This is a genomic window from Algoriphagus sp. AGSA1 (assembly GCF_021390545.1).
GTDB lineage: Bacteria > Bacteroidota > Bacteroidia > Cytophagales > Cyclobacteriaceae > Algoriphagus.
This window is the reverse complement of record NZ_JAJUWR010000028.1, coordinates 1-91456: the sequence shown is the minus strand read 5'-3', so window position 1 is coordinate 91456 and position 91456 is coordinate 1. Positions and strand designations below refer to the sequence as shown.

The 91456-nt window shown below is 43.2% G+C and carries 78 protein-coding genes and 1 tRNA gene; 56 read left to right on the top strand and 23 right to left on the bottom strand.

What is annotated here, in order from left to right; genetic code table 11:
• Nucleotides 1–613: 613 nt before the first annotated feature.
• Nucleotides 614–686 (bottom strand) — tRNA-Phe (locus LZF95_RS20065).
• A 103-nt stretch (nt 687–789) separates the two neighbouring features.
• On the opposite strand from LZF95_RS20065, the gene LZF95_RS20060 reads away from it, so the two are divergent.
• The 4 genes from LZF95_RS20060 to LZF95_RS27700 all read left to right on the top strand — a co-directional run bounded on the left by LZF95_RS20060 (nt 790) and on the right by LZF95_RS27700 (nt 5592).
• Complete coding sequence (locus tag LZF95_RS20060; protein ID WP_233756875.1) at nt 790–2124, top strand: 4Fe-4S dicluster domain-containing protein; 1335 nt, start codon at nt 790–792, stop codon at nt 2122–2124.
• A 135-nt stretch (nt 2125–2259) separates the two neighbouring features.
• A complete protein-coding gene (locus LZF95_RS20055) occupies nt 2260–3051 on the top strand; it encodes a (Fe-S)-binding protein (RefSeq protein ID WP_233756874.1) in 792 nt (263 codons plus the stop codon).
• An 80-nt stretch (nt 3052–3131) separates the two neighbouring features.
• A complete protein-coding gene (locus LZF95_RS20050; protein ID WP_233756873.1) occupies nt 3132–3620 on the top strand; it encodes a hypothetical protein in 489 nt (162 codons plus the stop codon).
• 40 nt (nt 3621–3660) lie between these two features.
• A complete protein-coding gene (locus LZF95_RS27700) occupies nt 3661–5592 on the top strand; it encodes an OmpA family protein (protein ID WP_233756872.1) in 1932 nt (643 codons plus the stop codon).
• Nucleotides 5593–5722: 130 nt separating this feature from the next.
• Here the strand turns inward: LZF95_RS27700 and LZF95_RS20040 are convergent, their stop codons facing one another.
• Genes LZF95_RS20040 through LZF95_RS20030 form a run of 3 tightly spaced genes read right to left on the bottom strand, consistent with a single transcriptional unit; the run spans nt 5723 to nt 8648 of the window.
• Nucleotides 5723–6721, bottom strand: coding sequence for a YpdA family putative bacillithiol disulfide reductase (locus LZF95_RS20040; RefSeq protein ID WP_233756871.1), 999 nt, complete (start codon nt 6719–6721; stop codon nt 5723–5725).
• Nucleotides 6722–6727: 6 nt separating this feature from the next.
• Entirely contained in the window at nt 6728–7492 is a 765-nt protein-coding gene (locus LZF95_RS20035; RefSeq protein WP_233756870.1) for an NRDE family protein, read from the bottom strand.
• Between the two features lie 52 nt (nt 7493–7544).
• Nucleotides 7545–8648, bottom strand: coding sequence for an alkene reductase (locus tag LZF95_RS20030; RefSeq protein WP_233756869.1), 1104 nt, complete (start codon nt 8646–8648; stop codon nt 7545–7547).
• Between the two features lie 327 nt (nt 8649–8975).
• On the opposite strand from LZF95_RS20030, the gene LZF95_RS20025 reads away from it, so the two are divergent.
• Entirely contained in the window at nt 8976–9347 is a 372-nt protein-coding gene (locus LZF95_RS20025) for a BlaI/MecI/CopY family transcriptional regulator (RefSeq protein ID WP_233756868.1), read from the top strand.
• Entirely contained in the window at nt 9347–11344 is a 1998-nt protein-coding gene (locus LZF95_RS20020) for a M56 family metallopeptidase (RefSeq protein WP_233756867.1), read from the top strand. Before LZF95_RS20025 ends, LZF95_RS20020 begins: the two co-directional genes overlap by 1 nt.
• A gap of 202 nt (nt 11345–11546) precedes the next feature.
• Here LZF95_RS20020 and LZF95_RS20015 read toward each other — a convergent pair whose 3' ends face one another.
• Both LZF95_RS20015 and LZF95_RS20010 read right to left on the bottom strand, forming a co-directional pair.
• Nucleotides 11547–13145: an ATP-dependent DNA ligase gene (locus tag LZF95_RS20015; RefSeq protein WP_233756866.1), complete on the bottom strand. Its 1599-nt coding sequence runs from the start codon at nt 13143–13145 to the stop codon at nt 11547–11549.
• Nucleotides 13142–14167, bottom strand: a complete 1026-nt coding sequence (locus tag LZF95_RS20010) for a ligase-associated DNA damage response exonuclease (protein WP_233756864.1) — start codon at nt 14165–14167, stop codon at nt 13142–13144. The genes LZF95_RS20015 and LZF95_RS20010 overlap by 4 nt, the downstream gene beginning before the upstream one ends.
• Nucleotides 14168–14532: 365 nt before the next feature.
• On the opposite strand from LZF95_RS20010, the gene LZF95_RS20005 reads away from it, so the two are divergent.
• The 14 genes from LZF95_RS20005 to ftsZ all read left to right on the top strand — a co-directional run bounded on the left by LZF95_RS20005 (nt 14533) and on the right by ftsZ (nt 30599).
• Nucleotides 14533–14724 carry a CsbD family protein gene (locus LZF95_RS20005; protein ID WP_233756863.1) on the top strand — a complete coding sequence of 64 codons (192 nt, stop codon included), beginning with the start codon at nt 14533–14535 and terminating at the stop codon, nt 14722–14724.
• 465 nt (nt 14725–15189) lie between these two features.
• Entirely contained in the window at nt 15190–15624 is a 435-nt protein-coding gene (gene mraZ / locus LZF95_RS20000) for a division/cell wall cluster transcriptional repressor MraZ (RefSeq protein WP_233756862.1), read from the top strand.
• Nucleotides 15625–15628: 4 nt separating this feature from the next.
• Nucleotides 15629–16540, top strand: a complete 912-nt coding sequence (rsmH, locus tag LZF95_RS19995; RefSeq protein ID WP_233756860.1) for a 16S rRNA (cytosine(1402)-N(4))-methyltransferase RsmH — start codon at nt 15629–15631, stop codon at nt 16538–16540.
• Nucleotides 16537–16920, top strand: coding sequence for an FtsL-like putative cell division protein (locus tag LZF95_RS19990; RefSeq protein WP_233756858.1), 384 nt, complete (start codon nt 16537–16539; stop codon nt 16918–16920). The genes rsmH and LZF95_RS19990 overlap by 4 nt, the downstream gene beginning before the upstream one ends.
• Nucleotides 16917–19025, top strand: coding sequence for a penicillin-binding protein (locus LZF95_RS19985; RefSeq protein WP_233756856.1), 2109 nt, complete (start codon nt 16917–16919; stop codon nt 19023–19025). Before LZF95_RS19990 ends, LZF95_RS19985 begins: the two co-directional genes overlap by 4 nt.
• Nucleotides 19026–20489 (top strand): UDP-N-acetylmuramoyl-L-alanyl-D-glutamate--2,6-diaminopimelate ligase, encoded by a 1464-nt coding sequence (locus LZF95_RS19980; protein ID WP_233756854.1) that lies wholly within the window; start codon nt 19026–19028, stop codon nt 20487–20489.
• A gap of 1 nt (nt 20490) precedes the next feature.
• Nucleotides 20491–21702 (top strand): phospho-N-acetylmuramoyl-pentapeptide-transferase, encoded by a 1212-nt coding sequence (mraY, locus tag LZF95_RS19975; protein ID WP_233756853.1) that lies wholly within the window; start codon nt 20491–20493, stop codon nt 21700–21702.
• A gap of 4 nt (nt 21703–21706) precedes the next feature.
• Complete coding sequence (murD, locus tag LZF95_RS19970) at nt 21707–23056, top strand: UDP-N-acetylmuramoyl-L-alanine--D-glutamate ligase (protein WP_233756852.1); 1350 nt, start codon at nt 21707–21709, stop codon at nt 23054–23056.
• On the top strand, nt 23053–24222 hold the full coding sequence (locus tag LZF95_RS19965; protein ID WP_233756850.1) for an FtsW/RodA/SpoVE family cell cycle protein: 1170 nt from the start codon (nt 23053–23055) through the stop codon (nt 24220–24222). The genes murD and LZF95_RS19965 overlap by 4 nt, the downstream gene beginning before the upstream one ends.
• Before the next feature lie 29 nt (nt 24223–24251).
• Nucleotides 24252–25334: an undecaprenyldiphospho-muramoylpentapeptide beta-N-acetylglucosaminyltransferase gene (murG, locus tag LZF95_RS19960; RefSeq protein ID WP_233756848.1), complete on the top strand. Its 1083-nt coding sequence runs from the start codon at nt 24252–24254 to the stop codon at nt 25332–25334.
• Complete coding sequence (gene murC / locus LZF95_RS19955) at nt 25331–26743, top strand: UDP-N-acetylmuramate--L-alanine ligase (protein WP_233756847.1); 1413 nt, start codon at nt 25331–25333, stop codon at nt 26741–26743. The genes murG and murC overlap by 4 nt, the downstream gene beginning before the upstream one ends.
• Complete coding sequence (locus LZF95_RS19950) at nt 26740–27498, top strand: cell division protein FtsQ/DivIB (protein WP_233756846.1); 759 nt, start codon at nt 26740–26742, stop codon at nt 27496–27498. Before murC ends, LZF95_RS19950 begins: the two co-directional genes overlap by 4 nt.
• Before the next feature lie 10 nt (nt 27499–27508).
• Entirely contained in the window at nt 27509–28819 is a 1311-nt protein-coding gene (gene ftsA / locus LZF95_RS19945; RefSeq protein ID WP_233756844.1) for a cell division protein FtsA, read from the top strand.
• Between the two features lie 109 nt (nt 28820–28928).
• Nucleotides 28929–30599, top strand: coding sequence for a cell division protein FtsZ (gene ftsZ, locus LZF95_RS19940; protein ID WP_233756842.1), 1671 nt, complete (start codon nt 28929–28931; stop codon nt 30597–30599).
• Between the two features lie 3 nt (nt 30600–30602).
• Here ftsZ and LZF95_RS19935 read toward each other — a convergent pair whose 3' ends face one another.
• Nucleotides 30603–31127: an NADPH-dependent FMN reductase gene (locus tag LZF95_RS19935; protein WP_233756840.1), complete on the bottom strand. Its 525-nt coding sequence runs from the start codon at nt 31125–31127 to the stop codon at nt 30603–30605.
• A 94-nt stretch (nt 31128–31221) separates the two neighbouring features.
• Here LZF95_RS19935 and LZF95_RS19930 point away from each other — a divergent pair, with 94 nt between their 5' ends.
• The 3 genes from LZF95_RS19930 to LZF95_RS19920 all read left to right on the top strand — a co-directional run bounded on the left by LZF95_RS19930 (nt 31222) and on the right by LZF95_RS19920 (nt 35225).
• Nucleotides 31222–32043 carry a purine-nucleoside phosphorylase gene (locus tag LZF95_RS19930; protein ID WP_233756839.1) on the top strand — a complete coding sequence of 274 codons (822 nt, stop codon included), beginning with the start codon at nt 31222–31224 and terminating at the stop codon, nt 32041–32043.
• Nucleotides 32044–32216: 173 nt separating this feature from the next.
• Nucleotides 32217–34562, top strand: coding sequence for a TonB-dependent receptor (locus LZF95_RS19925; RefSeq protein WP_233756838.1), 2346 nt, complete (start codon nt 32217–32219; stop codon nt 34560–34562).
• Between the two features lie 165 nt (nt 34563–34727).
• Complete coding sequence (locus LZF95_RS19920) at nt 34728–35225, top strand: hypothetical protein (RefSeq protein ID WP_233756837.1); 498 nt, start codon at nt 34728–34730, stop codon at nt 35223–35225.
• A 79-nt stretch (nt 35226–35304) separates the two neighbouring features.
• Here LZF95_RS19920 and LZF95_RS19915 read toward each other — a convergent pair whose 3' ends face one another.
• Both LZF95_RS19915 and LZF95_RS19910 read right to left on the bottom strand, forming a co-directional pair.
• Nucleotides 35305–36540 (bottom strand): hypothetical protein, encoded by a 1236-nt coding sequence (locus LZF95_RS19915; protein WP_233756836.1) that lies wholly within the window; start codon nt 36538–36540, stop codon nt 35305–35307.
• Nucleotides 36541–36832: 292 nt separating this feature from the next.
• Nucleotides 36833–37276, bottom strand: coding sequence for a hypothetical protein (locus LZF95_RS19910; protein ID WP_233756835.1), 444 nt, complete (start codon nt 37274–37276; stop codon nt 36833–36835).
• 321 nt (nt 37277–37597) lie between these two features.
• Between LZF95_RS19910 and LZF95_RS19905 the strand changes: the two genes are divergently transcribed.
• Both LZF95_RS19905 and LZF95_RS19900 read left to right on the top strand, forming a co-directional pair.
• Nucleotides 37598–39664, top strand: coding sequence for a tetratricopeptide repeat protein (locus tag LZF95_RS19905; RefSeq protein WP_233756834.1), 2067 nt, complete (start codon nt 37598–37600; stop codon nt 39662–39664).
• The gene (locus tag LZF95_RS19900) at nt 39661–40410 is read left to right on the top strand and encodes a LytTR family DNA-binding domain-containing protein (RefSeq protein WP_233756832.1); all 750 of its coding nucleotides are present in this window, start codon (nt 39661–39663) and stop codon (nt 40408–40410) included. Before LZF95_RS19905 ends, LZF95_RS19900 begins: the two co-directional genes overlap by 4 nt.
• Nucleotides 40411–40427: 17 nt before the next feature.
• Here LZF95_RS19900 and LZF95_RS19895 read toward each other — a convergent pair whose 3' ends face one another.
• A complete protein-coding gene (locus tag LZF95_RS19895) occupies nt 40428–40991 on the bottom strand; it encodes a redoxin domain-containing protein (RefSeq protein ID WP_233756831.1) in 564 nt (187 codons plus the stop codon).
• A gap of 57 nt (nt 40992–41048) precedes the next feature.
• Nucleotides 41049–41954 (bottom strand): site-specific tyrosine recombinase XerD, encoded by a 906-nt coding sequence (gene xerD / locus LZF95_RS19890; RefSeq protein WP_233756830.1) that lies wholly within the window; start codon nt 41952–41954, stop codon nt 41049–41051.
• A gap of 340 nt (nt 41955–42294) precedes the next feature.
• Between xerD and aroQ the strand changes: the two genes are divergently transcribed.
• The 4 genes from aroQ (at nt 42295) to rnhA (ending at nt 45137) form a co-directional block, all read left to right on the top strand.
• On the top strand, nt 42295–42708 hold the full coding sequence (aroQ, locus tag LZF95_RS19885) for a type II 3-dehydroquinate dehydratase (RefSeq protein WP_233756829.1): 414 nt from the start codon (nt 42295–42297) through the stop codon (nt 42706–42708).
• A 13-nt stretch (nt 42709–42721) separates the two neighbouring features.
• Nucleotides 42722–43777 (top strand): aminotransferase class V-fold PLP-dependent enzyme, encoded by a 1056-nt coding sequence (locus LZF95_RS19880; protein WP_233756828.1) that lies wholly within the window; start codon nt 42722–42724, stop codon nt 43775–43777.
• A gap of 280 nt (nt 43778–44057) precedes the next feature.
• Nucleotides 44058–44648 (top strand): MarC family protein, encoded by a 591-nt coding sequence (locus tag LZF95_RS19875; protein WP_233756827.1) that lies wholly within the window; start codon nt 44058–44060, stop codon nt 44646–44648.
• A 36-nt stretch (nt 44649–44684) separates the two neighbouring features.
• Nucleotides 44685–45137, top strand: coding sequence for a ribonuclease HI (gene rnhA / locus LZF95_RS19870; RefSeq protein WP_233756826.1), 453 nt, complete (start codon nt 44685–44687; stop codon nt 45135–45137).
• A 307-nt stretch (nt 45138–45444) separates the two neighbouring features.
• Here the strand turns inward: rnhA and LZF95_RS19865 are convergent, their stop codons facing one another.
• The 5 genes from LZF95_RS19865 to yihA all read right to left on the bottom strand — a co-directional run bounded on the left by LZF95_RS19865 (nt 45445) and on the right by yihA (nt 48670).
• Nucleotides 45445–46566: a sugar phosphate isomerase/epimerase gene (locus LZF95_RS19865; protein WP_233756825.1), complete on the bottom strand. Its 1122-nt coding sequence runs from the start codon at nt 46564–46566 to the stop codon at nt 45445–45447.
• 99 nt (nt 46567–46665) lie between these two features.
• Nucleotides 46666–47139 (bottom strand): lipocalin family protein, encoded by a 474-nt coding sequence (locus LZF95_RS19860; RefSeq protein ID WP_233756823.1) that lies wholly within the window; start codon nt 47137–47139, stop codon nt 46666–46668.
• A gap of 78 nt (nt 47140–47217) precedes the next feature.
• Nucleotides 47218–47526 (bottom strand): hypothetical protein, encoded by a 309-nt coding sequence (locus tag LZF95_RS19855; RefSeq protein ID WP_233756821.1) that lies wholly within the window; start codon nt 47524–47526, stop codon nt 47218–47220.
• A gap of 42 nt (nt 47527–47568) precedes the next feature.
• Complete coding sequence (locus LZF95_RS19850) at nt 47569–48018, bottom strand: DUF5606 domain-containing protein (protein ID WP_233756819.1); 450 nt, start codon at nt 48016–48018, stop codon at nt 47569–47571.
• Between the two features lie 49 nt (nt 48019–48067).
• Nucleotides 48068–48670 carry a ribosome biogenesis GTP-binding protein YihA/YsxC gene (gene yihA, locus LZF95_RS19845; RefSeq protein WP_233756818.1) on the bottom strand — a complete coding sequence of 201 codons (603 nt, stop codon included), beginning with the start codon at nt 48668–48670 and terminating at the stop codon, nt 48068–48070.
• A gap of 122 nt (nt 48671–48792) precedes the next feature.
• Here yihA and ubiE point away from each other — a divergent pair, with 122 nt between their 5' ends.
• The 8 genes from ubiE (at nt 48793) to LZF95_RS19805 (ending at nt 55792) form a co-directional block, all read left to right on the top strand.
• On the top strand, nt 48793–49515 hold the full coding sequence (gene ubiE, locus LZF95_RS19840; protein ID WP_233756817.1) for a bifunctional demethylmenaquinone methyltransferase/2-methoxy-6-polyprenyl-1,4-benzoquinol methylase UbiE: 723 nt from the start codon (nt 48793–48795) through the stop codon (nt 49513–49515).
• Nucleotides 49464–50276: an outer membrane beta-barrel protein gene (locus LZF95_RS19835; RefSeq protein WP_233756816.1), complete on the top strand. Its 813-nt coding sequence runs from the start codon at nt 49464–49466 to the stop codon at nt 50274–50276. The genes ubiE and LZF95_RS19835 overlap by 52 nt, the downstream gene beginning before the upstream one ends.
• Nucleotides 50277–50494: 218 nt before the next feature.
• Entirely contained in the window at nt 50495–51253 is a 759-nt protein-coding gene (locus LZF95_RS19830; protein WP_233756815.1) for an SDR family NAD(P)-dependent oxidoreductase, read from the top strand.
• The gene (locus LZF95_RS19825; RefSeq protein WP_233756814.1) at nt 51253–52005 is read left to right on the top strand and encodes a M15 family metallopeptidase; all 753 of its coding nucleotides are present in this window, start codon (nt 51253–51255) and stop codon (nt 52003–52005) included. The genes LZF95_RS19830 and LZF95_RS19825 overlap by 1 nt, the downstream gene beginning before the upstream one ends.
• Nucleotides 52006–52080: 75 nt before the next feature.
• Complete coding sequence (locus LZF95_RS19820) at nt 52081–52815, top strand: ThuA domain-containing protein (RefSeq protein WP_233756813.1); 735 nt, start codon at nt 52081–52083, stop codon at nt 52813–52815.
• A 78-nt stretch (nt 52816–52893) separates the two neighbouring features.
• Nucleotides 52894–53475 carry a NifU family protein gene (locus LZF95_RS19815; protein WP_233756812.1) on the top strand — a complete coding sequence of 194 codons (582 nt, stop codon included), beginning with the start codon at nt 52894–52896 and terminating at the stop codon, nt 53473–53475.
• Between the two features lie 9 nt (nt 53476–53484).
• Nucleotides 53485–54558: a DUF3810 domain-containing protein gene (locus LZF95_RS19810; RefSeq protein WP_233756810.1), complete on the top strand. Its 1074-nt coding sequence runs from the start codon at nt 53485–53487 to the stop codon at nt 54556–54558.
• A 337-nt stretch (nt 54559–54895) separates the two neighbouring features.
• Nucleotides 54896–55792 (top strand): M23 family metallopeptidase, encoded by an 897-nt coding sequence (locus LZF95_RS19805; RefSeq protein ID WP_233756808.1) that lies wholly within the window; start codon nt 54896–54898, stop codon nt 55790–55792.
• Here LZF95_RS19805 and LZF95_RS19800 read toward each other — a convergent pair.
• Nucleotides 55789–56700, bottom strand: a complete 912-nt coding sequence (locus LZF95_RS19800; RefSeq protein WP_233756806.1) for a DMT family transporter — start codon at nt 56698–56700, stop codon at nt 55789–55791. The two genes, LZF95_RS19805 and LZF95_RS19800, sit on opposite strands and share 4 nt — an antisense overlap.
• Before the next feature lie 256 nt (nt 56701–56956).
• On the opposite strand from LZF95_RS19800, the gene LZF95_RS19795 reads away from it, so the two are divergent.
• Complete coding sequence (locus tag LZF95_RS19795) at nt 56957–58171, top strand: ATP-binding protein (protein ID WP_233756804.1); 1215 nt, start codon at nt 56957–56959, stop codon at nt 58169–58171.
• 122 nt (nt 58172–58293) lie between these two features.
• Here the strand turns inward: LZF95_RS19795 and dusB are convergent, their stop codons facing one another.
• Complete coding sequence (gene dusB, locus LZF95_RS19790; protein WP_233756803.1) at nt 58294–59283, bottom strand: tRNA dihydrouridine synthase DusB; 990 nt, start codon at nt 59281–59283, stop codon at nt 58294–58296.
• 37 nt (nt 59284–59320) lie between these two features.
• On the opposite strand from dusB, the gene LZF95_RS19785 reads away from it, so the two are divergent.
• From LZF95_RS19785 to LZF95_RS19760, 6 genes are all read left to right on the top strand, one after another.
• Nucleotides 59321–60271: a CPBP family intramembrane glutamic endopeptidase gene (locus LZF95_RS19785; protein ID WP_233756802.1), complete on the top strand. Its 951-nt coding sequence runs from the start codon at nt 59321–59323 to the stop codon at nt 60269–60271.
• Nucleotides 60246–60452, top strand: a complete 207-nt coding sequence (locus tag LZF95_RS19780; protein WP_233756800.1) for a DUF2007 domain-containing protein — start codon at nt 60246–60248, stop codon at nt 60450–60452. Before LZF95_RS19785 ends, LZF95_RS19780 begins: the two co-directional genes overlap by 26 nt.
• Entirely contained in the window at nt 60436–61275 is an 840-nt protein-coding gene (locus tag LZF95_RS19775) for a phosphatidate cytidylyltransferase (protein ID WP_233756798.1), read from the top strand. The genes LZF95_RS19780 and LZF95_RS19775 overlap by 17 nt, the downstream gene beginning before the upstream one ends.
• Nucleotides 61276–61345: 70 nt before the next feature.
• Nucleotides 61346–62623: a Glu/Leu/Phe/Val dehydrogenase gene (locus LZF95_RS19770; protein ID WP_233756796.1), complete on the top strand. Its 1278-nt coding sequence runs from the start codon at nt 61346–61348 to the stop codon at nt 62621–62623.
• A 72-nt stretch (nt 62624–62695) separates the two neighbouring features.
• Nucleotides 62696–63358 (top strand): phosphatidylserine decarboxylase family protein, encoded by a 663-nt coding sequence (locus LZF95_RS19765; protein ID WP_233756792.1) that lies wholly within the window; start codon nt 62696–62698, stop codon nt 63356–63358.
• Nucleotides 63359–63431: 73 nt separating this feature from the next.
• Nucleotides 63432–63929, top strand: coding sequence for a hypothetical protein (locus LZF95_RS19760; protein ID WP_233756791.1), 498 nt, complete (start codon nt 63432–63434; stop codon nt 63927–63929).
• 38 nt (nt 63930–63967) lie between these two features.
• Here LZF95_RS19760 and LZF95_RS19755 read toward each other — a convergent pair whose 3' ends face one another.
• The 4 genes from LZF95_RS19755 to LZF95_RS19740 all read right to left on the bottom strand — a co-directional run bounded on the left by LZF95_RS19755 (nt 63968) and on the right by LZF95_RS19740 (nt 67220).
• Nucleotides 63968–64441: a Clp protease ClpB gene (locus LZF95_RS19755; protein ID WP_233756790.1), complete on the bottom strand. Its 474-nt coding sequence runs from the start codon at nt 64439–64441 to the stop codon at nt 63968–63970.
• 378 nt (nt 64442–64819) lie between these two features.
• The gene (gene mnmD / locus LZF95_RS19750) at nt 64820–65503 is read right to left on the bottom strand and encodes a tRNA (5-methylaminomethyl-2-thiouridine)(34)-methyltransferase MnmD (protein WP_233756788.1); all 684 of its coding nucleotides are present in this window, start codon (nt 65501–65503) and stop codon (nt 64820–64822) included.
• Complete coding sequence (gene ispF / locus LZF95_RS19745; RefSeq protein WP_233756786.1) at nt 65500–65982, bottom strand: 2-C-methyl-D-erythritol 2,4-cyclodiphosphate synthase; 483 nt, start codon at nt 65980–65982, stop codon at nt 65500–65502. The genes mnmD and ispF overlap by 4 nt, the downstream gene beginning before the upstream one ends.
• Nucleotides 65979–67220, bottom strand: a complete 1242-nt coding sequence (locus tag LZF95_RS19740) for a pitrilysin family protein (protein WP_233756785.1) — start codon at nt 67218–67220, stop codon at nt 65979–65981. Before LZF95_RS19740 ends, ispF begins: the two co-directional genes overlap by 4 nt.
• Nucleotides 67221–67423: 203 nt before the next feature.
• On the opposite strand from LZF95_RS19740, the gene bshC reads away from it, so the two are divergent.
• From bshC to LZF95_RS19680, 12 genes are all read left to right on the top strand, one after another.
• Entirely contained in the window at nt 67424–68989 is a 1566-nt protein-coding gene (gene bshC, locus LZF95_RS19735) for a bacillithiol biosynthesis cysteine-adding enzyme BshC (protein ID WP_233756784.1), read from the top strand.
• Nucleotides 68979–69551, top strand: a complete 573-nt coding sequence (locus tag LZF95_RS19730) for a 5-formyltetrahydrofolate cyclo-ligase (protein WP_233756783.1) — start codon at nt 68979–68981, stop codon at nt 69549–69551. Before bshC ends, LZF95_RS19730 begins: the two co-directional genes overlap by 11 nt.
• Nucleotides 69552–69573: 22 nt before the next feature.
• Nucleotides 69574–70071 carry a hypothetical protein gene (locus LZF95_RS19725; protein ID WP_233756782.1) on the top strand — a complete coding sequence of 166 codons (498 nt, stop codon included), beginning with the start codon at nt 69574–69576 and terminating at the stop codon, nt 70069–70071.
• A 910-nt stretch (nt 70072–70981) separates the two neighbouring features.
• Nucleotides 70982–74059, top strand: a complete 3078-nt coding sequence (locus LZF95_RS19720; RefSeq protein WP_233756781.1) for a SusC/RagA family TonB-linked outer membrane protein — start codon at nt 70982–70984, stop codon at nt 74057–74059.
• Between the two features lie 21 nt (nt 74060–74080).
• Nucleotides 74081–75580: a hypothetical protein gene (locus LZF95_RS19715; protein ID WP_233756780.1), complete on the top strand. Its 1500-nt coding sequence runs from the start codon at nt 74081–74083 to the stop codon at nt 75578–75580.
• A 1245-nt stretch (nt 75581–76825) separates the two neighbouring features.
• Nucleotides 76826–80071: a SusC/RagA family TonB-linked outer membrane protein gene (locus tag LZF95_RS19710; RefSeq protein ID WP_233756779.1), complete on the top strand. Its 3246-nt coding sequence runs from the start codon at nt 76826–76828 to the stop codon at nt 80069–80071.
• Nucleotides 80072–80092: 21 nt separating this feature from the next.
• On the top strand, nt 80093–81745 hold the full coding sequence (locus tag LZF95_RS19705) for a SusD/RagB family nutrient-binding outer membrane lipoprotein (protein ID WP_233756777.1): 1653 nt from the start codon (nt 80093–80095) through the stop codon (nt 81743–81745).
• 19 nt (nt 81746–81764) lie between these two features.
• A complete protein-coding gene (locus LZF95_RS19700) occupies nt 81765–82340 on the top strand; it encodes a hypothetical protein (protein WP_233756776.1) in 576 nt (191 codons plus the stop codon).
• A gap of 390 nt (nt 82341–82730) precedes the next feature.
• Nucleotides 82731–85523 (top strand): 2-oxoglutarate dehydrogenase E1 component, encoded by a 2793-nt coding sequence (locus LZF95_RS19695; RefSeq protein ID WP_233756774.1) that lies wholly within the window; start codon nt 82731–82733, stop codon nt 85521–85523.
• Nucleotides 85524–85612: 89 nt separating this feature from the next.
• The gene (odhB, locus tag LZF95_RS19690; RefSeq protein WP_233756772.1) at nt 85613–87142 is read left to right on the top strand and encodes a 2-oxoglutarate dehydrogenase complex dihydrolipoyllysine-residue succinyltransferase; all 1530 of its coding nucleotides are present in this window, start codon (nt 85613–85615) and stop codon (nt 87140–87142) included.
• Between the two features lie 150 nt (nt 87143–87292).
• Nucleotides 87293–88690: a dihydrolipoyl dehydrogenase gene (gene lpdA, locus LZF95_RS19685; protein WP_233756770.1), complete on the top strand. Its 1398-nt coding sequence runs from the start codon at nt 87293–87295 to the stop codon at nt 88688–88690.
• A 79-nt stretch (nt 88691–88769) separates the two neighbouring features.
• Entirely contained in the window at nt 88770–89543 is a 774-nt protein-coding gene (locus LZF95_RS19680; RefSeq protein WP_233756768.1) for a Rossmann-like and DUF2520 domain-containing protein, read from the top strand.
• Between the two features lie 133 nt (nt 89544–89676).
• On the opposite strand, the gene LZF95_RS19675 is transcribed toward LZF95_RS19680, so the two are convergent.
• On the bottom strand, nt 89677–91215 hold the full coding sequence (locus tag LZF95_RS19675; RefSeq protein WP_233756766.1) for a bifunctional GNAT family N-acetyltransferase/carbon-nitrogen hydrolase family protein: 1539 nt from the start codon (nt 91213–91215) through the stop codon (nt 89677–89679).
• Between the last annotated feature and the right edge of the window lie 241 nt (nt 91216–91456).

The following is a 91456-nucleotide window of genomic DNA, read 5'->3' as shown; positions in this document are numbered from 1 at the left end:
ATTCAATGCAAAAATCAAGGCATTCAGGGCTCAGTTCAGAGGTGTCACCAACATTGAATTCTTCCTGTTCAGACTATCAAATATCTATGCTTAAAATAACCAGCTCCCCAGCTATTCCGGCTGATCCGGGCTCTGTCCCTGACCCAGAGATACCCGAGCCGGTAGAGCCTGCCTCTTTGCGGCCAGATATGTGCTTCAAAAAATGACTTCATTTACTGCGATAATGCATGGGATTGACAAATGTTACAGTTAGTGTGAAAAAAGATAGATATTTTTAATTCACCTTGTTTAATAGAGGAAGTAAAGATTGTCAACTGTTTAAGGTTTTGGCTGTGCGGGATGGCCGGCGTAAATTGCTTCTAAATTACAGATGGAAATAGTATGCATGCCGACTATTTATTAATTTGCATACCGGCGTTCAAAAAATGATTCAGTTTCTTGCATTAAAGAAATCTCAACACTAAATGGATAGAGGATATACAAACGAGAAAAAAGGAGGGGGGATTGTTCTGGTTTTTGGTTCAGAATATGGAATTGTGTCCTCAGTGAAATCTTTGAGCCCTTTGTGGTTCGATATGGGCATAAAAAAAGCCATGAAGACATTCATGGCTTGTGGTGATAAGTGGACTCGAACCACCGACTCACGGATTTTCAGTCCGATGCTCTACCAACTGAGCTATATCACCTTGTTTGTAAAGTGATGCAAAGGTAGGTATTTGGATATTTGAAGCAAGCCATTTTAGAAAAAAATATTGATTAAAACCCGAAAAACACGCTAATAACGTCACTATGAGCTTTTTACCACAACTTATATTTTTGATCATTTTGATAGCTACAGGCTTCTTTTTGATCAGACGAGTCAGAGTCCTGCGTAGAAATATTCTTTTGGGTAAGCCCGAAGCGCGTAATGACCAGCCGGGCAAGCGATGGAAGGCTATGCTGTTGGTGGCATTTGGTCAGCAAAAGATGTTCAAGCGATTTATTCCGGCATTTCTGCACTTCTTTGTATATGTGGGATTTTTGGTGATCAATCTCGAAGTGCTGGAGTTTGTCGTGGATGGAGTTATAGGGGGCCATAGATTATTTGCCCCTTTTCTGGGAGGCGCCTATGTGGTGGCGATGAATATTTTTGAGTTTCTGGCAGTGACGGTTCTTTTATCCTGTGTGGTTTTTTTGGTTCGCAGAAATGTGGTGAAGGTGCCTAGGTTAGCCCAGCCTGATTTGAAAGGCTGGCCGGCGATGGATGCCAATATAATTTTGGTGATAGAAATTGTGCTAATGATTGCTATCCTCACGATGAATGCGGCAGATCAGATATTGGCCTCAAGAGGCGTGGGTAATTACATCACAGTAGATAGTCTTTTCTTCAGCGGACTTGTACGCCCCGTTTTTGAGCAGATGAGTTCGGGATTCCTGGTGTTCCTGGAGCGGGCGGCATGGTGGTTTCACATCGTAGGGATATTGGCTTTTGCTATTTATGTGACTTATTCTAAGCATTTACATATCTTCTTGGCTTTCCCCAATACTTGGTATACTCGATTGAAGCCTAAGGGACAGATGGAAAACATGCCGGCGGTCACTAATGAAGTAAATATGATGCTGGGTATACCATCTGAAGCTCCCACTGATGCCCCTATGGAGATAGCTAGGTTTGGAGCAAAAGATATCAATGACTTGAGCTGGATCAATATTATGAATGCTTTTTCCTGTACGGAATGCGGAAGATGTACTGCGGAGTGCCCTGCAAACATTACAGGGAAGAAGCTCTCCCCGAGAAAAATCATGATGGATGTGCGGGATAGAGCAGAGGAAGTGGGCAAAAGTCTGGATGTTGGGGGAAAAGGCCTAGAAGATGGCAAGTCTCTTTTGGGAGACTATATTACCAAAGAAGAACTGAATGCCTGTACCAGTTGCAATGCATGTGTGGAAGCCTGCCCTGTGAATATTGATCCTCTGGCCATTATTTTGGAGATGAGAAGGTATGTGGCAATGGAAGAATCCGGAACCCCGGCACAATGGAATGCCATGTTCCAAAATATGGAAACCAGTTTCTCCCCATGGAAATTCAGCCCTCAGGATAGGTTCAATTGGGCGGAGAAAGTGAAAGAAGAAGATATAAAGTGATCAGTTATCAGTGGTCAGTCTCAGTTTTCAGTAGGCTGAATAAGTAAAAAATGCTATGAGGTTCAGATTTCAGGGAAAAAATCAATTATGACGATGGCCTCGTAAATCCAATATCGTAAATCGTAATTCTAAATCATGTCAACATATAAAGTACCAACTATGGCCGAGCTGGCCGGTAAAGGAGAAAGCCCTGAAGTATTGTTTTGGGTGGGATGTGCAGGCTCGTTTGATGATAGATATAAAGCCGTAACCCAGGCCTTTGTGAAAATCCTGAATAAAGTGGGAGTAAGCTTTGCCGTGCTGGGCCCCGAAGAAGCCTGTACCGGTGATCCGGCCAGGCGCGCAGGCAACGAATTCCTCTTTCAGATGCAGGCAGTCGCGAATATTCAGGTGATGAATGGGTATAACATCAAAAAAGTAGTCACTGCTTGTCCTCACTGCTTCAATACCATTAAAAACGAATACCCGGCTTTAGGTGGAACTTACGAAGTCATTCACCACTCCCAATTCCTCCAACAACTCATAAATGAAGGGAAAGTAGCCCTGAAAGGTGGAGGTGAATTTAAGGGCAAGAAGATTACTTTTCACGATTCCTGTTATTTGGGAAGGGCAAATAACGTGTACGAAGCTCCCCGGGAAGTCATCAAAGCACTGGATGTGGAACTGGTGGAAATGAAGCGGTGCAAGACCAAAGGCCTCTGCTGTGGTGCAGGTGGGGCGCAGATGTTCAAAGAACCAGAGCCGGGAAAAAAAGACATCAACGTGGAGCGCACGGAAGAAGCCTTGGCCACAGGGGCAAGCGCCATAGCGGTGGGCTGCCCTTTCTGTCTTACTATGATGACAGATGGTGTGAAAAACAAGGAGAAGGAGGCAGAAGTAAAGGTGTATGACTTGGCAGAGATGATTGCCAAAGACATGGGCATTTGATGTTTATCCGTTGAATCAATTTGACCCTTTTTGCCGTTAGGTAGAAAGGGTTTTTCTTTGCCATAAAGTATCAATAAACTATGTACGTCGAATTTAAAGATTTGCCAGACGATTCCCGTGTTTGGATTTACCAGTCAGAGCGCCAATTTTCGGAAAACGAAAAGGATCTGATCACCAAAAAACTATCCGCATTCTGCCAGTCGTGGAATACGCATGGCAACAGTATGCCTACATCTTTTAAGATATTGGGTGCCCACGTGATACTATTAGCCGTGGATGAATCAGGTTTGGGAGCTAGCGGGTGCTCTATAGATAGCTCGGTAAGAATGCTCCGGGAGTTGGAAAATGAACTGGGGACCAACATTACGGATCAGGGGAAAGTCACTTTCAGGTCCGATTCGGGAAAAATCAACGTAACTTCAGCACTAGGGATCAAGTCAAAAGTCACTTCAGGGGAGATAGATTCGCAGACGCTGGTGATCAATCCCTTGGTGAAAAGCAAAAAAGACTTGGATAGTGTGTGGATTTTAGCAGGGAATAGCTGGATGAATCGATACTTTCCAAATTAATTTAGTAATATTCAGAATAGATCGTCAATTACCCTTTCACATGAAAAACCATTTTTTGTGGATTTGTCTTCTACTCCTGGTGGGAGTGAGCTCATGCAAAAGCCTTCAGGAAAAAGGAAACGACCAGTTTCTTTCTGGGCAATACCAGTATGCCATCAATACCTTTTCCCAGATTTTAGCTGAGGATCCCGACAACAGGGAAGCAAATCAGGTCGTGGCTGAGAGTTACAGGCTTTCCAACAGAATAGAAAATGCCGCTCCGTATTATCAAAAACTGATAGAAGAGGAGCCTACTTTCGAAAGTTATTACCGGCTAGGATTGAGTCTGAAGGCCCTGGATAAGAAAGATGAAGCTAGAGAGGCTTTTGAAAAGGCCAAGGACTATACACAGGATGAGTCTTACCTGGCAGAAACTCAGCGGCAGTTGGAATCCATCAAATTATCCCAAGGTATAGAGAATTACTGGCCAAATCATGTGTTGGCGAATTTCAAAGACCTCAATACTGCTGGCCCTGATTATGCACCTGTGATCAGTGAGGATTTTCTGTATTTCACTTCAGGCCGTCAGGCAAGTGGGATTTATCCTGCAGATGGATCTCCCTATACCAAATTGTTCCGCGCCAGAGCTGAAGGGCTGCGCGTAGATGTCAGTGGGGCCCAAGCGCTGCCGGAGTTTAAAAATGAAGAAGGTCTCAATCAGGCTGCAATAGCCATCAGCCCTGACGGGAATACCATTATTTATGCCAGAGGCAATTCTACATCCGACAAAGATCTACCTGAAACAGCTCTATTTGCATCCTACTTTCGGGGTGGAGGTTTTACCCAACCGATCTGGCTACCGGTGAACGAGGACGAAACCTGGTGGAATTCCACCCCAGCTTTCAGTCCTGATGGAAATGAGCTTTACTTTGCCTCAAATCGTCCGGGAGGATATGGTGGGATCGATCTGTACAAAGCGACAAGATTGGCTAATTCTGACTTTGGTAATCCGGTCAACTTAGGGCCGACTATCAATACTCCCGGAAATGAGTTGTTTCCAAGACCTATGGCTGATGGGAAGTTGTTCTTTTCTTCTGACGGGCACCCGGGATTTGGCAAGCTGGATCTTTTTGTAGCGGAAAATGACGAATCCGGAACTAAAGTAATCCGGAATCTTGGAGAGAACTTTAACAGCATAAATGATGATTTTGGCATCTTCTTTACGGAGTATCCAAAAGCAGGCTTTATATCTTCCAACCGGGAAGGCGGAGTAGGTGATGATGATATCTATTTCTTTGAGGACAAAACCCCTAAACCGAAAATCATCAATGTATTGCTGAACGTATATACCAAGCAGCGGGTAGCGGGAGAAGATGATGCAGTATTGGAGCAGACCAGGGTAGTGCTATACGACAGTCTTAATAAACAAGCCGGAGGTGATTTCTCCAATTCCAATGGGAGGGTTCGGTTCACACTTGCCCCCGATGCCGACTTTTCTATAATCGCATCAAAAACTGGCTATTTCTCTAAGTCTATAACATACACCACCAGAGGCAAAACCCCTGATGTATCCACGTTGGTTCAGGATGTCACGAACATTACCTTGGATACTACTATAGTCTTGGACCAGCTGGTTTTGGATAGATCTATAGTTTTGGAAAATATCTATTACGATCTGGATAAGGCGGAAATCAGGCCTGATGCGGCGCTAGAGCTTGATAAACTGGTACAGATACTGAAGGATAATCCTTCAATCAGAATAGAACTCAGTTCCCATACCGATGATAGATCATCTGATGCATATAATCAGGATCTGTCGCAGCGAAGAGCACAGTCTGCAGTGGATTACATCGTGTCACAGGGGATCTCCGCAGATAGATTAGTTGCCAAAGGATATGGCGAAAGCCAGTTGATCATAGAGAATGCTACTACAGAAGAGGAGCATCAGGTAAACAGAAGGACTGAATTTAAGGTGATAGAGATTCAGGAATAGAAGAAGCTGTATAAATATAGATCAAGGGCCTAGACAATATCATTTGCATAGGCCCTTTTTTTGTTTCTTCAAGGTGTGTGTATTAAACTTCAAGGGGTCAGAGCCTATTCCTCTGCTGATTTACAGCTGTTTATTGGACAGTTGATTTGGAGCTTGTTTTAAGTTTATTCACAACATCTTCCACAATCATCCCTGCGTGTACCACACTGTTTTCGATAAAGAACTCTCGCGTATTCAATCCTCCGCAGACTACTCCCGCAAGATAAACCCCTGGTACATTCGACTCGTGGCTTAGCTCGTTGTACTGAGGTTGGCATTTCCCGTCTTCACTCAGTTTTACACCCAGTTGATTCAATAATCCGAAGTTCGGTTTATATCCCGTCATGGCCAATACAAAGTCATTTTCTATCGTCACGTCTCCATCTGGAGTGTCGATGACCACTTCGTGCTTTCGGATTTCCTTTAGTTTTGACTTCGTAAAAGCTTTAATTGATCCTTCTTTGATGCGATTGACAATGTCCGGTCGCACCCAGTATTTTACGGCCTGATCTACTTCTTCGTCAAGTAAGATCATCGTGACTTCGGCACCTTTTCTCCAAGTCTCCAGTGCGGCATCTACTGCAGAATTGGCTCCGCCCACTACTACAATTTTTTGGTTGATAAAAGGCCAAGGCTCCTTATAGTAATGATGGACTTTGGGCAAGTCTTCTCCTGGGATATTCATGAGGTTGGGCAAATCATAGAAACCTGTCGCCATGGCGATATTCCTAGCAAGGTATTCTCCCTTTGAAGTATTGACTTGGAACAAATCGTCTTTTTTCTCTAGCGTGTTCACTGCTTCATAGAGCTTGACATTTAAGCCGAAGTGAGTGAATACCCGGCGGTAATATTCCAATGCTTCGGTACGGTTTGGCTTGTTGCCTATAGACATAAACGGTATCCCTGCCACTTCCAGTCGGTCTGAAGTAGAAAAAAAAGTCATGTTGATCGGGTAATTGTAGATAGAATTGGTCAGTGCGCCCTTTTCAACAATGACATAGTCCAACGCTGCTTTTTTTGCTTCTACTCCACAGGCAAGGCCTATAGGGCCGCCGCCGACGATCAGCAAATCGTATATTTTATTTGACATTTGGTTTTAGGTTTGATCGAGATGAAATTGGTATTCTATATCCCTGTAGATCTCAGATTTCCATTCGTAACTTCTTTGCTTGAGCTCAACTAGCCCAGTTGTATGTTGAACCAGGGCGATTGCCGAAACCGTTCCATAATTGCCCTGCATTCTTATTAATTGTGCTGAGAGGGCAGTTTCCATGTCCAATGGGACTCCAGTGTCTGGGAGCTTTTCCGGAGGATAGGTTTTTGTTGACTTTAGAATATCCAGTAGGTCATCGGTAGAAAAGTCTTTTTCGATCAATTTCATCAATTGGGTTTTGGCCAGTTTTACCTTAGGCCAAGGATCGTCAATGAGGGCATTGCTCAGACCGTAAATCCCAGGTGCGATTTCCCTGATGTCAGATGAATAATTACTGAGATAAAAAAGCTTTTCTCCATCGCTCACCAGAAGATTAAAACCATCGTATTGATCTTGGGATTTTTGTATTCCAAGCAAATATTCTTCAGGTGAAATATGGCTTTCCAGCCAGGCCTGTACCAGTTTTCCCCTGCTGATATGGGCATTTCTTGGGTTTTTGAAATCTCTGTAATTGGTTAGTAGTGACCAGCGACCGTTAGGGTGATACCCCATCCAGGTGCCACCGCTGCGGAGATCTTTTCCGCCATAAAAGCCACTTTGCCACTGATGGATCTCTTGAGAGGGGCGTTCATAAAATTCATCACGATTTGCACTGATGATGAGGGGGTATTTAGGATGGCTCTGCCACGATAATGCTACAAGACACATGGGATAAAAATAAGTAAAAGGCCGGGAATTCCGGCCCGGAAGATTGTCCTACTTAAGATTTCTTCATAGGAGGGTAATCGGTATAGCCTTTCTCCCCTGGAGTATAGTAGGTTTCTTTGTCAGGCTGGGCAAGTTCTGCACCTGATTCAAAACGCTCTACCAGATCAGGATTAGCAATGTAAAGAGTAGCATAAGCCACAGCATCGGCATCTCCCTCTTCGATTATTTTATTGCCTTTTGCTTGATCAAAACCTCCGTTGGCTACCAAGGTTCCTTTATAAAGTGGTCTAAAATGTTTGGCTACCTCGGTAACCAGATATGGTATATCAGAGACATCTGAAAAAGGCTCTGAAAGGTGGAGGTATGCCAGGTCATAGGAATTGAGTTTTTCGACGATGTACTCAAAGGTTGGGATAGTGTTCTCGTCTGCAGTCATACCAAATACGCCGTGCAGAGAAGGATTTAACCTTATGCCAATCTTTTGCTCTGGCATCACTTCCTTGAGGGCATCGATGATTTCGAATAGGATTTTGGCTCTGTTTTCAATCGACCCCCCATATTCATCTCTTCTTGTATTGCTGGTGGCATTGAAAAATTGATGAAGAAGGTAGCCGTTGGAGCTGTGGATTTCAACACCGTCGAAACCTGCTCCCATGGCATTTTTCCCCCCATTTTTAAAATCCTGGACGGTTTTCTTGATTTCTTCCCGGGTCATTTCTTTAGGTGTGACTGTTTCTTTAAAGCCTTCCGGGGTAAATGATTTTTCATTCGGGTTAATGGCTGAAGGTGCCAGAGGTAAGTTTCCGTTATGAAAGTCGGGATGGGATATCCTGCCCACGTGCCAAAGTTGGATAAAAATCTTTCCGCCTTTATCATGGACGGCTTTTGTCACCCCTTTCCAGCCTTCCACTTGGGCGTCTGAATATATGCCCGGTGTGTTTATATAGCCTACTCCTTCTTGTGATATTTGGGATCCTTCAGTAATTATCAAGCCAGAAGATGCCCGTTGAGCATAGTATTTCTCGTGGATTCCAAAAGGTTTATTTGCCGGGTTGTCCGCACGGCTTCTTGTCATTGGAGCCATCCATATCCTGTTTTTTAGTTCTAATCCCCCGGGAAGTGTGATGGGAGTAAGAAGCATTTGATTGTCATTCATGATAGTAGTTGGTTTTTTTAAAAATTCAATGTCTATACAACTAATTTTATTTACACATAGTTCCGCTTGCTATATGGTGAACGGTCCTTATGCCTTTGATTATCCTATCAAAACCTTTCCAAAATTTGGAGATGACCATTTCATAAGTGATGAATCTTTATTTTAACCCTGTTTTTTCCGGTTAAGCCAATTTTTCTATTTTTTCAACTGTCTGTAAGTAACTGTAAAATAGTGATTTAACACTTTTTAATACGATTAATGTCGTAGATGTTTTGAACTTACGATTCTCTTCGTATATATTTGTACGAAAGCAATCGTATATATGCTATGAATAAGCCTACCGAATCAGAATTAGAAATACTTTCCCTACTGTGGGAAATGAAAGAAGCTAGTGTTCGCCAGATTCATGAGCGACTGGCAGAGACTAAAGACACAGGTTATACTACCACGCTGAAAACAATGCAAAACATGCATGTCAAAGGATTGGTAAACCGAAACGAGGAGCAACGCACACATATATATAGCCCCTTGACCAGTCAGAAGGAGACACAGAAGTCTTTGTTGAAAAATCTGGTTTCTACTGCTTTTGGCGGCTCGGCCCAGCAGCTGGTGCTTCATGCCTTGGGAGAAGAAAAACCTTCCAAAGTGGAGTTAGATGAAATTCGCGCATTTTTGGATCAACTAGAACATACGAAATAATGGATCTTTTGAACGATTGGATTCCTGAGAGCTTCCTTTACGCCATGGGGTGGACGCTCGTACACTCATTTTGGCAGTTGGTTTTAATAGGAGCCGCCCTGTGGCTTCTGCTAAAAATTTTCCATAAAAAGAGCCCAACATTCAAGCATAACCTTTCTCTGGGTGGTTTAGTACTGAGTTTTCTAATTGCGGTATCCACTTTTTTCTTTGAGTTATCCAGCTTTAGACCAACTCCTTTATTGGAGCGGATAGCATTCGATGAAGTGGTTTTTGCTGACGCACAGGCTTCGGCATCTTTAGGAGCGGGAGGGATGATCGATATGCTTATCAGCTGGATAGAACTCCAGCTACCCGTCTTGGTAAACTTTTGGTTCGTGGGTGCATTACTTTTTCTTTTCCGACTGTTCAATAGTCTCTCTGAGGTCAGAACATTGAGAAAATCATCTTCAGATCCTCAGGACTTCCAACTGGAGAAAATGATGTATCGCATGATGGGAAAAATGAACATTTCCAAAAAGGTGGATCTTCGAGTGACTTCCTATGGAGTGTCTCCTATTACTTTCGGCTATTTCAAACCTATTGTTCTTATTCCCGCTGGTCTGATTTTTCAGCTCAGTCCAGTTCAGTTGGAAGCCATCATTGCCCATGAGTTAGCTCATGTGAAGCGAAACGATTACCTCATCAACCTTCTCCAGTCGTTGCTCGAAGTACTGTTTTTCTACCATCCATGTTATTGGTGGATGAATCAGACGGTGAAAGAGTTGAGAGAAAATGCTGCGGATGATGCGGCTGTAAAAGCTGGGATTTCACCTCGTGAACTGGCTTTTGGTTTAGCAGAGGTGTTGAACTTTGCAAAACAAAATCCTCCTGAGTTGGCCTTGGCGGCTTCCGCAAAACGAAACCCTACGCTTCAGCGAATCAAAAGAATACTGGGGCATCCCGCCCAGACATATCCTCAAAACCCTATTATATCTATCCCTATGTTACTTACTCTCTTATTAAGCGCTGGCCTGATGGCTACAGCACAACAGGACGTTTCGGTGTCCGTAGAACAGGAAATACCAGTTTCAGTGAATGTGACTGCCGAGGTCAATCCGGTTGCTGAGGTGGAAGAAAATGTTGAGTCAAGAATTGAAGTCAATAGCAACGTCAATATAAGTGCCTCGATAGATACCATTATCAGCAAAGTCGATACAGTTATTTCGGTTAAGAAAGACAAGTCATTTGTCTATAGCCATAATGGAGAAACCATCATCCTAGATAATATGCCGGAGCTGGAGCTGACTCCTATGCCTCCTTTTCCTGTCGAAGCTATGGCCCCTGTGATGGATTTTCAGATGGCTCCCATGCCACCAATGGATTTTCAGATGGCTCCGATAATAGATATTGACATGGGCTTCATACCGGTGATGGACTTTGATATGGGAACTATGCCGGTGATGGATTTTATGGTTTCACCTCCGGTTTTTGAATTTGGCGGGAATTTATTTTCTCCAAAGGACACCGTGAATATGTCCAAATCCGAAAGAGAGCAATGGGTAAAGGAGATGGAGAAAAGAGCTGAAGCATATGCGGCAAAAATGGAAGACTGGGAGCGTGCCATGAAGCCTAAGCTGGAAGCTTATGAGAAAAAGATGGCTGAGTGGCAGAAGGCATATGAACCGAAAATGGAAGCTTTTGACAAAAGAATGGCCGAATGGCAAAAAGCTTACGAGCCAAAAATGAAGGAGTTTGAGAAAAAGATGGAGGAGTGGCAGAAAGCTAATGAGCCAAGGATGAAAGAATTTGAGGCCAAAATGAAGGCTTGGCAAGATTCAAACGAGCCAAAAATGAAGGCTTATGAGGAGAAAATAAAGGCCTGGGAAAAAGAGATGAAGCCAAAGATGGAGGAGTATCAGCAAAAAATGGAGATCTGGCAAAAAGAAAATGCCGCCAAGATTGAAGAATATCAGAAAAAACTGGAGCAGGAATTAAAGAAAAAGGAAGATAATAAGTAGCGAGAATCTTTATTGCCCAGATGAATTAAATAATTGTGTGTTAGTACTTTAAAAACACCTGTCTGCTGGACAGGTGTTTTTTTATACTTCGATAGAAGTTGTTGACCATTTCCTGAGGCAAAGCTAGTGTCTATTTTCATCAAGTTGCTTTAAATTCCTTATGAAGAGAGTAATAGTGGTTTTTTAACTGTAGAGGAGACCTCTACTTAGGGATGAGCGCTTTTAGATCATCGAGCGTATTGGCATCCTCGATTTTTTTATCCTTTCTCCAACGAAGTATGCGGGGGAACCGTACGGCTACCCCACTTTTATGACGACTGGAAAAGGCTATCCCCTCAAAGGCCAGCTCGAATACAAGAGAGGGTTTTACACTTCGGACTGGGCCAAACCGTTCAAGCGTTGTCCGTTTGATTATGTTGTCCACTTGAGCAAACTCCTTGTCAGTAAGCCCTGAGTACGCTTTTGCAAAGGTGACCAACTCCATTTTTCCCTCTGCATTAAGCTGCCATAGCCCAAACGTATAGTCTGTGAAAAGATTTGTCCTTCTCCCGTGCCCGCGCATGGCATAGGTAAGTACTGCATCAATGGTCAGCGGTTCGATTTTCCATTTCCACCAATCCCCCTTTTTTCGTCCCACCTGGTAAGGTGCTGACTTCTTTTTTAGCATCAAGCCTTCGCTGCGTTTTTCTCTGGACAATTCCCGTTCGGCAATAGCTTCATCCCAGGAGGTGAAGTTCATTTGATCCGAAAGCTGTAGTGAAGGGCGGTTTGTTCCGCTCACCAGTTCTTCAAGGAGAAGCCTTCTGTCTTGGTAGGGCATTTCTCGGATATCTTTTCCCTGATACTCCAGAATGTCATATGCTTTGAAGATTACCGGGACTTTTGCCAGTATAGATTTGCTCACATTCTTTCTCCCTATGCGGGATTGTAGATCATTAAAGAGGCCTATCTGACCATCAATATATGGCAATATCTCTCCGTCGATGACTATGCCCAAGGGAAGAAAATTGACTAAATCGGCAATCTCTGGATATTTGTCTGTCACTAATTCTTCCCCCCTTGACCAGACGAAAATTTCACCTTTCCGACAGATAATCTGCCCCCGGATGCCATCCCATTTATGTTCTGCGGCCCATTGAGTAACTTCTCCTAATTCATGGACATTGCATTCTAAAGCGTATGCCAGATAAAAAGGATAGGGTTTGGAGACATAGGCTTGCTCATTTCTTCCAAATATCAATTCTTCGAAAGTAGTTTCTTCAGTGTTCCAGTTGCCCATCAGTCTATAGGCAAGTTCATCTTCTGGCACTGAGGTGACTCGGGAAAGTGCTTTGGTCATTAACTTCTGGCTAATCCCAATACGGAAGGATCCTGTCAGTAATTTGGTAAACACAAACCTCGAATAATAATCCAGCTGCATCCACATGTGTTGCACATACTTTTTCTTTTCTAGATCTGGCTTTGGTTTTAAGAGAATCAGTTCTTCAAGGATTTCACTCAATGATTTGTTGCAGGTATGCTGATCATTCGGCACCACAAGAGCAATAGATTCTGCCAAGTCTCCCACGATATGGTAACTTTCTTCAAAAAGCCACAGGGGAATCTGTGCGAGTTCTGCAGCGTAAGTCCGCAGGAGAGTTGTGTTTACTGGTCGTGGAGGGCGTCTGTGTGAGAGAATGGCAATTGTCCAAAGCTTATCCTGCTCTTCAGCCTGGGCAAAGTAATCTGCCAATGCGCCTACTTTTTGGTTGGTTTTATTGGTTCCATCCAGCTTTTCGATTAGTTGGGCAAACTGTTTCATGTTGCTTGTTCGGGGTCTAGAGTGGATGCATCTTCCTTTTCACCTTCATAAAGGGTGTTTTCAACACTTGCGTCATATCCAAGTTCACATAGGTATCGACTGAAGATATCTGTGTATCCATGGGTACAGATCACCCTGCTGGCATTACTGGCTTTGATGCTGTGGAGTAGGCCTTGCCAATCACAATGGTCTGAAAGAACAAATCCTTTATCGGTAGCCCTTCTGGCTCTGGCACCTCTAAAAGCCATCCAGCCACTACACGTTCCGGTTTCAAAGGGAACCATTTTACGAATCCAAGGAGAGCCATGGGCACTGGGAGGCGCTATCACTATATTTCCTCTGATCTCCTTTGCAATTGTGTCTTTGGTGATAAGGGTTGTCTTCGGCATATCCACCAAGGGCCGGATCACCTCCGTCATATTTTCCACAGCTCCATGTGTGAATATTTTTCCTACAGATGGATCTAAGTGCTTGAGAAGTCGCTGAGCTTTGCCCAGTGTGTATCCCAATAGGACTGAGGTTTTCCCTTCTTCCTTATTACGCTGGCACCATTCATTGATGTCATCAAACACGGTGGTCTGGGATTTCCATTTAAAAGCAGGAAGCCCAAAGGTGCATTCGGTAATCATCGTATGGCATTGAATAGATTCATAAGGAGTGCAAACCCCGTCATTTTCTGTTTTGTAATCACCTGTGAATACCCATACTTCATCCTTATAGGCTACCCTTACCTGGGAGGAACCTACAATATGTCCGGCAGGATGAAGGCTGAATGTCACACCATTGATCTGGAAAGGCTCATTCCAAGCTATTCCTTGCACATTGATATCCCCTAGTCTGTGTCGTATTATGGGTATGTTGCTGTGATGGGTGAGGTAAAATTTATTTCCAAGCCGGGAATGGTCAGAATGTCCATGCGTGATAATTGCACGCTTAACCGGTTTCCACGGATCGATATAAATTTCAGCTTGTGGACAATAAATGCCCTTGGAATTAAAGACCAATAGATCGGAAGTCGCCATCTGAGTGTGGTTAGTATTTAAAAACTCTGGAACTCAACGATTGTTCCGCTTACCCGAAGGTGTCTCCTGAGATGATAGGGTTTTTTAGTTTAAGGTGACTCAGGGTTTGTGAGACTGGATCTTTAGGATTCGGACAGAAATCTATTCCTCACTTACTTTTTTGTACCACTCATTTATACGATAAATTCTTCTCAAATCCTGAATTTGATTCCCCAACTTGGTTCTTTTTGTCTAGCCTGATTTCTTGTAAAATGCCTCTTATAGCTATAAACGAGGCTTTTTTTGAGGTAATTAAGTTTAGCATTAATTGTGGATACACAGTAGCTATAATCAATTATTTAATATAACCACAAAATGTAGAAATCATGAGCGCATTCGAAGATAAAGTAAAAGGAAACTGGAACGAGATCAAGGGTAAATTAAAGCAACAATACGGTGATTTGACTGAAGATGATTTGACTTACAGCGAAGGACAATCCGATGAACTTCTAGGTAAAATCCAGAAGAAAACGGGTAAATCAAAAGAGGAAGTAAAGTCATTCATAGACAAATTATGATCTAAGTTGGATTGTTTCCAAGAGCTAAGGCGTTCCCTGACAGGGGATGCCTTTTTTTAGTTTAAAAGAATAGGTAATATTCAGTTTTCGGAGAATTTTTTTGCCTGCTCAGTAGGATGCGGGATTCTTCTCCACTTGGTGATCGTAGTCCGGATTTGTGTGGGAAATCGCCCCACGTTCTCTTGTCCCCTACTGCGTCCTCGTTATGAAATTTTAAAATCAGCCCGAAAAATGGCTGAAATGCCTTGTTTTGCCCCAATTTGGGGAATATCTAACCTCTTTCTAATCAATAAAATACCTCCAAAAAAATCAAGGATTTTTTCGATTATCTATTGGGATGCAATAAAGATTTGCCTACTTTTAAGTGAAAGTGGGAATTTGTGGAGTAAAGTGGTAGAAAGTGGAAAGCATTTTGTTACTTTTGTCTTTACTATAAACGCATCATCATAAAGAGTACAAGAATTTATGTTCAGAAGTCAATACGATTGCAAGCTAGATCCCAAAGGGCGTCTGGTGTTGCCGGCCAAGATAAAGGCGGCAATACCAGAGGCTAATGGGACTACGCTTATGCTTCGGATGGCTGAAGATAGATGTTTGGCCCTTTACCCCATGGTGGAATACAAAAAACTTGAAAATAAAATCAAGGCACTTTCCATCCATAATCCTGAACAGAGGTTGCTGCAACGCTCCTTTTTCAATTCTGTAGTGGATGTGGAGTTGGATAGTACGGGGAGATTGCTGATCCCAAAGGTCTATCAGGCCTATGCGGGACTTGAGAAAGAGGTGGTGGTAGTAGGTAACGGTGGGCGGATAGAGTTCTGGAGCCAAGAAAACTATAGTAAGAATATAATAGTAGATCCTGCAGATCTATCCGGTCTGATGGAGAAGCATCTCATATAATCTCATGGCAGAGTCTATTTACCATATCCCAGTGATGCTAGCCGAATGCACTGAAGGCTTGTCTATTGATCCAGATGGGATCTATGTAGATGTGACTTTTGGTGGGGGTGGGCATTCTAGGGAGATTCTGAAATACCTGGATAAAGGGCATTTATACGCCTTTGATCAGGATGTGGATGCTGAGGCCAATATTCCTTCGAGTGACAACTTTACCTTCATAGCTGCCAATTTCCGGGATTTGAAAAAATACCTCAGGCTTCATGGGGTGAAGAAGGTGGATGGTGTATTGGCGGATTTGGGTATTTCGTCCCATCAGATCGATGAGCCCACTCGGGGTTTTTCTACACGCTTTAGCGGTAGCCTGGATATGAGAATGAACCAGTCGGCAGATCTGTCGGCCAAAGAAATATTGAACACCTATGATGAAGGTAGGCTTCACAAGATATTCGGGATGTATGGTGAGGTGAAAAATGCCAAGACGCTGGCGCAGGCTGTAGTCGCTGAAAGGGCATCGCAGCAGTTTGGAACCACGGAGGGATTTACGTCTTTTCTGAAAAGATATGCTCCCAGAGGGAAAGACTTTAAATATTATGCGCAAGTCTTTCAGGCGTTGAGAATAGAAGTGAATGACGAAATGGGGGCTTTGGAGGAGATGCTGCTGGCGGCAGTAGATGTGTTAAAGCCTGAAGGCAGGCTTGTGGTGATGAGCTACCACAGTCTGGAAGACCGTCTGGTGAAAAACCTCATGGTCAAAGGAAGGTTTCAGGGTGAGGTGGAAAAAGATTTCTACGGGAATCTAATTCGTCCCTTGGTACCTATAAGCAGAGGTGCTGTGGTGGCAAATGCTGAAGAAATCGCATCCAATCCACGAGCTAGAAGTGCCAAACTCAGAATAGCGAAGAAGACAGAGGTATGAGTACAAACACATTTAGAAAAAAGATAAAGTCAGGGAACAGGCCAAAAGGAGGCCCGAGGAAATCCGTTTTTACCTGGATAGAGGAGAAGCTGGATATTACCGGGCTCTTGGGTGAGGGGGTTCCTGTACAATTGGTTCCGCCGGTTGGTTTTGTGGCATTATTGGCTCTGATCTATATATGGAGTAATCACCGGGCAGAGAATATGGTCCGAAAGATCGACAAGGTACAACAGGAAGTGGAAGATCTTCGTGCCGATGTCACTACGCTGGAAGCGGAATACATGCTGAGTAGCATGCAGTCAGAAGTGGCTAAGAAAGTCGCGGCTCTGGAAATATATGAACTCAATCAGCCACCTATAAAAATCGAAATCGAAAAGTGAATTTCAAGCGATCCATATTGCTCAGGGTACGGGTGGTTTTCATACTGATAGCACTGTGCTCAGCCGCTATTCCGTATAAAATCACCAAGTTACAGATGGCGGATGGGGACATATGGCGTGAAAAAGCTGAGACGATCAATTTTCAGTACCGTGAGGTGCCTGCCACACGTGGGAATATCTATGCGGCTGACGGGAGTTTGCTGGCAACTAGCCTGCCTTTTTATAGGGTAGCGCTGGATCCTACCATTGTCAAAACCGATGTGTATAAGTCTGGGGTTGATTCTTTGGCCGAGTTGCTCTCGGCATATTATAAGGATAAATCGGCAGCGGCATATAAGAGAATGATAAATGATGCAAGGCTGGAGAACAAGCGCTATTTGGTACTGAACAGAAAGCAGATCGGTTATCAGGGGATGCAGGAAATGTCCACCTGGCCGATTTTCAGAGAAGGAAGGCTGGGAGGTGGAGTGATTTTCGAAAAAGTAGAAAAGAGATATAGGCCTTTCAATTCCCTTGCCAGCAGAACTGTTGGCTTTTTGAATGAGGATGCTTACGGTGCAGGCATAGAGTATAGTTTCAATGAGTACCTACAAGGGCAAGATGGAAAGGCGCTTTTCCAACGATTGGTAGGCGGGACATGGAAGCCTGTTTTTGATGCGGAAGACGTAAAACCCGAAAATGGCTACGATGTCACGACTACGCTTGATGTGAATATTCAGGACGTGGCAGAAACTGCTTTGAGGAGACAGTTGACTGATAGGGATGCCGAATTTGGTTCGGTGATCGTCATGGAGGTGAAAACAGGGCAGATCAAAGCCATTGCCAATTTGCAAAGGAATACCAGCGGAAATGGCTATGGGGAAAACTACAATTTTGCGATAGGTGATCAGGGGAATACGGAACCAGGATCCACATTCAAGCTGCTTTCTATGCTGGCGCTGCTGGAAGAAAATAAGGTTACGCTAGAGGAGACGATAGAGACAGGAAATGGTGCGCACAAATTTTATAATCAAGTGATGCGGGATGCCAAAAATGGTGGCTTTGGCACCTTGACTATACGGGAGGCTTTCGAAAAGTCCTCCAATGTGGCAATTTCCAAGTTGGTGGATGAGCACTTTGGCTCCAGTCCTTCCAAGTTCATGGCTTACGTAGATAAAGTAGGTTTGAGAGAGCCCTTTGGGTTTCAGCTGGTGGGTGAAGGTAAGCCATATTTCAAAAAGCCTGGGGCAAAGGACTGGTATGGCACCACGCTTCCATGGATATCCATTGGCTATGAGGTAAAGCTTAATCCGCTTCACACACTTGCTCTTTACAATGCGGTGGCAAATGATGGGAAAATGATGAAGCCATACATCGTGAAGTCAGTTTCCCGAGGCAATATCATTAAAGAAGAATACGGGCCTGAGGTAGTGAGGAAACAAATAGCTTCAGAAAAAACCATTAAAAACCTTCAGGGTCTGTTGGAAGGAGTAGTAGCACAAGGGACGGCTAGAAACATCGCCAATGCGGATTATAAAATTGCAGGGAAGACAGGCACTGCACAGAAGCTGGTCAACGGAAAATATACCAAAAAGTACTACACCAGTTTTGCGGGATATTTTCCTGCGGACAATCCCAAATACTCTATGGTAGTGGTGATCGATAGCCCTACAGGCTTTGCTGCCTACGGGGGAGATGTGTCAGCGCCGGTTTTCAAGGAAATCGCAGATAAAATATATTCGCTTGACCTTGAATTGAACCCGGACAATCAACAGGAAATATTTAGAGCGGAAACGGAAATTGAACATATGCCTTATGTCAAAGCTGGCAAGGCAGAAGAGCTTCAGGGAATATTCCGGAAGCTCGGACTGAATGCTTCCGCTGCGAACCCTGAGGAATGGGTGAAGGTGGTGTCCCATGATGCCAGCGTGGAAATGAGTGTCAATGACACCGATAAGGCATTGGTTCCGGATGTGTCTGGATTATCGCTCAGGGACGCGCTTTTTATCCTTGAAAACAAGGGGTTGAAGGTGAATTATTCAGGCAAGGGCAGGGTGAAAGGGCAGTCCATTGCTCCTGGAGCAAAACTAACCCCCAACGCAACGATTAATCTGGTATTAGGATAAATGAAAGTACTGAAGGACATATTATATAAAGTATCTCTAACCTCTACTACCGGTGATATGGAGGTGGAGGTGAAGGATATTGTCTTTGATAGCCGGCAGGTGAAGGAAGGAAGTGCTTTCGTGGCCATCAAAGGTACGCAGGTGGACGGACATGAGTTTATTGAGAAGGCAATTGAATTGGGAGCCCAAAGTGTTGTCTGTGAACGGTTGCCGGAGAAGCTTCTGGATGGAGTCACTTATGTAGAGGTAGTGAATTCTGCACGTGCATTAGGAGTCATGGCAAGCAACTACTTTGACAATCCTTCTAAAACAATCAAAGTAGTTGCGATTACAGGAACCAATGGCAAGACGACTACAGCCACACTTTTGCATCAGTTGTTTATGCGGATGGGCTATAGTACCGGCTTACTTTCCACTGTAGAGAATAAAATCAATGAAACAGTAATCCACGCCACACACACCACACCGGATGCGGTGAGTGTGCAGGCATTGCTACGCAAAATGCTGGATGAAGGATGTACACACTGTTTCATGGAAGCAAGTTCTCACGCTATAGTTCAGGAGAGAATAGCGGGATTGAACTTAGCTGGTGCTGTATTTACCAATATCTCACACGACCATCTGGATTATCACGGCACGTTTGACGAATATATCAAAGCCAAGAAAAAGTTGTTTGATGAGCTTCCAAAGGAGGCCTTTGCGCTGGTAAACGGTGATGATAAGCGGGCAGCGGTAATGCTTCAAAATTGCAAGGCCTCGCATCGGACATTTGCTTTGAAATCTCCGGCAGACTTCAAAGCGAAAATCATCTCCAATACATTGGAGGGGCTAGAGCTGGATATCAACGGAAAGCAGATCTGGTTCAGGATGATAGGTGCGTTCAATGCCTACAATCTCTTGGGGGTTCTGGGAGTGACCGTGTTATTGGGAGAGGAGGAAGACGAAGTCTTGCGGGAGCTGTCTGGGATTCGAGGAGCCAAAGGGAGGTTTGATAGAGTTTCTATCGCTGGTATTACAGCTATTATTGATTATGCACATACGCCGGATGCCTTGGATAATGTGCTCAAAACTATCAACGGGGCAAGGACAGGCGGTGAGCGACTGATCACAGTGGTAGGATGTGGAGGAAACAGGGATAAGAGCAAGAGACCTGTGATGGCAAAAATTGCCGTGCAGGAAAGCGATAAGGCCATACTTACTTCCGACAATCCCCGCTTCGAAGAGCCTTCGGAAATACTGAACGATATGCAGGCGGGTGTAGGCCCATCTGAGCTCAGAAAAACCTTGACCATAGTGGACCGCAGAGAGGCAATCAAGACTGCCTGTATGCTTTCACAGAAAGGTGATATCATCCTGATTGCCGGCAAAGGGCATGAGGATTATCAGGAAATCAAAGGGGTGAAGCACCACTTTGATGATACTGAAGTAGTAACAGAGTTTTTACAACAATTGACACAAGACTGAGATGTTATATCCTGTTTTTGATTATTTGGACAAAGTGCTTGACATTCCTGGAATGGGAGTGTTTCAGTACATTTCGTTCCGCGCCGGGATGGCATCGCTGTTTTCATTGATAATTACCATTTCTTTTGGTCATAAAATCATCGCTTGGATCCGAAGACAACAAATCGGGGAGACGGTAAGAGATCTGGGACTGGACGGGCAGAACGAAAAGAAAGGAACCCCTACGATGGGTGGCTTGATGATTATGGCTGCGATTCTGATCCCTACTTTGCTTTTTGCGGATCTGAACAATATCTATATCATACTTCTGCTTATCACCACCGTATGGTTGGGGACGATAGGCTTTATCGATGATTACATAAAGGTTTTCAGGAAAAATAAGGAAGGCTTAGCAGGTAAATTTAAAATAGTAGGTCAGATAGGTATTGGAATTATAGTAGGATCTACGCTCTATTTTCATGAGAGTGTGGTTATCCGTGAATTCCAGAATCCGGTTTCTATCGAAGAGGGAGTGGTGGAAACGCCTGCCTTTCGTGATGTGAAGGTGGCCAAAACCACCATTCCATTCACTAAAAACAATGAGCTGAACTACGAGTCTTTGCTTGGTTTTATGGGTGAAGCCATGACGCCTGTCTTCTACATTTTCATAGTGACATTTATCATCACAGCTGTTTCTAATGGGGCAAATATCACAGATGGAATTGATGGACTGGCAGCTGGAACATCAGCTATTATAGGTCTGACTATTGCGATTTTCGCATACCTCAGCGGCAATGCCATATTCTCCTCTTACCTCAATATCATGTATATCCCCAATTCAGGGGAGCTTGTGATTTTTGCCTCGGCATTTATAGGAGCATGCGTGGGATTCCTGTGGTACAATGCGTACCCGGCACAGGTGTTTATGGGAGATACGGGAAGTTTGATGCTGGGTGGGGTAATAGCCGTTTTGGCTTTGACTCTTCGAAAAGAATTATTGATACCAGTGATGTGTGGCGTGTTTGTGATCGAGAATCTAAGCGTAATGCTCCAGGTGGGGTACTTCAAATATACCCGGAAGAAATACGGTGAAGGCAGGAGGATATTCCTTATGTCTCCACTACACCATCATTACCAAAAGAAAAATATACCTGAAGCCAAAATTGTAACACGGTTTTGGATTGTGGGGATTTTGCTTGCAGTAGTCACATTGGCGACTTTGAAATTGAGATAGAACAATGAAAGGATTGGCTATTCTTGGTGCGGGAGAAAGTGGATTGGGAGCAGCTATGCTTGCCAGAGGGAAAGGCTATGCCGTTTTTGTTTCGGATGCAGGACAAATATCCTCCGGTAGAAAATCCGAAATGCAACGCTTGCAAATTGATTTTGAGGAAGGAGAACATACTTCTGATAAAATACTTTCGGCCGACATGATCATCAAAAGTCCGGGCATACCGCCGAAGTCAGATTTATTGCTTAAAGCAGCACAGAAAGGTATTCCGGTTATTGATGAGTTGGAATTTGCATTTGGCCACAGTAAAGGAAAAGTGATTGCCATCACTGGGACAAATGGTAAAACGACCACCACCTTGCTCACTTATCACTTGATGAGAGAAGCAGGATTGGATGTGGGACTGGCAGGAAATGTAGGTCAAAGCTGGGCCGCTCAATTGGCGGTAGGCGATCATGAATGGTGGGTAATTGAGTGCAGCAGTTTTCAGATTGATGGCTTTGTGGATTTCAAACCTGCCGTAGCCATCCTGACGAATATCACTCCAGATCACCTGGATCGATATGATTACAAAATTGACAATTACATAAATTCCAAATTCGGGATTTTCAAGAATATGACTTCAGATGACAAGGCAATTCTTTTCGCTGATGATGCCTTGACAAAACAAGGTCTGAAGAACAATACCATTGGTGCTGGCACGCTGTGGGTTTCAACCCTGGCAGTACAGAAGTCCGGAGCATGGACAGATGGAGAGCACTTGAGTTTTGCAGTTGCTGGAGACTCTGTGCAGGTTCCTGTTCATTCCCTTTCTATCCAGGGAAAACATAATCTGCTGAATGCCATGTGTGCAGGTACTGCAGCTTTGATAGCAGGAGTGAAAGAGGTGGAGTTGGTGCTTGGTTTCCAAACCTTCAAAAACGCCCCGCACCGCATGGAGCTGATCAGAGAAGTGGATGGAGTGAAATTCATCAACGACAGCAAAGGTACCAACGTGGAAGCTACCGCTTATGCTTTGGCAAGCTATGCCAATGAATTGATCTGGATCGCCGGAGGAGTGGATAAAGGAAATGATTACTCCGTGCTCTTGCCTTTGACTAAAAATGTAAAATCACTGATATGTCTGGGCAAAGACAATGAAAAACTAAAGGCAGCTTTTGTGGCGGAGATAGATGATATCAGAGAAACGCAGCATATAGCAGAAGCAGTAAACTGGGGGCAAGAACTTGGAGAGTCCGGAGATGTGGTCTTGCTATCTCCAGCCTGTGCAAGTTTTGACCTGTTCAAAAATTATGAGGATCGCGGAACTCAGTTTCGCGAGGCAGTAGAGAACCTTAAACCTAAAGCTATCGCATGAATCAGTTTAAAGCATGGATAGACAGGAATTTCAAAGGCGACCCTATTATTTGGGGGATTGTAATTCTATTGTCTTTATTCAGCATTCTGGTGGTGTATTCTGCCACGGGATCTTTGGCTCACAAGTATGCGGGAGGCAATACGGAAATCTACCTGATCAAGCATTCCATGTTGATTTTGGTATCCCTCCTTGTAATGTGGTTCGCCCATAAAATCCCGTACAGAAAGTATGCTATGTACGCCAAGCTTGGTGTACTGATCTCAATTCCCTTGTTGGTGGTGACCTATATGTTTGGCTCAAATATCAATGAGGCAAACCGCTGGATTACAATTCCGGTGATCAACCAGGCATTTCAGCCTTCTGATTTGGCCAAACTTTCCCTAATAGCTGCGATTGCTCTCATGCTTGCGAAGAGGCAGAAGAATATTTCTGATTTCAAAAACACTTTCGTCCCAATCATTATTGCAGTTGGTATGATTTGCGGGCTGATAGCAATGGCCAATTTCTCTACCGCAATTTTGCTTCTGATGACCTGTCTATTGATCATGTTTATCGGTAGGGTGCCGGTGAAATATATAGGAATTGTCCTTTTGGTGGGTGTTTTGGGACTGACAGTGGCGGGATTTACAGGACAGCGTGGAGGAACATTGATCTCTAGGGTAGAGGCATTCTTTAACGAAGAAGAAATACCCTTTCAGGCGGAGCAATCCTATATAGCCATTGCCACGGGAGGAATAGGGGGCAAAGGCCCGGGTAATTCTGAGCAGAGGAATTCACTTCCTCATCCCTATTCGGATTTTATCTATGCCATTATAATTGAAGAATATGGCCTTATAGGTGGTTTCTCAGTACTCTTTCTCTATCTGGCACTGCTGTATAGAGGAATGCGCATCGTAGCTAACTCCAATAAGGCTTTTGGTGGATTGCTATCAGCAGGTTTGAGTTTCGCTCTTGTGATCCAGGCTTTGGTGAACATGGCCGTAGCGGTGGGTCTAGGGCCTATCACAGGTCTGCCTCTTCCGCTATTGAGCATGGGAGGGACCTCATTGGTGTTTACGGGGATTTCCCTTGGAATTATACTCTCTGTCAGTCGTGGGGATCATCAGGATGAATCTCAGGCCAGCAACTCAACTATAGGAAATAGAACAAGACTTAAAACAGCATAACTATTAACACACAACGCACATATCGCATTTTGATCAGTGGTGGGGGAACCGGAGGACATATCTATCCGGCTATCGCTATAGCCAATGCCTGGAAGGAAAAACACCCTTCCAGTGAGATCTTGTTTGTGGGGGCCTTGGGTAAAATGGAAATGCAGAAAGTACCTGAAGCTGGATACAAGATCAAAGGCCTCCCTGTGGCGGGTCTGCAAAGAAGCCTGACATTCGAAAACCTCAAATTCCCTTTCAAGCTTTTGAAAAGTCTTACCCAGGCTTCTCAGATCATCGGGAAATTCAAGCCAGATGCAGTGGTGGGAGTAGGTGGCTATGCCAGTGGCCCGGTACTGTATGCCGCACAAAGAGCCGGAATTCCAACTTTGGTGCAGGAACAGAACTCCTATGCCGGTCTGACGAATAAGATTTTGGCAAAAAAAGCCAAAAGGATATGTGTGGCCTATCCTGATATGGATCGGTTTTTCCCTGCGGAAAGAATCGCTTACACCGGAAATCCTGTTCGTAAGGATATTCTGAATCTAAAGGGAAAAAGAGAAAAGGCGATGTCACATTTTGGGCTAGATCCCGCTAAGAAAACGATCCTTGTGTTGGGAGGCTCCCTAGGTGCTCGGACACTTAATCAGGCGGTGTTGCACGATATGCAGAAGTTGGATGAAGAAGGGTATCAGGTCTTATGGCAGTGTGGCAAGTATTATTACGAAGAGATGAAATCCAAGCTGGCAGATTCAGGTCTTACCTCGATTAGGCTGAATGAATTTATCAGGGAAATGGATCTTGCTTATGCCGCAGCTGATGTGATCGTATCCAGAGCTGGAGCACTGTCGGTTTCAGAGCTTTCGCTTGTTGGCAAGCCAGTGATTTTCATTCCATCTCCTAACGTAGCCGAGGATCATCAGACAAAAAATGCTATGGCGTATGTAAGCCATGATGCAGCACTTCTCCTGAGGGACTCAGAGGCAGTGGGCTCGCTTCAGCAGAAGGTGGGAGGACTACTAAGGGACAGGGATCTCTCTGTGAAGTTAGGGCAAAATATAAAGAGCTTGGCAAAGCCTGATGCGGCAAATGCCATTGTATCAGAAATAGAACAATTGATTGGATGAGCTTCGAAGGTATAAATAGTGTCCATTTACTCGGTATCGGCGGGATAGGCATGAGTGCCTTGGCCCGGTGGTTTCGACATGGGGGATATGCTGTGTCTGGTTATGACCGCACACCTTCACCACTTACAGAGGAATTGATCGCGGAGGGAATGCGGATTTCCTTTGTAGATAGCATTGACACTATCCCTGTGGAAGTAATAAAGAACCCGGCCGAGGTTTTGGTCATCTGGACTCCTGCCATGCCTAAGGAGAGCGGACAGCTTAATTTCTTTCGTGAAAAGGGTTTTTTGCTTAAGAAAAGATCTGAGGTACTTGGGATGGTGACGAGTGCCTACTATACTATCGCAGTGGCTGGCACTCATGGCAAGACTACTACTTCTTCCATGATCGCCCACATGCTGAAATCAGCAGGTAAGCCTGTAGTCGCATTTTTGGGGGGTATTACCCAGAACTATAAAAGCAACTTGATTCTCGGAGACAAGAAGTCCAAGGAGCCGGTTACGGTAGTGGTCGAAGCAGATGAATTTGATCGTTCATTTCTAAGGCTTCATCCAAATGAAGTAGTGCTTACTAGTGCAGATCCAGATCATTTGGACATCTATGGAGATGAGGAGCACATATTGGATGGTTTTCTGGAGTTTGTACACCTGATAGATAAGAAGGGAAGGTTATATGTGCAGCAGCACGCCGCCCAGAGGCTCGGAGAAGGCAGACTTCCAAAGATAACTACCCGGGAATATGGATTGAGATCAGAAGGTATCGGAGCAGAGAATATTCAGGCTAGACCTGGATCTTTCGTGTTTGACTATCATGATGGCAAGCATGGTATAAAAGGATTAGAGTTGTTTATCCCTGGATTCCATAATGTGGAAAATGCCTTGGCAGCGATCGCCATTGCTTTGGATCATCAGATATCCGAGGAGCAGATACGTAAAGGTTTGAGTTCTTTCAAAGGAGTAAAAAGAAGATTTGAAATTCATGTAAACGAAGGGAACCGTGTCTTTATAGATGACTATGCGCATCATCCAGAGGAAATCAGGGCCTGTTTGAGTTCAGTACGTGCGATGTTCCCAACCAAGAAATTGACGGTGATCTTCCAGCCTCATTTATTTTCCCGTACACGGGATTTTGCCGAAGGGTTTTCTGAAAGTCTCTCACTTGCGGATTCTGTGATTTTACTGGATATCTATCCGGCCAGGGAAGTTCCGATACCGGGGATTACCTCAGCCATGTTGCTTGACGGGATCAATACTGATCGGAAGGAACTTGTGTCGAAAGAGGATTTGATGAGGTATTTGGATCAGGCTAAGCCAGAAGTTTTGGTAACGCTGGGCGCTGGAGATATAGATCGGTTAGTGCCGGGTATAGCTGCTTGGATGAATGAGAGACTAAACCCCTACGCACTATGAAAAAGGCTAACCTGAAGAAAATACTCGCTTTCGTATTGCTCAGTGTTGTGCTGGTAGGATTCATTGCTTTTGTGGAGAAGCAGACGCTATACAAGACTTTCCAAGGAGCCGAGATAGATATAAAAGGGGTAAGCGGGGTTTATTTTGTGGAGGACGCTGAAATCTCGAAAATTCTGAAAGAGGCATTCCCGGAACTTAAACCTGGCTTAATGCTGAGTGAGGTGCCGATGAAAGAAATAGAAGGTAGGCTGCTCGGCCATCCTTTTGTGAAGTCTGCGCAGGCGATGATAGGCCAGAAGGGGATTCTGAATTTAAAAATAACCCAGCATCAACCGATAGCTAGAATAGCCCAGCCTTTGGGACCAGATGGATACATCACTACTGAAGGCAAGGTGATTCCTACCTCAACCTCATATACAAGTAGAGTGCTGATTTTGCAGGGAGCGTTTGCTGAGCATATCATGGATATAGGGGATGTCAATGCAGAGATGCCAGAATTGATGGATCTGATCGTGTTTATCTCGGAAGATGAATTTTGGAATGCCCAGATTACAGAACTGGAGGTGGGTTCAAGGGATGATATCCGCCTCTTTCAACAAGTGGGAAGGCAAGTTATTGAGTTTGGTGACGGATATGATATAGCAAATAAGTTTGACCGGATATCGGTCTTTTATAAAGAAATATTGCCTAGAAAAGGGTGGAATGCTTACGGGAGGGTAAGCGTAAAGTTTAAGGATCAAATAGTCTGTGAATAATAGCTTGGATATGGAAAACAAAGAACTAATAGTAGGACTGGATATTGGGACCACCAAAATCTGTGTCATTGTAGGGCGCAAAAACGAGTATGGCAAACTTGAAGTGCTGGGCATGGGCAAGGCCGTTTCGGACGGTGTGGATCGCGGGGTAGTGACTAACATCGACAAAACTGTCCACGCAATAGAAAAGGCTGTAGAGGAAGCCTCTGAAATGGCCAATGTGGACATCGCAGATGTGATTGTGGGAATAGCGGGACAGCATATCCAAAGCAAAATCCAAAGTGGTAGCATCATGCGTCAGCCTACGGATGATGAGATCACCATAGAAGATGTGAGGAGACTTTCCAGTGAGATGGAAAATATACTTATCCCTCCCGGAAACACCATTATTCATGTAATGCCACAGGATTATACAGTGGATTACGAAGGGGGGATCAAAGATCCTGTAGGTATGTCGGGTACCCGCCTGGAAGCAGATTTCCATATCATCACCGCCCAGACTACCGCTATCAATAATATCAACAGATGTGTTCGTCGTGCTGATTTAGTTTCCAAGCAACTAATTCTAGAGCCCTTGGCGAGTTCACTTTCTGTATTAAGTGATGATGAAAAAGAAGCAGGTGTTTGTCTGGTGGATATAGGTGGAGGTACCACGGACATCGCCATCTTCTATGAAAATATCATCCGACACACAGCTGTGATACCTCTAGGAGGAAATATCATTACCAAGGATATCAAAGAAGGCTGCATGGTCATGCAAAACCAGGCTGAGTTGCTGAAAACAAAGTTTGGTAAGGCAATTACGGAAGAGGCTAATCCCAATGAAATCGTATCTATCCCAGGTTTGAGAAATAGAGCTCCAAAGGAGATTTCCATCCGCAATCTGGCTTCTATTATCCAGGCCAGGATGGAGGAGATCATAGAAATCGTCCAGAATGAGATCATGCAGAGTGGGCATTATAAAAAGCTTGCCGGGGGTATTGTTTTGACCGGAGGTGGTTCCCAGCTGCAGTTTATCAGTCAGCTCTTTGAATACATGACCGGATTGGATACCAGAATCGGCTATCCTAATGAACACCTTGGTAAGTCAGTGATCGAGGAAGTGAAAAGCCCAATGTACGCTACTTCAGTAGGTCTGGTGCTCGCTGGATTCAAGGCACTAGACGATAGAGATCAAGGTTATGCCAAGCGTACTGCCAACGGGAAAAATATAAAAAGGGCAAAGAATATGGAGATTAATCCTAAAGACATTTTCGATAAAATCGCAGGAAGGCTGAAAGGAATTCTGAGTGATGATATCGGTGACGATATTAACTACTAGGGCTTAAGATTGGGGGAGGTTGATGGTTTTACTGCCAATTTCCCCGCTTTATACACCACTAATACAACTATAGAAAATTTCACCAATAACAATAAATATGTCAGATAACATGAAAGATTACAGATTTGATTTACAAAAAAATCCAAAATCGATTATTAAAGTAATCGGTGTGGGTGGAGGCGGTTCCAATGCCGTAAACCACATGTTTGGTCTGGGGATTAAAGACGTTGAGTTTGTGGTAGTCAATACCGATGCCCAGGCCCTTAAATCCAGTCCTGTGCCGCTTAGATTACAGTTAGGAGCCAATTTGACCGAAGGTCTTGGTGCAGGTGCTAATCCTGAACAAGGAAGAAATGCGGCCATAGAATCCGAGGATGAGATCCGCGAGCTATTGGCTGACAATACCAAAATGGTATTTATCACCGCTGGAATGGGCGGAGGTACCGGTACAGGTGCCGCTCCCGTAGTAGCCAGAATTGCAAAAGAGCTTAATATCCTGACTGTGGGCATCGTTACTGCTCCGTTTATGTTCGAGGGCAAAAAGAAAATGAATGTAGCCCAGGCCGGTATTGAGGCACTTCGAGAAAACTGTGATACCGTACTGGTAATATTGAATGACAAATTGAGAGAGATCTATGGCAATCTAGCCATCAGAACTGCTTTCAGCAAAGCTGACGATATCTTATCGACTGCTGCCAGATCTATCGCTGAGATCATCACTGTTCATCAGGATGTCAACGTCGATTTTGAAGATGTGAAGACCGTGATGAAAGATGCAGGCGCTGCCGTGATGGGTTCTTCCACAGAAGAAGGAGAAGGACGTGCGATCCGTGCCGCAGGTGCTGCGATTTCGTCTCCGTTGTTGAACAACGTGGATATCAAGGGAGCTGAGAAGATCTTGCTTTCTATCATGTCCGGTGAGGAAGAAGAGCTTTCTATGGACGAATTGAGCGAAATCACCGAGTATATCCAGGAAAAAGCAGGGGATAATGCCGAGGTTATTTTTGGTCAGGGAATCGATCAGGAACTGGGCAAAGCCATACGTGTGACTGTGATTGCCACGGGTTTTGAAATGGACAGATTGGAAGGTACAGGGACTAGAGCGGAAGCTCAAAAAGCCACTCCAGCTCCAGTAGCTAGTACTCCGGTAGAAGATGTGGAAGAAGAAAAAACCGTAATCAACCTTGACTCTGGTAAATCAGAGAAAGTGAAGGAGGAGTCTGTTGCAAATGGTTCTACGTTTGTTTTCTCTATGCCAAAATCCCCGGTTCCAGCTCCAACTCCTGCCCCGGTAGAGAAGCCTGTAGCAGAAACTCCAAAAAGAGAAGAACCAATCGAAGCTCCTAAGCCGGCGCCAAAGAAAGAAAGCCTGTTCTCTTTCATTAAGCCTAAGGAAGAAGCTAAAGCTGAAGCTCCAAAGCCAGCCCAGGAGAAAATTGTACACGATCTTTTTGAAGAAGAAGATGAAAAGAAAAATGTAGAAGAGCCTAGGAAAGAAGAGCCCGCGACTCCGGCTTTTGCCAATGATTATTATGAACAAATGAAGCAAAAGGCAATTCAGAGAGCGCACGAGCGCTTCGAGAAGCTGAAAGGTAGCCGTGCATTTAACCCTACTCCGGAGGAACTGAAGGAGAAGATGGAAGTGCCTGCCTATCAGCGTAAAAATGTAGTATTGAAAGAGCCTCAACATAGCTCTGAACCTAGCATCAGCAAGTATAACTTAAGCGATGATAATGAGATTCTAGGAAACAACAGATTCCTGCATGATAATGTGGACTAAGTCCTAAAATTCAAGCAGCATGTCTGCCTGGGTTTGCAATAAGTCCATGTACAGCCTGTTGGTGAGCAGGTTATCTGACATATTTTGCTCTATTTTAGCCAGTTTTGGTTTTAGAGCTAGGACATGCATCCCAAGATAATGGAAGATGTCGGTAAGGTGGCTCATAGCGATGCCACCACCGCCTATTCCTGAGGATATTCCCACCAAAGCACATTTTTTTCCCCTGAAGGTATTGGGATAGGTCATTCCGTCGATAAATGTTTTGAGGATTCCCGGGAAAGAACCATTGTATTCTGGGACTATAAACACAAACTTTTTTCCATTTACTAATTGATCATGGAATTCATTGTATAATTCATGTTTGCCGTTGTTCTCGTAAAGTGCATTTTCAATAAAATCACTTGGGAGACTTTCTAATTCCAAAATTTCAGAGGGTTTTCCCTTTTCTTTTAAAATAGACTGATAAAGTTCAGCAATGGTCTTGGAGACAGAATTCTTGCGGTTGGTTCCTACGATTATCTTGATCATTTTCTTTTTTTTCTGAAAGGATTACATTCTTGCCCTGGCAAAAGTTCGAAGCTAAGAGGTAATTTATATATTTAGGGCAGGCAAAACATACCTTATGGACTACCTAAATCAAATCTCTGAAGCGGCTTCTTTTATTCGCTCCCAATATACAGGTGAAGTTTCAATCGCCATCATCCTAGGCACTGGTCTTGGGCATTTGGGAGATCAAATCGCCGTAGAAAAAGAAATCGAATATGCTGATATCCCCAATTTCCCCCTTTCTACGGTAGAAAGCCACTCTGGGAAACTGATTTTTGGGGAGCTTTCCGGGAAAAAAGTAATGGCTATGAAGGGACGTTTTCATTACTATGAAGGTTATTCTATGAAAGAAGTCACTTTTCCCATACGGGTAATGCACCAACTTGGAATAAGAAGACTGCTGGTTTCTAATGCATCAGGAGGGCTAAATCCTGATCAGGAAGTAGGAGATGTGATGCTGATCCGAGATCAAATCGATTTGTTTCCCGAGAGCCCTCTTCGTGGGCGGCACTATGTGGAATTTGGGCCTAGATTCCCTGATATGAGTGATGCATATTCAGCGGATTTGATCGCGATTGCCGTAAGCTTCGCAAAAGCAAACAATTACCATGTGCACACGGGAGTTTATGTGGGGGTGCAGGGACCTAATCTGGAAACTCCTGCTGAATACAAATATTTGCGGGGAATAGGAGCGGATGCTGTGGGCATGAGTACCGTGCCGGAGGTGATTGTAGCAAGACAAATGAGCATAGAAGTCTTTGGGATTTCCGCAATTACGGATTTGGGAGTTGAAGGGAAGATCAAGCCTGTCACCATAGTGGATGTACTTGCAGCGGCCGCCAAAGCAGAGCCCATCATGGCTGCCATCATCAAAGAGGTGGTACGACAGATTGATTGAGCAGACTCCTCATCGCAGTCCTGCTTCTCCAGAAGCAGGACTTTAAGCTACATTTTTCAATTAAAAATTCATGACTGAGATTGAAAAACAGGTGACTCTGCCAAGAAATTTACTTACCCACTAAGGGTAAATCCCTTTCCCTATGTCATAGCTGCGAACATATCCCAGCTACGATGAAAGTATTTTCTAAACTTCTTTTTCTATTGATTTTCTGCACAGCTCATTCTGTGCAGGCTCAGCAACTCAAACAGACAATCCGAGGGACGGTCGTGGATCATATTACCAAAGCACCTTTACCGGGTGCAACCGTGGTGGTTTTAGGCTCGGATCCATTGATTGGCACGACTACCGATAAATCAGGTGATTTTAGGCTGGTAGATTTACCGGTAGGATCATACACGCTAAAAGTGAGTTTCATAGGTTTTAAGGATGTTCTCTTGCCTAACGTCAAACTCAATTCAGGCAAGGAAGTCGTGCTCACCCTTTTTGTTGAAGAGGATATCACCCAGATTGATGAATTCATCGTGACCGCCGATGAAAAGGACCGGACTATCAATGACATGATTCAGGTGAGTGGGAGGACTTTTTCTGTAGAAGAAACCAGAAAGTTTGCCGCTGCGGTGAATGACCCTGGGCGTATGGCTATTTCTTTTCCAGGAGTCACAGGTACTGATGATGGGAACAACAATATCTCTATCCGTGGTAATAGCCCCAATGGCCTTCTCTGGAGGATGGAGGGGATAGATATTCCCAATCCGAACCATTTCGTAAATCCTGGTACAGCGGGAGGAGGCATTTCCATTTTAAGTTCCCAGCTGCTGTCGGATTCAGATTTTATCACGGCTGCATTTCCTACGGAATATGGTAATGCACTTTCCGGGGTTTTTGACCTGAACCTGCGTAAAGGGAATAATGAGAATCAGGAATTCACTTTTCAAGCGGGGTTTTTGGGCGTGGACCTTGCCGCAGAAGGACCAATTGCCAAGGGCTATAGAGGATCCTATCTTGTGAATTATCGATATTCTACTCTTTCTTTATTGTCAAAGTTAGGGCTTCCACTGGGGGATTTTGTGACCAATTTCCAAGACTTGTCTTTTAATGTCTTTCTACCTACAGGCCCGAAAAGCACTGTTACAATCTTTGGTTTTGGAGGACTGAGTGATCAGGATGGAAATGCACAGAAAGATTCGCTGAAATGGGAATCCGATTGGGACCGATACAGCAGTAGATTTTTCTCCAATACCGGAGCTGTAGGACTGAAACATTCTTATATTCTAAATCAAAGCAACTTTCTCCAGTCCACAATTTTGGCCTCCGGGAACTCTCTTGGTAGTACTTCGGCAAGACTTGACGACAACCTGAACTTTCAGGGAAGGTCTAATGAAAATTACAGTAATTCCAAAATCACCTTGAGTTCAGTCTTGAATACGAAGATCTCTGCAAAAGCAGCTTTGCGAAGCGGATTTTATCTCAATCAACTTTATTACAATCTTCGGGAAGATGCTTTCGAAGAAGAAATACAAAGCATGCAAACCCATATCAATTCCAAAGGAAATACGCAGAGTGTCCAGGCTTTTTCCCAGCTAAACTACCGCGCCAATGAGCGTCTCACTTTCAACCTTGGGTTGCATTATCTGCAACTCCTCTTGAACAACTCAAAGTCCTTGGAACCCCGTTTTAGTGCATCGTATGCCTTGGACGAAAAGCAGCGGCTAAGCCTGGGATATGGGTTGCACGGTCAGGTGCAGCCATTGGGAACATACTTTGCGGAGCAGGAGGTCAATGGACAAATCATCCTGCCAAATGAAAACTTGGACTTAAGCAAATCCCATCATTTTGTACTAGGCTATGACCGCACACTCAACTCCTATCTACGGATGAAAGTGGAGACTTACTACCAGCATCTTTTCCAGATTCCTATCCGAAGTGGAGCTGATGAGACGTATTCTATTATCAATCAGCAGTGGACATTTACTACCGATCCTCTGGTGAACGAGGGTTTTGGGAGAAATTATGGAGTGGAACTGACCTTGGAACAGTTTACGTATAAAGGGTTTTATTTCCTGCTTTCCAGTTCCATATATAATTCACTCTATAAGACGAATGAAGACGTATGGAGAAACACTGCGTATAATGGAAATTATAATGTGACGCTGACTGCCGGAAAGGAATATGAACTGAAGAAAAACAGGGTGTTTGGGGTGAATCTCCGGTCTATATACAGTGGGGGACTACGCGACACCCCGATAGATTTGGATGCTTCGATTGAAAAAGGTGAGGGTGTTTATATAGAAGATCAGCTTTTCTCGGAGAAAAACCCAAGCTACTTCCGGGCAGATTTGCGTTTTAGTCTGACGAAAAACAAACCGAAATCCACCCGTATTTGGTCTCTCGATATTCAGAATGCCACTAATCGCAAGAATGTCTTCGGGGAATATTTCGAACCCTTGAGCAATGAAATCAAAACTTCCTATCAGGCTCCATTGATACCGATTCTGAGTTATAGAGTAGAGTTTTGAGAGAGAAAAGACGAAGTGTGAAAATGCTTCGTTTTTTTTATTTCACTAATTCAGGTGGTTAGATATTTAGTTTAAAATATCAGTAGTTTATATTTGAATGCTTCTATGATTGGTTTGGGATTTGCCGGGAGGTTTTTCCCAAAACTACTATTAATCTATTTTACGATGAAGATTCTCAAATCTATATTTTTCGTGAGTTTCATACTTCTAAATCTTTTTGCCTGTACTACGGATGAGGAGCCTTTATTTCAGGATAAATATACGGCTGAAGATTTAGTCAAACTTCATGGAGGGGATTTCAAGCAATGGGAATTACAGGCTTTTTATACTAACTGTAACCAGAAACAGCTAAGTGAAAAAAACACCTGTTTTGTTGATGATTTTTTTGTTTTTCAAAAAGATTCGAATGAGATAAATGTGACTTCAGGAGAAGGGGGCTGTGATAATGTCGCACCGGAGGATGAAATAACCACGGCTTCCTATGAATTTTATGAGGAAGAGGGGCTTGTCTTTATTTCTATCAGTAAGGCTTCATCAGTCAATGGAGTCATTAAAAACATTTTTTTCAGTCTACAATTGGTAGAGCTTTCTACTAATCAGATGATTTTTGCGAGTGGAGAAAAGGGTGATTACAGAATAGCTTTGGTTTTTGTAACTAGCTAATTGAGCCAAGCTAGTTGCTATAATTGTTTTTTTAATCCTCGCTTTTATCTGTCCATTCCCGCCAGCATTTCTTCACCTTTTACCAGGTTTTTTTGAAGAGTTCAAAATCCCGGTGTTGAGGTTCTGCACCCATTTCCACAGCTTTTTTGAAAAGTGGAACAGCTTCTTCCACTCTTCCGAGTGCCATCAGGCCTTCCCCTAGGGAGTCATAGACATTCGGAGAATCTGGGTGGTTTTCAAGATTGTATTGGAAGAGTGCCAAGGCATGTTTGTACTTATCAAAACGCATGAGGCTATATCCCAGCATATTGAAGTTCTCCTCGGCTAATAAGGATACTGGTATATAAGCTTCCAAATCAGCGATAAAGGTGGCAAATTCCTCAGGGGAAAGTTTGTGAGCAGCATTTACGATTTTCTTATTTGGGTCGGCGTAGAGTACTTGGCGTACAGACTGGGCAATTCGAGTTGGCTCAGCGGCAGGTAGTCTATTCATGGTTCCCGAAGATAGAAGCACTGAATATTCCGGGCGAATTAGCGTGTACTCATCAAAGAAATCCAGCTTGCTTGCTACTAACAATTTGTAGAATTCCTGCGAATTCATAGACAACTCATTTATCATCGGAAATACATTGATACTTCTTCCTAAAATAACTACCGAGGCCACTTCTGGAACAGCTTGAGACGACCAGATTAGCTCGTCTTCATTCAACATGCCCAAAAAGAGTTGAGATTCCAGATTATTTCCGACAGAATTACCAGTCATTCGCTGGGCTAATAAATCCATGTATTCAACGACTAATTTTTTTCCATCCACACCTTTCTCGCTTAGATATTTACTTAGCTGAGTCGCATTTTCAGTGTCTATCACAGGGTCTACGTAGATCATTCCTTCCACTTGAGTTGGATTATTTTCTGCAAAATGTCGGATGAGTAGATTTCCCCAATTGTTTCCCGCTAAAATGTAAGGCGGCTGGATATTCATTTCTTCTAAAAGCCCTTCCAATGCCTTCACTTGCGACTCTATAGTAGGTTTTTGATCAGAATCAGAAGACTTCCCAAGACCTACTCTATCGTAGGATAGCACAGGAGAGAACTCAGCGATTTGCTCAAAGACAGCGTTCCATGACTCTAAACTTTGCCCAGTCCCAGCTTCCAGAATCACAATGGGTTGATAAGCTTTCCGCTCTGCCAAACCTGAAGTTTTTGTCCGTATCTGGTTTCCATCTACAGATATAATTTCAGTTTTTGATTGAGCATTTACTTGTGGAGCTAACAAAAATGCTGAGAGGAATCCGAGTAAAAACAGCTTTTTCATAGGATGGATTGATTTGAACTAAAAGTTAACTAAAAAATAGGATTTATGAAAAGCTGATTTGCAGATTTTTACAAGTGTTAACAAAATCCCTGGATGGTTAAGGGAAATAGTTTGTCAACTGTTTGATGTAAGCGCTACCCAGAAAAAGTGGTAAACCCTGTTTAGTTTGATTTATTTTCTGCGACACATCGCAAGCTAAGGTTAAAAGATTGGGAAAGAATAGAACCAAAATTGCGCTATTGCCAAAGAAGAATGGTTAACCATAGCTAATTATAAGATCCACAGTCCTTTATCAAATTTTGGTCCCTTTGCGTGTAGAAACTGATACGACTTTGTATAAAGTGCCAAAATTCAAATCCAGTGTTTGTTCATCGCCGATAGGAATAGGGAATTCACTGATGGTGGTTTCTATAGCATAATTAGAAATGATATTCCCGGTGGCTGTTTCCATCAGCGCGACTCTTAGGAGACTTTTAATATCAGTGTCACTTTCCCAGTAGCTGGGAGAATGTATGTTTGTAGGATCAGTTCTTTCCCAGTTTCCAGTCCAAGCCAATTCTCCCAAACTTAGCCCCAAAAGATAGGGAATGCCTAATTCCAGATTAATATTGGCACGCTGCACAGGATCTTCTACGTCTTTGATTCCGGTATTGAGAAGCTCATAATCCATCTGATCATAGAGAGTTACATTTTGAAACCCTTTATCCTTGAAAGTTTTTAGAATCGTATTTTCCAAACTGTTTTGTTGGGCAATCGAAAGTTTGTGAAAGCTTTCTTGCCATTTGAGCGGGAGTAGTAAAATCCCATCTGTCTTGCTCAGGCATATATGGCATTTGATTCGAGGAAAGATTTTAGTAGATATACATGCGGGGCAAAACGCTAAAATGGTTAACGTAAAAATTAATATTCCCAAAACAGGTCGAGAAGGTCTTAGTTTCAGATACAAAACTAATCACCAATCGAACGATAAAAGATATAATGTTCTGAATAAATCCAACTCATATTCGATAAAATGGAATTAATCAGCTAATTTTTACAGGGTTAACTGCCGTTTCTAATGAGAATAATGTATTCTATTTTGGTCTTATTGTTTGCAGGAGGAAAGGTTTTTTCCCAAGGGGAATTGGATTCCCTTAAGACCATACTTTTCGAACCAGGCCTTCACGACTCCACAAAGATTTCAGTATATAACGAACTTGCATTTTATTTCGCTTCCCGGGATCCGGAGCAAGGACTTGATTTTGCCGATTCTGCCCTGTCACTCTCCAAGAAAATCGAAATGGTTTCCCTAGAAGCAACAGCCTACAATAATAAGGGAGTAAATTATTGGTATATGGGGGCGGATAGCTTGGCACTTGTATCTTACCAAATGGCTTTAAGTATTTTCCGGGATTTAAAGAACAGACGAAGGGAAGCCATCGCAATGAATAACATGGCCCTGATTTCTTATAACCGGGAAGATTATGCGAGTGCTTTGGACTATCATCAGCAAGCGGAAGTAATCTTCCGAGAACTGGATCTTCAAAAGAATCTGATTAGCAGTCTATCCAACATCGGAGTGGTTTATCTGGCTCTGGCGGATTACCCTAAGGCTCTAGAGATGTTTTTGGAAGCATATTCCCAAACCGATGAAGAGGATGCTGCTATTCGCGGAAACCTATTGTCTAATGTGGGATTGGTGTATAAAAACATGAACAGACTTGATAATGCCCTTGATTACCAAGCGCAAGCCTTGAAGGTTTTTCAGGACAATCTGCTGAAGCAGGATGAAGCCAATGCATTGGCAAATCTTGGAAATATTTTTCAGCAGCTAGGAGATTTGCAAAAATCTGACAGTTTGCTGACTAGGGCTTTGACGATCAACCTTGAAATAGGGAATTCCAGAAGAATAGCCTCTGATTATTCTAATCTTGGGATTTTGTATAGGTCATTTGGTGAATTGAGCAAAGCAGAAGCATCATTTACCCAGGCTATGGGACTTTATGAAAAATTAGAGGATAAAGTCAATTTATCCCTAGTGAAATTGGAGCTTTCGAGCTTGGAAATCGATAAAAACACCTATAATCCTGATTGGGGTCGTGTGTTGGCCTTACAGCAGGAGGCTCTGTTGCTTGCAGAGGAAGCACGGTCCGTCCTCAGGAAACAACTGGCGCTGGAGGCTATATCTGGGACTTACCAAAAGTTGGGAAATCCTTCAAAAGCCCTTGAGACCTTCAAAGAGAGTGTTGTTTTGAGGGACAGTATATTCAATGATGAAAACAACAAGAAGTTACTCAGGTTACAAATAGAATACGATGTCAAAGCTAAGAACGCCGCGGTTTTGGCGGAAAATGAGTTGGAAAAAGAACGGTTGAGATCTGAGAATGAAGCGGAAAGTTTTCGGGCCAAAATCTACTTGATCATCTTGATTTTCGTGTTGGTGTTACTTTGTGTTGGGTACTATTTGTTGCGCAAGAGGTCTCAGGTGCGGCAGGTTGAGTATCGGCGCAAGATCGCCGAATTGCAGTTGAAATCGCTTCAGGCTCAGATGGATCCTCATTTTATTTTCAACGCATTGAATTCCATAAGTAATTTCCTTCTGAAAAACCGTACAGAAGACGCTGATTTCTATCTGGGAAAGTTTGCCAAGCTGATACGGATGATATTGGAATCCTCTGAGCAGCGCTTGATTCCCCTATATGATGAAATGGAGCTACTGGAAGCGTATGTCAGCATAGAAAGTATGCGGATCGGGAAGGAGATAAGCCTTCGCTGGGAATTGACTGGTGGATTGGATGCAGATGAGGTTTTGATTCCGCCTATGCTACTCCAGCCTTTGGTGGAAAACAGCATTTGGCATGGGGTATCCAAGGTGGATCACACAGGTGAGATTGTGATCAAAGTCCAGGCTATCTCCGGCTCCTTGTATATATCGGTGACTGACAATGGGAAGGGTGCATCTGATGCGCAGGGAGAAGCTGGTGGGAATCCAAAGCATCAGTCTATGGCCTTGAAGATTGTGCAGGAAAGAATAGAATTGCTCGGAACAAGTGAGACCAAGAGCCATGTAAATTCCATATCTTGGAGATCCTTGGAGACAGGTTTTCAGGTAGAAATGGTAATACCGGATTTTTCAGGCGTATGATCAAAGCAGTTATAATTGAAGATGAGCAACAGGCCTACGAAAGGCTGAGACTGTTAGTAGAACGTAATCATTCTGATCAGGTAAAGTTGATCGCTTATGGCAGCTCATCGGAAGAGGCCTTGGGGATTTTGCGGTCAGAGAAGGTGGATTTGGTGTTTTTGGATGTGGAGTTAGGAGGGAGTAATGCCTTCGAAATGCTTCGGCAGCTCGATGAGATTCCTTTCAAAATCATTTTTACAACAGCCCATGAGCGTTTTGCCTTGCAGGCCATCAAGTTTTCTGCCTTAGATTACTTGATGAAGCCAATAGATCCGGGAGAGCTTTCGGTTGCGGTCAACCTATTTGTTGCTAAGGGTAAAGACTTGATAATATCTGAAAAGCTGGACAATATTTTTAGCTATTATGCTGAAGGGGCCACACGGAAAAAAATAGGATTGCCTACGCTCGCAGGGATTGAATTTGTGATGATTGCAGATATTATCCGCTGTCAGGCCGATGTGAATTACACTTATTTTTTTCTTCGTGACGGAAGGAAGATTTTGGTGTCCAAGACACTAAAGGAATTTGAGGCGCTCCTCTCTGGGTTCCAATTTTTCCGGATCCACAATTCTCATCTGATCAATCTCCAAGAAGTGAAAAGCTACCAGAGAGGTAAAGGAGGTGTGGTGCAATTAATTGACGGCTCGGAACTGGAAGTAGCTCAGCGGAGAAAAGAAGGCTTGATGGAAGCACTGAGGAAGATTTGATTCTAGTGCGCGGTAGTTCAGGAAGCAAACTCCAAAATCCTGCTTTTGTACCATTCCAGAAGTTGAGGAGCAGAAATGGGTATTGAAATTAGCTCAACCAAAATCCCGTCTTTGATGATATAATGGGTAGGTGATAATTTAATGTTGAAGTTTTCTTCTACCCATTTGCTGTCCACACTAGCGGTCTTATATCCAAAATCTCCTCTTTTGGAAAAGTACCTTTCAATTTTTTGGGGAGAAGACATCGCAAAGCTGAGAAACACTATATCCTCTCTGTCTTTGAGTTCATCAGTAAGTTTTATAAGATACTCTTCTTCCTGCTTGCAACCGGTACATCCTACAAACCAAGTATTGAGCACAATCAGTTTGTCTTTGATGTCTGAATATTCAAGTTTGTTTCCATCTATATCTACATAATCAAATTCGGGGAATTCGGAACCAATAGGCAGCCCAAGAGATCTTTCTCTTTCAAAGTATATAAAATTCTCAAGCTCATCCGGATTAGCTAAATTATAGCCTTGGCCCATAGACAAGGTGTATGGACCTAACAGAGCGAAAAGTACTAGCGATAGTTTTTTCATTTAGATTTAAATTAATATCTGTAAAACTATTGTTTTTTTAATCCAACCTCCAACCTCTCACTTCCTTGGATGAAAATCAGTCAGCACCTGCCTTAAATAATCCCGATCCAAATGCGTGTAAATCTCCGTGGTCGTGATACTTTCATGGCCAAGCATTTCCTGCACTGCACGGAGATCTGCCCCGCCTTCGATCAAGTGGGTGGCAAAGGAATGCCGGAATGTATGTGGGGAAATGTTCTTTTGGATTCCTGCCTGTTCTGCGGTTTTTTTGATGATCAGGAAAACCATAACCCGGGAAAGTTTCTTTCCTCGACGGTTTAGAAAAACAAATTCTTCATGGCCTTTGGCGATGGTCTGATGCACCCGAACTTCATCTTTATAGATGTTCAGGTATTTCAAGGCGTCTTTTCCGATTGGGACGAGCCGCTCTTTGTTGCCTTTTCCCACTACTTTCAAAAAGCCTACATCTTCATAAACCTGCCCTTTTTTCAGTTCAACAAGTTCACTCACCCTCAAACCTGAGCTATACAACATTTCTAGCATCGCGCGGTTGCGATGACCTTCAGGTTCTCCAAGAGGAATGGCCTCTAGGAGCTCTACTATTTCTTGGTAACTCAGGGTGTCTGGCAGTTTTCGGCCAAGTTTTGGTGCTTCCAGAAGTTGTGAAGGATCTTCGGTGATTTTGTCCTCATACATCAGGTACCTATAGAAAGCTTTTATTCCTGAGATGATCCTCGCATGGGTATAATCCGATATTTCCAGTTTAGCAAGTTCATTTACAAACTTACGTAAGTGTTCCAATTCCAAATCCAGGGGGTTTTTGTCAGGAAAATTCTGCATGCAGTAATTCGCCAACTTCTCCACGTCCCGAGTATAAGCTTCAATAGAATTTCCGCTAAGGGAACGCTCCAGTTTGAGGTAATGGCGGAATTGTTTGATGTGGTTTTGCCAGAGATTATTCATTGGAAGATTGAAACATTTAAAAATTGGAAAATCAACATTTCCGTATTTCGGCTATATTGCCTTCCCATGTAGTTTTTCCTTTTTGATTGGCTATTTCATCCAGCTTGATTTTCCTCAGATAAACTTTAAAGCATCTTCTACGACTTACTGGACAGTTTTTAAATCAGTTCATTTTTTGATTTCAGCTACTAGCCTATCATCAAGATCAATATGCATGACTTTTTTCGAGGTTCCTAAGTAAAATTACAACTTTACAGCCTTACAACCTTCTAACTTTACCACTTTATAAATTGAAAATCCTTTTAACTTTGATCTCCTAATCACCAAACCGAATTTTGTTTTGAAAATCCTGATCATTAACGGACCCAATCTAAATCTTCTTGGAAAAAGAGAGCCTGATGTCTATGGAAGCACTTCTTTTGAAGAGTATTTTGAGGGCTTGAAAAAAGCCTTTCAGGACGTTGAGCTACATTATTTTCAAAGCAATGTGGAGGGAGAATTGATCAATAAAATCCATGAAGTCGGTTTTACTTTTGATGCTATTTTACTCAATGCTGGAGGATATACCCATACCTCAGTAGCTATCTCAGATGCCATCGCAGCGGTAACCACCCCGACACTGGAAATCCACATTTCGAATATTTACAAACGGGAGGAATTCCGCCACAAAAGCATAATTTCCAAATCCTGCGTAGGGATGATCTCCGGACTTGGCCTGAAAGGCTACGCACTTGGAATTCTCTATTTTCAATAACCTATCTCTACCTATGCTCACATTTGCGCCTGGGCCATCCAAAGTATATGATGCCCTTCCCACCTATTTGCAAGATGCTTACAACGCTGGCATCCTGAGTGCCAATCACCGCAGCAGCGCCTTTATGAATTTGTATCAGGAGACTGAGCAGCTCATGCGGGAAAAACTGCATATGCCGGATGATTACAGGTTGCTATTCACTTCCTCCGCTACTGAGAATTGGGAGATTATCACCCAGTCCATTGTAGAGAAGGCAAGTTTTCATATATACTCAGGCTCTTTTGGGAAGAAGTGGATAGGCTTTGCCAAGCATATCAATCCTGCGACTGACGGACTGAAGATCGAGGCTAACGAGGCGATTAATGTGGCTGAGCTGGATATTCCAGCCGGATTTGATGTGATCGCACTCACCCAGAACGAAACAGCCAATGCAACCGAGGTTCCCCTGGAAGTGATTGAAGAGATCAAAGAAAAATATCCAGAGAAAATGATCGCAGTGGACACCACTTCATCTATGGCAGGAATCGAATTGGATTTCAGCCTAGCAGATATCTGGTACGCTTCCGTGCAGAAGTGCTTCGGCCTTCCGGCAGGGCTGGGAATACTGATACTTTCTCCTAGAGCAGTAGAGAAGTGTGAAAGAAAAGGTGAAAAAGGGAGATACAATAGCCTGAGTTTTATCTTGGAAAATGCCGCTGGGTATCAAACGCACTACACTCCAAATGTTTTGGGGATCTATCTGTTAAACCGGGTTTTGAAGGATTTGGAGGAAGTCCAGCACATCGATGCGAATCTTCGGGAAAGGATGCTGAAGCTGGAGACGGCAGTTGCGCAGTCCAAGTCGCTACGCATGCTTGTGGACAATGCCGAGACCAGGAGTAAGACCGTACTGGCGGTTTCTGGATCGGAGGAATTAATCGTGTCCGTTAAAAAAGATGCAGAGAAAGAAGGGATGCAGCTGGGTTCAGGATACGGGCCACATAAGCCGACCAGCTTCCGGATCGCAAATTTTCCTGCGATTACCAATGCCGAGATGGATAAGTTGATTGCGTTTTTGGGAAGATATTGATTATATGGGAACCGCGGGGGACGCAGAGGTTTTCGCAGAGGACGCAGTTTCCAAGCCACTTTACTGGTCCAAGTCTTCGGACTTGGGCCTTTTTGTTTTCAGTTCTTTTATATCCAGTCTTAATCGTAATAAATTCTGTTTGGAGAAATATACTTGGCGATAGGGAATTCTTTGAGGTATGCTAGTCATCCATGGGCAGGTTTTTTTCTTCATTATTCCGTAATTTAAAAACCATTGAGGTTTTTGATAACCTCAATGGTTAAATAACTATTTTCGCGGAATGTTTGATCTGAAAGAAATATTGTCGGTTTCCCTGATTCTTTTTTCTGTGATTGATATCCTCGGTTCTATACCGATAATCGTCAATCTAAGACAGAAGGTGGGGCATATCCAGTCCGAAAAAGCCACACTTGTAGCTGGGGTGTTGATGATCCTCTTTCTTTTTGCGGGCAAGTCTATTTTGAGCCTTTTTGGAATAGGAGTGGAGGACTTTGCGATCGCAGGTGCTTTGATCATTTTTGCCATAGGTGCGGAGATGATTCTGGGAATAGAACTTTTCAAATCTGATCCTGATGCCAGAGACAGTGCTTCCATAGTGCCTATCGCATTTCCCTTGATCGCAGGGGCAGGTACGCTGACTACCATTTTGACCCTTAAGGCTGAATTTGCCCAGATCAATATTGCGATAGGGATCGTGCTGAATCTTATTCTGGTATATGTCGTACTGAAAAGCACAGGATGGCTGGAGCGGAAAATCGGGAAGACGGGATTGGATGTCTTGAGAAGGATTTTTGGGATCATACTGCTGTCCATCGCAGTGAAAATATTCAAAACGAATGTTTTTGCCATAGGGATTGAGCCTGGAGTATAATCCAGATCTCTTGCACATTTTCACTTACTTTACTACATGATTACCATTTACACTGATGGCGCTGCCAAAGGAAACCCCGGCCCGGGAGGCTATGGAGCTGTTTTGAAATTCGGCAAACACCGAAAGGAGCTTTCTGAAGGCTTTCGCCTGACAACGAACAACCGTATGGAGCTTTTGGCGGTAATCCGTGCGCTTCAAGCACTTACCACAGACGAGTTTCCAGTGCAGATTTATTCAGACAGCAAATATGTGGTTGATGCGGTAGAGAAGGGTTGGATCTGGGGCTGGCAGAAAAAGGGCTTCAAGGACAAAAAAAATCCTGACCTCTGGCTGCGCTATATTCCATTGCACCTGAAGTATAAACCCAAGTTTATCTGGGTAAAAGGACACGCAGGAAACATAGAAAACGAGCGTTGTGACCGCCTGGCTGTAGAGGCAGCGGAGGGTTTTGACCTGAAGGTAGATACCGGATACGAAGCTAGTTTGTGAGAATGTTTGAGCAATGAGGCTGAAAATGACCTGTACCTTTGTAATGCAGGGGCAATTCGTCTGGAGCTAATTTGTATAAACAATCTGTTTCTCCTTCCCTAGGAACGTTTCGAAAATGAAAATCATCCTAAGTTCCTACGGAACGACCTTACACTAACCTGTTATTTGCCTACCAACCATTCGTTTCTACATAACGGATCTATGGTGATTACCATCCTTAGTCCAGTTTACTTTTATAAAAGATACTAGTTTACGATACTAACGTAAATTATTGGGGCGCGCAGGTTTATCTAGAAGATTGGATGCATTATAATTTTCCCATAGTCATCAGCGGTACATCCTCCCGATTGATTTCCAGAAGGGGCTTGTATTCTGGCTCAGGGTATTGCCAGCCGTTTTCTCCCAATTCATACAGCAAGGGAGCCAAGTTTTGCACAGCAGCTTTACAGCCTTGTACAATCGCTCCCATGTTGCCAGTCTGCTTGGACAGCACAGCTTCGTTTTCGATTTCAAAAGGCCCTGAGAAATTCTTCTCTTTTAAAATATTCACAAAAGCCCTCCAGTCCATGGAATCCCCCAATCCAAATCCTGGTAAAGTAGCCTCGTAATGATGCCTGTCCCAAGGATTGGTGCTATTGGGGATCCCGGCTTTTTCCGCCCATTCTGCAGGTACATGTTGTATGGGATACATATTTCCCCAGAAAGGATCAGGATTGTTTCGGGTGGATTTCACATGGATTCTCTTGAGGCGGTTCATGTCTGTGTTTCTGATCACTTCCACAGGATCGGTATGCTGCCAGATGTCATGTGAAGGATCGTAAATCTCCCCATGGTTGCTTTCGGGGATCAAATCATACATGATTTTCCGTGCGGCCAACAGTCCTGGAAGGTTATTATAGGTGCCAAAGTACCCAGAACTTCTCCAGCCTTCCATGGGACAGTTTTCATAGAGCACCGTTACTCCAAGACTATTAGCATAGCGTATAATGGGGCCAAAAATCTTCTGGTACTCCAAGAGGTTTTTCTCAAAACCGCCATCCTGATTCCCCAGCTCATGATTATAGCCGACGAAGGTGCCGACTTTGACATCGTTTTCATCACCGCCCAGCAAATAGGCCATTCTGATCAATCTGAGAAGATGATTCTGGTTTTTGACACGCTGATCTGTATCACCCCCGATCAGGTTCTCAAATGCTCCAATAGAAAGCCGCAGCTTAGCACCATTAAATTTTGAGATCAGTTTATTTGCTTCTTCTACTCCAAAGTTCTCATAGTCCAAGTGTGTGGCCACAAAATCATCCCGTGTCCCGTCTTTTCTGAAAACGCACAAGTCTAAACCCTGCACGCCTATTTCCAATGCTTTTTCTACTGTCTGATCCAAGTTGAGTTGATCAAAAGCAGATGTCATTATCCAGATTGGGTTTGCCATTTTTAGGTTTATTAGGTTGTAAACAAAAAAAGGAAATATACCAGCCTTTGACAAGGGCTAAGCCTATTTCCCTTGTTATACTAAGGTTGAGTTAATCTATCAATGTACTAAAGTCAAGGTTACCTCCTGTGTACCGAATCCTGATAAAGCTACACTTTGTGTAAGCACCAAATTATCTGAGTTCACGCTAACCACTTTAATGTCGCCACTGGCACCTGGGATGTCAATAAGATCCGTATCGACAGAGAGTACCTTCGTGGATTCATTATATGTCCAAACAAAATTTCCGGATTGAGGTTCTGTTTCATCGCATTTGATCGCTCCCGCATCTACTACTCCTGTGTTGCCACTTTGGTTATAATTGAAGGTTATAGTGTTGTCCAGAAAACACTCAGGAATAGCCGAGGTGACAGGAAAGCCACCGGCTGATGCACTGCCAAACTTCCAGGCTACGCCGGATCCTATTAATTCTTGGTCAGATTTCGGAGGGTCGTTGTCATCATCAGAACAGGATCCAAGTAAGATCACGCTGAGAAGTGCAAGTAAAACTGAGAATGGGGAGAAGATCTTCATAGGTAAGGCTGTTAGGGACAGAAAATCTAAAATAAGAAAAATTTCCTGTCAGAAAATCAAATTTTTATTTGCGGATGTTTATCCATTCGATGAATATCTTTTGCGGATTTGCACCTTTTGTTTTTGTCGGTTCCACAGTGCTGTCGCCAAATCGATAGCAACCTCATCTGGCTCGGATTCATGTAGGATTTTTTTAAGTTGTTCTTCCCCCAAGTCTATGCGGTAGCAAATCTGTAACAGGCGTTCGAATTCCCTGTCAAGCATATAAGCGATGACTTTGGATAGAGTGGCAATCGCCTTTTCTTCATCAAATTCAGTTGGGCTTTCGGGAAAGTCAAAATCCTTTTGCAGCAGCAGAAAAGTTTCTTGGGATAGGGGCTCACTCATGCCGTTATCAAAAAAGCCCCGAGTCTGTTCGGGGCTGGATTATTAATTGTCTGATTTTTCCTCTGACTTAGTCTCTATAGGTTTTTCCTCCTCAGTTTTCTGTAATACTTCTGGAGCTTCCTCCCGGATTAGTTTGTACCAATTGATCAGTTTTTTGATATCGGAGGTATATACTCTCGCTTCGTCCACTTCTGGAAGAACGTGCTTCATGAAAGCTCTAAGTTCAGTGTCATCAGGATTGGCGTCCAGGCCCAGATCACCCTGAAACTCAGCCTCCATCTTCTGCATTACAGATTCTAACGGCTCAGCGCCTTCTTCTGTCAAGGTGTAGATAGAGATATCACTCAGGATAGATACTCGCTGGGACATTCCCGCAACGAGCTTGGTCTTCTTGGCATCCATGCTTTCCAGGATCACCCCAGTGCGTGAAGGCTTCAAAACTTTGAACAACCCGGATTTCCCGGCTACGGTGGCAAGATCTTTAAAATTCATTTGGTTTGTTTTTTCGAGGCTGCAAATATAGGATTATCAATTTAATGATTTACCGGACTTCATATTCTGTTACCAATTCTTCCATAAACCGTGTCAGTTCAGCTTTTCCAGTGCCTGCCTCTGCGCTGCTGATAAAGTAGTCAGGTTCTTCTTCAAATATTTCCTGGGTTTTGCTTAGAAACTTCCGGATATTCTGGTCAGTTTTTGCCCTGGATTGCTTGTCAGCTTTAGTAAATACCAAAACCGTAGGAACTCCTTGGGAACCACACCAGAGTAAGAATTCCAGGTCTATCTGCTGGGGTTCTAATCGGCTATCAATAAGTACAAATACCCCGCATAGGTTTTCCCGCTTGGTGAGGTAGGTCGTGATCATGCTCTCCCATCCCTGCTTTACTTTCAGGTTGACTTTGGCGAAACCATAGCCCGGAAGATCAACAAGGTACCACTTATCATTGATCAGGAAATGGTTTATCAACTGGGTTTTTCCGGGTTTTTGGGATGTTTTGGCCAGGCCTTTCTGGTTGACGAGCATATTGATCAGGGAGCTTTTGCCCACATTTGATCTGCCTATAAAAGCGATCTCAGCACGGTCTGGTTTTGGACAATTTCCAGGGTTGGAATTACTGATTACGAAAGTGGCTTTATTGATCATCTGCTGGTGTTTAGATGCAAAAGTAAGACATTATCCGTAAAGGGCAGGGGAAAGCGAAGCGTAACATTTTTCCATTCCTCGTGTTTCTTCCCTATTATTGCTCTTTCAAAGACAGAATTCTGATGGCCGTAGTTCCCTATAAAGACAAACAAGACTCCAAAAAAGAACAAGTAGCTGAAATGTTCAACAACATTTCCGGCAAATACGATTTGCTCAATCATGTGCTCAGCATGGGAATTGATATCAGCTGGAGAAAAAAAGCAATTAAATATCTGAAAGATGATCAGCCTAAGCTGATTCTGGATATAGCGACGGGTACGGGTGATTTTGCCATTGAAGCACTGTCATTGAACCCGGACAAGATCATCGGAGTGGATATCTCCGAGGGCATGCTGGAAGAAGGCAGAAAGAAAATGAAGAAAAAAGGACTGGATGATAAAATAGAGCTTCAGCTTGGTGATTCTGAAGGGCTGCTTTTCGAAGATAATAAGTTTGATGCGGTCATCGTTTCATTTGGTGTCAGGAACTTTGAGAATCTGGAAAAAGGACTGGCAGATATGTATCGCGTACTTAAACCGGGAGGTAAAGTGGTGATATTGGAGTTTAGCCAGCCGACCAAAGCACCGATGAAACAGGCTTATGCATTTTATTCCAAAGCTATTTTGCCTCAGATCGGAAAGATTGTATCCAAGGACAATTCAGCTTATACCTATCTTCCTGAGTCAGTGGAGGCCTTTCCGTACGGAATGGATTTTCTGAGAATTATGAACAAAGTCGGATTCACCAGCAACCTATGCAAACCACTTACATTTGGAATAAGCTCAATCTACGTAGGAACAAAATAGTCCTACTGGGTTTAGTGTTTTTCTCGGCAGTAATCCCTACGTTTGGGCAAGGGATGTTTGGCTTGACCTCAACAGCAGGTTCTGATAACCGGACGCTTTCCTATGGTTTTTTTCTGGCTGCCCACAATAGTACGCTGCGAGTGAAATATACCGATGCGTTTATGAATCAAGGGTCAAACAGCACTAATCCCTTTTCCCGGGTTAGGAGTGTTCAGCCTCAGTTTTCTCCGGGTTTTTCACTGGGGTTTATCGGTATTCTGAGGCTTCACGATCAAGTACAATTGCTTTTTACACCGAAGGTGGGCTTCTATGAGTATAAGACAGAAGTGACTTATTTTTACGATAAGCTAGATGAGGGGCTCATACAGACAACTCCTGGGAACGAAGGTACTGTGTCCGGAGGAGTTCAGGTGTATAGCTCAGAAGCCACTATGGTAGAATTACCTTTACTCTTCAAATACCGTTCGGTGAGATTCAATAATACCCGCATGTATTTTATTGGAGGCGGGAGCTATCAGTTCCGTACCAAAAGCCAGGATGAAGCCAATGTGGACGATATCGTGATGACGGGCCGGGACGTTTCAATAGAAGCAGGGATGGGCTTTGAGATTTACTTCAAATACTTCAAGTTTGCCCCGGAGATACGCTTTTCTCATGGGATGATGAATACCTATCAGGCGGAAAACACATTGCCGGAGCTTCGGGATGCTATTTCTTCACTTAAAAGAAAAAGCATTACGCTTTACCTGAATTTTCAGTAGTGAATAGAAGGTGAAAAGTCGAAAGGTGCGAAGGTTTTGAACCAAACCCAGCAGTTAGCATTCCTGTTTTAATAATCGGCACAACAAGCCCTGCAATTATTAGAAGACCTAGAATAATGTTTGAAAAACTGTGGATGAGTATATCCGAACCCTTGGAATTTTTCTTTTGATCACTGAGTATTGAAAATTGTCCATTGATAATTTTTTTATCTTTCAGGATGAAAAACAAAATTGCCCTAATCACCGGAGCTACTTCTGGAATCGGTAAAGCTGCCGCAATCACCCTTGCCAAGATAGGTTTTGATATCATCGCCACCGGAAGACGTGGAAACCGGTTGGAGGAACTGAAATCTGAATTGCCTGAGGATATTGGTTTTTTGCCTTTAGTATTTGATGTGCGTGATCGGGAAAAAGTAAAGGAAATCCTTGACAAACTTCCTCAAAAATGGAAAGCCATAGATGTACTGATCAATAACGCGGGAAATGCTCATGGGATGGATCCGGTGCAATCTGCAGATTTAGGTGACTGGGATGATATGATGGATATCAATGTGAAGGGGCTTTTGTATGTGTCGCGGGCCATTATCCCAGGAATGACGGAGCGGAAATCCGGTATGATCATCAACATAGGTTCCATAGCCGGAAAGGAAGTCTATCCCAACGGGAGCGTGTATTGCGGGTCTAAACATGCGGTAGATGCCATTACCAAAGGAATGAGAATAGACATGAACCCGTTTGGGATCAGAGTGGTTGCTATTCATCCCGGGCTGGTCGAGACTGAGTTTTCTCTTGTTAGGTTTAAGGGTGACGAAAACCGTGCAGATACGGTTTATCAAGGAATGGAGCCATTGGTCGCCCAGGATATTGCGGATATCGTCGAGTTTGCCGTAACTAGGCCTCCGCATGTGACTATTGCCGATGTAGTGGTGTTGCCCACAGCCCAGGCTTCAGCTACTATTGTAAATAGAAATCCTTGATGGTGAATAATTCTTATTTCTTCTTATTCTTGATGTTGATTGCCTGCGGCACAGCGCAGAAAAGCGATCAGGAGATTTTCTCTGAGCAGCAGCGGGAAGTGCTGGATCCGGTAAAAGATGTAGAACTGGAAGCGAAAATTCCTGAGTTGGAGGAAAAATTGATTGCCCAGGGATTGGTGGATGTGGAAGAAGTAATTCCTGGGATTCTGGTGGAGCTAAAGTATTCCACGCCCGACAATTTCTTTGGTGAGGATGTGTATGGTGATCTGACTAAGGCTTATCTTCAGCCGGAAGTAGCAGAAAGATTGAAAAAAGCCCAAGAAATGCTGAAAGGGATGCACCCGGATTATACCTTGCTGGTGTATGATGGAGTTCGTCCGCTGAGTGTACAGCAGATTTTGTGGGATGTGCTGGACAAACCTGACAGTATCAAGCCTCTATATGTCGCAGATCCGAAGAAAGGTGGTTTGCATAATTATGGCGTAGCTGTAGATCTGACTATTTACGATATAAAAGCTGATACAACCCTGAATATGGGTACAGCTTATGATTATTTTGGCTATCTAGCGTATCCGGACCGTGAAAAGCAAATGCTCGCCGACGGGAAATTAACGAAAGCGCAAATTGCCAACCGGGATATTCTGCGGAAAGTAATGACAGGTAATGGATTTAGCGGGATAGGTTCTGAATGGTGGCATTTCAATGCCTTCAGCAGGAAAGAAGCCGGGGAAAAGTTTGAAATCATCAAATGACAAATCCAATTATCAATATTCAAGATGACAGTATTCAATTTTCAATAAAAGTAATAAAACCCAACATCCCAACCTATGAACTTAAAACGTGCAATTCTGGCCTTAGGGCTTATTTTCAGTGTGATACTGATTGCTCCCGCACAGCAATTTAAAGCTTTGGTTTTCAGTAAAACCGCAGGTTTTCGCCATCAATCTATCCCCGAGGCTGTGGCTGCTTTGAAAAAGATGGGGAAAACGGAGGTCTTCAGCGTTTATACCACTGAAGATGCAAGCGAATTTACAGATGAAAAACTGGCCAAATACGATGTGGTTATATTGACCACCACCACCGGTACCATTTTTAATGATGAGCAGAAAGCAGCTTTTCAGCGCTTTGTCCAAAGCGGAAAAGGTGTGGTCGGTATTCACTCTGCTACAGATACCGAGTATCAATGGCCATGGTACAACGACATGATAGGAGCATACTTTTTGTCACATCCTGCACAGCAGACTTTGCGGCTCGAAGTAGTAGATCAAAATCATCCATCTACATGGCACCTGCCTAAAAACTGGATGTTCACAGATGAATTGTATGAGTTTAAGGATATCAACCCCGATATCAAGGTCTTGATCAAAGCCGATGAAAGTACGTACAAAGTAGCCAGAGGGAATGGTGATAACCATCCTATGGCCTGGTACCATGAATTTGATGGGGGAAGGGTATTCTATACCGCACTAGGACATGTAGAGGCAGCTTGGGAAGATCCTGTTTTCTTAAAGCATGTGTATGGAGGGATCTGGTATGCAGCCACCGGACATCCATTCAAATAAGTGCATTTGCCATGAAAATCTAATTTGCTGGAACTTAATCCCCGCAATTCGGTTTTCTAAACAAAAATCGAGATTACCATGCTACAAGCTCAAGCAAGACCTGTTCACCTCTATATGGAGGCCAATCCTAACCCAAACTCCCTGAAATTTGTCGCCAATTTTATGTTGGTGGATGAGGGAGTAAGTTTTGATTTTCCTGATGCAGAGGGTGCCAAAATCAGCCCATTGGCCCAAGAGCTGTTTAATTTTGCGGCAGTGGAGCGGGTGTTTATCGCTTCTAATTTTGTGACAGTCACTAAGTCTGAAGATGTGGAGTGGGCCGAGATACAAGGCATAGTGAGAGATCATATCAAGCAATATTTGGAAGCAGGGAAAGCCCCTGTTCCTGTTGGTTTTGACAAGGATCCTCTTTTTGACGAGAATGATTCGGAAGTTGTGAAGAAAATCAAAGGAATTCTTGATGAATACATCCGGCCTGCCGTGGAGCAAGATGGTGGAGCGATAGTGTTTCATTCCTTTCATGATGGGGTAGTGAAAGTGCTGCTCCAGGGGTCTTGCTCAGGATGCCCTTCGAGCACTATAACATTAAAAGCTGGGATCCAGAATTTGCTGACCAGGATGCTCCCGGAAGTTAAAGAAGTAGTAGCAGAGGGAGTATAAGCTGATTTTATGGGAAAGAGAGATTGGTCCTGGGCGATTCTCGGAGTTATTGCTTTGGGGATACGCTATTTGGCAACTCAAAACCCAGAAGCTACTGATACTATTTATTCAAGAAAATTCTTTCCAGGTATCCGGAATGTAATAGATATTACGCTGGGAAGATTGCCCTTTCCCAGCGTTTATTTATTTATAGCTTCTGTATTGTTAGTCATTGGTATTTATTTTTGGAGAGTTAGTCAAAAGACGGGGTGGAAAAGCAGAACGTGGTATTCTTTAGCGGCTTTGGTTAATGGACTGGGTGCCTTGGTCTTCTTTTTTCTGGTATTATGGGGGTTTAATTACCAGCGTACGCCTATTGTGCAGCAGCTGGGACTTCAGCCCAAATCCATGAATCTGGAACAGGTGAAGAGTGAAGTGCAGATCACTTATCGTCTGGCCCAGCAATATAGAAATGCGGTTACGCGGGATACCGCAGCCATAGAAGAAATCTTACCCTATCCTGAATTAGAAAAGCTCGTGCGGGCAAATATGGCGGACAATTTAAATATGCTGGGTTTAAATTTCACCGGAAGGCCGAGGACCAAACAATTTCCTCCATCCGGCTTTATGCGGAAGATGGGGATTTTGGGAATCTATTTTCCTTTTACCGGAGAAAGCTATATAGACCCTTCTCTGCATGCTTTGGAGAAACCTTTCACTGTTGCCCATGAGATGGCGCATAGCTATGGAGTGACTGATGAGGGAGAGGCTAATTTCATCGCATGGGTGATCTGTACCAATTCGGATGATCCTCTTCTGCGCTATTCAGGGCAGTTGAGATTATTGAATTACCAGCTTTCGGATTATTATAGGATGGCGCCAGAGGAATACAGGGAGTGGGTGAAAACTCTCGATAGAGGGATCCGTAACGATATGGTTTCTATCCGAAAAGCCAGCGAGGCCATCAAGGCATATTCCTTGGAACTGAGCCGAAAAACCAACGACGTCTTCCTGAAAACACAGGGGGTAAAAGCCGGCGTCAACAGTTATCAGGAATTGCCAAAATTGGCTTTTGCATGGAGGGAAAGGATGAAAGACTTTTGACGAATAGGCTTAGGAAATGGAGGAAACTTAAGCCACGAGTCTTTTCCTTTTATGCTATGAACTTTTAAGTTTTTTGTAATTAGTTGTTTCCGAATGTTTTTTAAAAGTTTATTAGGAGTGTTTTGTGAAAAACACTAGTTTGGTTTTTGTGAACTTCTCTCTTCTGACAGCCAATAGTATGCTTTTATTTTCCTGATTGCTACTATTGAGAATTTGACGGTATTCCTTGTTTTACGACAAGAAGGCATACAGAAAAGTAAAAAATAGCTTCTATATACTAGCTAATATTGAAATTAATTGTTTTGGCATATTTCATCCACATAACATGCTCCTCTTTATGACTCGAATTCTTAACGTCTTGCTAATGGTCTTTTTTTTCAGTCAGACCACATTCGCCCAGATTACTATGGATACGGAGCGGAAGAATGATGGTATTATGGAAATATATGCTACCAATACTGAGCAGGTTCCATATACTGTTCTGATTAATTACACTGAACTCACAAATATACTTCCAGTAGGTTCTTCCGGCTTGGCTGTGGTCCGTCCGGGAAGATCGAAGGTTTCTACTTTGAAGCGAAGGGTTGAAGGACAAAGTACTAACCTACGCTATACTTACACTTACATCAAGGGAGATTATTACGGGAAATCAAAACAAGAGCCGGTGTACCTTATTCCATTACCAGAAGGCACTAGGACGACAGGAATACGGATGACTCATATCCAAAACCGTCTTCAGCCAAAGGAAGAGAACAAAGAGTATGTAGGTATCTCATTCAAATTTGATCTGCCTACGGAGATTCTTGCGCCACGGAAAGGAGTGGTTTCAGCAATCAGTATGGAGAAGTATGATGAGCGGGAAAACTTGGACTTTGATCATTCAGAAAATTATATTGAACTCTTTCATGAAGATGGATCGCTGACCAAGCTCATGGTCTTGAGGCCTGGAAGCCAAAAGGTGAAAGTGGGGCAGGTGGTATTTCCTGGTGATGTGCTGGCGGATTCGGCTGGAGAAGATTACAATTCAGGACTGCATGTACGGTTAGTCAATATGAAGCCCGTGAAATCAGGAAAGGACAAGCTAAAATATCATCAAGGACCAATGAAATTTATCTCCAAAGAAGGAGAATCTGATTTCTCCGAGCCACACAAGGTGGAAGTGGTTTTTCCAGATGAAATAGTAATGGCTGAGATGAGCAAAAAGGAGAAGAAAAACCATTTATCAGAAAATTAGGGTTGAATTACCTTTTTCCTATTCCCTACCCACACTCCTATGATCACAGCGACTATCCCTATATAGTGGCCTAAAAGCAAAACCTCCCCATCCAAAACGCCCCAGAATATAGCTACAATGGGAATGATGTAAGTAACTGATGCCGCAAATACCGGTGTGGCGGTTTTCACCATCACATTGAAGATGATCAAAGCGATAGCTGTTCCAAGTACACCTAGCAGAGTAAGGTATCCTAAGGCGGGCATGGCCCCAACCGAGTTCACGACTTTATATGAAAACTGCGTCCCCGCCATCAGATAGATCAATGCCATCGGCAAAACCATGAGAAGGGAGATAGCAGTGATTTCTATAGGCTTAAGTTTAACGAATTTGTATTTGATGATATTCAGGTTGAACCCATAGCAGATGCACGCCAGAATTACGTAGAATGCATGGGAGTTGATATCCTCAAAAGCTCCGAATCCTGTGCCTTCTTTTACAGTCACCAAAATAAATACCCCGATAAATGCAATTGCTAAGCCAATTGCATTTCTTCGTGTGATTTTGGAATGATAAAACAATGCACCGATGACTACTACAGACAGGGGCGTAAGTGCATTCAGGACTCCCGTAAGGGAACTGCTTAGTTGTGTCTGGGCTTTTGCAAAGAGGAATGCAGGGATAAAACTGCCAACAAGCCCTACAATGATCAGGTTATTGATCTGGGTTTTGTCAAGGTTCTTAATCCGTGGGATTGAGAGAGGCAATAAAAACGTAGCTGCGGCCACAATTCTATATGCCCCTACTTCTCCAGGGGAAAATACCTCCAGCCCTCTTTTGATAAGGATAAATGAACTGCCCCAAATCAGGGAAAGAAGGAGGAGCAACCCCCAGTTTTTCAAGGTGCTGTCGTTGGTGGTAGTGGGCATGGGCTATGACAGTGGATTGTCTGCTTTGCAAAGGAAGCAAAACCCTAGAAAAGTTTGCGGAAAAATTACAGGAGTTGAAAAGCTGTTTTGCGAAAAACAATATCAGTTGTGAATTGGCTAAATTTTACTCACTAGAATCTATGGAAATTTTTATGATTATAACCATAAAACTGCAGTATATTGGTTTAATTTTATGGTTATAACCATTATTTGTTTACGATAGAAGGTAATATTTGGAGGTATAACCCTAAATAGTATGATTGAAAGAACAACTTACTTCGAGCAATTGCGAGAATTCATCGACAAGCCACAGATCAAAATCCTGACAGGAATAAGAAGATGTGGCAAGTCCACCTCTCTATTGCTACTCAAGGAAGAGTTGTTATCAAGGGGGATCGGTGTCGATCAAATCGTTCTTATCAACTTGGAAAGTTTTACTTTTTCCGAATTGCGCACAGCTGCACGGCTATACAATTATGCCGCAGACAGGATACAAAAAGGGAAGAAAACATACTTGCTTCTGGGTGAAATCCAAGAGGTGGTGGAATGGGAAAAAGCTGTCAATTCATTTTTGGTGGATTTTGATGTGGATATTTACCTTACAGGCTCCAATTCCCATCTTTTGTCTTCCGAGTTGGCCACCTATTTAGCTGGACGCTATGTGGAGATTCCTGTTTATACGCTTTCTTTTTCCGAATATTTACAGTTTAGGTCTGCCTATTTCCCAAAAGATAAAGCTGATAACAAAACCGCATTTCTTTCCTATTTGCGTTTGGGGGGCTTTCCTGTCATACATACTGCTGATTATTCGGTGGAAACAGCCTATAAAGTAGTGTATGACATCTATTCTTCTGTCATCCTTCGAGACACGGTACAACGCTTCAAAATCAGGGATGTGGAGCTATTGGAGAGGATTGTCAAATATGCTTTTGATAATATTGGCAATACTTTTTCCGGCAAAAATGTAGCTGACTATTTCAAAAGCCAACAACGGAAAATAGATATCAATACGGTATATAATTATCTCAATGCGCTGGAGGGTGCTTTTATTTTATACCGTGCATCCCGGTATGATATCAAAGGGAAGGAAATTTTGAAGACCCAAGAGAAATTCTATTTGAGCGATGTGGGCTTACTCTATGCTACCATGGGTTATCGGGATAGAATGATTTCGGGTATTTTGGAAAACATTGTTTACTTGGAATTCAAAAGAAGAGGATACACCGTTTATGTAGGAAAATACCTTGATAAGGAAATTGACTTCATAGCCGAGAAGCAAGGTCGAAAAATCTATGCTCAAGTAGCATATAAGTTAGAAAGCGAGCAAACTATCGAACGGGAATTTTCCACCCTTTTGTCAGTCAAGGATCAATACCCAAAATTTGTGGTCACATTAGATGATTTTTGGAAAGAATCCATTGAAGGTGTGCAACACGTTCACCTATCTGATTTTTTGTTGCGTACCTTCTGATTCAAGGAATATCGACCTAAATCAAGCAGGATTTTCCGCAGAGAGCTAACAAGCTTAGACTAATGGTAAAGTTGAATCTAACCTTCCAACTTTACCATCTTTCAACTTTTTAACTCTGTTTCCTAAAACACATGATCTGCATAGATATCGGAAACTTGCTCCAAAATCTCACAGACCTGCTCATAAGTCTCGGCAGTGACCATTTCGGTACGATATTGCTTGAAATTCGGCATTCCCCGGAAGTAATTAGTGTAGTGTCTCCTCATTTCCAGGATTCCCAGTTTGGGGCCCTTCCATTCTACAGAGAAGTCCAGGTGTTTTTTTGCGACGGCAATCCGCTCATCCAATCCCGGAGCGGCAAGTTTTTCTCCAGTAGCTAGGAAATGTTTGATCTCATTGAATATCCATGGATAACCTATGGATGCCCTGCCGATCATCATTCCGTCCACGTTGTATTTATTCTTGTATTCCAGTGCTTTTTCAGGTGAATCGATATCTCCATTGCCAAAAACCGGAATATGTAAACGGGGATTGTCTTTCACTTGATTGAGGTAGCTCCAGTCAGCTTCACCTTTATACATTTGCTTGCGCGTGCGGGCGTGAATGCTGATAGCCTGTATTCCCACGTCTTGGAGACGCTCAGCCACTTCTACGATGCGGATGGTGTCATTGTCCCAACCCAGGCGGGTTTTTACTGTCACGGGAATATTCACTGCCTTCACGATCTCTGCTGTCATGGACACCATTTTATCAATGTCCAAGAGAATTCCGGCACCGGCACCTTTACAGGCCACCTTGTTTACCGGGCAGCCGTAATTGATATCCAGAATATCGGGATTGGCTTCTTCTACTATAGCCGCAGCTTCGCGCATAGAGTCTATCTCGTTGCCGAAAATCTGTATCCCTATGGGTCTTTCATAATCGAAAATATCGAGCTTGGCGACACTTTTTGCGGCATCCCGTATCAGTCCTTCAGAGCTGATAAACTCTGTGTACATCAGATCAGCACCATTCTGTTTACAGACTGCTCTGAACGGAGGATCACTCACATCTTCCATTGGTGCGAGCAGCAGGGGAAAGTCCCCTAATTCCAAGTTTCCTATCTTAACCACTTCTTATTTTAAATTTGCACGTAAATTTACCTCAAATATGGAGATATACGAAACTGAATCTGAAATAGCCAAACGTAAAAATTGGCTCTTGTCCCTGATAGTCATTGTTTTAGTGTCAATTGGCATTTTGGTGATCCTGCAAGTCTCGGCGATGGCAGTGGTTCCATACCTTTTCAATATGAGTATGGCAGAGACTATAAGCATGTTGACAGGGGATTTTACCAATCCAAATGGCCGTATGGCGATTTATTTTGTCCAAGGGATCGGTTCAGGAATTGGATTCTGGGTGGCGGCTTCTATAGTGATACACTTTATAGACCAGGCTAATCTACAGTGGGAGGTGCAGTTGGCTCGGTTTAACTGGAAGGGAGGACTTTTGATGTTGATGATTGTGTTTGGAGGGATGCTTGTGAATGGATTTCTCGGATACCTCAATTCTAACCTTGTTTTGCCCGACTTTATGTCTGACATAGAAATATGGATGCGTGAAATGGAGGATCAAATGGCTGAACTGACAAAGTTCATTACAGACTTCCAGACTATTCCGGAACTGTTCGCAGGGATATTGGTGATTGGTATATTAGCGGGAATAGGTGAAGAAATGCTCTTCAGGGGATTGCTCCAGCCTAAAATGCATTTATATACCGGCAATGCCCATGTCGGGATATGGTTGACCGCTTTTATTTTCTCTGCCATCCATGTACAGTTTTATGGCTTTCTGCCGAGAATGTTGCTAGGCGGGATATTTGGCTATTTATATTATTATTCTGGTAGTCTTACGTACCCAATTCTGGCTCATATTTTCAACAACACCTTCACTGTCCTTCTGATATATGCCAGTAACCAAGGTTGGATTGATTTTGATTTTGAATCTACCGATACCGTATCTTATCCTGCTGCTTTGACAGGTTTATTGGTTCTTATGGCAGGAATCTTTTACTTTAAGAAAATAAATAAACCCAATGGAAAACTGGAACAAAGTATTTGAAAGTGCTATGCAGGTGAGGGCTGAGATCGTCAAGGGGATTTTGGAGGAACATCAAATACAGGCCGTGGTGTTGAATAAAAAGGAAACGGTTTATCAGATTTTTGGAAATTTCGAGGTGCATGTGCAGCAAGAAGATATGATGAGAGCCACTAACATAGTCCAGAATGAGATCTCGTTTTAGTATCAATAATTACAGCAATCTGGGACAGCGGGCGATTACGGCTTTGTTTGGTGCCTTGGTGATTGTAGGCGGATGTATTTATTCTGATTACACTTACTTTTTGGTTTTTGCGTTGATTCTGGCATTTTCCCAGATGGAGTTCTATAAGCTGAGCGGCCTAGATGGAATGCTTCCTCTCAAGAGTTTTGGGACTTTTCTGGGATTGATGATTTTCTGTCTCACATTTATGGTGGAAAAGGAACATTTATCAGATAAGTATTTTTTCTTCATCTTTCCGATAGTCTCGTTGACCTTCTTTATCAAGCTATATAAGAAAACCGATAAAAAACCTTTTACAGGGGTAGCTTACACGTTTTTGGGGTTGTTTTATGTGGCAGTGCCCTTTTCCTTGCTGAATCTTGCCGTATTTTCAGTAGATGCCACCTATAATTACGAGATTATCATTGGCTGTCTGCTCATTCTTTGGGCGAGTGATACCGGGGCTTATTTTGCTGGAACAAAATTTGGTAAGACTAAGTTATTCGAACGAGTCTCTCCCAAAAAATCCTGGGAAGGCTTTTTGGGCGGGGCCTTTTCAGCAATTGGGGTGGCTTTTGCCCTGACCCGGTATTTTCATGTGATTGATGATTGGAAGTGGCTGGTCATAGCCGGTATCATCATTATCGCCGGAACTTATGGTGATCTGATTGAGTCGCTTTTTAAGCGTTCTATAGAGATCAAAGATTCAGGTAGAGGGCTCCCAGGCCATGGGGGATTTATGGATCGTTTTGACGGATTGTTACTTTCGGTGCCATTTATTACTGCCTTTTTGAAAATATTCTAATATGAAACCCTCTTGATTGAAAATCTGCTTAATATTGTGTCGCATTTGAATAACTAAATCAAACCCGAATATGGCTTACATTGAACCGGCTCCGATCAAGGATAAAGAAAACCCTTTGGAGTCAATGATGGAAAGATTCAACATTGCAGCTGAAAAGCTTGGCCTCTCCGATGAGGTGTACAATGTCTTGAAAAACCCTGCCAAACAAGTAATCGTATCTCTTCCCATCACGATGGACAGTGGGAAAATCCAGGTCTTCGAAGGAATACGTGTGATTCATTCCAATATTTTAGGCCCGGCAAAAGGCGGTATCCGCTTCGCACCAGATGTACATATCGATGAGGTACGGGCTCTTGCGGCCTGGATGACATGGAAGTGTGCTGTGGTGGATATCCCTTATGGTGGAGGTAAAGGTGGGGTACGATGTAACCCCCGGGAAATGTCCAAGGGAGAAATCGAGCGCTTGGTCAGAGCTTATACGATGGCTATGATCGATGTGTTTGGCCCAGACAAAGATATACCTGCTCCCGATATGGGAACCGGGCCTAGAGAGATGGCTTGGTTGATGGATGAGTATTCCAAGGCTAAGGGGATGACAGTGAGTTCGGTCGTTACCGGTAAGCCGTTGGTGCTTGGGGGATCCTTGGGGAGAACGGAGGCTACTGGCCGAGGAGTAATGGTTACCGCACTGGCAGCCATGCAAAAACTCAAGATCAATCCATTTCAGGCCACTTGTGCTGTACAGGGCTTTGGCAATGTAGGTTCTTGGGCAGCAAGATTGTTGGAAGAAAGAGGGCTGAAAATCGTGGCTATTTCCGATCACACCGGTGCGTTTTACAACGAGAAAGGCATTGATATAGTGAAAGCGATTGAGTTTAGAGATGCTAATGGAGGCCATTTGGCTGATTTTGCCGGTGGTGATAAAATGGATAATCCCGCTGATCTATTGACTTTGGATGTAGATGTACTTGTGCCAGCTGCCGTGGAAGATGTGATCACTATACATAATGTGAACGACATCAGAGCAAGGCTCATCGTAGAAGGGGCCAATGGTCCCACTTCGGCAAAAGCTGATGCCATTATCAATGAAAAGGGGATCATGGCTGTGCCGGATATCTTGGCCAATGCGGGGGGGGTGACTGTTTCTTATTTCGAGTGGGTTCAGAATAGATTGGGATATAAATGGACGGCAGATCGTGTGAACAGACGTTCTGACCGTATCATGAAGGATTCCTTTGAAATGGTCTATCAGGCATCTCAGAAATATGATGTGCCGATGAGAATAGCGGCATATATCGTCGCAATCGATAAAGTAGCGAAGACTTATACATTTAGAGGGGGCTTCTAAGTCTTTTCTATCGAAAGAATATTTTATCTTTGAGGCGTGGAGTGAAATCCACGCCTTTTAGTTTTAAAGCTTATGACTATACACCGCGAAGGAAGGATCCTGTTATTTTGGCTTCTGATTATTTTAGTGGCCGGTAACTACCTCATTATCTATTTTATTCCTGATGCCAGGGTACTATCTAATGTTGCTGTTTTAGGGAGTATTGTGCTTTATTTGATTATTCTCCAGTTTTTCAGAAGTCCGATCTTTAAGTTGCCATCGGATGAAAACCTGGTATATGCCCCTGTGGACGGGAAAGTTGTGGTGATTGAAGAGACTTTTGAGGAGGAATACCTGAAGGAGAGCCGAAGGCAGGTCTCCATATTCATGTCTCCTATCAATGTGCATATTACAAGGTCTCCTATCAAAGGCGTAGTGGAGTTTTTCCAGTACCATAAGGGTAAATATCTTGTGGCTTGGCACCCAAAATCCAGTACTGAGAATGAGCGGACCACTATGGTGATCAAACATGAAAATGGGACCAAGCTGCTTGTAAGACAAATCGCCGGGGCCTTGGCTAGAAGGATAAAATGGTACGTGAAACCAGGTTCAGAATTGGTACAAGGCGGAGAATTCGGATTCATCAAATTCGGCTCTAGGGTAGATGTTTTCCTGCCTTTAGATGCGGAAGTTTTGGTAGGGCTGGAGACAAAGACCAAAGGGGGGAGGACTCCGATCGCAAGATTTACTTCCTAAAAAGATGGGTTCGTTTTGTAGCGTTCATTTTCCGGGATTCGTATTGTGAATATGAACCAAACTGATTCATGAAATGAAAGCTTTTTCACTTCTTGCCGTTTTGTTGATTTCTATCAGCTTTGTGTCTTGTGATGATGTTGAGGATAAGTCCCCGAACCAGTTGTCAGGTACATGGGAAGATCGTTTTTATGTAGATTCAGTGGATTATTGGGTGGTCAATACACTGGAGTTTAAATCTGAGAACCAATATCAATTTAGAACTACTGTGCGCCAAACAGAGACTGGCTCTGATTTAGGCTATCGCTTTTATTATGACGATAGTTATGAATGGGATGGAGAGACTTTCAGCTATTCCCCGGATCTGGCTAGCTGGATAGACCATCGTGAGGAGAATTTTTATGTCCCAAAGGAAGAATTGAATGCTGGGATAATAGATTATTTCCGGATGCCTACAGCTTCCTTGGTTTTTGAGGAGAACAATACCAAAATGATTTTCCAAGAGAACTGCCAGGAAGACCTCTTGCCCTGTGAGGATCCTTTTGAAGTAAAAGAGTATGTTCGCGTTTATTAATAATAAAGATATTCAAAACCTGGATTACTTAGTAAAAACTAGGTTTTGAATATCTTTTTATAAAGGATCATTCCAAGTCCTAAACTCACCAAAAACAGGATCAGGCTAAGCCATTCGAATGTCCTTCTTTCGGATAATTTTTCTTCAAGTTGTTTGTCACGCTCTGCTACTGCTCGTTTAAGGGCTTGTACGTCTTTTTCTAATTTGAAGGCTATGGCCTTATAATCCTCTCCAGTCTGGGTGGCGGTGGTTTTCTCGATATCCCCGATCATCCTCAGCTCGTCCATGATCAGGTTGTCTTTTGCGATGATACGCTCCAGCCATTCATTGGTCTCGATCATATCCTTTTTGGTGCGATTTCCGAAAATACCTGACTTTTTACTTTCAGATTCCTTCCATTGCCGGGTCAATGCGTCGCGCTCCTGTACCATTTTTTCCAGTTTGGCCTGACCCGCTTCCGTTAATTGTGGGGTAACGAGCTTAAAAAGCAATAGAATTATTCCTAAAGTCATTTTTGTGGTTTGGATAAATTACTGAAATCTGTCATTTCTGGGGCGTTTATGGATTAATTGCTTCCACTAAAGAAATACGATGATTGATCTACTTACAACAAAAATGCCAAGGCTGTAAAGGATTTCAAGCGTTACGAATTGTGTGGTTTATGCGTGGGTTTGTAGGTGCAAGCTAATTGTTTGAGTATGTATTCCATTTGTTGGCAGTAAATAAATAAAAGCATCAAAGGATACGGAAAACACTAGCATCAACGCCACTTAGGCCTGCCTCGCTTTGGCGGGTCATCCCCGCCTGGAACGGGTAGACGTCTTCGGTCTTCCAGCAAGTAAAACAAAGAAAATACGGCTATTGGTATCATTGCAGATAATCAATATTTCTTATCTTTTCCATCCTCTGGTCATTTCCTTTTTACCTGGAGGGCCAGGCAAAGTTTCCACTTCAAATCCAAGTTCTTTAAGGTCTCTTTTGAGTTGTCCGCTCGCACAGTAGGTGGTAAAGATCCCTCCCGGGTTTAACGCTTCAAAAACCCTGCTTAAAAGTTCTTTGCTCCACATTTCCGGTTGCTTACTTGGAGCAAATGCGTCATAAAAAACCACATCGGTGGGATAGAGTTTTACCTCCTGAAGTGTGGTTTTTTCCTTCTTCATGTTGAAATACTCAGATATGATAATTCCCTTGTCCCACTCCGCCTTGTGTAGGCGTTGTAAATAGGGTTTATAATGGAAAATGGCATCATCCATGTCACCGTAATTAAGCTGGGAATAGATGTCTTCGGGCAGTGGAAATGGCTCGATGGTATGATATAGCACAGGTATTTGGTTTTGCTCTGCCCAGACTAATGTCAACCAGGCATTTAATCCAGTGCCAAAGCCTACTTCGAAAATCCTGAGCGGTTTTTTGTTTGGATTGTTGATAATCCAGGAGTCAAGGCCATAAAGCATGAATACATGGATGGATTCCTTGAAAGCTCCATGAAAGCTGTGGTAGGTTTCCTTCAGCTCCTCATTATATAGAGAATGTGAGCCGTCCTCTGTGGTGATGATTTTTAACTTCTCACTCATATAGTATAGATCAATGCGGCACAATATGCGGATATGCCTTCCTGTCGGCCTACGAATCCTAATTTCTCGGTGGTTGTGGCCTTTATGGAAATGTCATTTTCGGAGACTTTCATCACGTCTGCCAGACATTTTTTCATTGCTGGGATGTGAGGGTTGACTTTGGGGAGCTGAAGACAGATAGTTGTATCTATGTTTCCGACTTCGTACCCTGCTTCCCTGAGGAGGATGAGTACCTCGGAAAGTAGGATCTTACTGTCTATGCCTTTAAATTTCGGGTCTTGGTCTGAAAAATGATAGCCAATATCCCGAAGGTTGGCTGCTCCCAAAAGAGCGTCACAGATGACATGTATCAGTACATCTGCATCAGAATGCCCTACGGCACCTTTGTCATTTTCTAGTTTGATCCCACCTAGCCAGAAGTCGTGCCCTTCTTTGAGTTGATGGACGTCATACCCGAATCCTATTCTGAATTTATTCATTCCTGCACAGATTTATAGTATAATACTGAAGAGTTTTCTTCTTTTAAGATATGGCTGGCCCAATGCATGATTTCATTTCCCTTTATTTTGGACTTGATGTCAAAGACCTCATCATAAAGAGCAGGATTACCTAAATGGGCATACCCTGCAAGATTCATTGCCCTGTTTAGGATCTCCAAAGATTCGTAAGTTTTATGCGCCTCTTCTTGGTTTTTTATTTTTTGAAGGGTGTGGTCAGAAATCTGGGATTTCAAAAAGCCTGAAATTACTTCGTCCAGAGCTTTTTCAGCTTCTTCGGCAGCTACCCCAGATTCCATTTTCCCTGCAAAAGTCAATAGGCCCGGATCCACTGATCCAGTGATGTAAGCACTTATAGATGCGAATAGCTTCCCGTTTTTCACTAAGGTTTGCTCTAGTAAAGATGACTTGCCAAATCCCAGGATATCTGTGATCAGGTCTGCTTCCCAATATCCTTCAGCCAGCTTTGCTGGCATTTTGTAAGCTTTATACAATGCATCCGTGGGTACCGGAGCTTCCACGAGTTTGACTTTTTTAGTTCTTTGGACGGGTTCAGTTGGGATTAGTAGGTCTGGTTTGGGATGGTTCTCTATTGGTCCAAACCATTTTTTGGCCATGCGTTCTACTTCAGCTTGTGTCACTGCGCCGGCAACTACAAGCACGGCATTATCTGGACGGTAATTTGACTTGTAGAATTCCCAGATATCCTCACGGGTATAGTTAAGGATATCTTCCAGGCTTTGGCCTATGGTAGGCCATCGATAGGGGTGGATGTCGTAGGCAAGGTCGTCCAGATGATGGTATGCATCTCCGTAAGGCTGGTTTAGATAGCGCTGCTTGTATTCCTCTATGACCACTTTACGTTGGGTCTCTATCGTCTTGGTACTAAGTGACAACTGGAACATTCTGTCTGATTCAATCCAAAACGCGGTTTCCAGGTTTGCTCCAGGAAGAGTGATGTAATAGTTGGTGATGTCTTGACTAGTGAAAGCATTACAGGAACCACCAACCCGCTCCAGTTCACGGTCAAAAACCGGGACATTGGCAGAACCTCCAAACATCAAGTGTTCGAAAAAGTGCGCAAGCCCGGTTTTGCCGTGTTTTTCATTCCGTGATCCAACTTTATAGAGCAGGTTGAAAACAGCTGTTTTACTGCTGTGATCTTCGTGGACGATCACTTCTAGTCCATTGTCTAGGAAAAATCTTGTGTAAGGTAGCATAATTGTAGCCTGCAAAGCTAAGATAATTGCCAATTTTGGCTAATTAAGAAGCGGGTTTTTAAGCAAACCTTTAGTGTAATTCATCAGTTTAACCTAATGCATGCTTGCTTGAGTCCTCTTTCCGGGTTTTTCCGAAAAAAAAACGAACTTTGAAAGATTTCCCAAAGTTAACTTCCCTAATTAGCCCACAGCTCAGATTCCTTATGAAAAAACATTGCGTAGAACTCCATCTTACCGGCCAGTTTTCACAATTTTTTTTGGATTATATAAATGGAAAGGAGGAGCTGAAATCATTTTATGAACATTCACCTTCCTTGGAAAGCTTCAAGAAAGCAATAGCACAAAGGGGGTTTCCTGAACACGGCCGTCAGGTGCTGGTAGAAGTACTCCAAGACCAATACGCTTCTTTGGAAGTAAGTAGTGCTGTTTCAGCTAACATTGGGGCATTGGATTCTTCCCGGACATTCACAGTGACTACGGGGCATCAGCTCAATTTGTTTACAGGGCCGTTGTACTTTGTCTATAAGATTGTTTCCACGATAAATCTCGCCAAGAGATTGTCCGGGGAATATCCTGAAAGCAGGTTTGTGCCCGTTTACTGGATGGCTACGGAGGATCATGATTTTGAGGAGATCAATTATTTCAGGTTTGACGGGAAGAAATATCAGTGGAAGTCTGGGCAGACTGGTGCTGTTGGGGATTTTGAACTGGATGCTTCCTTTAGAGAATTCTTGGAATCTGTACCTTTTGCTCCGGGGTTTTTTCGGGAGGCATATTCTACATCCAAAACCTTGGGAGAGGCCGTGAGGAAATATGTGAATCACATTTTTGGAGATGAGGGATTAGTAATAGTGGATGGAGATGATCCCAGGTTAAAGCGCGAATTCACAGATGTGATTCTTTCAGATCTTTTTGAGCATCAGCCCTTCGAGAAGGCATCTGCCTCCACCAAAGCACTGGAAGAATTAGGTTATGGTAGTCAGATATTTCCCCGTGAAATTAATTTGTTTTACAAGGACAAAGGAGTGCGGGAGCGAATTGAAAAGATGGAGTCAGGATTTGGTGTAGTGAACACGGAATTGCGGTTTACAGATGATGAGATGAAAGCTTTGGTAAAGGAGCATCCGGATCGATTTAGTCCAAATGTGGTTTTGCGCCCGCTGTATCAGGAAATAATTCTCCCAAACCTGGCTTATCTGGGGGGACCCGCAGAAGTGGTTTATTGGTTGCAGTTAAAAGAAGTTTTTGCTCATTTTCAGGTTCCTTTTCCGGTTTTATTGCCTAGAAATTTCGCTTTGATCCTTCCCAAGAAGGTACTGCGAAAAATGGAGCAAATGAATTGGGGGGTAGAAGATCTGTTCATTGATCTTGAGCAGTGGAAAAAGTCATTTGTAAAAGCTGAGGCCAGCATGGATGTGGAATTGACTAAGCAAAAAGAGGTGGTCTCTGCTCTTTTTGATGCCAAAGGGAAGGAAGCGGCTTATTTGGAGAAAAGCCTTGAGAATTCCTTTGAAGCAGGAAAAGTAAGGGCTTTGAAGATTTGGGACCAGATGGCAAGAAAGCTGCGAAAGGCTGAGGAGCGCAGGTTACGGATTCAGATTGAACGTGCCTGTTGTATTCATGAGATCCTAAAACCTGGTGGAAGTCCACAGGAACGGGTAGTGAATATGATGCAGTTTTACCTGAGTAATCCTGAGTTGATTTCGGAGCTTTTGGCATGTTTTGATCCGCTTGATTTTCGGATGATAGTGTTGGAAGATGGGGCTTGATAAGCAACATATCAGAGATAAGTACAGGAAGCTAAGAGCGGGACTGAGTGACGAGGAACTAGCGCAAAAATCCCAACAGATTACTTGCCGGGTAAAAGATTTTATTTCCTCGCATCCTGAGCTTTCCCATTATCACTTATTTTTTCCGATTGCAAAGCAGCGGGAAATCAACACCTTTCCTATCAAGGATTTTTTGGATTCAGAAGGTGCCTCTGTCTATACTTCCAGGGTTTCACAACATGCTGTCGTGATGGAAACTTTGAAATTGAACCCTGACACCCGCTTTGAATTGGATTCCTGGGGAATACCTTTGCCGCTGGATTTTGAATTGGTTGATTCATCCGGGATCCAGGCTATTTTTATCCCTTTATTGGCTTTTGATAAATCAGGGAATAGAATAGGTTTTGGAAAGGGGTACTACGACTCTTTTTTAAGTCAATTGCCCCCCTTTGTTCTGAAAGTGGGATTGAGTGTTTTTCCGCCAGAATACCATATCCCGTCAGAATCGCACGATATCCCATTGGATTATTGTATTACACCAGAAAATATCCTTATTTTTTGATCTTAATCTTAAACGATCAAGTATGCGTGTATCTGTTATAGTCTTGTTTATCTTGTTTTTGATGATGGGATTGACCACTGAACGAGCAAGTGCCCAAATGAGAGATTATAACACTATGGTGGGGGTAGTAGGGGGAACCAACCTTGGTGGAACGGTCAAACAGTTTATTTCCCAGCCAGGTGCAGTGGATCTGCTTGTCTATAGAAGGTGGAAAGGTACTGTTGCGGCTCTACTTTATGAGCATCATTTCAACATTACTGAATTCCGCGGATTGGAATGGTTTGCCGGTGGAGGGGCGCATTACGGGGTTTGGAAAGATGGAAAAGGCGAGCCGCCGTGGGTGTATAGGATTGATCAGGATTACAAGCCCTTTGGTGTGGATGCTATTGTGGGGTTGGAGTACAATTTCCATCTAAGCAATTTCTATCTGGGTCTTTATTGGAAGCCTGCATATAATTTTCAAGACTTCACTGATTTCTGGGGGGATGAAGCTGCCTTTACGTTAAGGTATGCGCTATAAGGTATGCGTTATAAAGAGTGAATCGGGATCGGGAGCTGGCAGCGGGCTCCCGCCGTTTGTTTAAACGCCTACATTTTTAGAAGCATTGAAGTAAAACTAAAATTGAATTTCTTATTACTGCTCAAAGACCGCATCGGTCTCCTGTCCTTGATTTTTCGTTTCCTAGGTGGCAGGCGTCCATTGAGGATAGCCAAATTAAAGTGGTAAAGGGACATTTGCCATGAAGAATGGAGGCATAGGAAGTCAATTTTGACTGAATTGTCGTCACAGTTTCAGTTCTACTGTAGCTGATATAGGAGCATGAATTAGCTATTGTTTACTAGGTACAATTGTTCATATGAAAAATACAATTTGATCTCATTTTTTCCCCCTTTGACGTGGAGAATAGGATGGAATATAATTTTCATTTCATGATTTAAAATATTAATTACATTTTAAACCATTTTTTTGAATATATACGTTTTACTATTGAATATGTGTCCAAAAAATACCCATGATTTTTTTAAATGAATAAATTTTTTGACTAAATGAATAGATTTTTACCCTGTGGTTAATTTTTTAAAAAAAATTTCGAAAATTTTAATGTTTTTTATTATATAGATTTTCAGAATATAATTCTGTTTTCGACATTAAATTTTGTCCTAGCATATATTTTTTTAATGTTTAATAAGAATGGGCGAATTATTAACTTGATAAGGCTATTTATATGGCATAAGGCTCATTGATTTACTATTTTGACCACATATTTTTATCAAATCAATATTTATTATTGATTTGAAATTTATTAATGTTTTAAATTGTGTTTAAACTATTTTTTATATAATATAAACAATATGACTGAACGTGATGCATACATTTTTTTATTCAGTTGAAACCGATTTTATTTAGGAACCAACCAAATAAATACCTTATGAGAAAAATTTTACTAGGCGTTGTCTTGCTCCTGTTTACTAGCCTCTGCCATGAGGCTTTGGCGCAACAGAGGGAAATTACCGGGACGGTAATTTTCGAAGAAGACGGAACCACCTTACCGGGGGTGACCGTGGTTTTGAAAGGGACATCAACGAGTACTGCAACAGATGTAGATGGACGGTACAGCTTATCTGTACCATCTTCTGGAGGAGTTCTTGTGTTTTCCTTTATTGGTCTCCAATCCAAAGAAGTACAGATTGGAGAAGGCAATGTACTTGACATTACAATGGTTTCGGATGTGACACAATTGAGTGAAGTAATTGTCTCAGGTGTCGCTGGTGCAATTACGCGGGAGAAGCTCACGGTTTCAGTTACGAAAGTAGGAGCAGATCAACTTAATAGAGTGCCTGCGCTTTCGATAGCCTCGGCACTAACCGGAAAAGTGGCCGGTTTGAGGACGTCTTCTGTAGGCGGGGCTCCGGGCCAGCAAGTGGACATGTTGCTTCGAGGTGACAACGTCTTGAATGTAAGTGCAGGCCCGCTGATATTGGTGGATGGGATAATTATGAACGGTAGTCTTGCCGACCTTAACGTGGATGATGTGGAGTCTATGGAGGTGATCAAAGGTGCAGCGGCATCGGCCTTGTATGGTTCCCGTGCGGGTAATGGCGTGATCGCCATCACCACTAAGCGGGGGAAGGGCATCGCAATGGGCGCTCCTGAGGTGTCCATTAGAAATGAAGTGGGTTATCAAGAGCTTCAGCACTATTTGGAAACGTCCAAAGGGCATATGTATGAACTCGCCGACGATTGGCAGGATTATCAGGGGCAGTTCACAAAGTACGCCGGAGTTACCTATCCCTCAGGCTATACCGGTGGATATAGTCCTGAAATTTCAGGAAGCAGAAGTATAAAAGAGGACGGGTATATGGACAATCCTTATGGGGTGTATCGCTTCGATCCCGCAGATGTGTTTAAACGGGGAAGTTCGATGACTAATTACGCCAGCGTGTCCAATAGGTCAGAGAAAAACAATGTTTTTCTATCCTTTGAAAACAATGTGCAGAATGGCGTGGTGCAATACCGCGACGGATTCAAGAGGCAAAACTTCCGCTTCAATATCGACCAAGAAGTAACCCCTTGGTTGAGGGTCAGTGCCACTAACCTGTATATCAACCGGTGGATACAGCAACCATCAGGTATTTTCTATGCTGTGGCCCGTATGGAACATGATATGGATTTGTTTGCCCTAAATCCGGATGGTCAGCCATATAACTTGAGGATCAATCACTTTAACGGAGAGGTGACGAACCCTTTGTATCCTCTTTATAAAAGTGAGGACAATAGGCATTCTCGCAGATGGATGGGTAATTATACAGCCAATATTGAGTTTACCAGTTGGCTTAATTTGGACTTGACCCAGACATTTGAAATTGAAAATTACAGGAGAGAGTTGATCAATCCGAAGGATACTTGGAATACACAGGGTGTGTACACTAATGGTAGTCTCAGACATGAAAGCAGTGAGACTACTACACAAAACAGCCAAGCTACCCTTAATTTTAATAACAAGTTTGGGGATTTGATTCTTAGGGGAAAATTGTCCTATCTATACGAAAACCGTCATTATGAATCAACTTTTGTTAGTTCTTCTGTATTTAAGGTTTCGGATATTGAGGCTTTCAATAACTTCGAATCGATCAATAGTGCCGGTTCAAGTAAGACCAATGAAATAGCCCAGAACTATTTCGCCATCCTGGGGCTGGACTTCAAAGATCGATACTTGTTTGACGGAATGTTTCGGTATGATGGATCCTCGCTTTTTGGTCCTGATGCCCGCTGGAATCCTTACTATCGGCTTTCCGCCGCATACCGTATTTCCGAGGATATCCAGATCAACGGTGTGGATGAATTGAAATTGAGGGCTGCACATGGTACCGCTGGGATACGTCCCGACTTCAGTTGGCAGTATCAAATCTTCAATCTGTCCCAGGGTAACGCCACGAAATCCCAAGATGGTAATAGGGAGTTGAAGCCTTCACAAACTAGGGAGACTGAAATTGGCTTAAATATTAGTTTCCTAAAGAAATTCAATTTTGAAGCTACTTACGCTCAATCTAATACCACAGACCAGTTTCTTAATGTATCGCTTATCCCATTCTTAAGTGGAGGGTACAACAGCCAATGGCAGAATGCCGGTGCGATCGAATCTAAAACGTTTGAGTCGTTGTTTGGGGCAGATTGGGTAAGGACTCCCAAATTTTCATGGAACTCAAATATTGTCTTCTCTAGAGTCCGTCAAAAAATCACCGAGCTGCCCATTCCCGCTTATTGGCTAAGTCCTGTGAGTGGTGATGTGACCGCGTTTCGTGTAGCTGAAGGTGAGACATACGGAGCCATATATGGTCACAGAATGGTTAGAACCTTGGAGGAGATGTCGGCTCAGCTCCCGGAAGGCAGCTCGATCAATGATTATGTCATAAACAGTGAGGGCTATGTGATCCCTGCCGGAACTGAAGGTACCCGGGATGAGCTGCCAATACTCTATCAGGAGAATGGAGAGACTTGGCTGGGTAAAATCGGGGACGGCAATGCTAAGTTTAATATGGGGATTGCCAATACCTTTGATTTCAACGGGCTCTCTTTATATGTCTTGTTAGACTGGAAAAATGGCGGTGATGTGTATAATAGTAACGATCAGCGTCTAGCATTTAACAATATCAGCAAAAGGCAAGATATGACGGATGTGCCTGATGGTGAGAAGAAAGCCGCTTCTTACTGGACGGTAGGGATGTATGATGCGAACTTTGCCAATGAGTATTGGGTAGAGGACGCAAGCTATCTGAAGCTAAGAGAGGTGGCCATAGGCTACACCATACCTGCAAAAAGCTTTAGCAGGATCTTCAATGGAACCATTAAGGGGTGCACAATTAAGGCGGTAGGCAGGAACCTACATACCTTTACGGGCTATTCGGGCTATGATCCGGAGGTAGGTACGATAAGACAGCCAATAGATGGTATTGGGGCCAGCCCAATCTATCGTTCTGTGGCTTTCTCATTAGGATTTACATTGTAATAACAAAAAGACTTTAGTTTTATGAAAAAGATAAATAAATATCTGTTTGTCATGGCAATTGCAGCAACAGTGTTGTTGCAGGGTTGTGAGGACTTGGATGTTCCCAATGAGAATAACCCGGATTTTGATCAGGTATTGGCTACGCCTGCGGATGTGGAAACAGTGGCCGCTAGTATCTACAATACGGTATTTAGTGGTGAACACCGAGTAGGAGGTGTGCAGGCCATGTTGGCAACCGCTGCGGATCACGTGACCTGTTCTTGGGGTAATTTCGGAATGCGTGATATGTCCTGGGAACCCCGGGATATGGCTTGGGACAACTCCCCGGCGTATTCGAATCAGGGTTATACAAAATACTCGTATGATCAATGGTACTCCGCAATAGGATCCGCTACTGATGTATTGACTGCTATTGATATTAATGGGATGGTAGTTGAAGTTGGTGGGGTAGATCAAACCGTCCGTGCCAGGGCGTTTGCCAAATTTGGACTGGGACTGGCTTACGGAAACCTTGCTTTGGTGTTTGACAAGGCACACGTTGTAGATGAGAAAACAACGGTTGAGCCTGTCATTGAAACAGCTCTTCCCTATCAGGAAGTAGCTGCCGTTGCGATAGCTTACCTTGAAGAGGCCTTGGCGCTATCCGATGCGTCTTTTGAAATCCCCGGAGGCTGGCTGGGTAGCAGCACACCTGTAAGCAGTGCCGATTTCCAAAAAATCATCAATACTTCTATAGCTCGGATCATGTCGTATCTACCTAGAAACAGTGCAGAGCTCGCTGCTGTGGATTGGCAACAGGTGAAGACCTTCGCCGATAATGGCATCACTTCGGATTGGATTGTTGAAATGGATGGTACAAACAGGTGGTATTTTGAGGCTGGTGATTATTTGACTTATCCAGGTTGGGGACGAACAGATATGTATGTGGCTCACCTCATGGAGCCATCTTTGCCTCAGCATTGGGAGGATGATCCTACTTTCCCTCACCCTGCAGAGCCAACTGATCCCATGGATAAAAGATTGGAAACCGATTTCCAGTATATGGCCTCCAATGATTTTCTGGCGGCTAGAGGGTATTATCACTTTTCTGCTTATAGGTTTAAGCGGTATGACAACATCTATACTAACTCTATAGGCCCAAAAGCTACGGTGATGCTGGAAGAAAATAACTTGATAAGAGCTGAAGCAAGAGCGTATTTGGGTGGGGCGGAATTGAGTGATGCGGCTAATATTATCAATGCGGGAAGTCGCGTTGCCAGGGGAGAACTCACTCCTGTGGCAGCAGATCTTGATGAGATTATCGATGCCATTCACCATGAGCGGCATGTAGAGCTATATACTACCGGGTGTGGGCTACAGTTCTACGAAATGAGAAAACTAGATCTTTTGCAAGAAGGGACTCCTTTGCATCTTCCCATTCCCGGCCGGACTCTGGAGCTCTTTGGGGTAAATCAGTTTTATACCTTCGGAACAACCGCCAATGCAGATGGTATAGGTACCTCTAATAGTGGATGGAGATAGCCAAGGTTTGTGTGATTGTGTCAATAGGATTGGGTTGTCTCAAAACCTCAAATAAAAAATTGAGACGATAGTGTTAAAAAAAAGGGGCTGATTTTACAAATTCAGCCCCTTTTATTGTCTTGGCGGATGCAGTGCACAAAACAGATACGGGCACGAGTATAGGAGCTTCGGCAAAGGGCTTTGTTGCAGGAGGATTACAAGGCCTTTGGTGTGGATGCTATTGTGGGGTTGGAGTACAATTTCCACCTAAGCAATTTCTATCTGGGGCTTTATTGGAAGCCTGCATATAATTTTCAAGACTTCACTGATTTCTGGGGGGATGAAGCTGCCTTTACGTTAAGGTACGCACTATAAGGAATGAATCGGGATCGGGAGCTGGCTCCCGCCGTTTGTTTAAACGCCTACATTTTTCTTAGAAGCATTGAAGTAAAACTAAAATTGAATTTCTTATAACTGTAAAAAGACCGCGTCGGTCTCCTGTCCTTGATTTTTCGTTTCCGAGGTGGCAGGCGTCCATTGAGGATAGCCAAATTAAAGTTGTAAAGGGACATTTGCCATGAAGAATGGAGGCATAGGAAGTCAATTTTGACTGAATTGTCGTCACAGTTTCAGTTCTACTGTAGCTGATATAGGAGCATGAATTAGCTATTGTTTACTAGGTACAATTTTTCGTATGAAAAATACAATTTAATCTCATTTTTCCCCCTGTGACGTGGAGGATAGGATGGAATATAATTTTCATCTCATGATTTAAAATATTAATTATGAATTAAACCATATTTTTAATAATTCTCATTTTTTAACTAAATATAGAATAAAAAATTACCCTTGATTTTAAATTTTGTATTAAATGGAAAGGAATATGATTAAATTTTTACCCTATGTTTATTTTTTTTAATAATTTTTTTAAAATTTTTATTTTTTTTAAAAAAATGGATTTTCAGAATATAATTCTGTTTTTGAGGCCAAATTTTATATTAACATGCATTTTTTGATGTTTACTAGAAATGGACGGATTATATACTTGGGAAGGCTATTTATAGGATATAATAGTCAGTAATTCATAGTTTTAACTAGATATTATTGCTAAATGAATATTTTGTATTGATTTATTATATATAAAATATATTAATTGTATTAAACATATTTTTTATATAAAATAAATTATAAACTTAAGTTAGATATGTGCATTTTTTTATTCAGTTGAAAGCGATTTTATTTAGGAATCAACCAAATAAACACCTTATGAGAAAAGTTTTACTAAGTGTTGTCTTGCTCCTGTTTACAAGCCTCTGTTTTGAGGCTTTGGCGCAACAACGGGAAATTACCGGGACGGTAATTTCCGAAGAGGACGGCCTCGGTTTGCCTGGGGCAACCGTCATTGTAAAGGGAACTACGCTGGGAACTACCACCGATCTGGATGGTAGTTATTCCATTACGGTTCCGGAAGGTTCGGATGTATTGATTTTTTCTTTTGTAGGATTAAAATCCTCGGAAGAAGTAATAGGTAACCGAACGATTATTAATGTCACTCTTATGACCGATGCAGCACAACTAAATGAAGTAGTTGTGACGGCGATTGGTGTTGAGAGAGAGAAAAAGGCTTTGGGCTACGCAGTTACCTCCGTTGGCAGTGAGCAACTGGAAAACAGGCCTGAGCAAGACGTAGCCCGCGTACTGCAGGGGAAGGTGCCTGGAGTAAATATTACTTCTACAAACGGAATGTCGGGGTCAGGTACGAACATGATAATCAGGGGATATTCCTCGGCTACCGGTTCTAATCAGCCCTTGTTTGTAGTAGATGGTGTCCCATTTAATACTAACACAAACGCGACCAATAGTTTTACTACTGGTGGAGCAGCGACTTCCTCCCGTTTCTTGGATATTGATCCAAACAATATCGAGAGTATGTCAGTGTTGAAAGGCTTGTCCGCTACTGTTCTGTACGGTGATCAGGGTAGAAATGGAGTAATATTGATTACTACCAAATCAGGTTCTTCCAAGCGTAAAATCGCTGAGGTGACCATCAACCAGTCTTTCTTTTCAAATAAGGCTGCGTCTCTGCCTACATTTGGTACTGAGTATGGAAATGGTTTCCAACAGGCTCCGGGTTTCTTCTTTTCCAATTTTGGGCCTAGATTGGATGAAGGGCTAACTATCAACCATCCAATCGCCTCATCCTCTGTGGCTGCAATCAGAAATGCATTCCCAGAGTTTTGGGTGGATGGTATAGTGGGAGGAACTCCCATCCAGTATGAATATAAAGCTTATGCAGATCCTTCGGAAGTCTTTTTCCGAACTGGATTAGTGAGCAATTCCTCGGTGCAGATCAATGGTGGCTCGGACAAAACCGGCTATAGTGCAAGTTTTGGTTATACAGATGATGAGGGTTTTACTCCTGGCAATAAATTGGTTAAATACAATTTTGGCTTAGGGGTGAATTCAGCTGTCACGGATAAATTGAGTATCAACTCCTCGTTTACTTTTGCCATTACAGATCTTGAGACACCTCCTGTAAATGCAGCGCGGGGTTCCGGGCCTGATAATGGTGTGCCTTCTGTATTTGCACATGTCCTTTATACACCGAGGTCGGTGGATCTTGGAGGGTTGCCATTCGAAAATCCAGTAGATAACAGCTCGGTTTACTTTAGAGGGGGAAATGATATTGTGAATCCGCTTTGGCTGGTGAAATATTACAAAAATACCTCTGACGTAAAGCGTTTTTTCAACGCTACTTCCTTGGTTTATGATTTCAACGACAATTTCTCGGCTACTTATAGACTTGGTTTGGACACCTATTCTGAATTGCAAGAAGCCATGTATAATAGGGGGGCAGGTAGCGGTACTGCAGCTGTTCAATCCGGCTACTATCGGTCAATTAATATCGCAAACACAATCTGGAATCAAGATCTAGTGTTTAATTGGAAGAAGGAGTTTACAGATAAGATCGGTTTCAGTGCTTTGTTGGGGGGAAATAGCAGATATGATACTTACTCTCAAAATGGAATTGCTTCGCAGGGACAGCTGGCTTTTGGGTTGTTTAGGCACAATAACTTCACGAGTTCAGCTTCGACAGAGCCTTCTGCATTTGGAGGAAGAAGTTTGAACACCACTGAAGAGCAGAGAAGGCTAGGGGTGTATGGAACGGTTACGTTGGATTATTCCAGCTTTCTGTATCTAAATATCTCTGCAAGGAATGACTGGACTTCAACGGTTGAGGAAGATAATAGAAGGATTTTATATCCAGGGGCTTCTGTTTCCTTTATTCCAACTTCAGCTTTTAATTGGAATTCTACTGCATTGAATGAGCTGAAATTGAGATTGGGTTATGGGACCTCTGCGGGTTTTCCACCCCCTTATCGTACACGAAACACATTAGATCAGAACGCAATAGCATTTGCCAGAGACGGTTCTGTGACTCAGACTCACTCTGTTTCTAATGAGTTGGGGAATCCAAACATAAAACCTGAACTAATCGAGGAATTGGAATTTGGAGTGGAGGCAGCAATGTTTACCGGAAGATTGAATTTTGATCTCTCTTTGTATGAGAAAAACACCAATGATTTGATTACCGATTCTCCTATTGACCCAGCAACAGGTTTTACCACAACGCTTATTAACATAGGAAATATCAGGACCAGAGGTGTCGAATTTCAGGCTAATGTGAATCCAATCTCTTCCGCTTCAGGGTTCAGTTGGAACTCTATCGTAAACTGGAGCTTATATAGGTCTGTTACTACGGAATTGGGAGGTGGGCTGACTGAAGTTGTTGTTTCTGGCGGGACTGCATTAGGTAACTTTGCAATACCTGGAGAGCCGTTCAATGTCATTAAGGGAACTGGCTTTGCGAGAGATCCTGACGGAAATCCTATTGTACTTTCAGATGGTATATATCAGGCAGATCCAAATGTGAAAATAATTGGTGATCCTAATCCTAAGTGGACAGGTTCGTGGATCAATACATTCTCATTCAAAGGATTTACGTTGACGGCGATGATGGAATACCGACATAAGGGAGATGTGTATTCTACCACGGTGACATCTACACTGGCCAGGGGTGTGACCAAAGATCCTGTGGCGGATAGAGAACTTGCTTTCATAATGCCTGGAGTCAGGCAGGACGGCGTGAATGAAGACGGTACTCCCCGCTATATCAAAAATGATATCCAGATAAGTGCCTCTGATTATTTTTTCTCAGGCTATCAGGGCAGAACCAATGAGCCAAACCTTTTCGACGGTTCGACCATACGGCTTCGTGAAGTTTCCTTAGGGTATGAGTTGCCAAAGGGTCTGATTGCAAAGACGCCTTTTAAAAGAGCTTCTGTAGCGGTCAGCGGTACAAACTTGTGGTTTAAGGCACTTAATTTTCCTCCAAACATGAATTTTGACACAGATGTGTTGGGCACTGGCGTGGGCAATGGTCTTGGCTTTGATTTCGTAACCGGTCCTAGCTCCAGAAGATTTGGTGGAACTGTAACACTTACATTCTAATTCCCAAAAACTGATACTAAAATGAAAAGATATATATATAGTCTCATCTGCGCAGTAATGTTGCTCTTGGTTTCTTCCTGTGAGCTAGATCTATTGGATGATCCGAATAAAGTAACGCCATCCATAGCGTCACCTAATTTTCTGCTAAACCGCATTCAATTGGATTATAAAGATTTTTATAATGCATTGAGTAACTCAGGTATGAGCTTGACCCGAATTGTCAACCAGGGAAGTGCTCAATACGAAAGTGCCTATACCCCACAGTCGACAAATAGCTGGTGGTCTAATTCCTATGCCAATATTCTCGCCGATATTAATTTTCTGGTGCCATTGGCAGAGGAGCTAAACTATCAAAGGCATCTGGGCATCGCAAAAACAATTAAAGCAATGGTGCTTTTTAATTTGGTGGATTCATATGGTGATGTGCCATTAAGTGAGGCACTCGATCCTTTAAATTATTTCCCAAAGGTTGATCCAGGGGCTTCTGTCTATGAGGCGGCTTTTATCGCTTTAGACGAGGCAGCTTCGCATTTCACTGCAACTACCTTGATGGATACCACACCGCTAAACGATTATTACTATGGCGGGGATTATGCGAAATGGATTAGACTGGTGAACACGTTGAAATTGAGGTATTACCTTAATACTAAGTTGGTAAATGAAGCGACATCTACCGCTGGTATCAGTGCTTTGATTGCAGAGGATAATATGCTTAAAGCTGGCGATGATTTCGTATTCAGATTTGGAACTTCAAATGCTAACCCTGACTCAAGACACCCAAGCTTTACCGGATCATATACTTCAGGCGGAGGTACCTATCACTCTACCTACTACATGTGGCATATGACAGAGGCCAAAGGGTTTGATGATCCGCGAGCTCGATACTACTGGTATCGTCAGGTAACGGTAAATTCTATTAATCCTGATGAAATCGAATGTATCACACAGATTGCGCCACCTCATTACTTGGTAGGAAACTTTATCTATTGCCTTCCAGGCAAGAGGGGCTATTGGGGACGGGATCATTTGGATCCTGACGGTGTGCCGCCAGATGGCCTCAAGAGAACTGTGTGGGGATTGTACCCTGCAGGAGGCAGATTTGATGATGACTCAGCTTCACCTGTAAACAATCCTTCATTGGGAGCCCAAGGTGCTGGTTTGTACCCTATTATGCTGGCCGCATACGTTGATTTTATGTTAGCAGAGGCTGCTTTGACGCTTGATACAGATGCTGCTGCTGCTAAAACGTACATGCTTTCCGCTGTGAAGAAGCATATGGATTTTGTTACGGCTTTCGGAGAAGCTTCCAGAGAGGCTTCTAACATACTTGACTTCTATGATGAAGAGAATCGTAACATTGCTGAGGATGTTGCTGATTACCTTGACTATGTAGGCAGTGAATATGATGTTGCTTCTAACAAAATGTATATCATTGGCCGTGAGTATTGGTTGTCTTTGTATGGTAACGGTGTGGAGTCTGTAAATCTCTATAAGAGAACAGGGCAGCCACAAGGTATGCAGCCAGGTCTCGAAGAGGATCCGGGAGTATTCCCTAGATCGTTCTTGTACCCAAATAACTACATGGTCACGAATAACAATGCAGTTCAGAAACCAGGTCTGGGAGCGCAGGTGTTCTGGGATACCAATCCTGCCGGAAATGCTTGGGTTTATTAATCTCTTAAATTGATACAATATGAAAATCTTAAAATATAATTTAGGGATCTTATTAAGCGCTGCAGTGCTACTGAGTTCCTGCCGTGATTTTGTTGATCCGAATATTCCTTATTCTGAATTTGATACAGGAGCTTATTTGAGAACTATAGATAGAACAAGTGTGGATTTCGATTTCGCTGATCTTGGAAATTCTACGTTTGCTTTGACTCTGGAGGCGGTGGATATAGAGGACGGAGCTACTGTAGAGACGGTTGAGATCATGGTCCAACATAGAAGATTGATTCCTGACGTAGGCTTGGAGTATACCCCTACTGCAACTCCTGCATTGGTTAAGACTCTTCATCTGTCGGATTTTGCTCCTAATGATGATTCTCGGTTCTTGAGAACTAGCTTTGTGATCACGGCCGCTGAGGCTTTGGAAGCAATTGGCCTGACTGCCGATTATTTGGAGTGTGATGATGTTTTTGAATTCAGTTTAAACTTGACTGATAGGTTCGGCAGGTCTTTCAACAGAGAAAACGTATCCGGAAATATCGCAGGGGCACCATTCTATGATTCTCCGTTTCAGTATTTTGTGGATGTAGAATGTGAGTAGTCGCAATAGATAAGGATTGTCTAATTTGAGTAACAGGCAGCGTTGAAAAGCGCTGCCTTTTTCTGTTTTATTCAAGTAATCCTTGAGTGAAAGTTATTTTGGTATAATTGTGGGAAATTCTGATAGAAGTTTATTTAGACAAATGAAGAAGGAGCTTTCTGTAAAACTTGTGAGCAAGTACATCTTAAGGCTAATGGCTACTAAAGGGGGCTCTGTGTCCGTTCATCCAATTGAATCTGTTAGCTGCAGCATTACAGTTTTATTGTGTGGATTAAGAGTTTTGAACTTGGATTTCATTATAAATCAATACATATATTCGCAAAAGCAAATAAGCGATTTTTTATTGCGAATTTAAGGGCTTAGCTTTGGTTTCTTCTTTAAGAATCATTTATGGATAAGTTTTCTTATATCGCTAATGCTCACGTATCCTATATCGATGAGCTATACTCTTCTTACAAGAGTGACCCAGAATCAATCGACCCAAGCTGGAAGGAGTTTTTCGATGGCTTTGACTTCGCACTGACGAACTATGGTGAGGAAGTAAACGGAGCAGCTGCCAATGGAAAAGCGGCTGTTCCGGCAAAGAATGGGGCATTGGCTACCCCGGGCACCATCATGGACATGGAGCAGTTGCCAAAAGAAATCAAAGTAAGGGCGCTGATCCATGCATATCGCTCCAGGGCACATCTCCGATCAAAGACCAATCCGGTAAGAGAACGCCGTGATAGAAAGGCTTTGATCGATCCCCAGGATTTCGGATTGGGACAGGAGGATATGAACACGGAATTTCAGGCTGGAAATGAAATCGGGATCGGGACTTCAAAACTTTCCAAGATTTTGGATTCCCTGAAATCCATTTATGAAGGTTCGGTAGGTTTTGAATATCTCTATATACGCGATCCGGAAATGCTGGATTGGTTTAAGACGAAAGTCGAAAAAGAGGCATTGGCATTTAACCCAACCCAAGAGGATAAAAAGAGAATCCTGTCCAAGCTGAACCAGGCGGTGGTTTTTGAAAACTTTTTGCATACCAAATACCTTGGACAGAAGCGTTTCTCATTGGAAGGTGGCGAAAGCACTATTCCGTTTCTGGATGCGGTGATCAACACGTCTTCCCAACTAGGAGTAAAGGAAGTCATGATAGGAATGGCCCACAGGGGCCGTCTGAATGTCCTTGCCAATATTATGGGCAAAACCTACGAGCAGATTTTTTCCGAATTCGAAGGCACCGCCAAACCGGATCTCACTATGGGAGACGGCGACGTAAAGTATCACATGGGCTATTCCAGTGATATCGTGACTCCCGACAATAATAAGGTACACCTGAAACTTGCCCCAAATCCCTCACACCTAGAGGCTGTTGATCCGGTGGTAGAAGGCTTTCTCAGGGCAAAAATCGATTCGGAATACAAGGGGGATAAGACGAAAGCACTTCCAATCTTGATCCATGGTGATGCCGCAGTGGCGGGTCAGGGCATAGTATATGAAGTCACACAGATGGCTGACCTGAAAGGCTATAATACCGGTGGCACTATCCACTTCGTGATCAATAACCAGGTTGGTTTTACGACGGATTTTGATGATGCAAGGTCTTCTATTTACTGTACAGATGTAGCCAAGATAATCGATGCGCCAGTTATCCATGTGAATGGAGATAATGCTGAATCGGTCGTATTTGCAGCCAAGCTTGCGGCGGAATTCAGGCAGAAATTCGGTAGGGATATTTTTGTGGATATGGTTTGCTACAGACGTCATGGGCACAACGAGTCTGACGAGCCTAAATTCACGCAGCCTGAGCTTTATAATATTATCTCCAAGCATCCCAACCCCAGAGAAATCTATGTAAAGCGATTGACTGAGCGAGGAGATGTGGAAGCGAAATTAGCATCCCAGATGGATGAAGAATTCAGGCAATTGCTTCAGGACCGTCTCAATTTAGTAAAAGAGAAACCTCTTCCATATCAAGCCACCCGTTTTGAGGCTGCATGGAGTTCCTTAAGAAGATCCAAGCCTGAGGATTTTGACTATTCTCCTGAGACAGGGATTACTGAAGCTGTGATCGAAAAGGTAGCAGAGGCCCTAACCGTAATCCCTAAAGGATTCAAGCCCTTAAAACAAATTGAAGCACAGCTTAAGCAGCGGAAGGATATGTTCTTCCAGTCTAAAACCCTCAACTGGGCGGCAGCTGAACTGCTTGCTTATGGTTCTTTGACTTTGGAAGGGAAAACTGTGCGATTGACCGGACAGGATGTACAGCGGGGTACATTCTCACACCGTCATGCAGTCCTTCACGATGCTAATACCAATAAGGCCTATAATTCCCTCAAGGAAATGAAGGATAGAAAAGGAGAGTTCTACATTTACAACTCACTTCTTTCCGAATACGCCGTATTGGGTTTTGAATATGGCTATGCCATGGCCAACCCTAATTCATTGACGATCTGGGAAGCACAGTTTGGGGATTTTGCCAACGGTGCCCAGACGATGATTGACCAATTTATCACTTCGGGTGAATCAAAATGGCAAAAAATGAACGGACTGGTGATGCTGCTACCGCATGGCTACGAAGGCCAGGGACCTGAGCATTCCAACGCCCGCCCGGAACGTTTCCTACAGTTGGCAGCTGAATACAATACAATCGTTGCGAATGTGACTGAGCCTTCCAATTTCTTCCATTTACTCAGAAGGCAGCTTGCATGGGAATTCAGGAAGCCTTGCATAGTGATGTCTCCAAAGTCTCTTCTCAGACACCCTAAAGTGGTCTCTCCCCTGGCTGAATTCACCTCCGGGAAATTCCGTGAAGTGATTCCTGATACCACAGTTGCTGCCAAGGATGTGAAAAGAGTAGTGCTTTGCTCCGGCAAGGTGTATTATGACCTGGAGGAAGCCAGAGAAAAGGAAAAAATCAAGAATATCGCAATTGTTAGGCTAGAACAACTTCATCCGCTTCCTAAAAAACAGATTCTGGAAGTACTGGCGGGATATCCTGAAGCAGAAGTGGTCTGGGTCCAGGAAGAGCCATCCAATATGGGGTACTGGAATTATTTATTGAGATTGCTATACAAAGAAATCCCAATGGACGTAATCGCAAGGAAAGCAAGTGCATCTCCAGCTACAGGATACAATAAAGTCCATGTGGAAGAGCAGAAAAGCATAATTGCCCAAGCCCTGAAATTGAATTAATCACAGCTCTTTTTAATAAAGAACTCCAAAATAATCGTATCATTTTGTTCCTCTCTTTTTGACCATAAAAGAGAAAAAAAAGAAAACTTATGAGCAAAGAAATTAAAGTTCCGGCTGTAGGAGAGTCCATTACGGAAGTTACCATCGGCCAATGGTTTAAAAAAGACGGAGACGAGGTTCAGATGGATGAAGTCCTTTGTGAGCTGGAGTCTGACAAAGCCACATTTGAGCTTCCTGCCGAAGCTGCCGGAGTGCTGAGAATCAAAGCACAGGAAGGAGACGTGCTGGAAATAGGCGCTGTGATCTGTGAAATCGATGAGGCTGGTACTCCCGGTACATCAGAGCCTGCCAAAGCACCTGAACCTCAATCAAAAACTAAGGAGAAATCATCAGGTTCTAAGGCAACCGGCGAAGTTAAGGAAATGGTAGTGCCCACTGTTGGGGAATCCATCACAGAGGTAACCTTGGCAAACTGGATCAAATCGGATGGGGATTATGTGAAACTTGATGAGATTATCGCTGAGGTAGATTCAGATAAGGCAACTTTTGAATTGCCGGCAGAAGCATCCGGAATTCTCCGTCATGTAGCTCAGGAAGGAGACGTCTTGGAGATCGGTGGTATGATCTGTAAGATCGAGGTGACGGAAGGTGAGCCGGCAGCGGAAGCAGCTTCTGATCAGTCTTCCGCATCAGGAACAGATGTTTCTGGGAATACAAACTATGCCACGGGACATGCTTCCCCTGCGGCTTCCAAAATTCTGGCTGAAAAAGGAGTGTCACCTGAGTCCGTGAAAGGAACTGGAAAGGATGGGAGAATTACTAAAGAAGACGCTCAAAATGCCCAGAAATCCGCTCCGGCACCTACAAAAGCAGAGAGTGAACCTGCTGCGGCTTCCGCACCTGCTCCAGTGGCTGGTTCTAGGAACGAACGCAGAGAGAAAATGTCCTCTTTAAGAAAAACAGTTGCCAAGCGATTGGTTTCTGTGAAAAACGAGACGGCGATGTTGACCACTTTCAATGAGGTAAACATGAAGCCGATCATGGATTTGAGATCCAAATTCAAAGAACAGTTTAAAGAAAAACACGGTGTAGGGCTTGGGTTCATGTCTTTCTTCACCAAAGCTGTTTGTGTAGCCCTACAGGAATGGCCGGCTGTCAATGCTAAAATCGACGGTAACGAAATCGTGTACAATGATTACTGTGATATATCCATAGCGGTTTCTGCTCCAAAAGGATTGGTGGTTCCCGTAATTAGAAATGCTGAAACACTGAGCTTTGACCAAATAGAAAAGGAAGTGGTGAGATTGGCTGGAAAGGCGAGAGACAACAAGCTTTCTATTGAGGAAATGACAGGAGGTACCTTTACCTTGACCAACGGAGGGATCTTTGGCTCCATGATGTCCACCCCTATCATCAACGCACCGCAATCTGCGATCCTAGGTATGCACAACATCGTGCAGCGACCTATGGCCGTGAACGGGGAAGTGGTGATCTTACCTATGATGTATGTCGCTCTTTCTTATGATCACAGGATCATAGATGGCCGCGAATCGGTAAGTTTCTTGGTTCGGGTGAAGGAATTACTCGAAGATCCGACAAGATTGTTGTTTGGAGTTTAAAAAGTATCTAGTCACTAGTACAAAGTATCAAGAGCGGGAGTGCTTTCAAATGAGCTCATTGTAAGCACTCCCAATCCTGATACAATAGTATTTCAATTATAAGTAAGGGTAAGTCTTGATACTTGCTACTAACTACTAAAATCTAAAATAATGTACGACGTAATAGTAATAGGTTCTGGTCCGGGAGGATATGTAGCAGCGATACGCTGTGCGCAACTTGGTCTGAAAACCGCCATTATTGAAAAATACCCGACTTTGGGAGGTACTTGCTTGAATGTTGGCTGTATCCCATCTAAGGCACTTTTGGATTCCTCGGAGCACTTTCATAATGCAGAGCATACGTTCAAGACCCACGGGATCAATCTTAGTAATCTGAAGGTGGACTTGAAGCAGATGATCACCCGCAAAAATGATGTTGTAAAGCAGAATACAGACGGGATCCAATATTTGATGAAGAAGAATAAGATTGACGTTCATCAAGGTCTTGGTTCTTTTGTGGATAAAACTACCGTTAAGGTCACTAAGGATGATGGTACTTCCTCTGATATTCAAGGTAAAAATATCATCATCGCTACTGGGTCAAAGCCTTCATCTTTGCCATTTATCAAGTTGGATAAAGACCGGGTAATTACCTCTACTGAGGCTTTGAACTTGAAAGAAATTCCAAAGCATCTGGTGGTAATAGGCGGTGGGGTAATTGGTCTGGAGCTTGGTTCAGTCTATGCCAGATTGGGGGCGAAAGTTTCCGTGATAGAATTCATGGATTCTCTGATCCCTACCATGGATCGTACCATGGGCAAAGAACTTCAAAAATCCTTAAAGAAAATCGGTTTCGAATTTTATTTAAAGCATAAGGTCACCTCAGTTGAGAAGAAAGGTAAAGAGGTGACAGTAAAAGCGGAGGATCCTAAAGGAGAAACCGTAGAAGTAAAAGGTGATTATGTATTGGTTTCCATAGGAAGAAGACCTTATACTGACGGCTTGAATGCCGAAGCTGCTGGAGTGAAAATCACTGAAAGAGGACAAGTGGAAGTCAACGATCATTTACAAACTAATGTGCCAAATATCTATGGAATCGGTGATGTGATAAAAGGCGCGATGTTGGCCCATAAGGCGGAAGAAGAAGGAGTGTTTGTGGCTGAAACTATTTTGGGACAAAAACCACATATCAATTATAATCTGATTCCGGGTGTGGTCTATACTTGGCCTGAAGTAGCTGCTGTTGGATATACAGAAGAGCAATTGAAGGAAAAAGGGGTAAAATATAAGACAGGAAAATTTCCATTCATGGCCTCTGGAAGGGCAAGAGCCTCTATGGATACAGATGGGCTGGTGAAGGTATTGGCTGATGCCGAAACTGACGAGATCCTGGGTGTACATATGATCGGCCCTCGAACGGCTGATATGATTGCCGAAGCAGTAGTGGCAATGGAATATAGAGCTTCGGCGGAGGATATTTCCAGAATGTCTCATGCACACCCTACTTATACGGAAGCGTTTAAAGAGGCTTGTTTGGCGGCTACCGATAATAGAGCTTTACACATATAGTATTAATCTTGCTGTTTATAGCCATCCGGAGAGATTCGGATGGTTTTTTCTTTTTCAGGAAAATTGAGTTAATTCCATTATGAAGTTTAATATAGCAATTATAGGTGCCGGTAATGTCGCGTGGCACCTGGCACCGGCTTTAGAGGATGCAGGTCATGTCATTACGGAAGTATATGCGCGGTCTCTCAAAAGTGCGGAGAAAATCACTGGCCGGGTATATGCGGGAGAGCCGAAAGATGATCTGGATTTTTCTGCCAGTGAGGCAGAGATCTTCATAATGGCAGTTAAGGACTCTGCGATCCTTGATGTTGCTGATGAGATTATATTGCCTGAAAACTCCATTCTGGTTCATACCTCGGGTTCTGTAGGGTTAGATATATTGAACTATAGTTCGGCTACATATACAGGGATATTTTATCCCTTACAGACATTTACCAAAGGCAGAAAAATAGAATTCGACGAAGTGCCCTTCTTGCTGGAATCAGATGATGAGGAAACTTTACAAAAGCTGAAAAAGTTAGCTAAAAGCCTTTCTCCGTTGACATACCTAGTCAGGTCAAAGGATAGAAAAGCCATGCACATTGCGGCAGTTTTTGCAAGCAACTTCTCTAATCACATGATCAGGATCGCGGAGGAAGTAATGCACAGACAGGGGTTGGATTTTGAAATGCTCAAACCATTGATCATAGAGACTATTTCCAAGAGTCTGCAATTGGGTGCCAAGGTGGCCCAAACTGGCCCGGCAATGCGTGAGGACTATGAAACCCTGGAAGACCATCACCGATTTTTAAGCTACAATGAAAGCATTGCGGAAATCTACCGGCTCATCTCCCAAGATATTATTGATAGCTGATCAGTGTGACCAGGTGCCGAATTTCCCTATCTGATAATCTGCATAGAGATTTACGGAGTTGGTCTCCAGCTGTTATAGATCGATGTATATATAATAAACAAGGCTCTGATCAATTAACCCCTTCTCTTGGTCATTATTTTGGGATATCTTTTAGTCTGAGTTCAAACAAATCCGTTCTTCTATCCTTAAGATTCCTCACACTTCCAAATTCATTCAATTCTCTCAATAAAGAAATATCCACATCTGCGATTAAGGTCATTTCGCTATTGGGGGTAGCTTCTGCTTTGATTCCATTGCTCGGAAATGGGAAATCACAGGGAGTAATCACCATGGATTGGGCATATTGCATGTCCATGTTATGTACTTTCGGTAGATTGCCAACGCTCCCGGCCATCGCCACGTAGCATTCGTTCTCTATTGCCCTTGCCATCGCGCAGTTGCGGACACGGGAATAGCCATTTTGGGTGTCAGTCAGAAAAGGGATGAAAAGTATGTCCATGCCTTCTTCGGCTAGAAGTCTGCTCAGCTCAGGGAACTCTGCGTCATAGCAAATCAAAATGCCGATTTTCCCACAGTCGGTATCAAATGCCTTCAGCATGCTTCCGCCCTGCATTCCCCATACTTTGGCTTCTAATGGTGTTATATGGAGCTTTTCGTATGTTTCTATTGATCCGTCACGCTTGCAGAGATATCCTACATTGTAGAGCTTGTCATTTTTTATTTTCGGCATGGAGCCAGTGATAATATTGATGTTGTAAGAGACGGAGAGCTGCGCAAACCGCTTCACGATTTCGTCAGTATATTTGGCCAATCCCCTCACGGCCTGGGCTTCGCTGAGGTGATTAAATTCGGCCATCAACGGGGCGTTAAAAAGCTCAGGAAACAGCGCAAAATCAGAACGATATCCGGACACTGCATCTATGAAGTACTCTGCCTGCTGCATCAACCCATCCAGATTGTCATATAGCCGCATTTGCCACTGAATCAAACCTAGCCGTACAATGGTCTTATTGCTGGAGGCTTTTTTATTTGGTTTAGTATAAAAAATGTTATTCCATTCCAACAAGACCGCAAACTCACTGGATGCAGTATCACCTTCCAGATAATTTTTCATGATTCGGGTAGGGTGAAAGTCATTTGCCAGCTGAAAATTCAAGACCGGATCATGAATCTCTTTCATTTTCACCTTGTCCAGGTATTCTTTTGGCCCCATCTGCTCTGCGTATTTGTGATAATTGGGGATTCGCCCGCCAAAGACAATCCCCTTGAGGTTAAGTTTTTCACATAATTCCTTCCGATAATCATACAGTCTTCTGCCTAATCTCAATCCCCGGAATTCTGGTTTGATGAACACATCAATTCCGTAGAGCATGTCCCCTGCATTGTTGTGATTCTCAAAAGTGAAGTTTGTTGTAATGTCTCTATAAGTATGCTCTCCCTCCAATTCCGCATCATTAACAATAATTGAAAGCGCACAGCCTGCGAGTTGGTCGTTTATTTTGATAACCACCTGGCCTGATGGGAATTTATTGATCAGTGTTTCGATCTGACTCTCTTCCCAGTGGGAGCCTGGCATAGATCGGTATGCTTCTATCATGGCGGCCTTTAATGCCTTGTAGTCAGAGGGTTGGAGGTATGCGAGTGATATGTGTTCTACTTGGGTATTGTTCATAAACTAAAGGTCGGACAGTTATTGGGAATGTATCTTGAAAAGAAATGTTGGAGAAGGGTACATTCCGATATTCTATTGGAGATAGTAGCTAAGATAAACATATAAGCTACAACCAAAAAAGAGGCTGTCTCATATTGATGTTTGATAATTGAAGACAGCCTTTTTTATTCAATAGAGGCCGATTTCCTGATTTCGGCCTCTATTTTTTTGAATACCGTTTAATTTTATAGGAATCGGGATT

What these genes read in the sequence shown, in the direction of transcription:
- LZF95_RS20060 (WP_233756875.1), top strand. Translation starts at nt 790, where the DNA reads ATGAGCTTTTTACCACAACTTATATTTTTGATCATTTTGATAGCTACA.
- LZF95_RS20055 (WP_233756874.1), top strand. Translation starts at nt 2,260, where the DNA reads ATGTCAACATATAAAGTACCAACTATGGCCGAGCTGGCCGGTAAAGGA.
- LZF95_RS20050 (WP_233756873.1), top strand. Translation starts at nt 3,132, where the DNA reads ATGTACGTCGAATTTAAAGATTTGCCAGACGATTCCCGTGTTTGGATT.
- LZF95_RS27700 (WP_233756872.1), top strand. Translation starts at nt 3,661, where the DNA reads ATGAAAAACCATTTTTTGTGGATTTGTCTTCTACTCCTGGTGGGAGTG.
- LZF95_RS20040 (WP_233756871.1), bottom strand. Translation starts at nt 6,721, where the DNA reads ATGTCAAATAAAATATACGATTTGCTGATCGTCGGCGGCGGCCCTATA.
- LZF95_RS20035 (WP_233756870.1), bottom strand. Translation starts at nt 7,492, where the DNA reads ATGTGTCTTGTAGCATTATCGTGGCAGAGCCATCCTAAATACCCCCTC.
- LZF95_RS20030 (WP_233756869.1), bottom strand. Translation starts at nt 8,648, where the DNA reads ATGAATGACAATCAAATGCTTCTTACTCCCATCACACTTCCCGGGGGA.
- LZF95_RS20025 (WP_233756868.1), top strand. Translation starts at nt 8,976, where the DNA reads ATGAATAAGCCTACCGAATCAGAATTAGAAATACTTTCCCTACTGTGG.
- LZF95_RS20020 (WP_233756867.1), top strand. Translation starts at nt 9,347, where the DNA reads ATGGATCTTTTGAACGATTGGATTCCTGAGAGCTTCCTTTACGCCATG.
- LZF95_RS20015 (WP_233756866.1), bottom strand. Translation starts at nt 13,145, where the DNA reads ATGAAACAGTTTGCCCAACTAATCGAAAAGCTGGATGGAACCAATAAA.
- LZF95_RS20010 (WP_233756864.1), bottom strand. Translation starts at nt 14,167, where the DNA reads ATGGCGACTTCCGATCTATTGGTCTTTAATTCCAAGGGCATTTATTGT.
- LZF95_RS20005 (WP_233756863.1), top strand. Translation starts at nt 14,533, where the DNA reads ATGAGCGCATTCGAAGATAAAGTAAAAGGAAACTGGAACGAGATCAAG.
- mraZ (WP_233756862.1), top strand. Translation starts at nt 15,190, where the DNA reads ATGTTCAGAAGTCAATACGATTGCAAGCTAGATCCCAAAGGGCGTCTG.
- rsmH (WP_233756860.1), top strand. Translation starts at nt 15,629, where the DNA reads ATGGCAGAGTCTATTTACCATATCCCAGTGATGCTAGCCGAATGCACT.
- LZF95_RS19990 (WP_233756858.1), top strand. Translation starts at nt 16,537, where the DNA reads ATGAGTACAAACACATTTAGAAAAAAGATAAAGTCAGGGAACAGGCCA.
- LZF95_RS19980 (WP_233756854.1), top strand. Translation starts at nt 19,026, where the DNA reads ATGAAAGTACTGAAGGACATATTATATAAAGTATCTCTAACCTCTACT.
- mraY (WP_233756853.1), top strand. Translation starts at nt 20,491, where the DNA reads ATGTTATATCCTGTTTTTGATTATTTGGACAAAGTGCTTGACATTCCT.
- murD (WP_233756852.1), top strand. Translation starts at nt 21,707, where the DNA reads ATGAAAGGATTGGCTATTCTTGGTGCGGGAGAAAGTGGATTGGGAGCA.
- LZF95_RS19965 (WP_233756850.1), top strand. Translation starts at nt 23,053, where the DNA reads ATGAATCAGTTTAAAGCATGGATAGACAGGAATTTCAAAGGCGACCCT.
- murC (WP_233756847.1), top strand. Translation starts at nt 25,331, where the DNA reads ATGAGCTTCGAAGGTATAAATAGTGTCCATTTACTCGGTATCGGCGGG.
- LZF95_RS19950 (WP_233756846.1), top strand. Translation starts at nt 26,740, where the DNA reads ATGAAAAAGGCTAACCTGAAGAAAATACTCGCTTTCGTATTGCTCAGT.
- ftsA (WP_233756844.1), top strand. Translation starts at nt 27,509, where the DNA reads ATGGAAAACAAAGAACTAATAGTAGGACTGGATATTGGGACCACCAAA.
- ftsZ (WP_233756842.1), top strand. Translation starts at nt 28,929, where the DNA reads ATGAAAGATTACAGATTTGATTTACAAAAAAATCCAAAATCGATTATT.
- LZF95_RS19935 (WP_233756840.1), bottom strand. Translation starts at nt 31,127, where the DNA reads ATGATCAAGATAATCGTAGGAACCAACCGCAAGAATTCTGTCTCCAAG.
- LZF95_RS19930 (WP_233756839.1), top strand. Translation starts at nt 31,222, where the DNA reads ATGGACTACCTAAATCAAATCTCTGAAGCGGCTTCTTTTATTCGCTCC.
- LZF95_RS19925 (WP_233756838.1), top strand. Translation starts at nt 32,217, where the DNA reads ATGAAAGTATTTTCTAAACTTCTTTTTCTATTGATTTTCTGCACAGCT.
- LZF95_RS19920 (WP_233756837.1), top strand. Translation starts at nt 34,728, where the DNA reads ATGAAGATTCTCAAATCTATATTTTTCGTGAGTTTCATACTTCTAAAT.
- LZF95_RS19915 (WP_233756836.1), bottom strand. Translation starts at nt 36,540, where the DNA reads ATGAAAAAGCTGTTTTTACTCGGATTCCTCTCAGCATTTTTGTTAGCT.
- LZF95_RS19905 (WP_233756834.1), top strand. Translation starts at nt 37,598, where the DNA reads ATGAGAATAATGTATTCTATTTTGGTCTTATTGTTTGCAGGAGGAAAG.
- LZF95_RS19900 (WP_233756832.1), top strand. Translation starts at nt 39,661, where the DNA reads ATGATCAAAGCAGTTATAATTGAAGATGAGCAACAGGCCTACGAAAGG.
- LZF95_RS19895 (WP_233756831.1), bottom strand. Translation starts at nt 40,991, where the DNA reads ATGAAAAAACTATCGCTAGTACTTTTCGCTCTGTTAGGTCCATACACC.
- xerD (WP_233756830.1), bottom strand. Translation starts at nt 41,954, where the DNA reads ATGAATAATCTCTGGCAAAACCACATCAAACAATTCCGCCATTACCTC.
- LZF95_RS19880 (WP_233756828.1), top strand. Translation starts at nt 42,722, where the DNA reads ATGCTCACATTTGCGCCTGGGCCATCCAAAGTATATGATGCCCTTCCC.
- LZF95_RS19875 (WP_233756827.1), top strand. Translation starts at nt 44,058, where the DNA reads ATGTTTGATCTGAAAGAAATATTGTCGGTTTCCCTGATTCTTTTTTCT.
- rnhA (WP_233756826.1), top strand. Translation starts at nt 44,685, where the DNA reads ATGATTACCATTTACACTGATGGCGCTGCCAAAGGAAACCCCGGCCCG.
- LZF95_RS19865 (WP_233756825.1), bottom strand. Translation starts at nt 46,566, where the DNA reads ATGGCAAACCCAATCTGGATAATGACATCTGCTTTTGATCAACTCAAC.
- LZF95_RS19860 (WP_233756823.1), bottom strand. Translation starts at nt 47,139, where the DNA reads ATGAAGATCTTCTCCCCATTCTCAGTTTTACTTGCACTTCTCAGCGTG.
- LZF95_RS19855 (WP_233756821.1), bottom strand. Translation starts at nt 47,526, where the DNA reads ATGAGTGAGCCCCTATCCCAAGAAACTTTTCTGCTGCTGCAAAAGGAT.
- LZF95_RS19850 (WP_233756819.1), bottom strand. Translation starts at nt 48,018, where the DNA reads ATGAATTTTAAAGATCTTGCCACCGTAGCCGGGAAATCCGGGTTGTTC.
- yihA (WP_233756818.1), bottom strand. Translation starts at nt 48,670, where the DNA reads ATGATCAATAAAGCCACTTTCGTAATCAGTAATTCCAACCCTGGAAAT.
- ubiE (WP_233756817.1), top strand. Translation starts at nt 48,793, where the DNA reads ATGGCCGTAGTTCCCTATAAAGACAAACAAGACTCCAAAAAAGAACAA.
- LZF95_RS19835 (WP_233756816.1), top strand. Translation starts at nt 49,464, where the DNA reads ATGCAAACCACTTACATTTGGAATAAGCTCAATCTACGTAGGAACAAA.
- LZF95_RS19830 (WP_233756815.1), top strand. Translation starts at nt 50,495, where the DNA reads ATGAAAAACAAAATTGCCCTAATCACCGGAGCTACTTCTGGAATCGGT.
- LZF95_RS19825 (WP_233756814.1), top strand. Translation starts at nt 51,253, where the DNA reads ATGGTGAATAATTCTTATTTCTTCTTATTCTTGATGTTGATTGCCTGC.
- LZF95_RS19820 (WP_233756813.1), top strand. Translation starts at nt 52,081, where the DNA reads ATGAACTTAAAACGTGCAATTCTGGCCTTAGGGCTTATTTTCAGTGTG.
- LZF95_RS19815 (WP_233756812.1), top strand. Translation starts at nt 52,894, where the DNA reads ATGCTACAAGCTCAAGCAAGACCTGTTCACCTCTATATGGAGGCCAAT.
- LZF95_RS19810 (WP_233756810.1), top strand. Translation starts at nt 53,485, where the DNA reads ATGGGAAAGAGAGATTGGTCCTGGGCGATTCTCGGAGTTATTGCTTTG.
- LZF95_RS19805 (WP_233756808.1), top strand. Translation starts at nt 54,896, where the DNA reads ATGACTCGAATTCTTAACGTCTTGCTAATGGTCTTTTTTTTCAGTCAG.
- LZF95_RS19800 (WP_233756806.1), bottom strand. Translation starts at nt 56,700, where the DNA reads ATGCCCACTACCACCAACGACAGCACCTTGAAAAACTGGGGGTTGCTC.
- LZF95_RS19795 (WP_233756804.1), top strand. Translation starts at nt 56,957, where the DNA reads ATGATTGAAAGAACAACTTACTTCGAGCAATTGCGAGAATTCATCGAC.
- LZF95_RS19785 (WP_233756802.1), top strand. Translation starts at nt 59,321, where the DNA reads ATGGAGATATACGAAACTGAATCTGAAATAGCCAAACGTAAAAATTGG.
- LZF95_RS19780 (WP_233756800.1), top strand. Translation starts at nt 60,246, where the DNA reads ATGGAAAACTGGAACAAAGTATTTGAAAGTGCTATGCAGGTGAGGGCT.
- LZF95_RS19775 (WP_233756798.1), top strand. Translation starts at nt 60,436, where the DNA reads ATGAGATCTCGTTTTAGTATCAATAATTACAGCAATCTGGGACAGCGG.
- LZF95_RS19770 (WP_233756796.1), top strand. Translation starts at nt 61,346, where the DNA reads ATGGCTTACATTGAACCGGCTCCGATCAAGGATAAAGAAAACCCTTTG.
- LZF95_RS19765 (WP_233756792.1), top strand. Translation starts at nt 62,696, where the DNA reads ATGACTATACACCGCGAAGGAAGGATCCTGTTATTTTGGCTTCTGATT.
- LZF95_RS19760 (WP_233756791.1), top strand. Translation starts at nt 63,432, where the DNA reads ATGAAAGCTTTTTCACTTCTTGCCGTTTTGTTGATTTCTATCAGCTTT.
- LZF95_RS19755 (WP_233756790.1), bottom strand. Translation starts at nt 64,441, where the DNA reads ATGACTTTAGGAATAATTCTATTGCTTTTTAAGCTCGTTACCCCACAA.
- mnmD (WP_233756788.1), bottom strand. Translation starts at nt 65,503, where the DNA reads ATGAGTGAGAAGTTAAAAATCATCACCACAGAGGACGGCTCACATTCT.
- ispF (WP_233756786.1), bottom strand. Translation starts at nt 65,982, where the DNA reads ATGAATAAATTCAGAATAGGATTCGGGTATGACGTCCATCAACTCAAA.
- LZF95_RS19740 (WP_233756785.1), bottom strand. Translation starts at nt 67,220, where the DNA reads ATGCTACCTTACACAAGATTTTTCCTAGACAATGGACTAGAAGTGATC.
- bshC (WP_233756784.1), top strand. Translation starts at nt 67,424, where the DNA reads ATGAAAAAACATTGCGTAGAACTCCATCTTACCGGCCAGTTTTCACAA.
- LZF95_RS19730 (WP_233756783.1), top strand. Translation starts at nt 68,979, where the DNA reads ATGGGGCTTGATAAGCAACATATCAGAGATAAGTACAGGAAGCTAAGA.
- LZF95_RS19725 (WP_233756782.1), top strand. Translation starts at nt 69,574, where the DNA reads ATGCGTGTATCTGTTATAGTCTTGTTTATCTTGTTTTTGATGATGGGA.
- LZF95_RS19720 (WP_233756781.1), top strand. Translation starts at nt 70,982, where the DNA reads ATGAGAAAAATTTTACTAGGCGTTGTCTTGCTCCTGTTTACTAGCCTC.
- LZF95_RS19715 (WP_233756780.1), top strand. Translation starts at nt 74,081, where the DNA reads ATGAAAAAGATAAATAAATATCTGTTTGTCATGGCAATTGCAGCAACA.
- LZF95_RS19710 (WP_233756779.1), top strand. Translation starts at nt 76,826, where the DNA reads ATGAGAAAAGTTTTACTAAGTGTTGTCTTGCTCCTGTTTACAAGCCTC.
- LZF95_RS19705 (WP_233756777.1), top strand. Translation starts at nt 80,093, where the DNA reads ATGAAAAGATATATATATAGTCTCATCTGCGCAGTAATGTTGCTCTTG.
- LZF95_RS19700 (WP_233756776.1), top strand. Translation starts at nt 81,765, where the DNA reads ATGAAAATCTTAAAATATAATTTAGGGATCTTATTAAGCGCTGCAGTG.
- LZF95_RS19695 (WP_233756774.1), top strand. Translation starts at nt 82,731, where the DNA reads ATGGATAAGTTTTCTTATATCGCTAATGCTCACGTATCCTATATCGAT.
- odhB (WP_233756772.1), top strand. Translation starts at nt 85,613, where the DNA reads ATGAGCAAAGAAATTAAAGTTCCGGCTGTAGGAGAGTCCATTACGGAA.
- lpdA (WP_233756770.1), top strand. Translation starts at nt 87,293, where the DNA reads ATGTACGACGTAATAGTAATAGGTTCTGGTCCGGGAGGATATGTAGCA.
- LZF95_RS19680 (WP_233756768.1), top strand. Translation starts at nt 88,770, where the DNA reads ATGAAGTTTAATATAGCAATTATAGGTGCCGGTAATGTCGCGTGGCAC.
- LZF95_RS19675 (WP_233756766.1), bottom strand. Translation starts at nt 91,215, where the DNA reads ATGAACAATACCCAAGTAGAACACATATCACTCGCATACCTCCAACCC.